This is a genomic window from Brevibacterium sp. R8603A2, assembly GCF_023072605.1.
In the GTDB taxonomy this organism is placed as follows: Bacteria; Actinomycetota; Actinomycetes; order Actinomycetales; family Brevibacteriaceae; genus Brevibacterium; species Brevibacterium pityocampae.
In genome coordinates this window covers 112,344-227,686 of sequence record NZ_JALLGN010000003.1, presented here as the reverse complement: position 1 = coordinate 227,686, position 115,343 = coordinate 112,344, and the positions used below count along the sequence as shown (strand labels likewise).

General features: G+C 70.4%; 98 protein-coding genes, 2 tRNA genes and 3 pseudogenes (2 of these 103 cut by a window edge). 54 read left to right on the top strand and 49 right to left on the bottom strand.

Annotated features, from left to right (window positions below; all coding sequences use genetic code 11):
- The 3 genes and pseudogenes from MTQ12_RS04560 to MTQ12_RS04550 form a co-directional block, all read left to right on the top strand.
- Nucleotides 1-211 carry the final stretch of a hypothetical protein gene (locus MTQ12_RS04560; protein ID WP_247424404.1) on the top strand. The gene continues 413 nt to the left of window position 1, outside the view, so the window shows 211 of its 624 coding nt (coding positions 414-624); the start codon falls outside the window, past its left edge; the stop codon is at nt 209-211.
- A 6-nt stretch (nt 212-217) separates the two neighbouring features.
- Nucleotides 218-418, top strand: a complete 201-nt coding sequence (locus MTQ12_RS04555) for a hypothetical protein (protein ID WP_108871799.1) — start codon at nt 218-220, stop codon at nt 416-418.
- A gap of 165 nt (nt 419-583) precedes the next feature.
- A pseudogene (locus MTQ12_RS04550) lies at nt 584-1,135 on the top strand (recombinase family protein); the annotation flags it as partial.
- A gap of 168 nt (nt 1,136-1,303) precedes the next feature.
- Here the strand turns inward: MTQ12_RS04550 and MTQ12_RS04545 are convergent.
- From MTQ12_RS04545 to dnaA, 12 genes are all read right to left on the bottom strand, one after another.
- Complete coding sequence (locus MTQ12_RS04545; RefSeq protein WP_247424401.1) at nt 1,304-1,933, bottom strand: hypothetical protein; 630 nt, start codon at nt 1,931-1,933, stop codon at nt 1,304-1,306.
- Nucleotides 1,934-2,074: 141 nt separating this feature from the next.
- Nucleotides 2,075-2,233, bottom strand: a complete 159-nt coding sequence (locus tag MTQ12_RS04540) for a hypothetical protein (protein ID WP_247424396.1) — start codon at nt 2,231-2,233, stop codon at nt 2,075-2,077.
- A gap of 22 nt (nt 2,234-2,255) precedes the next feature.
- Nucleotides 2,256-2,328 (bottom strand) — tRNA-Ala (locus tag MTQ12_RS04535).
- 153 nt (nt 2,329-2,481) lie between these two features.
- Nucleotides 2,482-2,555: transfer RNA gene (locus MTQ12_RS04530), tRNA-Ile, on the bottom strand.
- Between the two features lie 324 nt (nt 2,556-2,879).
- Nucleotides 2,880-3,737: a DUF3566 domain-containing protein gene (locus MTQ12_RS15135; RefSeq protein ID WP_247424393.1), complete on the bottom strand. Its 858-nt coding sequence runs from the start codon at nt 3,735-3,737 to the stop codon at nt 2,880-2,882.
- Nucleotides 3,734-6,349, bottom strand: a complete 2,616-nt coding sequence (gene gyrA / locus MTQ12_RS04520; RefSeq protein WP_247424391.1) for a DNA gyrase subunit A — start codon at nt 6,347-6,349, stop codon at nt 3,734-3,736. Before gyrA ends, MTQ12_RS15135 begins: the two co-directional genes overlap by 4 nt.
- Before the next feature lie 106 nt (nt 6,350-6,455).
- Entirely contained in the window at nt 6,456-8,453 is a 1,998-nt protein-coding gene (gene gyrB, locus MTQ12_RS04515) for a DNA topoisomerase (ATP-hydrolyzing) subunit B (RefSeq protein WP_247424388.1), read from the bottom strand.
- A 206-nt stretch (nt 8,454-8,659) separates the two neighbouring features.
- Nucleotides 8,660-9,373, bottom strand: a complete 714-nt coding sequence (locus MTQ12_RS04510) for a M50 family metallopeptidase (RefSeq protein WP_247424386.1) — start codon at nt 9,371-9,373, stop codon at nt 8,660-8,662.
- Between the two features lie 10 nt (nt 9,374-9,383).
- Nucleotides 9,384-9,902 carry a DciA family protein gene (locus MTQ12_RS04505; protein WP_247424382.1) on the bottom strand — a complete coding sequence of 173 codons (519 nt, stop codon included), beginning with the start codon at nt 9,900-9,902 and terminating at the stop codon, nt 9,384-9,386.
- Nucleotides 9,899-11,026 carry a DNA replication/repair protein RecF gene (gene recF / locus MTQ12_RS04500; protein WP_247424379.1) on the bottom strand — a complete coding sequence of 376 codons (1,128 nt, stop codon included), beginning with the start codon at nt 11,024-11,026 and terminating at the stop codon, nt 9,899-9,901. The genes MTQ12_RS04505 and recF overlap by 4 nt, the downstream gene beginning before the upstream one ends.
- Nucleotides 11,026-12,171, bottom strand: a complete 1,146-nt coding sequence (dnaN, locus tag MTQ12_RS04495) for a DNA polymerase III subunit beta (RefSeq protein WP_247424376.1) — start codon at nt 12,169-12,171, stop codon at nt 11,026-11,028. The genes recF and dnaN overlap by 1 nt, the downstream gene beginning before the upstream one ends.
- Before the next feature lie 545 nt (nt 12,172-12,716).
- A complete protein-coding gene (gene dnaA / locus MTQ12_RS04490) occupies nt 12,717-14,372 on the bottom strand; it encodes a chromosomal replication initiator protein DnaA (RefSeq protein ID WP_247424373.1) in 1,656 nt (551 codons plus the stop codon).
- Nucleotides 14,373-14,898: 526 nt separating this feature from the next.
- Here dnaA and rpmH point away from each other — a divergent pair.
- The 8 genes from rpmH to MTQ12_RS04450 all read left to right on the top strand — a co-directional run bounded on the left by rpmH (nt 14,899) and on the right by MTQ12_RS04450 (nt 20,487).
- Nucleotides 14,899-15,036: a 50S ribosomal protein L34 gene (gene rpmH, locus MTQ12_RS04485; RefSeq protein ID WP_137318513.1), complete on the top strand. Its 138-nt coding sequence runs from the start codon at nt 14,899-14,901 to the stop codon at nt 15,034-15,036.
- 2 nt (nt 15,037-15,038) lie between these two features.
- Nucleotides 15,039-15,377 carry a ribonuclease P protein component gene (gene rnpA, locus MTQ12_RS04480; protein ID WP_137318514.1) on the top strand — a complete coding sequence of 113 codons (339 nt, stop codon included), beginning with the start codon at nt 15,039-15,041 and terminating at the stop codon, nt 15,375-15,377.
- Nucleotides 15,374-15,781, top strand: coding sequence for a membrane protein insertion efficiency factor YidD (yidD, locus tag MTQ12_RS04475; RefSeq protein ID WP_247424370.1), 408 nt, complete (start codon nt 15,374-15,376; stop codon nt 15,779-15,781). Before rnpA ends, yidD begins: the two co-directional genes overlap by 4 nt.
- The gene (gene yidC / locus MTQ12_RS04470) at nt 15,782-16,741 is read left to right on the top strand and encodes a membrane protein insertase YidC (protein WP_137318516.1); all 960 of its coding nucleotides are present in this window, start codon (nt 15,782-15,784) and stop codon (nt 16,739-16,741) included.
- Nucleotides 16,742-16,756: 15 nt separating this feature from the next.
- Nucleotides 16,757-17,275 (top strand): R3H domain-containing nucleic acid-binding protein, encoded by a 519-nt coding sequence (locus tag MTQ12_RS04465; protein WP_137318517.1) that lies wholly within the window; start codon nt 16,757-16,759, stop codon nt 17,273-17,275.
- A gap of 146 nt (nt 17,276-17,421) precedes the next feature.
- Entirely contained in the window at nt 17,422-18,042 is a 621-nt protein-coding gene (rsmG, locus tag MTQ12_RS04460) for a 16S rRNA (guanine(527)-N(7))-methyltransferase RsmG (protein WP_137318518.1), read from the top strand.
- 158 nt (nt 18,043-18,200) lie between these two features.
- A complete protein-coding gene (locus tag MTQ12_RS04455; RefSeq protein ID WP_247424367.1) occupies nt 18,201-19,100 on the top strand; it encodes an AAA family ATPase in 900 nt (299 codons plus the stop codon).
- Nucleotides 19,093-20,487 carry a ParB/RepB/Spo0J family partition protein gene (locus MTQ12_RS04450; protein ID WP_247424361.1) on the top strand — a complete coding sequence of 465 codons (1,395 nt, stop codon included), beginning with the start codon at nt 19,093-19,095 and terminating at the stop codon, nt 20,485-20,487. The genes MTQ12_RS04455 and MTQ12_RS04450 overlap by 8 nt, the downstream gene beginning before the upstream one ends.
- A 485-nt stretch (nt 20,488-20,972) precedes the next feature.
- On the opposite strand, the gene MTQ12_RS04445 is transcribed toward MTQ12_RS04450, so the two are convergent.
- The 7 genes from MTQ12_RS04445 to MTQ12_RS04415 all read right to left on the bottom strand — a co-directional run bounded on the left by MTQ12_RS04445 (nt 20,973) and on the right by MTQ12_RS04415 (nt 30,974).
- Nucleotides 20,973-22,112, bottom strand: a complete 1,140-nt coding sequence (locus MTQ12_RS04445; protein ID WP_247424358.1) for a peptidoglycan-binding protein — start codon at nt 22,110-22,112, stop codon at nt 20,973-20,975.
- A gap of 87 nt (nt 22,113-22,199) precedes the next feature.
- Entirely contained in the window at nt 22,200-22,520 is a 321-nt protein-coding gene (trxA, locus tag MTQ12_RS04440; RefSeq protein ID WP_137318522.1) for a thioredoxin, read from the bottom strand.
- A 1-nt stretch (nt 22,521) separates the two neighbouring features.
- Nucleotides 22,522-23,463: a thioredoxin-disulfide reductase gene (gene trxB / locus MTQ12_RS04435; RefSeq protein WP_247424355.1), complete on the bottom strand. Its 942-nt coding sequence runs from the start codon at nt 23,461-23,463 to the stop codon at nt 22,522-22,524.
- Nucleotides 23,464-23,628: 165 nt separating this feature from the next.
- Nucleotides 23,629-26,406 carry a hypothetical protein gene (locus tag MTQ12_RS04430; protein ID WP_247424352.1) on the bottom strand — a complete coding sequence of 926 codons (2,778 nt, stop codon included), beginning with the start codon at nt 26,404-26,406 and terminating at the stop codon, nt 23,629-23,631.
- Between the two features lie 61 nt (nt 26,407-26,467).
- Entirely contained in the window at nt 26,468-28,108 is a 1,641-nt protein-coding gene (gene murJ, locus MTQ12_RS04425) for a murein biosynthesis integral membrane protein MurJ (protein WP_137318525.1), read from the bottom strand.
- Between the two features lie 8 nt (nt 28,109-28,116).
- A complete protein-coding gene (locus MTQ12_RS04420; RefSeq protein WP_247424350.1) occupies nt 28,117-30,489 on the bottom strand; it encodes a DUF6049 family protein in 2,373 nt (790 codons plus the stop codon).
- The gene (locus MTQ12_RS04415) at nt 30,486-30,974 is read right to left on the bottom strand and encodes an NUDIX hydrolase (protein WP_137318527.1); all 489 of its coding nucleotides are present in this window, start codon (nt 30,972-30,974) and stop codon (nt 30,486-30,488) included. The genes MTQ12_RS04420 and MTQ12_RS04415 overlap by 4 nt, the downstream gene beginning before the upstream one ends.
- Before the next feature lie 134 nt (nt 30,975-31,108).
- Here MTQ12_RS04415 and MTQ12_RS04410 point away from each other — a divergent pair, with 134 nt between their 5' ends.
- The 10 genes from MTQ12_RS04410 (at nt 31,109) to MTQ12_RS04365 (ending at nt 42,814) form a co-directional block, all read left to right on the top strand.
- The gene (locus tag MTQ12_RS04410; RefSeq protein WP_247424497.1) at nt 31,109-32,578 is read left to right on the top strand and encodes a CCA tRNA nucleotidyltransferase; all 1,470 of its coding nucleotides are present in this window, start codon (nt 31,109-31,111) and stop codon (nt 32,576-32,578) included.
- 96 nt (nt 32,579-32,674) lie between these two features.
- Nucleotides 32,675-34,387 (top strand): AMP-binding protein, encoded by a 1,713-nt coding sequence (locus MTQ12_RS04405; protein ID WP_247424347.1) that lies wholly within the window; start codon nt 32,675-32,677, stop codon nt 34,385-34,387.
- A 137-nt stretch (nt 34,388-34,524) separates the two neighbouring features.
- A complete protein-coding gene (locus tag MTQ12_RS04400; RefSeq protein ID WP_247424343.1) occupies nt 34,525-36,873 on the top strand; it encodes a transglycosylase domain-containing protein in 2,349 nt (782 codons plus the stop codon).
- 106 nt (nt 36,874-36,979) lie between these two features.
- Complete coding sequence (locus tag MTQ12_RS04395; RefSeq protein ID WP_247424340.1) at nt 36,980-38,353, top strand: hypothetical protein; 1,374 nt, start codon at nt 36,980-36,982, stop codon at nt 38,351-38,353.
- A 115-nt stretch (nt 38,354-38,468) separates the two neighbouring features.
- On the top strand, nt 38,469-38,759 hold the full coding sequence (gene rpsF, locus MTQ12_RS04390; protein ID WP_247424495.1) for a 30S ribosomal protein S6: 291 nt from the start codon (nt 38,469-38,471) through the stop codon (nt 38,757-38,759).
- Between the two features lie 34 nt (nt 38,760-38,793).
- Nucleotides 38,794-39,438: a single-stranded DNA-binding protein gene (locus MTQ12_RS04385; protein ID WP_247424337.1), complete on the top strand. Its 645-nt coding sequence runs from the start codon at nt 38,794-38,796 to the stop codon at nt 39,436-39,438.
- A gap of 28 nt (nt 39,439-39,466) precedes the next feature.
- On the top strand, nt 39,467-39,706 hold the full coding sequence (gene rpsR / locus MTQ12_RS04380) for a 30S ribosomal protein S18 (protein ID WP_137318531.1): 240 nt from the start codon (nt 39,467-39,469) through the stop codon (nt 39,704-39,706).
- A gap of 19 nt (nt 39,707-39,725) precedes the next feature.
- Complete coding sequence (gene rplI, locus MTQ12_RS04375) at nt 39,726-40,184, top strand: 50S ribosomal protein L9 (protein WP_137318532.1); 459 nt, start codon at nt 39,726-39,728, stop codon at nt 40,182-40,184.
- Nucleotides 40,185-40,515: 331 nt separating this feature from the next.
- On the top strand, nt 40,516-41,826 hold the full coding sequence (locus tag MTQ12_RS04370; protein WP_247424333.1) for a DUF445 domain-containing protein: 1,311 nt from the start codon (nt 40,516-40,518) through the stop codon (nt 41,824-41,826).
- Between the two features lie 133 nt (nt 41,827-41,959).
- The gene (locus tag MTQ12_RS04365; protein ID WP_247424329.1) at nt 41,960-42,814 is read left to right on the top strand and encodes a MerR family transcriptional regulator; all 855 of its coding nucleotides are present in this window, start codon (nt 41,960-41,962) and stop codon (nt 42,812-42,814) included.
- A gap of 145 nt (nt 42,815-42,959) precedes the next feature.
- Here the strand turns inward: MTQ12_RS04365 and MTQ12_RS04360 are convergent, their stop codons facing one another.
- Nucleotides 42,960-43,640, bottom strand: coding sequence for a hypothetical protein (locus tag MTQ12_RS04360; RefSeq protein WP_247424326.1), 681 nt, complete (start codon nt 43,638-43,640; stop codon nt 42,960-42,962).
- A gap of 183 nt (nt 43,641-43,823) precedes the next feature.
- On the opposite strand from MTQ12_RS04360, the gene dnaB reads away from it, so the two are divergent.
- The gene (gene dnaB, locus MTQ12_RS04355; RefSeq protein ID WP_247424322.1) at nt 43,824-45,173 is read left to right on the top strand and encodes a replicative DNA helicase; all 1,350 of its coding nucleotides are present in this window, start codon (nt 43,824-43,826) and stop codon (nt 45,171-45,173) included.
- Between the two features lie 9 nt (nt 45,174-45,182).
- The gene (locus MTQ12_RS04350) at nt 45,183-46,061 is read left to right on the top strand and encodes an endonuclease/exonuclease/phosphatase family protein (protein ID WP_247424319.1); all 879 of its coding nucleotides are present in this window, start codon (nt 45,183-45,185) and stop codon (nt 46,059-46,061) included.
- A 344-nt stretch (nt 46,062-46,405) separates the two neighbouring features.
- On the opposite strand, the gene MTQ12_RS04340 is transcribed toward MTQ12_RS04350, so the two are convergent.
- A complete protein-coding gene (locus MTQ12_RS04340; RefSeq protein WP_247424313.1) occupies nt 46,406-47,689 on the bottom strand; it encodes a hypothetical protein in 1,284 nt (427 codons plus the stop codon).
- A gap of 285 nt (nt 47,690-47,974) precedes the next feature.
- Here MTQ12_RS04340 and MTQ12_RS04335 point away from each other — a divergent pair, with 285 nt between their 5' ends.
- Nucleotides 47,975-48,931 carry a VOC family protein gene (locus MTQ12_RS04335; protein WP_348983845.1) on the top strand — a complete coding sequence of 319 codons (957 nt, stop codon included), beginning with the start codon at nt 47,975-47,977 and terminating at the stop codon, nt 48,929-48,931.
- Between the two features lie 177 nt (nt 48,932-49,108).
- Here the strand turns inward: MTQ12_RS04335 and MTQ12_RS04330 are convergent, their stop codons facing one another.
- A complete protein-coding gene (locus MTQ12_RS04330; protein ID WP_247424491.1) occupies nt 49,109-50,425 on the bottom strand; it encodes a DEAD/DEAH box helicase in 1,317 nt (438 codons plus the stop codon).
- 878 nt (nt 50,426-51,303) lie between these two features.
- On the opposite strand from MTQ12_RS04330, the gene MTQ12_RS04325 reads away from it, so the two are divergent.
- Nucleotides 51,304-52,608: a C4-dicarboxylate ABC transporter substrate-binding protein gene (locus tag MTQ12_RS04325; RefSeq protein WP_247424310.1), complete on the top strand. Its 1,305-nt coding sequence runs from the start codon at nt 51,304-51,306 to the stop codon at nt 52,606-52,608.
- Between the two features lie 130 nt (nt 52,609-52,738).
- Here the strand turns inward: MTQ12_RS04325 and MTQ12_RS04320 are convergent, their stop codons facing one another.
- Nucleotides 52,739-53,407, bottom strand: coding sequence for a M23 family metallopeptidase (locus MTQ12_RS04320; RefSeq protein WP_247424306.1), 669 nt, complete (start codon nt 53,405-53,407; stop codon nt 52,739-52,741).
- 426 nt (nt 53,408-53,833) lie between these two features.
- Nucleotides 53,834-55,135, bottom strand: coding sequence for a TRAP transporter substrate-binding protein DctP (gene dctP / locus MTQ12_RS04315; protein ID WP_247424303.1), 1,302 nt, complete (start codon nt 55,133-55,135; stop codon nt 53,834-53,836).
- Between the two features lie 234 nt (nt 55,136-55,369).
- Between dctP and MTQ12_RS04310 the strand changes: the two genes are divergently transcribed.
- The gene (locus MTQ12_RS04310) at nt 55,370-56,890 is read left to right on the top strand and encodes an AMP-binding protein (protein WP_247424301.1); all 1,521 of its coding nucleotides are present in this window, start codon (nt 55,370-55,372) and stop codon (nt 56,888-56,890) included.
- A 5-nt stretch (nt 56,891-56,895) separates the two neighbouring features.
- Here the strand turns inward: MTQ12_RS04310 and MTQ12_RS04305 are convergent, their stop codons facing one another.
- The 3 genes and pseudogenes from MTQ12_RS04305 to arsB form a co-directional block, all read right to left on the bottom strand.
- The gene (locus tag MTQ12_RS04305) at nt 56,896-57,300 is read right to left on the bottom strand and encodes an arsenate reductase ArsC (RefSeq protein WP_265809854.1); all 405 of its coding nucleotides are present in this window, start codon (nt 57,298-57,300) and stop codon (nt 56,896-56,898) included.
- Nucleotides 57,301-57,378: 78 nt separating this feature from the next.
- Nucleotides 57,379-57,810, bottom strand: a pseudogene (locus MTQ12_RS04300) (low molecular weight phosphatase family protein); the annotation flags it as partial.
- Between the two features lie 59 nt (nt 57,811-57,869).
- Nucleotides 57,870-59,018 carry an ACR3 family arsenite efflux transporter gene (gene arsB / locus MTQ12_RS04295; protein WP_282599162.1) on the bottom strand — a complete coding sequence of 383 codons (1,149 nt, stop codon included), beginning with the start codon at nt 59,016-59,018 and terminating at the stop codon, nt 57,870-57,872.
- 80 nt (nt 59,019-59,098) lie between these two features.
- On the opposite strand from arsB, the gene MTQ12_RS04290 reads away from it, so the two are divergent.
- Both MTQ12_RS04290 and MTQ12_RS04285 read left to right on the top strand, forming a co-directional pair.
- Complete coding sequence (locus MTQ12_RS04290; protein ID WP_247424298.1) at nt 59,099-59,506, top strand: metalloregulator ArsR/SmtB family transcription factor; 408 nt, start codon at nt 59,099-59,101, stop codon at nt 59,504-59,506.
- Between the two features lie 133 nt (nt 59,507-59,639).
- Nucleotides 59,640-60,641 (top strand): glycine betaine ABC transporter substrate-binding protein, encoded by a 1,002-nt coding sequence (locus MTQ12_RS04285; protein ID WP_247424296.1) that lies wholly within the window; start codon nt 59,640-59,642, stop codon nt 60,639-60,641.
- 89 nt (nt 60,642-60,730) lie between these two features.
- On the opposite strand, the gene MTQ12_RS04280 is transcribed toward MTQ12_RS04285, so the two are convergent.
- Nucleotides 60,731-62,374 (bottom strand): gamma-glutamyltransferase, encoded by a 1,644-nt coding sequence (locus MTQ12_RS04280; RefSeq protein ID WP_247424293.1) that lies wholly within the window; start codon nt 62,372-62,374, stop codon nt 60,731-60,733.
- 83 nt (nt 62,375-62,457) lie between these two features.
- The gene (locus tag MTQ12_RS04275) at nt 62,458-63,144 is read right to left on the bottom strand and encodes a hypothetical protein (protein WP_101652931.1); all 687 of its coding nucleotides are present in this window, start codon (nt 63,142-63,144) and stop codon (nt 62,458-62,460) included.
- Here MTQ12_RS04275 and MTQ12_RS04270 point away from each other — a divergent pair.
- Together MTQ12_RS04270 and MTQ12_RS04265 are read left to right on the top strand one after the other, a co-directional pair.
- Nucleotides 63,143-63,385, top strand: coding sequence for a hypothetical protein (locus tag MTQ12_RS04270; RefSeq protein ID WP_247424291.1), 243 nt, complete (start codon nt 63,143-63,145; stop codon nt 63,383-63,385). The genes MTQ12_RS04275 and MTQ12_RS04270 overlap by 2 nt on opposite strands.
- 181 nt (nt 63,386-63,566) lie before the next feature.
- Entirely contained in the window at nt 63,567-64,784 is a 1,218-nt protein-coding gene (locus MTQ12_RS04265) for an FAD-dependent monooxygenase (RefSeq protein WP_247424289.1), read from the top strand.
- Between the two features lie 42 nt (nt 64,785-64,826).
- Here the strand turns inward: MTQ12_RS04265 and MTQ12_RS04260 are convergent, their stop codons facing one another.
- Nucleotides 64,827-66,212, bottom strand: a complete 1,386-nt coding sequence (locus MTQ12_RS04260) for an aspartate aminotransferase family protein (protein WP_247424286.1) — start codon at nt 66,210-66,212, stop codon at nt 64,827-64,829.
- A 27-nt stretch (nt 66,213-66,239) separates the two neighbouring features.
- Nucleotides 66,240-67,733 carry a CoA-acylating methylmalonate-semialdehyde dehydrogenase gene (locus MTQ12_RS04255; RefSeq protein WP_247424284.1) on the bottom strand — a complete coding sequence of 498 codons (1,494 nt, stop codon included), beginning with the start codon at nt 67,731-67,733 and terminating at the stop codon, nt 66,240-66,242.
- Nucleotides 67,734-67,884: 151 nt separating this feature from the next.
- On the opposite strand from MTQ12_RS04255, the gene MTQ12_RS04250 reads away from it, so the two are divergent.
- The 4 genes and pseudogenes from MTQ12_RS04250 (at nt 67,885) to MTQ12_RS04235 (ending at nt 71,574) form a co-directional block, all read left to right on the top strand.
- Nucleotides 67,885-69,576, top strand: a complete 1,692-nt coding sequence (locus MTQ12_RS04250; protein WP_247424282.1) for a PucR family transcriptional regulator — start codon at nt 67,885-67,887, stop codon at nt 69,574-69,576.
- 116 nt (nt 69,577-69,692) lie between these two features.
- Nucleotides 69,693-70,070 (top strand): annotated as a pseudogene (locus MTQ12_RS04245) (MBL fold metallo-hydrolase); the annotation flags it as partial.
- A gap of 330 nt (nt 70,071-70,400) precedes the next feature.
- On the top strand, nt 70,401-70,598 hold the full coding sequence (locus MTQ12_RS04240; RefSeq protein ID WP_137318552.1) for a hypothetical protein: 198 nt from the start codon (nt 70,401-70,403) through the stop codon (nt 70,596-70,598).
- Between the two features lie 67 nt (nt 70,599-70,665).
- Entirely contained in the window at nt 70,666-71,574 is a 909-nt protein-coding gene (locus MTQ12_RS04235; protein WP_247424280.1) for a hypothetical protein, read from the top strand.
- A 72-nt stretch (nt 71,575-71,646) separates the two neighbouring features.
- Here the strand turns inward: MTQ12_RS04235 and MTQ12_RS04230 are convergent, their stop codons facing one another.
- Complete coding sequence (locus tag MTQ12_RS04230) at nt 71,647-72,132, bottom strand: hypothetical protein (protein WP_247424279.1); 486 nt, start codon at nt 72,130-72,132, stop codon at nt 71,647-71,649.
- A 378-nt stretch (nt 72,133-72,510) separates the two neighbouring features.
- Between MTQ12_RS04230 and MTQ12_RS04225 the strand changes: the two genes are divergently transcribed.
- On the top strand, nt 72,511-73,545 hold the full coding sequence (locus MTQ12_RS04225) for a bile acid:sodium symporter family protein (RefSeq protein WP_247424278.1): 1,035 nt from the start codon (nt 72,511-72,513) through the stop codon (nt 73,543-73,545).
- Between the two features lie 68 nt (nt 73,546-73,613).
- Nucleotides 73,614-74,345, top strand: coding sequence for a YetF domain-containing protein (locus MTQ12_RS04220; RefSeq protein WP_247424277.1), 732 nt, complete (start codon nt 73,614-73,616; stop codon nt 74,343-74,345).
- A gap of 22 nt (nt 74,346-74,367) precedes the next feature.
- Here the strand turns inward: MTQ12_RS04220 and MTQ12_RS04215 are convergent, their stop codons facing one another.
- Entirely contained in the window at nt 74,368-76,476 is a 2,109-nt protein-coding gene (locus MTQ12_RS04215; RefSeq protein ID WP_247424276.1) for an NAD(P)-binding protein, read from the bottom strand.
- 235 nt (nt 76,477-76,711) lie between these two features.
- Between MTQ12_RS04215 and MTQ12_RS04210 the strand changes: the two genes are divergently transcribed.
- Complete coding sequence (locus tag MTQ12_RS04210; RefSeq protein ID WP_247424275.1) at nt 76,712-77,368, top strand: GntR family transcriptional regulator; 657 nt, start codon at nt 76,712-76,714, stop codon at nt 77,366-77,368.
- Nucleotides 77,365-78,279 carry an AlkA N-terminal domain-containing protein gene (locus MTQ12_RS04205; protein ID WP_247424274.1) on the top strand — a complete coding sequence of 305 codons (915 nt, stop codon included), beginning with the start codon at nt 77,365-77,367 and terminating at the stop codon, nt 78,277-78,279. The genes MTQ12_RS04210 and MTQ12_RS04205 overlap by 4 nt, the downstream gene beginning before the upstream one ends.
- Nucleotides 78,280-78,283: 4 nt before the next feature.
- On the opposite strand, the gene MTQ12_RS04200 is transcribed toward MTQ12_RS04205, so the two are convergent.
- Together MTQ12_RS04200 and MTQ12_RS04195 are read right to left on the bottom strand one after the other, a co-directional pair.
- Nucleotides 78,284-79,300: a hypothetical protein gene (locus tag MTQ12_RS04200; RefSeq protein WP_247424273.1), complete on the bottom strand. Its 1,017-nt coding sequence runs from the start codon at nt 79,298-79,300 to the stop codon at nt 78,284-78,286.
- A 94-nt stretch (nt 79,301-79,394) separates the two neighbouring features.
- On the bottom strand, nt 79,395-80,627 hold the full coding sequence (locus tag MTQ12_RS04195; RefSeq protein ID WP_247424272.1) for a pyridoxal phosphate-dependent aminotransferase: 1,233 nt from the start codon (nt 80,625-80,627) through the stop codon (nt 79,395-79,397).
- A 428-nt stretch (nt 80,628-81,055) separates the two neighbouring features.
- Here MTQ12_RS04195 and MTQ12_RS04190 point away from each other — a divergent pair, with 428 nt between their 5' ends.
- The 3 genes from MTQ12_RS04190 to MTQ12_RS04180 all read left to right on the top strand — a co-directional run bounded on the left by MTQ12_RS04190 (nt 81,056) and on the right by MTQ12_RS04180 (nt 83,576).
- On the top strand, nt 81,056-81,922 hold the full coding sequence (locus MTQ12_RS04190) for a TRIC cation channel family protein (RefSeq protein ID WP_348983844.1): 867 nt from the start codon (nt 81,056-81,058) through the stop codon (nt 81,920-81,922).
- Between the two features lie 10 nt (nt 81,923-81,932).
- Nucleotides 81,933-83,078 carry a phosphotransferase gene (locus MTQ12_RS04185; protein ID WP_137318567.1) on the top strand — a complete coding sequence of 382 codons (1,146 nt, stop codon included), beginning with the start codon at nt 81,933-81,935 and terminating at the stop codon, nt 83,076-83,078.
- Between the two features lie 87 nt (nt 83,079-83,165).
- Nucleotides 83,166-83,576, top strand: a complete 411-nt coding sequence (locus MTQ12_RS04180) for a Rieske (2Fe-2S) protein (RefSeq protein ID WP_137318568.1) — start codon at nt 83,166-83,168, stop codon at nt 83,574-83,576.
- Between the two features lie 46 nt (nt 83,577-83,622).
- On the opposite strand, the gene MTQ12_RS04175 is transcribed toward MTQ12_RS04180, so the two are convergent.
- The 4 genes from MTQ12_RS04175 to MTQ12_RS04160 form a co-directional block, all read right to left on the bottom strand.
- Complete coding sequence (locus MTQ12_RS04175) at nt 83,623-85,470, bottom strand: metallophosphoesterase (RefSeq protein WP_247424269.1); 1,848 nt, start codon at nt 85,468-85,470, stop codon at nt 83,623-83,625.
- 195 nt (nt 85,471-85,665) lie between these two features.
- Nucleotides 85,666-86,166 (bottom strand): hypothetical protein, encoded by a 501-nt coding sequence (locus tag MTQ12_RS04170; RefSeq protein ID WP_137318569.1) that lies wholly within the window; start codon nt 86,164-86,166, stop codon nt 85,666-85,668.
- On the bottom strand, nt 86,163-87,299 hold the full coding sequence (locus MTQ12_RS04165) for a serine hydrolase domain-containing protein (protein ID WP_247424268.1): 1,137 nt from the start codon (nt 87,297-87,299) through the stop codon (nt 86,163-86,165). Before MTQ12_RS04165 ends, MTQ12_RS04170 begins: the two co-directional genes overlap by 4 nt.
- An 8-nt stretch (nt 87,300-87,307) precedes the next feature.
- Entirely contained in the window at nt 87,308-88,000 is a 693-nt protein-coding gene (locus tag MTQ12_RS04160; protein WP_247424265.1) for a winged helix-turn-helix domain-containing protein, read from the bottom strand.
- 330 nt (nt 88,001-88,330) lie between these two features.
- On the opposite strand from MTQ12_RS04160, the gene MTQ12_RS04155 reads away from it, so the two are divergent.
- Nucleotides 88,331-88,765, top strand: a complete 435-nt coding sequence (locus MTQ12_RS04155; RefSeq protein ID WP_137320363.1) for a hotdog domain-containing protein — start codon at nt 88,331-88,333, stop codon at nt 88,763-88,765.
- Between the two features lie 84 nt (nt 88,766-88,849).
- Here MTQ12_RS04155 and MTQ12_RS04150 read toward each other — a convergent pair whose 3' ends face one another.
- Entirely contained in the window at nt 88,850-89,533 is a 684-nt protein-coding gene (locus MTQ12_RS04150; RefSeq protein ID WP_137318572.1) for a hypothetical protein, read from the bottom strand.
- 114 nt (nt 89,534-89,647) lie between these two features.
- On the opposite strand from MTQ12_RS04150, the gene MTQ12_RS04145 reads away from it, so the two are divergent.
- From MTQ12_RS04145 to MTQ12_RS04130, 4 genes are all read left to right on the top strand, one after another.
- Nucleotides 89,648-90,382, top strand: coding sequence for a hypothetical protein (locus MTQ12_RS04145; RefSeq protein WP_247424262.1), 735 nt, complete (start codon nt 89,648-89,650; stop codon nt 90,380-90,382).
- Between the two features lie 166 nt (nt 90,383-90,548).
- Entirely contained in the window at nt 90,549-93,362 is a 2,814-nt protein-coding gene (gene otsB, locus MTQ12_RS04140; protein WP_247424259.1) for a trehalose-phosphatase, read from the top strand.
- 159 nt (nt 93,363-93,521) lie between these two features.
- Complete coding sequence (locus MTQ12_RS04135) at nt 93,522-94,904, top strand: histidine kinase (RefSeq protein WP_247424255.1); 1,383 nt, start codon at nt 93,522-93,524, stop codon at nt 94,902-94,904.
- Nucleotides 94,901-95,524 carry a response regulator transcription factor gene (locus tag MTQ12_RS04130; RefSeq protein ID WP_247424252.1) on the top strand — a complete coding sequence of 208 codons (624 nt, stop codon included), beginning with the start codon at nt 94,901-94,903 and terminating at the stop codon, nt 95,522-95,524. Before MTQ12_RS04135 ends, MTQ12_RS04130 begins: the two co-directional genes overlap by 4 nt.
- A 174-nt stretch (nt 95,525-95,698) precedes the next feature.
- Here the strand turns inward: MTQ12_RS04130 and MTQ12_RS04125 are convergent, their stop codons facing one another.
- From MTQ12_RS04125 to MTQ12_RS04115, 3 genes are read right to left on the bottom strand one after another with little or no spacing between them, the layout of a single operon-like run.
- On the bottom strand, nt 95,699-96,958 hold the full coding sequence (locus MTQ12_RS04125; RefSeq protein ID WP_247424249.1) for a HAMP domain-containing sensor histidine kinase: 1,260 nt from the start codon (nt 96,956-96,958) through the stop codon (nt 95,699-95,701).
- Nucleotides 96,959-96,970: 12 nt separating this feature from the next.
- Nucleotides 96,971-97,912 (bottom strand): response regulator transcription factor, encoded by a 942-nt coding sequence (locus MTQ12_RS04120; RefSeq protein ID WP_247424246.1) that lies wholly within the window; start codon nt 97,910-97,912, stop codon nt 96,971-96,973.
- 15 nt (nt 97,913-97,927) lie between these two features.
- A complete protein-coding gene (locus tag MTQ12_RS04115) occupies nt 97,928-98,650 on the bottom strand; it encodes a hypothetical protein (protein ID WP_247424243.1) in 723 nt (240 codons plus the stop codon).
- A 246-nt stretch (nt 98,651-98,896) separates the two neighbouring features.
- Between MTQ12_RS04115 and MTQ12_RS04110 the strand changes: the two genes are divergently transcribed.
- Nucleotides 98,897-99,172 carry a hypothetical protein gene (locus MTQ12_RS04110; RefSeq protein ID WP_247424240.1) on the top strand — a complete coding sequence of 92 codons (276 nt, stop codon included), beginning with the start codon at nt 98,897-98,899 and terminating at the stop codon, nt 99,170-99,172.
- Nucleotides 99,173-99,341: 169 nt separating this feature from the next.
- Here MTQ12_RS04110 and MTQ12_RS04105 read toward each other — a convergent pair whose 3' ends face one another.
- From MTQ12_RS04105 to MTQ12_RS04095, 3 genes are all read right to left on the bottom strand, one after another.
- A complete protein-coding gene (locus tag MTQ12_RS04105; RefSeq protein WP_348983843.1) occupies nt 99,342-101,609 on the bottom strand; it encodes a heavy metal translocating P-type ATPase in 2,268 nt (755 codons plus the stop codon).
- A gap of 1 nt (nt 101,610) precedes the next feature.
- A complete protein-coding gene (locus MTQ12_RS04100; protein ID WP_137318581.1) occupies nt 101,611-101,823 on the bottom strand; it encodes a cation transporter in 213 nt (70 codons plus the stop codon).
- A 66-nt stretch (nt 101,824-101,889) separates the two neighbouring features.
- A complete protein-coding gene (locus tag MTQ12_RS04095; RefSeq protein ID WP_247424237.1) occupies nt 101,890-102,207 on the bottom strand; it encodes a metal-sensitive transcriptional regulator in 318 nt (105 codons plus the stop codon).
- Nucleotides 102,208-102,515: 308 nt separating this feature from the next.
- Between MTQ12_RS04095 and MTQ12_RS04090 the strand changes: the two genes are divergently transcribed.
- Together MTQ12_RS04090 and MTQ12_RS04085 are read left to right on the top strand one after the other, a co-directional pair.
- Nucleotides 102,516-104,705, top strand: coding sequence for an ATP-binding protein (locus tag MTQ12_RS04090; RefSeq protein ID WP_247424236.1), 2,190 nt, complete (start codon nt 102,516-102,518; stop codon nt 104,703-104,705).
- Between the two features lie 13 nt (nt 104,706-104,718).
- On the top strand, nt 104,719-105,450 hold the full coding sequence (locus tag MTQ12_RS04085) for a response regulator (RefSeq protein WP_137318584.1): 732 nt from the start codon (nt 104,719-104,721) through the stop codon (nt 105,448-105,450).
- A 66-nt stretch (nt 105,451-105,516) separates the two neighbouring features.
- Here MTQ12_RS04085 and MTQ12_RS04080 read toward each other — a convergent pair whose 3' ends face one another.
- Both MTQ12_RS04080 and MTQ12_RS04075 read right to left on the bottom strand, forming a co-directional pair.
- Nucleotides 105,517-106,836 carry a D-arabinono-1,4-lactone oxidase gene (locus tag MTQ12_RS04080; protein ID WP_247424233.1) on the bottom strand — a complete coding sequence of 440 codons (1,320 nt, stop codon included), beginning with the start codon at nt 106,834-106,836 and terminating at the stop codon, nt 105,517-105,519.
- A 38-nt stretch (nt 106,837-106,874) separates the two neighbouring features.
- Nucleotides 106,875-108,083, bottom strand: a complete 1,209-nt coding sequence (locus MTQ12_RS04075; protein ID WP_247424229.1) for an alanine racemase — start codon at nt 108,081-108,083, stop codon at nt 106,875-106,877.
- Between the two features lie 86 nt (nt 108,084-108,169).
- Between MTQ12_RS04075 and MTQ12_RS04070 the strand changes: the two genes are divergently transcribed.
- A complete protein-coding gene (locus MTQ12_RS04070; RefSeq protein WP_247424226.1) occupies nt 108,170-109,807 on the top strand; it encodes a succinic semialdehyde dehydrogenase in 1,638 nt (545 codons plus the stop codon).
- 14 nt (nt 109,808-109,821) lie between these two features.
- On the opposite strand, the gene purB is transcribed toward MTQ12_RS04070, so the two are convergent.
- Nucleotides 109,822-111,252, bottom strand: a complete 1,431-nt coding sequence (purB, locus tag MTQ12_RS04065) for an adenylosuccinate lyase (RefSeq protein ID WP_247424222.1) — start codon at nt 111,250-111,252, stop codon at nt 109,822-109,824.
- A gap of 335 nt (nt 111,253-111,587) precedes the next feature.
- Between purB and MTQ12_RS04060 the strand changes: the two genes are divergently transcribed.
- From MTQ12_RS04060 to MTQ12_RS04045, 4 genes are all read left to right on the top strand, one after another.
- Nucleotides 111,588-111,851, top strand: a complete 264-nt coding sequence (locus MTQ12_RS04060; protein ID WP_247424218.1) for a hypothetical protein — start codon at nt 111,588-111,590, stop codon at nt 111,849-111,851.
- A gap of 29 nt (nt 111,852-111,880) precedes the next feature.
- Nucleotides 111,881-112,669, top strand: a complete 789-nt coding sequence (locus MTQ12_RS04055) for a hypothetical protein (protein WP_247424215.1) — start codon at nt 111,881-111,883, stop codon at nt 112,667-112,669.
- On the top strand, nt 112,666-114,189 hold the full coding sequence (locus tag MTQ12_RS04050; RefSeq protein ID WP_247424212.1) for a hypothetical protein: 1,524 nt from the start codon (nt 112,666-112,668) through the stop codon (nt 114,187-114,189). Before MTQ12_RS04055 ends, MTQ12_RS04050 begins: the two co-directional genes overlap by 4 nt.
- A gap of 228 nt (nt 114,190-114,417) precedes the next feature.
- On the top strand, nt 114,418-115,343 hold the 5' portion of the coding sequence (locus tag MTQ12_RS04045) for an IS481 family transposase (RefSeq protein WP_247424209.1). The gene runs 76 nt beyond the window's last position; 926 of the gene's 1,002 nt are visible here — the first part of the coding sequence; the start codon lies at nt 114,418-114,420; the stop codon falls past the right edge of the window.

The window sequence follows — 115,343 nt, the reverse complement described above, 5'->3', positions numbered from 1 at the left end:
GCAGGCCGCCTGGCCCGGCGAGCCCCCGGCCCCACCGGTCGAAGACACCCCCATCACGAACCGGCGCGAGGACTTCGTGGCCTTCGTGATCGAACGGGTCGCCCGCCGCAAAGCCGCCGAAGACGCCTTCTTCGCCCGCCTCGACAACGCCGACCTCGACACCGACCCCGACCCCGACCCCGACATGGGTGCCGATTCCGAAGGCGGGTGATCGGTGATGGTGCGGAACTATCAGCGCAAGACCCAACGCCCATCATCGGACCGGCGGCTGCGGGTCACGTTCACGAGGCGGGAGCAGATCGACACCGAGAAGATCGCCGAAGTCCTCATCCGCGTCGCCCTGCGCGAGGCCGGCACCGGCAGCCCGGTCGGTCAGGCCGGAGACCAGCTCCGGGCGCTGCTGAGCAGCGAACGGTAGAATCCCTGATGTACGTCCATCCAGGGCGCTACCGGCTAACCCATCTGTTGCCCGAGCCCGTCGCGGTTCGGCAGGCCTTCCCATCTGTGTCGTGACCGCCAGTCGGCGCCCGCACCCAACCCCATCGCTGGGGGCTGGGTGAGAGCCCGAAAGGCAGTCACGACCATGACGCTCATCGACCTCCCCGCCGGCCTCGACCTCGGCGCACTTCGCACCCTCGCCGCCGGCCCGAAGCAGACCAGCGAAGCAGCGGCCCTTCCAGATGGGAAGGTGCCCGCGATCTCCTACCTGCGGGTCTCCACGAAGGACCAGGCCACCCGCAACGGTCTCGAAGAAGGGCTCTCCATCCCCGCGCAGCGCGACGCCGCGCAGCGCAAGGCCGACCAGCTGAACGCCGTCATCGTCGCGGAGTTCATCGAGCCCGGCGAGTCCGGGAAGACCGCGCGCCGCAAAGCGCTCCAGGAGATGCTCGACTAACTCGCCGAGCACCCCGTCCGGTACTGCATCATCAACAAAGTCGACCGGATCGCGAGGAACCGGCTCGATGACGCGATCATCCACGCCACCCTCCGCCAGGCCGGGGTCACGCTCGTGTCCGTCATGGAGAACATCGACGAGACCCCGTCCGGCATGCTCATGCACGGCATCATGGCCTCCATCGCCGAGTTCTACTCCCTGAACCTCGCCCAGGAGGTCACCAAGGGGCTCGTGCAGAAAGCCACGATCGGCGGCACCCCGCACCGGGCCCCCATCGGCTACCTCAACATCCGCACAGTGGATGCGAACGGGCGCGAAGTCCGCGAGGTGCGGCTCGATCCCGACCGGTGTGAGCTGATCCGGTTCGCGTTCACCGCCTACGCCACCGGGGACTGGTCGCTGTCGAGGCTAGCCAGGGAGCTGGAGACCCGCGGCCTCACCACCCGGCCCACGCCGTCGTTCCCCGCGAAGCCGGTCACCACGACCGCGCTGCACAAGATCCTCGTCAACCCCTACTACCAGGGCATCGTCACCTTCCGCGACGTCACCTACCCCGGCACGCACGATCCGCTCGTGACGCCGGAGACGTTCGAGCAGGTGCAGACGATCCTGCGGCAGAATCACGTCGTCGGCGACAAGCCGCAGAAGTACGACCACTACCTCAAAGGCTCGATCTACTGCGGCTGCGGCAAGCGGCTCATGTTCGAGCGGCCCCGCAACCACCAGGGCGTCGCATACGACTACTTCACCTGCACCGGCCGCCGGTTCAAGCGCAACGACTGCCAGCGCACCGCCATCCTCACCCACCGCGTCGAACAGGCCATCGAGGCCAGCTACCAGGGCATCTCCATCAGCGCGGACGAGGCAGCACAGGTTCAGGGCGTGCTCGGGCAGGTGTTCGACACCCTCTCCGAATCCACCAGCGACGAGAAGAAGCTGCTGGCCGGGCAGAAGGCCAAGCTCGAAGCCGAGCAGGTCAAGCTCCTCCAAGCCCACTACGCCGACGCGATCCCCCTCGACCTGCTCAAGACCGAGCAAGACCGCATCCGCGCCAGCCTGCAAGCGATCACGGGTCGGCTCGACACGTTGGAGACGACATACGGCAAGGCGAAGGTCGGGCTTGACGCGATCCTCGGGCTCCTCACCGACATCGGCGAGGTCTACGCGAAGGCTGAACCCTCAGAGCGGCGGATGCTCAACCGGGCGCTGTTCGACCGCATCGTCATCGATGACGAGGACCAGGTCACCCTCGAACCAGCCGAGGCCATCCAGACGATCCTGGCGACCAGCCCCAGGCCACACAACGAAAGAACCTTGCCCCGCGATGATGCGGGGCAAGGTTCGAACGTTCAACTTTACGTGGAGGTAAGGGGACTCGAACCCCTAACCCCCTGCTTGCAAAGCAGGTGCGCTACCAATTGCGCCATACCCCCGCGGTCCTCACACCCGATCGGTGTACCGGGACCAGGTCTGATGGATGCGCTGTCGTCTGCTGCGGAATCCGAGGAGGACTCCGGCTGCTGCGGACAACACCCCCGTCAGGGTCAACCACTTCTTCACAACGTCTCCGTCCGATCGTGGTTCCGTGGGCCTAAGAGGACTTGAACCTCTGACCTCTTCGTTATCAGCGAAGCGCTCTAACCGCCTGAGCTATAGGCCCGAATCGGGGTGAACCGAAAATCAACTATAGCCACAAGACGACCGGGTGCCAAATTCCCGCTGCCGCCGCTAGTGCCGGCCCGGAACTGTGGGGCTTCCATAGGAGAGGGCGGCCGTTGCAGCCACCACTCTCGTCGAAAGGCCCCACACTCCTGGAGGGAAGCCAGGCCAGGGCGCACCGTCCGGCATCACCGGGCACGCGGCCCGCCCGCCGGAGTCGACCAGAGAACCCCACCACCCTCTGAAACAGCAATATCCTGCGGTTCCGTTCTCAGGAACCGCAGGATATTGCTGTTTGGATGTGGGGCGGGGTGGGGTGGGGTGATCAGTCGTCGGTGAGGGTGAGGTGGAAGCCGCCGACGATCGACGAGCCGATGTTGTAGAGGAACGCGAACAGCGTCGACAGCGCCGTCATGAGGACGATGTTGACGAGCGCGAGGATCACGGAGAACGACAGCACGCGGCCGAGGCTGAACAGGCCGAGCAGCTGGTCCGCCCCCTCGGTGCCGGCGACCTCGGAAAGGGTGGACTGCAGACCCTGGAGGGTGCCGGTCGCCTGGAGAACGAGCCACAGCACGAGGGCGGCGATGACAGTCGCGATGCCGATCGCCACCGACAGCAGGAACGCCATCTTCATGACCGACCAGGGGTCGAGCTTCGCGACGGTGAGCCGCACGGTGCGCGGACCCTTGCGCTTCGACTTGCCGCCCATCTTCACGCCCCCGGAGGAGGCGCGGACCGGGGAGTCGCCGTCGTCGTCGGCCCCGGCGGACAGGGGCGAGCGGGTGGTGCCGGAGGTGCGCGCCGACCCATCGGTCTTCACCGCAGTGGGAGCAGACCCAGTGGGAGCAGACCCGGTCGGAGCCGAGCCGGTCGGAGCCGAGCCGGTCGGAGCCGAGCCGGTCGGAGCGGAGCCCGTGGGCGCGGACCCCGTCGGAGCGGACACGGTCTGCCGGGCGGGTGCAGTGCCGGCAGGAGCGCCCGAGGGGCCACGGTCGCTCGGCACGGCCGGCGCATCGACGCGGGTCGCCGGGCCCGAGGCGCCCTGGGCACCCGCCGGACCGGAGCCGACGGGGGCTCCGCCGCTCGCGCCGGCGCCCTTCGCGGACCCCCCGGCGGACAGCCGGGTCGAGCCGGAGGAGGTGCGGATGACCTTGCCGGGCTTCTGATCGTTGTCGCTCACTGCTGGTCTTCACTTTCGCTCGCGGTCGATGCCGGATCGCTCGGATCGAGCGCATCCACAGCCGCTTCCACGGTGGCCTCGTCGACCGGCGTCTGGGCTTCGTCCTCCACGGCCTGCTCCGGGCCGCGGGTTACGGCAATGATACGGTCGTTCTTGCCAGGCTTGGCAAATACCACGCCCATGGTGTTGCGGCCCTTGGCGGGCACCTCGTCGATCGAGGACCGCACGACCTTCCCGCGCTCCATGACGACGAGCACCTCCTCGCCGTCGGCGACGATGAGCCCGCCGACGAGGTCGCCGCGCTGCTCGGTGATCTTCGCGACCTTGATGCCGTAGCCGCCGCGCCCCTGGATCCGGTATTCGTCGATCGGGGTGCGCTTGGCGAAGCCGGCCTCCGTGACGACGAAGACGTAGGTGTCCTGCGTCATGACGTCCATGGTGAGCAGGGTGTCGTCACCCTTGAACTTCATGCCGGTGACGCCCGAGGTGGCGCGCCCGGTGGCGCGGATCGTCGCGTCGTCGGCGGTGAAGCGGATCGACATGCCCTTGCGGGACACGAGCAGCAGGTGGTCCTCGGCGCTGACGAGCCGGGCGGACACGAGCTCGTCCGGGGTGCCGTCGGCCATCTCCCGGAGGTTGACGGCGATGACGCCGCCGGTCCGGTTCGAGTCGTACTCCGCGAGCCGGGTCTTCTTCACCAGGCCGCTGCGGGTGGCGAGGACGAGGTAGTCCTGCTCCTCGTAGTCGCGGATCGAGAGCACCTGGGCGATCGTCTCCCCGGGCTGCAGGGCGAGCAGGTTCGCCACGTGCTGGCCCTTGGCGTCGCGCGAGCCCTCCGGCAGCTCGTAGGCCTTGGCCCGGTAGACCCGGCCGGTGTTCGTGAAGAACAGCAGCCAGTTGTGGGTCGAGGTGACGAAGAAGTGGTCGACGACGTCGTCCCCGCGCAGCCGGGCGCCGGTGATCCCCTTGCCCCCGCGGTGCTGGGCGCGGTACAGCGCGGACTGGGTGCGTTTGGCGTACCCCCCGCGGGTGATCGTGACGACGACCTCCTCCTCGGGGATGAGGTCCTCCATCGACACGTCGCCGTCGAACCCGGCGAGGATCCTGGTGCGGCGGTCGTCGCCGTAGCGCTCGACGATCTCGTCGAGCTCGGTGGAGACGATCTCGCGCTGCTTCGCGGGTGTCTCGAGGATGTGGTTGTACTCCTTGATCTGCTGCTCGATCTTCGTCGCCTCCTCCTCGATCTTGAGGCGCTCGAGCGCGGCGAGCCGGCGGAGCTGGAGGTCGAGGATCGCGTTCGCCTGGATCTCGTCGACGTCGAGCAGCTCCATCAGCCCGGTGCGCGCCTCGTCCGAGGACGGCGAGCGGCGGATGAGTGCGATGACCTCGTCGAGGGCGTTGAGGGCCTTGAGGTAGCCGCGCAGGATGTGGGCGCGCTCCTCGGCCTTGCGCAGGCGGTAGCGGGTGCGGCGCACGATGACGTCGATCTGGTGCTTGACCCACAGGCGCAGGAACGCGTCGAGGCTGAGCGTGCGCGGCACGTTGTCGACGAGCGCGAGCATGTTCGCGGAGAAGTTGTCCTGCAGCTGCGTGTGCTTGTAGAGGTTGTTGAGGACGACCTTGGCCACCGCGTCGCGCTTGAGCACGATGACGAGGCGCTGGCCGGTGCGGCCGGAGGACTCGTCGCGCATGTCGGCGATCCCGGCGACCTTGCCGTCCTTGGCGTAGGAGGCGATCTTCGCAGCCAGCGTGTCCGGGTTGACCATGTAGGGCAGCTCGGTGACGACGAGGCAGGTGCGGCCCTGGATCTCCTCGACCTCGACGACGGCGCGCTGGGTGATCGAGCCGCGTCCGGTGCGGTAGGCGTCCTCGATGCCGCTGCGGCCGAGGATCGTCGCCGCGCCGGGGAAGTCCGGGCCCTTGATGATCCCGAGGAGCGCCTCGAGCGCCTCGGAGTTGGTCGCCTCGGGGTGGGCGAGCAGCCACTGGGCGCCGGCGGCGACCTCGCGGAGGTTGTGCGGCGGGATGTTCGTCGCCATGCCCACCGCGATGCCGGCCGAGCCGTTGACGAGCAGGTTGGGGAACCGGCTCGGCAGGTAGATCGGCTCCTGGTTCTTGCCGTCGTAGTTGTCCTGGAAGTCGACGGTGTCCTCTTCGATGTCCCGGACCATCTCCATGGCCAGCGGCGCCATCTTGCACTCGGTGTACCGCGGCGCGGCCGCGCCGTCGTTGCCCGAGGAGCCGAAGTTGCCCTGGCCGGAGATCAGCGGGTAGCGCATCGCCCACGGCTGCACGAGGCGCACCATCGCATCGTAGATCGCGGTGTCGCCGTGCGGGTGGTACTGGCCCATGACGTCGCCGACCACGCGCGAGCACTTGTTGAACGAGCGCTCGGGGCGGTAGCCGCCGTCGTACATCGCGTAGAGCACACGGCGGTGCACCGGCTTGAGGCCGTCGCGGACGTCGGGCAGCGCGCGCCCGACGATGACGCTCATCGCGTAGTCGAGGTACGAGCGCTGCATCTCGAGGTTGAGATCGACCTGCTCGACGCGGTTGCCCTCGAGCGGGGCGTCGGGATCGATGTGCTGGGTGTTCTCGGTGTCGTCGGCCACGTGCCTGCTTACCTCGTGTTCGTCGCAGATCGGTCTGTATCAGTGAGTATCGGAAATTGACTAGACTCTGGGATATTCCGCTGGGAAGCGGAGAGCGGACCCGGCCTCAGATGTCGAGGAATCGGACGTCCTTCGCGTTCTCCTGGATGAACCGGCGGCGCGATTCGACGTCCTCGCCCATGAGGATGGTGAAGATCTCCTCGGCCCGGGCGGCGTCGTCGAGCGTCACCTGCTTGAGCAGGCGGTGGTCCGGGTTCATCGTCGTGTCCCACAGCTCCGCGTAGTTCATCTCGCCCAGGCCCTTGTACCGCTGGATCGCCATGTCCTTGGGCAGGCGCTTGCCGGCGGCCCGCCCCTCGGTGAGCAGCGCATCGCGCTCCCGGTCGGAGTAGGCGTAGTCGTGCGGGGCGTTGCTCCACTTCAGGCGGTAGAGCGGCGGGGTCGCGAGGTACACGTAGCCGTGCTCCACCAGGGGCTTCATGTAGCGGAAGATCAGGGTGAGGAGCAGGGTCGCGATGTGCTGGCCGTCGACGTCGGCGTCGGCCATGAGCACGATCTTGTGGTACCGGAGCTTGGAGATGTCGAACTCCTCGCCGATCCCGGTGCCGAAGGCGGTGATGAGCGACTGGATCTCCTGGTTGCCGAGCGCCCGGTCGAGCCGGGCCTTCTCGACGTTGAGGATCTTGCCGCGCAGCGGGAGGATCGCCTGGTGGATCGCATCGCGCCCCTGCACGGCCGAACCGCCGGCGGAGTCGCCCTCGACGATGAAGATCTCCGACAGCGAGGGGTCCTTCGACTGGCAGTCGCGGAGCTTGCCCGGCATGCCCGAGGACTCGAGCAGGCCCTTGCGGCGGGTCGCCTCGCGCGCCTTGCGGGCGGCGAGCCGGGCCTGCGAGGCCTGGATCGCCTTGCGCACGACCTCCTTGGCCTGAATGGGGTTCGACTCCATCCAGTGGCCGAGCTCGTCGCGGACGACGCGCTGCACGAAGGTCTTCGCCTCCGAGTTGCCGAGCTTCGTCTTCGTCTGGCCTTCGAACTGCGGTTCCCCGAGCTTGATGCTCAGCACCGCGGTGAGGCCCTCGCGGACGTCCTCGCCGGTGAGGTTGGCGTCCTTCTCCCGCAGCAGCTTCTGGTCGCGGGCATAGTTGTTGAGGAGGCTGGTGAGCGCGGTGCGGAAGCCCTCCTCGTGGGTGCCGCCCTCATGCGTGTTGATGGTGTTGGCGTAGGTGTGGACGGACTCGTTGTAGGAGCTCGTCCACTGCATCGCGACCTCGAGGGCGATCTTCTGCTCGGTGTCCTCGGACTCGAAGGCGATGATCTCCTCGTTGACGAGGTCGGTCTTCTTCGCGGAGTTGAGGTAGGCGACGTAGTCCAGCAGCCCGTTCTCGTAGAGGAAGGTGACCTCGCGCGGCTTCCACTCCGCGGTGTCCTCCGCGTCGAGCTGGACGTCGGCGTCGTCGACCTGCTCGACGCGCTCGTCGCGCAGCGAGATCTTCAGTCCCTTGTTGAGGAACGCCATCTGCTGGAACCGGGCGCGGAGCACCTCGAAGGTGAACTCCGTGGTGTCGAAGATCTCCTCGTCCGGCCAGAAGGTGATCATCGTGCCGGTCCGGTCGGTGGTCTCACCCTTGACGATCTCGCCGGTCGGCACGCCGCGTCGGTAGTCCTGGCGCCACACGTTGCCGTCGCGGTGGATCTCCGCGTCGAGACGCGCGGACAGGGCGTTGACGACGGAGGAGCCCACGCCGTGCAGACCGCCGGACACCGCGTACCCGCCGCCGCCGAACTTGCCGCCGGCGTGGAGGATGGTGAGGACCACCTGGAGGGTCGGGACGCCCTCGGTGGGGTGGATCGCCACGGGGATCCCGCGGCCGTCGTCGACCACGCGCACGCCGCCGTCGGCGAGGATGGTGATCTCGATGTGGCTGCAGTAGCCGGCGAGCGCCTCGTCGACGGAGTTGTCGACGATCTCGTAGACGAGGTGGTGGAGGCCGCGCTCCGAGGTCGAGCCGATATACATACCGGGCCTCTTGCGCACCGCTTCCAGGCCTTCCAGAACGGTGATGTCACCCGCGTCGTACGGCTGGTTCTCCTCGAGAGCCATGGATCTCCTTGTCATCGGTCGTGAACTCCCTCGATTCTACCCCGGACGGCGCGCGAATCCTGCCCTGAGCGCGCCTGGGCGGGTGCGCATCCGGATTTTCGAGCCGTCCTCCGTACCCCAACTCGTCTCCCAGGGTTCTGAAGCCGTGTGCGCGGTTCTGAGCCGGTGCCGCATCGCACCTCCGCCGAGCTCGGTGCCGGTCCCGCTCAGACTCCGACCGCGACCCGGAGCATCCAGCCGGAGCCGGCCGCGCAGGCGAGCGCGAGGAGCCACATGAGGGTGAGCCACACCCCGCCCGGCACCCGGGTCGCGCGGGCGAGGATCGCGGCGTCGCTCCCATGCGTGCGGCCGCGCGCGTGCAGGCGGGTGAGGTTGGCCAGCGCCCGCACCGCCCCGCACACGAGGAACACCCCGAGCCCCACGGCAGCACTCGTCAGCCATGGATCCGGCGCGAAACCCAGGAGACCGAGCAGCACCGCCGCGGTGAGCGGGACGGCGAGCCAGGCGAGGATCCCGCGCATGAAGACGAGCGAGACGGCGAGCACGGCGGCGCACACGAGGAGCGCCGTCGCACCGCGGCCGGCGAGCCCGCTCATCACGAGTGCCGCACCGATCAGCGCCGGCGCCGGGTAGCCCCAGAAGGTCGTCCACGGGACCGAGGCGGCCCGGCCGTGGGAGGTGGTCAGGCCGGAGTGGTCCGGCGACAGGCGGATCGCCACCGCACGCCTGCCGGTGAGCAGCCCGGCGAACCCGTGCCCGAGCTCGTGGACGATCGTCACGACGATCCCGGTGAGCCGCCACACGGCACCGGGCACGACGAGGAGCAGAGCGAGGGCGAGCGCGGTGCCCACGAGGAGCTGCGGGGAGTCCGGCAGCCCGGTCGGGGTGAGTGCCCGGTCGAGGATGTCGAGGGGTTCCATGCGCAGCACCTCAGCCGTAGGTGTCCCGCGGACCGCGGCCGGCGACGCTGCGCCGGCCGCGCTTCCACGACCGCTGAGTGGGTCCGAGGACGGTGAGCTCCTCGACGACCCGGCTGCCGAGCTCGCGCTCGAACCGATCGAGGAGCAGGGTGGTCATGATCCGCAGCTGGGTGGCCCAGGTCGTCGACGATGCCCGCACAACGAGGACGGGGGGTTCGAACTTCTCGACAGTGCAGTGCGCGGCGACGTCGGGGCCGACGAGCTCGGGCCAGCGGCCGAGCACCGTGCCGACCTCGAGCGAGGTCGACCAGCCGTGCTCGCGCGCGATCTGCCCGAGCCCCGCACGGAGCGGCTGCGGATCCCGGGGGTCCGCCTTCGACCCGGTGTAGACCGGCTCGACCGGTCCGCCGCGGGTGCGGGTGGACCGGAACAGCGGCCGGAAGTCGGAGTCGGCCATCCGGCGGATCCGGTCGAGCGCCTCGAGCGCGGCGGCCGGCACCGCGGAGAGATCCCCGGACTCGGTGCTCACGGGGTCGTCACCTCGGTGAGGTCGACGACCCGCCCGGCGAGGTTGGCCGGGATGTCCTCGCCGACGGCGGCGGTGATGAGCACCTGCTCGGCCTCCCCGATCCGCGCCGCCAGGCGACGGCGGCGGCCGGCGTCGAGCTCGGCGAACACGTCGTCGAGCACGAGCACCGGCTGGTCCTCCCGCTCCGCGGAGCCGCCGGTGAGCAGCTCCCATCCGGCGAGGCGCAGTGCGAGGGCGAGCGACCAGCTCTCCCCGTGGGAGGCGTAGCCCTTCGCCGGCATCGTGCCGATCGTGAGCTCGACGTCGTCGCGCTGCGGGCCGATGAGGGTGAGGCCGCGCTCGATCTCCGGGCGCCGCCGATCGAGCAGCCCGGTGACGACGACGGCCTGCACCTCCTCCGGGGTGTGCGCCCCGGAGTAGTCGAGCCGGGAGGCGTAGTCGACCACGGCGGCACGGCGCTCGCTGCGCGCCTCGGCCGCGACGTAGGCGAAGCCGTCGGCGAGCGGTTCGCGGAGGTCGGCGATGAGCTCGCGGCGCCCGATGACGAGCTCGGCGGCGGACTCGGCGAAGGCCTGGTCCCAGATGTCGAGGGTCGCCTCGAGCGCGGGGTCCGGCTGGGCGCGGAGGCTCTTGAGGAGCGCGTTGCGCTGCCGCAGGGCCCGGTCGAGGTCCGCGATCACCCCGGCCATCCGCGGCTGGCGGGCGACGAGCAGGGTGTCGAGGAAGTCGCGCCGGTCGGCCGGCTCACCCTTGACGAGGCTGAGATCCTCCGGGGCGAACACCACGCTGGGGAGGAGGCCGAGCACCTCGCGGGTGCGGACCCCGCGGCGGTTGATGCGGGCCCGGTTGGCACCGCGGGCCTTGATCGTCACCTCGACGGTGACCTGCCGCTCGCCGCGATGGGCGAGGGCGGAGACGGTCGCCTCCGGCTGTTCGTGGCGGACGAGCGGAGGATCCTGGGACACCCGGTGGGAGCGCAGTCCGGAGAGGTAACCGACGGCCTCGACGAGGTTGGTCTTGCCCCAGCCGTTGGGAGCGGCGAAGGCCGTGACCCCCGGCTCGAGCTCGAGATCGAGCGAGGCGTAGGAGCGGAAGTCACGCAGCGAGAGCCGTGACACCCACATCAGAATCTGATGATCGGCATCAGCAGGTAGCGGTACGAGGAGTCGTATTCACCGTCGATCTCCTGCTGGCCGGAGATCACCACGGGCTTCTTCGGCTCGGTCATGGAGAACCGGACGAACGGGGAATCGATCGCGGCGAGGCCCTCGGAGATGAAGCCGGGGTTGAAGCCGGTGGTGATGTCCTCGCCGGTGATCTCCACCGGCAGCGACTCGCTGGCCTGGGCGTCGTCGCCGGCACCGGCCCTCAGGGTGAGCGCGCCGTCGGCGAACTCGAACTTGATCGGGGTGTTGCGCTCGGCGACGAGCGAAACGCGGCGCACCGCCTCGTGCAGGGCGGCGGTCTCGAGGACGGCGTGGATCGGCACGTCCTTGGGGAACAGCGAGCGGACCTTGGGGTAGTCGCCCTCGACGAGCAGCGAGGTGGTGATGCGGCCGCTCGAGGAGAAGGCGAGCATGTCCTTGCCGCCGGACTCCGCAAGTGCGATCTCGACATCGCCGCCCATCGCCTTCGCCGCATCGGCGAGAGTGCGGCCGCGGACCAGCGCGGTGGCGGAGATGTCGGGGGTGCGGGGGTTCCAGTGGAACTCGCGCACCGCCAGGCGGTAGCGGTCGGTGGCGAGCAGGGTGACGGTGTCACCCTCGATCTCGACGCGCACGCTCGTGAGGATCGGCAGGGTCTCGTCGCGCGAGGTCGCGATGCTCACCTGGGACACCGCGTGGCTGAACTCGCCGGCGGACACGACGCCGGAGGTCTCCGGCACGGTGGGCAGCGCGGGGTACTCGTCGACGGGCATCGTCATGAGCGAGAACCGGGAGGACCCGCAGGTGAGGTCGACCTTCGAGCCGTTGCGCTCGAGGGTGACGGGCTGGTTGGGCAGGGCCTTGGCGATGTCGGCGAGCAGCCGGCCGGAGACGAGCAGGGTGCCGGGGGCCTCGACCTCAGCGGCGATCTCGACGCGGGAGGAGACCTCGTAGTCGAACACTGAGAGCTGCACGGAGCCGGCGGGATCGGCGGTGATGAGGATGCCGGTGAGGACCGGGACGGCGGGGCGCTGCGGGAGGCTCTTGGTCGCCCAGGTGACGGCCTCGGCGAGGACATCGCGTTCGACTCTGAACTTCACGGCCCCGGCGGATTCGGCGTTCACGGCACTCCTGTGGTTGAGGTCTCGCATGCGCTGCAGCGCGGTCTGATGGCGAGTTGAAACTCTACACTCAGCCTACCGGCGTGGCGAATTGGAAACACCCCGTCGGATGTGCTTCTCACCCGGGTTCCGAAGTCCGCACCGGGACCGGCCGGAACCCGTCCGGAGACGCTCCACAGCCGGCCCGGCGTTCGATTCGAACCATCGGTCCTCGAGCTCGTCGATCCTCCGCGCTCGGATCACCCGAGGTTCCCGCCCCGCGATCAGCGGTGCTCGAAGGGATGTCCTCGAATGAATATGCAGTCGTAGTAACAGCACGTGTGGAAACTGTGGAACTACATCGATGTCATCGAGTATCCATCGGGCGCAGCGCCTCCGGGCACCGGTGGACATCGTGTGGACGCCGTGGTGACGCGAGGGGGATGAATGTGAATCACATCGATGTGAGTACACAGCTCTCCACCGACGCCGTGTGATCCGTGCACGTCCCCGTACCCAGGCCGAGGGCCTTCGCCCACAGGGTTATCCACAGCTGTGCACAATGCGGTTCATAGTCGATGCTGCTGTTTGATGCGGTTTGTGAGTTCGGTGACCTGGGTGTAGAGCGCCCTGCGCTCGGCCATCTGTGTTCGAATCTTCTTGTTCGCGTGCATCACCGTGGTGTGATCGCGGCCGCCGAACTCCTGGCCGATCTTCGGCAGCGAGAGGTCGGTGAGCTCGCGGCACAGATACATCGCGATCTGGCGTGCGGTGGTCAGGGTACGGGACCGGGACGAGCCGCACAGGTCGTCGAGCGTGAGCCCGAAGTATGCCGCGGTCTGGCCCATGATGTCCGTCGCGGTGATCTCCGGGGTGTCCTCGTGGGTGATGAAGTCCTTGAGCACGGTCTCGGCGAGGCCGACCTCGATCGCCTGGTCATTGAGGTTGGCGAAGGCGGACACGCGGATGAGCGCGCCCTCGAGCTCGCGGATGTTCGAGGAGATGCGCGAGGCGATGTACTCGAGGACGTCGTCGGGCACCGGGAGGCCCTCGCCGGCGGCTTTGTTCCGCAGGATCGCGAACCGGGTCTCGAGGTCGGGCGGCTGCACGTCGGTGAGCAGGCCCCACTCGAAGCGGGACCGGAGGCGCTCCTCGAAGCCCTTGAGCATCTTGGGCGGCTGGTCGGAGGTGATGACGACCTGCTTGTGCTCGTTGTGGAGCGCATTGAAGGTGTGGAAGAACTCCTCGACGGTCGCATCCTTGCCCTGGAGGAACTGGATGTCGTCGATCATGAGGATGTCGACCTCGCGGTAGCGGCGCTGGAACGCCGGCCGCAGCGAGTTCGAGGTCGTCGAGGAGCCGATCGTGTTGATGAAGTCGTTGACGAACTCCTCGCTCGAGACGTAGCGGACCCGGATGTTCGGGTAGAGCTGTGCGGCGTAGTGGCCGATCGCGTGGAGGAGGTGGGTCTTGCCGAGCCCGGAGTCGCCGTAGATGAAGAGCGGGTTGTAGGCCTTGGCCGGGGATTCGGCGACGGCGAACGCCGCGGCGTGGGCGAACCGGTTCGAGGCGCCGATGACGAAGGTGTCGAAGGTGTACTTCGAGTTGAGCTGGGACACCCCGCTCGGGTCGTCGGCGGTCGTCGGTGCGGCCCCGGCCGGAGCCGAGGCGGCTGCCGGACGACCCGGTGCGCTCGGGGTGGGAGAGCTCCCGGCGGTGTCGACGGCAGGCTGGTCGCCGCTGCCGGGGTGCGTGAGGTCGGCGGGGCCCGCGGGGGCGGCCGAGGTGCCGGCCGGATCGGGAGGACTCGCGGAGGCGGCGGGACCGGTCCCCGGGGAGGGCGCCTCGGCCGCGGAGGCGGTGCCCGGTGCGCCAGCGGCGGCACCGGGGGAGCCGGACCCGGGGTGTGCGGTGCCCCGGGTCTCCGGCGGCAGCGGCGCCGGGACGTCGAGCGCCGGGTCGACCGCGATGGCGAAGGTGACGTCGTGACCGAGCGCGGTGGAGAATTCGCGGGCGAGCGGCTCGCGCAGATGGGTCTCGAGGGTCGTGCGGGTGAGATCGTTGCGGACGGAGAGGACGACGAGCTGACCCTCGACGAGCGCCTTGGGCACCGCGAGGGAGAGGAATCCCTTCTGATGCGCGGTGATCGTCGGATCATTGAGCAGATTCGACAGGACGACCTGCCAGATCTCATGCAGATCGTCGGATGTGCTCGGGTTGCTCACTGCTGCTCCTGTCCTGCCTCCCCGGAACTGTGGATAAGGGGCGACTCGCTTCCACATAGTTTTCCACACATTGTGGAGGAGGACCGGGTGAGGCCCCGGATTCATCCACATCGGTGGAGAAAGGTGTGGAAAGTACACGGATGTCATTTGTGGACCGGCCTGTTCACGGCCGAGTGGTGAACTCCGAGAGGATCGGCGGTGAACGGGAACCGGCACCCGGTCGACGGAGCGGCCGGCCGGTGATGTGCGCCTGAACGATGGAGGGGCGCAGGAGCCCGTCTGCGGTCATGGGTCGGGTGCCGCGGCATTACACGATTCCGTCCGCGAGCGCCCGGTTTGACCGTCTTTCGGCGTGGCGTCTATGCTGGAGTGTCCTGTGTTGCGGGCCCATCGACGAGGTGTGAGTGACTTCCCCACGGCCAACAGCATCAGGAGTGCACGGCCGTGAGTGGTCCACCTCGTGTGAGATGCGAAAGCAGAACCGTGCTGCCCGGCACCAGCAACGACAGATAATCGGAGAACCGAAGTGAGCAAGCGTACTTTCCAGCCCAACAACCGCAAGCGCGCCAAGACCCACGGCTTCCGGCTGCGTATGCGCACCCGCGCCGGACGCGCCATCCTGGCTTCGCGTCGCCGTAAGGGACGCAACGCGCTGTCCGCCTGATCGTGCTCCCCGGTAGGAACCGGATTCATCAGGGCGACGATTTCCGCCGCGTCTTCCGCACCGGCCGCAGAGCCGGGACGAAGCATCTGGTGATCCATTTCCTGTCGACACTCGATGAATCCCACGCTCCGCGCGTGGGATTCGTCGTCTCCCGGGCCGTCGGCAACGCGGTCGTCCGCAATCGGGTCAAGCGCCGGCTCCGGGCGATCCTCCACACCCGGCTCCCGGAGCTCGGCATCGGGGACATGATCGTGGTGCGCGCACTGCCGGCAGCCGCTGACGCCGACTCCGCCGAGCTGTCACGCGCGGTCGACCGGGCATTCGAACGGCTTGCAGGATGAGGCACGGGGAGGACACCCCGTCCTCGCTGCCGTCGGCACCGGCCGGCGGCCGGGCGCGGTTCGTCCACCTCTTGCGCATCGCCCCGCGGATGCCGTTCGTGTGGTTCATGCGCCTGTACCGGAGGATCATCTCGCCCTTGTACGGTGACGTGTGCCGCTATTACCCCAGCTGCTCGAAGTACGCGCTCGACGCCTTCGAGTCGACGGGTGCCGTGCGCGGTGCGCTGCTGACGACGTGGCGGGTGCTGCGGTGCAACCCGTTCTCCGGCGGTGGGGTGGACTACGCACCCGGGTCCCTCATGGAGGCCCGGAGCCGGGAGATCAACGCCGACCGCAACAGTGGCACAATGTATCGAGACCTCATCACGTACGACCGCGCCGATCCGCGGCCAAGGAGAGACTGAATGTCATGGATTGACAATCTGCTTCTGCCCCTGCAGTGGGTGGTCGCGTGGATCCTCGCAATTTTCCACCAGGTGTTCACCAGCCTGGGCCTCGACGCCGGCAGCGGTTGGACCTGGGTGCTGTCGATCGCCGGCCTCACAGTGGTGATCCGGGCCATCCTCATCCCCTTGTTCGTGTACCAGATCAAGGCGCAGCGCAAGATGCAGCTGATCCAGCCGGACATCCAGCGGCTCCAGGCCAAGTACAAGGGCAAGAAGGACCAGTTCTCCCGACAGGCCATGGCCGAGGAGCAGATGGCGCTGTTCAAGAAGCACGGCACCAACCCGTGGGCCTCGTGCCTGCCGCTGCTCGTGCAGCTGCCGATCTTCTTCTCGCTGTTCCGCGTCATCAACAACATGCATCTCATCGCGGTCGGCGACCTCCCGCCGATCGGCGGTGTGACGCAGGCGCTGGCGCAGTCGGCGGACGTCGCGACGATCTTCGGGATCCCGCTCCAGGCGACCTTCCTCACCGACGGGATCGGCGCCAAGGCGCTGACCGCCGTCCTCATCGTCATCATGGGTGTCACGCAGTTCATCACCCAGAAGCAGATGATGACGAAGAACATGTCCGAAGCCGCGATGAACAACCCGTTCATGCAGCAGCAGAAGATGCTCCTCTACATCATGCCCGTGGTGTTCGCCGTCGGCGGTGTCTACTTCCCGCTCGGCGTGCTCGTCTACTGGCTCGTGTCGAACACGTGGACCATGGTCCAGCAGTTCGTCGTCATCCGGAACATGCCGGCGCCCGGCTCGAAGGCCGAGAAGGAGCTCATGGAGCGCCGCGCCAAGAAGGGCAAGTCCCCGCTCCCCGGCTCCAAGCCGATCGAGATGACCCCCGAGCCCGAGGCGCCCGCCGCCGGACAGCGTCAGCAACCGGTGGGCAAGGCCCGGCAGAAGAAAAAGAAGAAGAAGAGATAAGAGGTTGGGAGAGCGATGACTGAGAACACCGAGACCGCGCCGGTCGAGGACACCAAGCCCACTCGTGCGGAGATGCTCGAGGAGGAGGGCGATATCGCAGCCGATTACCTCGAGGAGCTGCTCGACATCGCCGATGTCGACGGCGACATCGACATCGATGTGGCCGACGGGCGGGCCGAGGTCGCGATCGTCTGCGAGGACGAGGACTCGAACCTCTCGACCCTCGTCGGACGCGATGGCGCCGTGCTCACCGCTCTCCAGGAGCTCACCCGGCTCGCCGTGCAGACGAGCACCGGTCAGCGCTCGTGGCTCATGCTCGACATCAACGGCTACCGCGACCGTCGCAAGGATGACCTGCGGGCGCTCGCCGATCGCGCGATCGGCAAGGTCACCGAGACCGGCGAGCCCTACACCTGCCGGCCGATGAACTCCTTCGAGCGCAAGGTCGTCCACGACCAGGTCGCCAAGGCAGGCCTGCGCTCCGAGTCCGAGGGCGAGGGCGACCGCCGGCACGTGGTCATCCACGCGCAGTGAACCCCGTGGAGGCCGGCACGGACGACGCACGCAGCGACAGCACCGCCCGGAGCACAGGCGGACAGGGCACCGAGGCCGCGGCGTCGGGGACCCGGGGCCAGCCGGAACGCTCTGCTGCGGGCGCGGGGTCACCGGATGACGCATCGGTGGAGTCCGAGCCCGCGCTCGCCGCTGAACTGTTCGGGGAGCGGATCGATGCCGCCCGCCGCTATGCGCACCACCTGGCGACGACCGGTGTCGAATGGGGGCTCATCGGCCCCCGAGAGCTGCCGCGACTGTGGACGCGCCACATCCTCAACTGCGCCGTGGTCGCGGAGCTCATCGCGCCCGACGACGTCGTCGGCGACGTGGGCTCCGGAGCGGGGCTGCCGGGCATTCCCCTGGCACTCGCCCGGCCGGACGCCCGGTACGTGCTCATCGAGCCGATGGAACGTCGGGTGGAGTGGCTGCGCATGGTCCTCGACGACCTCGAGCTTCCGCACGTCCGTGTGGTCCGGGGACGCGTCGAGGAGCTCGTCGACGACGAGGTGTTCACCGTCGTGACCGCGCGGGCAGTGAAATCTTTGGCCGTGCTCGTCGAATGGTGCGCTCCGGTGCTCGGCCCTGGCGGTCGACTCCTCGCGCTCAAGGGTGCGTCCGTCGATGCGGAGATCGAGAAGGCGCGGAAGCAGATCCGACGGGCGAAGCTCGAACCACCCGTGGTGCACGAGCTCGGTTCGCCTCCCCTGGAGATCCCTACCCGCGTGGCGGAGCTGCGGCGGCGCTGAGCGGGCGTGCGGAAGAGCTTGCAGCAGCAGTAATAGAACGTAATTCGAACGCAAAACGACGCTGATCCGCGGCACCGCGTGAATGTTTCACGTGAAACACTGCACCGACGTCGGTAGACTTCACGTGGCACACACTTCCCAGGGACGGAGCATGCACAATGCCGATCATGGACGAGTCGACTCCCCTCGGGGCGCAGATCGCACGCGACAACCGCCGAGCCCAGCGGCTTGCGACGACGACCTTCCCCAAGCCCGATGCAACGCGCATCTTCACGGTTGCCAATCAGAAGGGTGGGGTCGGGAAGACGACGACGACGGTGAATATCGCTGCCGCGCTCGCCTCGCAGGGACTCCGCGTTCTCGTGATCGACATCGACCCGCAGGGCAATGCGAGCACGGCACTGGGGATCGAGCACTCGACAGAGGTCAACAGCATCTACGACGTGCTCATCGACGATCTCCCGATGGAGGAGGCAGTCGCTCAGTGCCCCGATATCGAGAACCTCCACTGCGTGCCGGCGACCATCGACCTTGCGGGGGCTGAGATCGAGCTGGTCTCCCTGGTCGCTCGCGAGCAGCGTCTGGCGAGATCCCTGGCTCGGTACCTCGAACTGCGGGCCGAGGCCGAGGACCGGGTCGACTACGTCATCATCGACTGTCCGCCGAGCCTGGGCCTGCTCACGGTCAATGCATTCGTCGCGGCACGAGAGGTGCTCATCCCCATCCAGTGCGAGTACTACGCGCTTGAAGGTCTGAGTCAGCTGCTGAAGAACATCCAGCTCATCCAGAAGCACCTCAACCCCGAGCTGCAGGTGAGCACCATCCTGCTCACGATGTTCGATGGCCGCACCAACCTGAGCTCGCAGGTCGCCGAGGATGTGCGAGCTCATTTCCCCCGTCAGGTCCTCGACGTGGCGATCCCACGATCTGTGAGGATCTCCGAGGCGCCGAGCTATCGACAGACCGTGATCACCTATGAACCGAACTCTTCCGGCGCGCTCTCCTATCGCGAAGCCGCCGAAGAGATCTCACAGCGAGGAGTGAAGAGCCATGGCTGAACGCCGACGTGGACTGGGACGTGGACTGGGGGCGCTCATCCCGGACGTCGTGAGCGACGAGCGGCCCGTGGACGTGTTCTTCCCCGCGCAGGAGAAAGGCTCGGATGTTTCACGTGAAACATCCGAAGCCCGATCGAGCAAGGATCCGGCAGTCTCCATGCGTCGCGCACGAGCTGAGAAGAAGTCCCCCGCCAGCTCGCGCTCGAAGGCGACCACGCGCCGAACAGCGAAGACTGAGTCGGCGTCGGTGAGCGACACGGCGGTCGCTGACGAATCCGCGAACAGTTCGACCACGAACGGCTCCAGGGCGACGAGCATGACCGCGAAGAACGCCACTGCGGGCACGTCTGTGCCACCAGGGCCCACCGGGCGGAAGAAGTCGCAGGGATCGACAGAATCTGCTGGTGCCGACACCCAGCGGTCACCGGAGCAGAACCCCGCACACACTGGCCCCGGCGCGCAGACCCCGACCGCGGATCAGGATCAGCACGCTGATTCCGCGCAAGCCGGCACGCAGGCAGAGACGGCCGGTGTTTCACGTGAAACATCGCTCGAATCGGTTCCCGGCACTGCTTTCGGACTGTTGCCTGTCGATGCGATTGCAGCGAATCCGCGGCAGCCGCGGTCGGTCTTCGATGAGGATGCGCTCGATGAGCTCGTCCATTCGATACGCGAAGTCGGGGTGCTTCAGCCGATCGTCGTTCGTGTGATCGACCCTGAGGAGCCCAGATTCGAGCTCATCATGGGTGAGCGACGGCTCCGGGCCTCGCGGGAGGCCGGGCTCGAGAGCATTCCAGCAATCATCCGGCAGGTCGATGACGTCGATCTCCTCCGTGACGCACTGCTCGAGAACCTCCATCGCGCTGATCTCAATCCCCTCGAAGAGGCAGCCGCCTATCAGCAGCTGCTCGATGACTTCGCCTGCACACAGGAGGAGCTGTCCGAGCGCATAGGGCGGTCTCGTCCGCAGATCACCAACACCCTGAGGCTTCTCAAACTACCTCCACTGGTCCAGCGCAGAGTTGCCGCCGGCGTGATCTCTCAAGGTCACGCTCGCGCGATCCTCGGACTCATCGACCCTGCAGCGATGGAGGTGCTGGCTCAACGCGTGGTGGCCGAGGGGCTGTCGGTGCGTGCAACGGAGGAAGCTGTCGTCCTCCTCAATCGTGGTGATCGTGTGAATGTTTCACGTGAAACACGGGCCGCAAATCCCGAGCTCTCGAGCATCGCGCGAGACCTCGGAGACCGGCTGGATACCCGAGTCAACATCACCATGGGGAAGCGCAAAGGCAAGATCAGCGTCGAGTTTGCAAACGAGGATGATCTTAAGCGGATTCTCCAGACTCTCGGGATCACCCAGGCCGATTCCGGTGACACTGTGAGTTGACGCTGCCGCTCCGGAGGATTCGACGAGGGCGGGCTGCCACGATGGCAGCCCGCCCTCTGCTGTTCTGGGTCGAGAGCTATTCGGCGTGGAGATCAGCGATACATCGCGGGATTGGTAGTTGTCGGATGAGCAGGGGTTGACCGAATGAGTCCGGCTCGGGTCATGCACGAGCGGTTGCTCGACCGATGACAGCACCGCAGAGCTTGTAGTTGAGAACGCGCAGACATGCCACTTCGCTCGGCAGGGGATGTTTCACGTGAAACAATCCTCAGAAAGCTCAGATGGCTCAGATGGCTCAGACAGCTCAGACGGCTTCAGATGGCCCCGGACGGCTCGGACACATCGGCGGTCGAGGCACCGCAACACAATCCATGAGCTAAAGGCGGAGGTCGAGGGCGGCCCGTGAATGCTGCGCAACCGGAAGTGGGCCGCTCGGGGCAGTGCGGCCGACCGATGCCGCGGAAAGGCCGTGGCGCGGACGATCGTCAGAGCTGAGAGCTGACGGCGGCGAGGTCGAGCGTGCCGGTGGGCGGGTCGGTCTCTTCGCGCAGGTAGAGGCGCTGCAGGGAGACGGCCACGGATTCGGCGATGAGATCGCGGAGGCGCTGATCCTCGAGGGCGGCCCGGTCCTCGTCGTTGCTGATGTAGCCCGGCATGACGTGGACCTTGGGCGTGCGCACCCTGCGCAGCGACTCCCATGTGCGTGGGTGGCTGCGGCAGTCGAGAAGACCGGTGCGAGCACACAGCTCCTTCTGCATGAGCTCGGCCAGGCGTCGTCCCACCGGGGAGGCGACGGACGGATCGTCACCGCGTCCGAAGTAGTACGTCGCAGCTCCCTGTGCCTTCGGGGACGATGAGCTGTCGAGATTGATCGTGACGATTGCCGAGGCGCCGAGCTCGTCACCGAGGGTGGCGCGCTCAGCACTGTCCTCGACGTAGACGGTCGCGGCGCCGAGCGCTGACAGTCGTCCCTCGAGCCGGCGGGCGATGTCCGCAGCGTACTCCTCGGCACATGATTGAGTACCGGGCGGAAACGTGGTCGTGACGAAGTCGGTCCGTGTGGTCGCCGCCTCGATGACGACGACGCGCCCGGCGAGCGAGGGTCCTGAGGCGGTCACGCGGGCGCGCTCCTGGAGCGCGAAGACATCGCCCTCTCCCTGGTCCCTCTTGACTGCACGGAGGCCGCTGAGCGTGGTCGGCCCGGCGATGCCGTCCGATCGGAGCCCCAGTCCGGTCTGAGCTTCCCGGACAGCCGCATCGGTGGCCTCGGCGAAGATGTAATCGATGCGATCAGTGTAGATGCCGAGGCGGCTGAGGATCTTCTGGAGCTCGGCCACGTCGTCTCCGCGCAGCGGGCGGACGGGATCGAAGCGAAGCACCCGGTCGCCGAGCCGGAAGCGGGCGAGCTCGATCTGACCGAAGGTCTCCGGGCCGAGCAGCCCGTCGCACAGGAGGCCCCGCTCCTGCTGGAAGCGGCGGATCACGGAATCGAACTGGTGATCGAATTCCGGAGAATCGGAGTCTCCCACCGGGTACCCCAGGCGCGACAGCTGCGACTTGGTCGCCAGCAGGATGTCGCTGCGGTCTCCCCGCGACAGGGAGGGGAAAACAGAGGTGGGTGTCATCGTTCTCGCAATGGTCGACTAGGGGTGGGAACGGGCAAGGCGCCTGTTGAGTTTACAACAGGCGCCTTGCGGTCGGCTGAGTACGGATCAGCTGGTGAACTCTGCGAGCTCCTGGAGCAGCGCGGGCTTGGGCCGGGCGCCGATGATCGTCTTCGCGACCTCGCCGTCCTGGAACACGTAGAGCGCCGGGATCGAGGTGATCCCGTACTTCGCGGCGGTCTCCATGTTCTCGTCGGTGTTGACCTTGACGACGGTGAGCTTCTCCGCCTGCTCCTCGCCGATCTCGTCGACGATCGGGGACACCATGCGGCAGGGCCCGCACCAGGGTGCCCAGAAATCGACGAGCACAGGCTTGTCGGACTGGAGGACCTCTGCGTCGAAGGTGGCGTCGGTGACTTCCTTGGTCATTTCAGGACTCCTTGTCGTTGAGTGATGCGAGGTAGTGTTCGGCGTCGGTGGCGGCCACGCAGCCGGAGCCGGCGGCGGTGATCGCCTGACGATAGATGGGATCGATGACGTCGCCGGCGGCGAAGATCCCGGGAACCGTGGTCCGCGAGCTCCGGCCGTCCACGGCGAGATAGCCGTCGGGGCGGATCTCGAGGGCATCCTTGAACAGCTCCGTGCGCGGATCGGAGCCGATGGCGACGAACAGACCGGTGACGGGCAGCTCGCTCGTCTCTCCGGTGGCGGTGCTGCGTACGGTGAGCCCGGTGAGCGCGTCCTCACCGTGGATCTCGGCCACCTCGGAGTCGAGGAGGAACTCGAGCTTCGGGTCGGCCTTGGCACGGTCCTGCATGGCCTGCGAGGCGCGCAGCTCCTGGCGGCGGTGGATGAGGGTGACCTTGGAGGCGAATCGGGTGAGGAAGGTCGCCTCCTCGATCGCCGAGTCCCCGCCGCCGACGACAGCGATCTCCTGATCCTTGAAGAAGAACCCATCACAGGTGGCGCACCAGCTCACGCCGTGGCCGGAGAGCGCCTTCTCATTGGGGAGCCCGAGCTCCCGGTAGGCCGAGCCGGTGGCGAGGATGACCGCGCGCGCCGTGTACTCCGTCCCGAGGGCCGTGGTGATGCCGTGGGCGCCGGGATTCATCCGCAGCTCGGTCACGTCGTCGTACACGACCTCGGCACCGAAGCGTTCGGCCTGCGCCCGCATGCTCTCCATGAGGTCGGGCCCCTGCACGCCTTCGGGGAAGCCCGGGAAGTTCTCGACGTCCGTCGTGTTCATGAGCTCGCCGCCGGCAGTCACCGATCCCGCGATGACGACAGGCTGCAGATTCGCCCGTGCGGCGTAGATCGCGGCGGTGTACCCGGCAGGGCCGGAGCCGATGATGACGACGTGGCGTTCGGTCATGGATTCTCCTCGGTGACCGGGGCTCAGCGGGCCGGTCGTGACGGCGCCTGCTCGTGATGAGCAGGCGAGGGGTGGATCAGTTCGATGTACGCACAACAGGACGGTGCACGGGGTTATTCCGCGCGCGCTGCCGCGGGCCCGGACAGGTGGCCCGGGACCGCGGTGTCACGACAGCTCGATCTCGCTGATCCGCGCGCGGTAGCCCTCGGAGACCGAGGGCAGCTCGGTGATCCAGACGAACACGTGGGTGCCCGTGGCCGGTTCGTCGAGTTCGATGGTCCCGGTGTCGTCGGGCAGTTCGCCGGTGGCGACGGTCTCCGCGTCCTCCGGGTCGGCCGAGTCGCCCACGCGGATCTCCACGGCGCCACCGGGGGTGCCGGAGATGATCACGACGGAGGAGATGGTCGCTTCATCCTCGAGCTCGAGGCCGAGCCCGAGGCCCGATTTGAGGTTGCCGAACTCTGCGGAGTTGTACCGGTCGGTCTCCCAGACTCCGGACACCCCGGGGAGCACGTTCTCCGCGGCGGCATCGTTCTCGCTGCCGTCCCCCTCCGGGTCGAGGGCCTCGGCGGACGCGATGACCGGGGGCGGACCGGCCTCCGCGGTGGGCGAGGGCTCTGCGGACGACGGTTCTGCGGGCGGAGCGGTGGTCTCCCCGGCCGTCGGATCCTCGCCCGGCCGGACGAAGAGACCGATGACGAGACCGATCGCGACGAGCACTGCGAGGACGCCGATGATGAGCGGCAGCGGCCTGAGCGAGCTGCTGCGCGATCCGCGATCCGCGGGACCGGCACCGGACGACCCGCTCCCGCCGGCGGCACCGGCGGCAGTGTGCGCGGCAGCCGGAATGCCGGCGCCTGCGGATCCGGATGCTGCGGCCCGCGCCTGCGCGGGCCGCGAGTGCCGATCCTTCGGCGAAGTCTCCGCCGAGCCCGATGACCGTCCGGCATTACCTGCAGCAGCTGCAGCACCACCAGGAGCATCTGTCGTGCCCCCGGTCTTCACCATTGCAGGGTTCGAACCCTTTTGACGTGCGGAAACATCGGTGTGAATGACCGAGGGAGCATTGCGAGCCGCAGGGTTCGAACCCTGCTCTCCTGGCTCGCTGGCATCTTCCGGGTTCGCCCCGGAACCGCCATTCGGCGCAGCCTCAGCACCGCTGCGGGATGCTGCGACGGCCCCGGAACCGGCACCGGCCCCTGAACCGCCGCTCGCCGCAGCGTCTTCGACCGGGGTGACGTCGAGGTCGTGGGCGACTCCGCCGCGCGAGGTCCGCCGGTTCGGGTCCGAGAGGCGCAGCCGCTCCTCGGCCTCCTGCTGGAGACGGCGCTCGCGCTCGAACTCGGCGCGCTGGCGGGCGAGCTCCTCCTCGCGGGTGGTGAACATCCCGCCGAGGAACCACGAGCCGTCGTCCTCGTCCTCACCGGAGCCCTCGGGATCGGGGGCCCGGTCGAGCTCGATGACCTGGGTGTCCTCGCTGTCGTTCCATATCGCGTCACGATCGAGGATCGGGGCGGTGAGGTTGGGGTCCTGTTCGCGGGAGGCGTACTCGGAGTAGCTCGAGAAGGTGTCCTCGGGCTGCCATTCGCGGGTGTCGTCGGCGACCTCGTCCATGCTCGCCGCGGCCACGGGGAAGGTCGACGCCCGACGCATCTGCATCTGGTCGTCGAACGGGGAGGTCTCGCTGCCGGAGCGGCCTGCGGCCAGCCCGGTGGTGCCCGGTCGCACCATGCCGATGCGCTTGAGCGCGGCCTGGAGCTGCTGCGGCGTGGCGCGGCGGGTGGGTGCGGACTCCTCTGCGGCGGGTGCGGGTGTCGCAACGGGGGTGCGGCTCGGCCGCGATCCGCTGCGGCCACCGGCGGACGTCCCTGCGGGAGTGCCGCGCTCGGGGAGCGACGGGGTGCTTCCGGCGGTGGTGCCCGCCGCGGCGGCGGCGGCCGCGGCAGCGCCGGTTCCGGCCGGACCTGCCGTGTCGGGGAGGCGTCCCGCCGGGGACTCGGCGCCCGGGGCCTGTCCGGGCGCCCGCTTCGCAGCGTCGGCGGTGCTGCCGGGCGCAGAATCACGCGGGGTGCCGCTGAAGTCGGTGGTGCCGCCGGGGAACAGCGGCTCACCGGGCTCGGCCGTTCCGCCCCGGGCGAGCCGGTGGAGGGCGCGGGTGTCCCATTCGCCCAGGTAGCGCACGATCTCGCTCGGACTGCGCGGGCCGGCCTCGGTCTTGGAGACGACTCCGGAGACGAACTCCTCGAGGTCGCGCGGGATGCCGGGGGTGACCGACTCGGCGCGGACGATGAGGGCGTTCTTCTTGGGCGCGGGCTCGAGTCCGCTGCGCGCCTCGGGCCCGGGCCAGTGCGCGGTGAGCGCGGCATAGAGGATGTTGACGAGCGCGAGCGCGTCCTCTCGCAGCGCCTCCCGGCTCGACAGCGCGTCGAGGCCGAGCTCGTAGGGGCCGTCGGCCACGGCGGCGTCGATCGCCACCCCCTGGACCTCGACCTCTCCGGTGGGGGTCAGGGCGATGGACTCCGGGCCCAGGCACAGGTGGTGGAGGCCGCGCTTCGAGGCGTGGACGAGGGCGGTCGCGGCCTCGCCGACGAGTGCGCGGGCCGCCTCGGGGTCGAGCGGGCCGTGGCCGAGGAGGGCGGGCAGGCCGACGGCCTCGGTGCGGTCGACGACGACGAAGTCGATGCCGTCGGCGCGTCCGACGTCGTGGATGTCGGGGATCCGGGGATCGGTGAGGAGCGCGGCGCGGCGGGCGGCGTCGAGGAGGTCGCCGGAGCGGGCGGCGTCGGCGGCGAACAGCTGCGCGGGCTCATCGAGGATGGCGTCGATGACGAGGCACACGGTTCCCGCTTCGGGGAACTCGGCCAACCAGGGTCGGCGGACCTCGGAGACGACGTACCGGTCGGCGATGACCGTGCCGCGTTCGATGTTGATCAGGGGGACCACCTCCGCTGAGTCCTGCTTCGCCTCAGAGTCGAATACTACCGTTCGGCACCGCGCCCTCGTCTCAGCCCGCGCCGCGATTCACCTTGGCGCGCACCGTGGCGGCGACCGCGTGGAGCTCCGACACCCGCAGCAGCCAGCACACGCCGAGGTACACCCCGAGCATGACGATGCCGATCCAGCCGACGGTGACGAGCGCACCGGCGCGCCCGGCCCAGGCGCCCTCGCCCGCCCACGCGAGCAGACCCATCCCCGCCGCGCAGGCGAGCGCACCGGCGACGGCGAACTTGAGGTGGGCGACGAGGATCGCGGTCGACTCGAGATGCCCGAGGCGGCGGCGCAGCAGGGCGGCGCTCGTGATGCAGGCGAACAGGTAGCCGACGCTCATCGACAGTCCGATCCCGGCGACGACGAACTGCTGTGGCAGGAGCGCACCGGAGGCGATCACGCCGCCGGCGGTGAGCGCGACCTGCGGCACCTGCACCCAGAACGGGGTGCGGGCGTCCTCGTAGGCGTAGAACACCCGCTGGAGCAGATAGTTCGCGCTGAACGGGACGAGGCCGATGACCATGGTGACGAGGACGAGGCCGATCGAGCGGGCCTGGGCCTGGGATCCGCCGCCGATGAGCATCGCGGCGGGGCCGGCGAGCGCGATGAAGGCGACGGTGGCGAACATGTTGACGAGCCCGACCACCCGCAGGCCGAGGGTGAGCGAGCCGCGCACCGAGCGCGTGTCGTCCTCCGCGGCGTACGAGCTCATCGAGGTGAAGAGCGCGGTGGCGAGCGACACCGCGACGAGCGAGTGCGGGAGCATGAACATGAGGTACGAGACCGAGTACGCGGCGTTCGATGCCGAGGCCTCCCCGCCGGTCGAGGACGCCGAGGCGGCGACCCGGCTCGTGACGATGAAGCCGAGCTGCCCGATGAGCACCGCGGCGAAGGTCCAGCCGGCGACGGTGCCGGCGGTGCGCAGGCCGAAGCCGCGGAAGCCGAAGGTCGGCCGGTAGGAGAACCCGATGCGCTTGAGCGGCCACAGCAGGACGAGCGCCTGGAGGACGACGCCGAGCGTGGCGGAGCCGGCGAGGAGGACGAGCTTGGGGGTGTCCCAGGTGCCGACGGCGTGCTGACCGGCCTCGCCGGGGCCGAACACGACGATGAAGACGATGAGGCCGGCGATCGACACGAGGTTGTTGACCACCGGCGCCCACATGTACGGACCGAAGGACGAGTGCGCGTTGAGCACCTGCCCGAGCATCGTGTAGAGGCCGTAGAAGAAGATCTGCGGCAGGCACCAGTAGGCGAAGGCGACGGCGAGCGCGGTCTGCTCCGGGCTCCAGGCGGACGAGGAGTAGAGGCGGACGAGGAGCGGAGCGCACAGGGTGGCGATGACCGTGACGCCGAGGAGGAGCACGAGGGTGAGCGTGAGGAGCCGGTTGGTGAAGTCCCGGCCGCCGTCGGAGCGGCGGGTCGCGCGGACGATCTGCGGGACGAGGACGGCGTTGAGGACTCCGCCGGCGAGCAGCATGTAGAGGTTGTTCGGGACCTTGTTGGCGACGTCGAAGGCGTCGGCCGCGCCGCCGATCGTCACGCCGATCGCGGTCGCCAGGAGCATGGTCTTGACGAAGCCGAGGATGCGCGAGGCGAGCGTGCCGGCAGTCATCACCGCCGAGGACTTCGCCAGTGAGGAGATCCCGGTGCGTGCCACCCGTTCTCCTATCCTCGGTCGTTCTGCTGCGCCCGGGCCATGGCGGCCTCGAGCTGGCTCTTGGGAATCTTACGCCGACCGCGGGACACGGACTTCGCGAGGCCGACGACGAACACGATGAGGAGGCCCGCGGCGATGACGGCGGTGCCGATGTTCTCCCAGTCGGCGCGCACCCGCACCATGAGCTCCCCGGTGTGCGGGACGACATAGCCGTTGTCCGCGACGATCTCCACCCGGGTGATGAGGTCGGCGTTCGCGAGCCCCTCGACGGGCACGTCGACGCGCGTGCTCTCGTGCGGCGAGAGCTCCACCGTCTCGCTCACCGCGGTGCGCAGCTGGGGGGTGGGCGCGGTGACGCGCACGGTCACCGTCGCGGGTCGACCCGAGCTGTTCTCCACCCGGATCGGGATCGTCGTGCGCTCGCCGGTGACGAGGAGCACCGGGGACCCCTCCTCGGGTCGGATGCTGCTGGTGAGCGCGGCGACCTCGGTGTCGAGCGCCTCGGTGCACTCGGCGCGGTTGGGGGCGTCCGCCCAGGCGGCCTGTGCGCAGCCGAGCATCATCCGGTCGAGGTCGCGGCGCGCGGAGTCCGCATCGCTGAACACCGCTGCGTAATCGCCCACCGCGGAGTGGGCGGAGCGCAGCCCGGTGATGGCCTCGGCGGTCAGACCGGTGCGACGGGTCGAGGCCACGACCGGGGCGCGGGACACCGGCTGCCCCTCGAGGAGTGCGTCGACGGAGCGGAAGGCCAGCCACGGGGCGGAGCGGGTGGCCTCGGCGATGTCCCGCCAGGAGCTGTCCGCGGCCGTGCGCGGCAGGGTGACGAAGAGGTGGCGGGAGTCGTAGGGGCGCTCGGCAGTGATCGCGGAGCTCTCCGCGACGTACTCACTCACCGCTGCGGCGGGCGCCCCGGCTGCGCCAGCGGTGGCGACGGCGTCGTAGAGCCCGGTGTCGACGACGAGCGAGTCGAGGATCCGCGGGGAGCCCGCCGAGGTGTCACGCGCGCCGCCCTCCATGGCGCCGGAGCCGTCGCCCGGGTCGTCGGCCGCCGCGCGGGATCCCGAGTCGTCCGCGCCCGTTCCGTCCTCAGGGCCCGCGGCGACGGTCACCGTCGAGTGCGCGTCCGAGGTGTACCCGGTGAGGGCCGGCTGCTGGAGGTCGGAGACGACGACGGTGTTCGTGTCCGGGGTGACGAGGTCGGGCAGGTGTTCCTGTGTCACAGTGCCCGACACCGGCCACACGACGTCGGTGCGGGCCTGTGGGAACATCTCGGTGACGATCGCCGCGTCCTCCTGCGCCCGTTCGGCGAGTCCGTCGAGGTCACCCTCGGTGAGCGAGGCGAGGTCGGCGTCGGCCCAGGGCAGCGCGATGAGCGTGCGGCCTTCGGCGAGGTCGGCGAAGCGGGTGAACCAGTCCCGCAGGAGTGGGGTGGGGTCGGTGCCGTCGGCCGGCTCGGTGACGAGCTCGGACGGTTCGCTCGGCGCGGCCGTCCCGGTGGGCAGGGGTGCGGACGGTTCCGGTTCGGCGGGCTCGGACGCGCGCAGCGCGGAGTCGATCGAGGCGAGCAGGCGCGGGTCGATCGCGAGCGCGATCGCCGGGTCGACCTCGGCTGCGGCGAGGAGCGCGGTGAGCGGGCCCTCCGGCCCGGCAGCCTGCTCGAGCGTCTCCTGCGGGAGGAGACCGGTGGAGGAGAAGCCCGGCAGCGTCACCGGCATGACGAGGGTGATCGAGGTGGGGTCCGGGTCAGGGTCCGGATACCAGGTGGTGAACCCGGTCGCGGAGCCGGCGACGGCACCGGAATCGGTCCGGCCGGACAGGGCGACCTCGACCCCGCGCGCCCCCCAGGCGGAGATCGGGGAGGAGGTGGGCAGCTCGAGGCGGTCGGCCGGCACCTCGAAGGCGAACTCGGCGACCTGTCCCGGTGCCAGCGAGTCCGGCAGGTCGGGCACCTGGGGCGCGTCGTCGGGGTCGCCGGACGGGGTGTCGGTGCTCGCGGCGAGGATCCGGTGGCGGCCGCCGCGTTCGCTCCACCGGTTGATCTGGAGGCGGGAGTCGAGGCGATCGGTGGACATCCGCAGCTCGAGCGCCGGGGTGCGCAGATCGGTGTCGCTGCGGTTGATCACCGTGCCGGACACCCGCAGGGCGCCGTCCGGGTCGAGCCAGGGCGTGATCTCGTCGACCACGACGAGCTCGGTGCCCGGTTCGGGGGCGGATTCCGGGGTGCTGGGCGCCTCGGCTGCGGGATCGGGGGCCCCCACCGGGGGCTGGGGCACGGGGCCGGCCGCGGCGGGAGTGAGCTGGAACGGCAGCCCGCTGAGGAGCAGCACGAGGAGTGCGAGGAGAACGAGGGTGGCGCCGCGCCGGGGGGAGGCGAGCGTCACGGCGCGTACCGGGGCAGGACGGTGCGGGCCGCGGCGACGATACGGCGCTCATTGGCGAAGGTCAGGCGCGAGCCGAGCTCGTCGAACGGCACCCAGGCGGCGTCGATCGCCTCCTGGTCCGGGTCGTTCTCGACGGTGAGCTCCCCACCGGTGGCGCTGAGCAGGAAGTGGTGGACGACCTTGTGGACGCGGTAGCCGGCGACGGAGAACCAGTAGTCGACGCTGCCGAGCGGGGCGACGACGCTGCCCTCGACGCCGGTCTCCTCGGCGACCTCGCGGCGGGCCGCCTGCGCGGCGGTCTCCTCGCCCTCGAGGTGACCCTTGGGCAGGCACCATTCGAGGCGCCCGGCCCGGTTGATCCGTGCGATCACCGCGACCGGCCGGTCCGCACGGGAGAAATCGACCACGATGCCGCCCGCGGAGGTCTCCTCCACGGTGTTGGAGCGTACCGGAAACGGTCCGGGCTTCGGCAACGGCCTGGGCATGGCCTCACTCTATCGTCCGCACCTGGAGGTTTCGTGGCCGTCGCGCCCGCACCGGGACGTGCGCCGGTACCCTGGTGAGGGTCCCCGATTCGACGGTCCGGGACGACGCGATCCCAAGGAGGTCCCAGGTGTTCCTGGCCCAGGCCCATGCCCGGCTGGCCGATGCCCTCGACGGGCTCGACCCCGTCCTCGGCCCCCTGGGGCAGCGATTCGCCGACGCCGGGTTCGAGCTCGCACTCGTCGGCGGCTCGGTGCGCGATGCGCTGCTCGGTCGGGGGATGCCCGACCTCGACTTCACCACCGACGCCCGGCCCGACGACATCCTCCGGCTCATCACCGGCTGGGCGGATGCGCACTGGGACATCGGCCGGAGGTTCGGCACGATCGGGATGATCCGCTCCGGTTACCAGATCGAGATCACCACCTACCGCGCCGAGGCGTACGACCCGGAGTCCCGCAAGCCCACCGTGGCGTTCGGCGACTCCCTCGACGACGACCTGCTGCGCCGCGACTTCACGATCGGTGCGATGGCCGTGCGGCTGCCCGCCCGCGTGTTCGTCGACCCCTTCGGCGGACTCGCCGACCTCGAGGCCGGCCGGATCCGCACCCCGGGGAGCGCGGAGATGAGCTTCGGCGACGACCCGCTGCGGATGATGCGCGCCGCCCGCTTCACCTCCCAGCTCGACTTCGCCGCCGCCGGCGAGGTCGTCGAGGCGATGACCGGGATGGCCGAGCGGATCGACATCGTGTCCGCCGAGCGCGTGCGCGACGAGCTCGTCAAGCTCGTGTGCGGGGCCGCACCCCGTCGCGGCATCGAGCTGCTCGTCGACACCGGGCTCGCCGAGCGCATCCTGCCCGAGGTCGCCGGCCTGCGCCTCGAGCGCGACGAGCACCACCGCCACAAGGACGTCTACCAGCACAGCCTCACCGTGCTCGACCAGGCGATCGAGCTCGAATCCCGGTACGCCGCCCGGCAGGAGAAGACGGGGATCGCCGAAGGGGACCCGCAGCGCCTCCCGGTGCCGGACTTCGTCGTCCGCTTCGCCGCGCTCATGCACGACATCGGCAAGCCCTCGACGCGCCGTTTCGAGCCGGGCGGTGCGGTGACCTTCTACCACCACGACGTCGTCGGGGCGAAGATGACGGCGAAGCGGATGAAGGCCCTCCACTTCGACAAGGACACGACGAAGAAGGTCGCTCGGCTCGTCGAGCTCCACCTGCGGTTCTACGGCTACGGGGACGCCGGCTGGTCGGACTCCGCGGTGCGCCGCTACGTCACCGACGCCGGGGACCTGCTGCCCCGGCTCCACATCCTCACCCGGTCCGACGTCACCACCCGCAACCGCCGCAAGGCCGAGCGGCTGGCGCATGCCTACGACGACCTCGAGGAGCGGATCAACGCGCTCGCAGAGCAGGAGAAGCTCGACGCGATCCGCCCCGACCTCGACGGGAAGCAGATCATGGCGCTGCTCGACATCCCGCCCGGGCGCGAGGTCGGCGAGGCCTACCGCTTCCTCCTCGAGGAGCGGATGGAGCACGGCCCGCTCGGTGAGGAGCGCGCTGCGGCGGTGCTGCGCGAATGGTGGGACGCACGACAGGGATGACCGGAGTGCGGGAAGTGCCGTGAGACGCCCGGTTCCGCGCCTCCGGTGCCTGATACCTTGAAGCCAGAGGTGACGGAATACATCGAAGGAGACCGTATGAGCACCGCGACGGACACGTTCCGGCAGGCCCGCGACAGCCTGCTCGAGATGCGCACCGACCTCGAACAGGCGCGCGCCGCCTTCACCTGGCCCCGCTTCGAGCACTTCAACTTCGCCCTCGACTGGTTCGACGAGGTCGCCCGGGACAACGACTCCCCGGCGCTGTGGATCGTCGAGCAGGACGGCACCGAGGGGATCTGGAGCTACCGCACGCTGTCGGCGCGCTCGAACCAGGTGGCGAACATGCTCCGCGCCGCCGGCGTCACCCGCGGCTCGCACGTCATGGTCATGCTCGGCAATCAGGTGGAGCTGTGGGAGACCATGCTCGCCGGGCTCAAGCTCGGCGCTGTGCTCCTGCCGACCACCACCCAGCTCCAGGCCGCCGACCTCACCGACCGGGCCGAGCGCGGTGAGGCCGCGTTTGTCGTCGCCACCGCCGCCGACGCCGCGAAGTTCGACGACGTCGACCTGCCGCTGACCCGGATCGTCGTGGGCGGCGAACCGTCCCGCGAGGGTGACATCGCCTACGCCACGGCGGACGACTTCCCCGCCGGGTTCGAGCCCGACGGGCCGACTCCGGCGGACGACCTGCTGCTCCTCTACTTCACCTCGGGCACCACCTCGAAGGCGAAGATGGTCGCCCACACCCATGTGTCCTATCCCGTCGGACACCTGTCGACGATGTACTGGATGGGCATGGAGCCCGGCGACATCCATCTCAACGTCGCCTCCCCGGGCTGGGCCAAGCACGCGTGGTCGAACATCTTCACCCCGTGGATCGCCGAAGCCTGCGTGTTCCTCTACAACTACTCCCGCTTCGACGCCCCGGCGCTCATGAGCACGATGGAGCGGGTGGGCGTGACGAGCTTCTGCGCCCCGCCCACCGTGTGGCGCATGCTCATCCAGGCCGATCTCGGCCTGCTGTCCACCCCGCCGCAGAAGGCGCTCGGCGCCGGCGAGCCGCTCAACCCGGAGGTCATCGACCGGGTCAAGGACGCCTGGGGGGTGCTCATCCGCGATGGCTTCGGGCAGACGGAGACCACCCTGCAGATCGGCAACCCGCCCGGCCAGCCGATCAAGTACGGCTCGATGGGCCGGCCGCTGCCCGGCTACGACGTGGTGCTGCGCGACCCGGCGACCGGGGAGATCGGCGACGAGGGCGAGATCTGCCTGCGCCTCGACCCGCGCCCGGTGGGACTGACCGTCGGCTACTGGCACGACGAGGAGCGCACCGCCGAGGCGTTCGAGGACGGCGTCTACCACACCGGCGACGTCGCCTCCCGGGATGCGGACGGCTTCATCACCTACGTGGGCCGTGCCGACGACGTGTTCAAGGCCAGCGACTACCGGCTCTCCCCGTTCGAGCTCGAGAGCGTGCTCATCGAGCACGAGGCGGTCGCCGAGGCCGCCGTCGTGCCCTCGCCCGACCCGGTCCGGCTCGCGGTGCCCAAGGCGTACGTGGTGCTCGGCTACGGCTGGGATCCCAGCCCGGAGCTCGCCCGCGACATCCTCAGGTTCTGCCGCGAGAACCTCGCCCCGTACAAGCGGATCCGGCGGATCGAGTTCACCGAGCTGCCGAAGACGATCTCCGGCAAGATCCGCCGGGTCGAGCTGCGGAGCCGGGAGCGCGAGCTGCACCCCGCCGAGGGGACGACGACGGTCGAGCACGCGGAGTACTCCGACGCCGACTTCCCCGAGCTGCGCGGCTGAGCCCGGTCCGGTGACGACCGCCCGGGACGCCTCGGGAGGGGCCGGCCCGGTGACGCGGGATCGGGTCCGGATGCGCTCGGGTCCGGGGGTCGAGTGCGCCCGCTCACACCTCACGCTCATCGACTTCCAAAGTTCGCGTGTTTGAATTGCCCGGTTCGCGCGACGAGGGAGAATCTTTGGCCAAGCACCAGAAGACCGCCGCGGCCGGTTCGGCCGCCGCGAGTTCCACCGGGAGGTCCGGGGTGAACAAGGGTCTGCTCAACTACCCCCGCTCGGGGGTGACCGGGTGGACCCGCTGGTTGCCGTCCCTGCGCCTCATCGGCGTCGGGGTGCTGGCGATGTTCGTCCTCGTCATCGGCCTGTTCAGCATCGGCTACGTGGTGACCGACGTGCCCGAGCCCAACGTCGAGGCCGAGGGTCAGACGTCGACCGTCTACTGGGACGACGGCGAGACCGCGCTCGGCACCTTCAAGATCGAGGACCGCCGCAGCGTCCCGATCGACGCGATCTCCCCGGCGATGCAGCAGGCGGCGATCGCGGCTGAGGACCAGTCGTTCTACGAGAACCGCGGCATCTCCATCAAGGGCCTGTCCCGCGCGGTGTGGGGCGTCGTCACCGACAACTACGCCGGCGGCGGCTCGACGATCACCCAGCAGTACGTCAAGAACTTCTACCTCACGAACGAGCGCAGCATGGACCGCAAGGTCCGCGAGATGTTCATCGCGATCAAGATCGACCAGGAGCTGACGAAGGACGAGATCCTCGCGAACTACCTCAACACGATCTTCCTCGGCCGGCAGAGCTACGGCATCGAGGTCGCCGCGCAGAACTACTACGGCAAGCCCGCCGCCGAGCTCGACGTCGCGGAGAGCGCGCTGCTCGCCGCGATGATCCAGCGCCCCGGTGCCGCGGACCCCGCGGAGAACCCGGAGGAGTACGAGGACCGGTTCCGCTACGTGCTGGAGAACATGGCCGAGCTCGGCTACATCACCGAGGACGAGGCCGCGAGCACCGAGATGCCGGAGCTGTCCGAGGCGAAGAAGGACAACCAGTTCCGCGGTCAGAACGGCTACCTGCTCGACAACGTCCGCAAGGAGCTCGTCAACGCCGGGATCACCCCGGAGATGCTCGACCGCGGCGGCCTGCAGATCCACACGACCTACAACCAGGAGGACGTCGAGGCCGCGATCGACGCCGTCGAGGACCTGCCCGAGCTCAAGGAGGGCATGCACGTCGGACTCATGTCGATCGACCCGAAGACCGGCGGCATCAAGGCGATGTACGGCGGCGAGGACTACCTCGAGCGGCAGCAGAACCAGGCGACGGAGGACATCACCCAGGCGGGTTCGACCTTCAAGCCCTTCACGCTCGTGGCCGGACTGGAGAACGGGTTCCGTCTCACCGACCACTTCGCCGGCAACAGCGGCACGACGATGATGTACGACGGCACGCCGTGGCGGCCGAACAACTACGGCGGCGCGAACTACGGCTCGGTGAGCCTGCTCCGGGCCACCCAGAGCTCGATCAACACCGCGTACGCGCAGCTGAATATCGAGGTCGGACCGGAGAAGACCAAGGACGTCGCGATCCGCGCCGGGCTCGGTGAGGACACGAGCGGCCTCGAGGCCAACGCGGCGAATGTGCTCGGCACCGCGAGCCCGACGGTGGGCCGGATGACCACGGCGTACGCGACCTTCGCCGCCAACGGCATCCACCGGGCCCCGCACTCCGTGGCGAAGGTCGAGAACCCCGACGGCGAGGTCGTCCACGAGGCCGACACCGAGGGCGAGCGGGTGTTCGATGAGAACGTCATGGCTGAGACGAGCTATGCGCTGTCCCGTGTCGTGACCTCCGGGTCCGGCTCCTACGCCCAGAACCTCGGCCGCCCGGCCGCGGGAAAGACCGGCACCTCGCAGGACAACTACTCCGCGTGGTTCGCCGGATACACCCCGAACCTCGCGACCTCGGTGGCGATCTACCGGGAGGACGAGGCCGGCAACCCGATGGAGATCGGGGCCTACGGCGGCCGCGGCTCGATCACCGGCGGCTCGTTCCCCGTCCAGGCGTGGACCCAGTACATGGATGACGCGCTCGAGGGCGAGGACATCGAGAAGTTCCCCAAGCGCGGTGAGCTGCCCGACGTCGAGAAGCCGAAGAACGACTCCGGTGTGCCGAACCAGGCTCCGCCCGCCCGGCCGAACCCGAACCCGAATCCGAATCCGGACCGGCCGCGTGGTAACGACGACGACGACCAGCCGCGCCAGGAGCGTCCGCGCGAGGAGGAGGACGAGGCCCCGATCGAGGAGCAGCCGGAGGAGGAGCCGCCGCCGGAGCAGGAGCCCGCACCGGAGGAGCCCGCACCGGAGGAGCCGCCGGAGGATGATCCTGCTCCCGATCCCCCGGAGCAGCCGAAGCCGCCGGAGGAACCGAAGCCCCCGCCGGCGCCGGAGCCCCCGCCCGAGGACGAAGGCGAGCTCGGCGGCTGAGTCAGGGCAGGTCCGTACGGGATCGCAGGGCCCGGAGAGATCTCTCCGGGCCCTGCGGTGTCCCTGCGGTCCGGCGGCACGGTCACCGGTCCTCTAGGCTGATTCCATGACCCGCTTCACCCCGGAGACCCTGGCCCGCCCGCTGCTCGGCGGCCCCAGCGGTGCGCGTCTGGCCACAGGCGGCCCGCAGCACGGGATCGTCGGCGGGGTGCTCGCGATGTGCCTGCTCGGTGTGACCACGCTGCTCGGCGTGCTCCTCCAGGCCCCGTGCGTGGCGCGTGGCTGGGAGCAGCCCTTCGCCTCGTTCCGGATGTGCGCCTCGCCCCTGGCCAACGGGATCACAGCGACGACCTTCCCGGACGCCCCCGGCCGGGCCCCCGGAGCGAGCACGGAGTTCTCTCCCGCCAGTGCCTGGCTCGTGGGGCTCGCGGAGCGGCTGGGTGCGGGGGCGGAGACCGGCGACACCGCCTTCTTCATGGTCCTCGTCCTCCTCCTCAACGTGCTCGCGATCGCCGCGGCCGGCATCGCCCTGCTCCTCCTCGGGCGCAGCCGCGGGGACCGGGTGTGGATCCCGGTGGCGTTCGTCTCCCCGGTCATCGTGTTCACCCTCGGGCAGACGCTCGACCCCGTGGGCGTGGCGCTGGCGCTGTGGGCGGTCGTCCTCCTGCGGCCGGCGCCCTCCCGGGTGCCGCGCTCGCCGATGGTCGCCGGCGCGCTGCTCGGGCTCGCAGCGTTCATCAATCCGCTCGCCCTCGTCGTGGTCCTCGCGCTCGCTCTCGTCCTGGTCTCACGCCGCGAGACCACCGACCTCATCGCGGCGTGCGGTGCGTTCATCGTCGCCGTGGGCGTGCTCATCGTCCTCGACGGCCGCCTGTTCGGCCGTCTCGCGGCCTGGTGGGCCGAGGCGATCGACCGCGGCTCCGTGGTCTCCCTGCTGAGCTACGAGCGGTCCCTCGACCCCGGCCTGCTCACCGCGGTATCGGTGATCGTCTGGGTGCTCGCGCTCGGCATCGCGTGCGCCGTGATGCTCGCCGGCCGGTCGGCCGCACCGCTGTCGCTGCCGGCGGTGGCGACCGTGCTGCTCGGCCTCAGCCTGCTGTTCATGCCCGCCGCCCCCACGTGGAACGCGCTGTGGCTGGTCCCCTTCGCCGCGCTCGCCGTGCGGCACCTGTGGGTGCAGGTGGCCTGGGGGCTGTCCGAGGCGGCCCTCGCGGCGGCCGTCCACCTGTCCGACGTCACCGCGCTCGACGCGAGCGAAGGGCTGTCCCCGATGTGGCTGTCGGTCTTCACCCTGCTGCGCCTCTTCGCCCTCGCCTTCCTCGTGTACCTCGCCACCGAGCGGCTCCGCGCCGCACCCCCGGCCCGCATGTCGCGGGACTCGACAGCCGATGCGGTGTCGGCCGCCGCCGGATCCGACATCGCGAGCAGCGTGCCGGGCGAAGGCCCCGGCGAAGGTGACACGGCCCGGCCGAATCACTAGAATGGTGAGGTCTGTGCTGCCGGCGGACCGTTCCGCCGGTGGGCCCGACACAACGTATGTACCCTCCTGCCATGGACCGACCATGGCCGCTGAGACCAGAGGAGGTGGGTTACACGTGCGTCATTACGAGCTCATGCTCATCCTTGATCCGGAAGTCGACGAGCGCAATGTGAGCGCCACTGTCGAAAAGCTGCTGAAGGTGGTTCCCGCTGATGGCGGAACCGTCGACAATGTGGATGTCTGGGGACGTCGTCGCTTCGCGTACGAGATCCAGAAGAAGGCCGAAGGCTACTACGTGGTCGTGGACTTCCACGCCACTCCGGCCACCACCAAGGAACTGGACCGCCAGCTCGGGCTCAACGAGACCGTCATGCGGACCAAGATCCTGCGCCCGGACGCCAAGTAATCACTCACCGGAGCCGTTGATCTAAGGAGCCAGCATGGCAGGCGAGACCATCATCACCGTCGTTGGAAACATCACCGCCGATCCCGAACTCAGGTTCACCCCGAACGGCGCGGCCGTCGCCAACTTCACGGTCGCCTCGACCCCGCGGACGTTCGACCGCCAGGCCCAGGAGTTCAAGGACGGGGAGACGATGTTCCTCCGCTGCAACGCCTGGCGCGAGATGGCCGAGAACGTCGCCGAGTCGCTCCAGCGCGGTTCCCGAGTGATCGTCCAGGGACGTCTGAAGTCCCGCACCTTCGAGACCAAGGAGGGCGAACGCCGCACGGTCTTCGAGCTCGACGTCGACGAGGTCGGCCCGAGCCTGCGCTACGCCACGGCGAGCGTGACGAAGAACGAGCGCAGCGGCGGCTTCGGCGGCGGCGGCAACTATGGCGGCGGACGCGGCGGCAATGCCGCGGGCGGCGCCGGCGGCCAGGGAGGCGGCAACTCCGGCGGCGGATGGGGACAGAACCCCAATGCCGGCGGTGGCGGCTACTCCCAGGGCGGCCAAGGAGGCCAGGGCGGCTACAACCGCCCCCCGCAGCAGTCGCAGCAGGACGACCCCTGGGCATCGTCCACCCCGCAGAGCGGACAGGGCGGCGGTTGGGGCAACCCGACCGACGACGAGCCCCCGTTCTGATCAACACTTTTTCTGACAGGAGACACTCATGGCAAAGCCGGACCCCCGGAAGCCGATCAAGAAGAAGGCGAACCCGCTCAAGCCGGGTGAGGCTTCGCAGATCACCTACAAGGACACGTCCACACTGCGCAAGTTCATCTCCGACCGCGGCAAGATCCGTGCCCGCCGCGTCACCGGTGTGACCGTGCAGGAGCAGCGCGTCATCGCCAAGGCAGTGAAGAATGCCCGCGAAATGGCTCTGCTTCCCTACTCGAGCTCGTCTCGCTGATCCGTTAGGGGAATCAACCATGGCTACCAAGAAGCTCATTCTCAACCATGAAGTCGACGGCCTCGGTGCCGCCGGCGACGTCGTCGAGGTGCGTGCGGGCTACGCGCGCAACCTGCTCATCCCGCGAGGCTGGGCGACCCCGTGGAGCGAGGGCGCGCAGAAGCAGATCGACGCCCTGCGCAAGTCGCGTCAGGCGCGCCAGATCGCGGACCGCGACGAGGCCCTGGCTCTCAAGGAGAAGCTCGAGTCGACCTCGGCGAAGATCGAGATGAAGGCCGGTGCGCAGGGTCGCCTGTTCGGCGCCGTCACCCCGGCCCTCGTCGCCGAGGCGCTCGCCGCCTCCGCCGGTGTCGACATCGATCGTCGCGCCGTCGCGCTGCCCGGTCACGTCAAGAGCTCCGGTTCGTACACCGCCACCGTGCGCGTGCACGAGGAGATCACCGCGAACGCCAAGTTCGACGTCATCGGCAAGGCCTGATCGACTGCTCCAGACTGCAGAATCCGAAGGTTCCTGAGAACGGAATCGCCGGATAGTGCAGTCTCAGCGCACGGCCGCTCGATCGAGGCGCCGCGTCCCCACAGGGGCGCGGCGCCTCGGGCGTTGTCGGGCAGGTGCCGGGCCGCGGTGCGCGCGGCCGTCGGGCGGAGCCGTCGAGCGGGGCGTCGTGCTCGGCCGGCGCCCGCGGGCGGACTGTGCGACTTCCGGTGGAGAGTGGTGGCATCGACGGGCGTACACTCCACCGAAACTCCCACGATCGCGAGCCCACGCGTGTGCTCCGGTTCCAGCGGGGAGTGGAACAATGGCGCACATGACCCAGCTTCCGACCCGAGAGAACATCGCGCCACCGGCCCCGCGCCCCGCGCTCACCACCGAGCCGGAGGACGCCGAGCGGGCCGAAGGGCTGCGGCGGATGCGCCGGCTGGCCACCGGACTGCTCGTCCTCGCCGCCCTCGTCTTCCTCGTCACCCATCTGTTCACCGACCTCACCGGCGTGTGGGGCTTCGTCGCGCGCGCCTCGGAGGCGGCGATGATCGGTGCGATCGCGGACTGGTTCGCGGTCACCGCGCTGTTCCGGCACCCGCTGGGCCTCAAGATCCCCCATACCGCGATCATCCCGCGCAAGAAGGACGTGCTCGGGGAAAGCCTGTCGAACTTCGTCGCGGTGAACTTCCTCAAGTCGCACACCGTGGCTCCGAAGCTGCGGAAGGCGGAGATCACCCGCCGGGCCGGGAACTGGCTGGAGCAGGAGAAGAACCAGGCGATCGTCGTCGAGCGGGCCGGGCAGGGCCTCGAGTACGTGCTCAAGCGTGTCGACGACGATGCGATCGAGGGCATCACCCGAAACGTCCTCGTCCCCAAGCTCGTCTCCACCCACAAGTCCCCGGTGCTCGGCCGGCTGCTCCAGGAGATCGTGCAGGACGGGGCGCACCACCGGCTCGTCGACCTCGTCGTCGGCGAGGCCTATGTGTGGCTGGCGAACAACCCACGCGTCATCGATGAGATCGTCGCGCAGAAGGCACCGGACTGGGTGCCCGGGTTCCTCAACGACACCGTGTCCAACCGCCTGCGCAAGGAGGTGCTCGGCTGGGTCGCCGAGGTGCGGGATCAGCCGTACCACAAGGCCCGGCAGGCCCTCGACCGCTGGCTGCTCGAACTCGCCGAGGCGCTCAAGAGCGACACCACGATCGCGGAACGGGCCGAAGGTGTGCTCGACGATCTGCTGCGGCAGGAGGGCGTCGTCCACTCGGTGCTCGAGGTGTGGGCCTCGCTCAAGCGCCTGCTGCGCGGCGCGGTGCTCGACACCGAGGGCGAGGTGCACGCCCGGATCCGCGGCCTGCTCGCCCAGATCGCGGACCGGATGGTCAACGACGTCGAGTTCGCCCGGTCGATGGACGACTGCATCGCGAGAGCCGCCGGCGACCTCGCGGAGTCGTTCGGTCCTGAGCTCGCGAGCGTCATCTCCGACACGATCGCCGGCTGGGACGCGCGCGAGGCCTCGGACCGGATCGAGCTCTACGTGGGCCGCGACCTCCAGTACATCCGCATCAACGGCACGGTGATCGGCGCGCTCGTCGGCCTGGTCATCCACGCCATCACGCTGATCCTGCCGAGGATCTGAGGCGCGGGGCCGCAGGCGCCGGGCAGGACGGTCCGGCGCCTGCGGATTCCCGGATGCACGGACTTGACCCTCACGCGCCGTGAGGCACGACAGTGATTCTGTGGACGACGATCGAAGGAGAACGGCGGCAGTGATGCCGGACGCGCACGCACCTCGGGCACGGCGGGAGTCGGCGGAGGACGAAACCCACCTCGGGGACGCCGAGGCGGGACTCACCGTCGGCCGGACCGCCGAGCTCGTGGGCGTGAGCGTGCGGACTCTGCATCACTGGGATGCGCTGGGACTCGTGTGCCCGAGCGCGCGGACGTGGGCCGGCTACCGGCTGTACGGGCGGGCGGACATCGCCCGGCTGCAGCAGGTGCTGGTCTATCGCGAGCTCGGGATGAGCCTGGAGCGGATCGGGGACCTGCTCGACGCTCCGGAGGCCGATGTGGCCGAGCAGCTGCGCAGCCAGCATGATCTCCTCGCCGATCGGATCGCCCGCCTGCAGGCCATGAAGTCTGCGGTCGAACAGATGATGGAGGTCGAAGACATGGACAAGAATCTCACCCCCGAGCAGCAGGCCGAGGTCCTGGGCACGGACTGGAACCCGGAGTGGCACCGCGAGGCGGAGCAGCGCTGGGGCGACACCGAGGAATGGGCCCGGTCCGAGGCGCGCAAGGCGCAGATGGATCGGTCCGACTGGGATCGGGTCAAGCAGGACGCCGAGGCGCTCGAGGCCGACCTCGCGGCAGCGAAGCGCCGCGGTGTGGCCCCCGGCTCCGCGGAGGCGAACGCGCTCGCGCAGCGGCACCGGGAGTCGATCGGGCAGTGGTTCGAGGCGACGCACGCCAAGCACGTGCTCATCGCCCGCGGCTACACCGAGGACCCGCGCTTCCGCGAGCACTACGATTCGCGTGAGGCGGGCCTGGCCGCGTGGCTGCGCGAGGTCATCGAGGCCGATGCGCGGGCGAACGGGGTCGACCCGGAGACCGCCGAGTGGGAGTGACCACCGGTGGCCCGACCGGAGCCGAGGTGCGCGGCCGGTGACGTGAGAGCGTCGCCGGTGCGCGCCTCGGCGACGTCAGCGGGCAGGGCCGGTGGGCACTTTCCTAGTCGTAGTGCGTCCACCGGTTCGTGCTCGGGACAGTTGTTTAGTTGTCCGGGTCGTTGACCCGTTCACTTTCGGTGAGCCAGATCGCGTGGTCGAAGTTCGTCAATCCTTCGGATCGGCCGGAGGCTTCATGTGCCGCGACTGTCAGTTCCCGCGCTTCCGTTGGTGACACGCTGGGGAGTCCCTTCTTCGCCAACGCTTCGTTGATGAACCGGACGATCATCGTGTCTGCTTTGACTCCAGGCACGCCGAGATTCATGCACAGATACTCAAAAGTCACCCAGCCCAATCCGTGCACAGCGCAGTATTCGCGCTTGAGCTTTGCCTGATCAGCAACGAGAAAACTGGACGAAGTACGCACGGGCGGTTCCATCGCGAGAAAGTTCGTGGCCGCCTCAATGATGGCCACACTCTTATGCCGAATATCGGAACGCCCGACTTTTCCGTTTCCCATCACCTCTCTGATCGGAGCCTCTCCGAGGTCGACCAGGAACTGCAGATCGTTCAAGACCTGTGGATAGGTCTGGCGAAAGGTGCGCAGGCGCCCCTCTACACCTTTGGTCGAGTCTGCGGCGGTGTACTTCGCCATGATCGAGTAGACAGCATCGACGAGAGCCGTCGAGATCTCGTTCGGCCACCCACCCGGATATGCGGTGAACTTGTCGTCTGGAATTTCGGAAACGGACTTCATCACCGCTGCGAGCTGCTCTTCAATTGCCATGGTCATTCCTCGTCATCGAGTGGGTGCCAGAATAATCTCAAGTGCTTCGAAGTTAATAGTAGCTGGCCTTCTTCACCGATCAGAGATGTCTAGCTGTAACGGACCTAGCGCGTCCGCGGGCCGCGATAGAGTTGTGTGGCCGGTGCGATGCCGGTGGATCGAGCTGTGCGCGGGACGGGGAGAATGAGCGAATCGAACGACTGGCAGCGGGCCGAGGGCGGACTCCGGACGCCGCCCCAGGACCTCGAGGCCGAGCAGAGCGTGCTCGGTGCGATGCTCCTGTCGAAGGACGCGATCGCCGACGTCGTCGAGGGCATGCGCGGCGAGGACTTCTACAAGCCGGCGCACGAGACCGTCTACGACTGCATCCTCGACCTCTACGCCCGCGGCGAGCCCGCCGATGCGGTGACGGTGTCCAACGCGCTGTCGAAGTCCGGCGACCTCGCCCGGATCGGCGGCGCCGCCTACCTCCACACCCTCATGTCCTCGGTGCCGACCGCGGCGAACGCCGGGTTCTACGGCACGATCGTGCGCGAGCGGGCGCTGCTGCGCCGCCTCGTTGAGGCCGGCACCCGGATCGTGCAGATGGGCTACGACGCCGAGGGCGACACCGATGAGCTCGTCAACCGGGCGCAGTCGGAGATCTACCAGGTCACCGAGCGGCGCACGGCGGAGGACTACGTCCGGCTCTCGGAGATCATCGAGGCCACGGCTGCGGAGATCGAGCGATCGGGGGACCACGAGGGCGATACCGCCGGCGTGCCCACCGGCTTCACCGAGTTCGACCAGCTGACGAACGGCCTGCACCCCGGGCAGATGATCGTCATCGCCGCCCGACCCGGTGTGGGCAAGTCGACGCTCGCGCTCGACATGGTGCGCGCGGCCGCGATCCATGCGCAGCAGACGACCGTGATCTTCTCGCTCGAGATGGGGCGCATCGAGCTGTCGATGCGCCTGCTCAGCGCGGAGTCGAGCATCAAGCTGCAGAACCTGCGCCGCGGCGAGCTCACGCCGCAGGACTGGACGACGCTCGCGTCGACGATGGCGCGGATCAACGAGGCTCCGCTCTTCATCGACGATTCGCCGAACATGGCGCTCACCGAGATCCGGGCGAAGTGCCGCCGCCTCAAGCAGCAGCATGATCTCAAGATGGTCGTCATCGACTACCTCCAGCTCATGAGCTCGGGCAAGCGCGTCGAGTCGCGTCAGCAGGAGGTCTCGGAGTTCTCGCGCTCGCTCAAGCTGCTGGCCAAGGAGCTCGAGGTGCCCGTGGTCGCGCTGTCGCAGCTCAACCGCTCCTCCGAGCAGCGCACGGACAAGCGGCCGATGATCTCCGACCTTCGCGAGTCCGGTTCGATCGAGCAGGATGCGGACATGGTGCTCCTCATCCACCGCGACGACATGTACGACAAGGAGTCGCCGCACGCCGGCGAGGCCGACATCATCGTCGCCAAGCACCGCAACGGCCCGACCGGGGAGATCAAGGTCGCCTTCCAGGGCGCGCGGAGCCGCTTCGCGAACATGCCGCAGTAGGGTGCAGGTGTGGAGACACCTGCCGACGGTCGGAGTGCGAGCGGCACCCCCACGCCGGCAGGCATGTCCCACTCCGCGCTGATCGGGCCGATCCGACCCCCGGGCCTGCACGTCATGTCCTTCAACATCCGCCGGCGGGGAGGGTTCCTCGGCAGCAGGCGCCTCGACCGGTGGTCGGACCGGCGATGGCTGGTCCGCGAACTGCTGCGGGCAGAGCAGCCCACGGCGCTCGGGGTGCAGGAGGCACTGCCGGACCAGGCCGCGTGGGTGCGCGACAGCCTTGGACCCGACTATCGCAGCGTCGGCCGGGGCCGCAGCGCCGATGGCAGCGACGAGGGCATCCCGATCCTCTACGACAGCCGCCGGCTGGAACTCCTGGGGTGGAATCAGCTCGCGCTCTCCGACACCTCGCACCAGACCGGATCGCGCAGCTGGGGGAACATCATCCCGCGCGCCGTCGTCACTGCGGAATTCTCCGATCAGCGCACCGGGGCGCGGTTCACCGCCATCAACACCCACCTCGATCATCTGTCGCCGAGGTCGCGGCTGCAATCGGCCCACATGCTCGGGGCCCTGGCAGCGGCGCAGCCCGGGCCGGTGGTGCTCACGGCCGACGCCAACTGCCGGGCCGGATCACCGCCGTACGATGCGCTCACCCGCGAGGGCGGACTGCGGGATTCCTGGTCGACGGCGGAGCACCGCCTCACCGCGGAATGGGCCACCTACTCCGGCTACCGTCCGCCGCGCACCGGCGGGCGGCGCATCGACTGGATCCTGGTGAGCGCGGGCATCACTGTGCATGCCGTCGGGATCAATGCCGCGCGTTCCGGAGGCCGGGCCGCGTCCGATCACGAGCCGGTACACGCCGCGCTGACCATCGCGCAGTGAGGCATCACCGCTCATCGAGAGGGAGTGGCTGCTACCTCTTCCACGATATTCGGACCGAAACGAGCCCAGTTGCATCGAGCGAGACGCGGAAATGCTGGTTCCCTTCCACCGCGACCACATGTGCGGCAAGGAATCACCGCACGCCGGTGAGGCCGACGTCGCCGTTGCCGAGCATCGCAAAGGTCTGATAAGGGTCATCACTGTTGACTTCCAATGCGAGGAGCCACCTCGGAACATGCTGTATTGCGGTGGCTCAATTGTGTTTGCGATTCTTGATATAGCGGGAGGACTAGACTGTTCGGAACGTGCCCGGCCGTGGCACGAGAGCGCACAATTCGGCTCGTCTACTTCTTGCGTTTGTGAGCTCTGACCCGAATCTCTGTGCCATTGACCCTTCTAACATGTCCTCTTACCGCATGAGGCTTGCGCGGCGGGCTAGGTTTCTTGCCATGCTGGGGTATTCGAAGGCTCGTTACTCTACGAATCGACTCTATGCTCGGCTGAGAACTCAACTTGTAGCTGGCGGACAGTTCCAGTTCGTAAGGTTCGAACCATTTTCGACATGGAGCGAGATCCGTTTCTGCTGAAGTTGTCCTGATGCCCTGAGGTTCTGCAAAAACGAAGACCAGCATCCCAACGGCTAGCTGCTCGCTGAGGGATTTGGCTGGCATCTTCTTCGCACCCCGGAGGTTTAACTCGAGCCGAACGTTTTGCGGAGCCTTTGATGAAGGTGCTGGCAAGTATTCGATCTGGAGAAAGTTTCCGGTGACTTGCACGTCTATGCCCGACCAGCTGAAATCAACCTTTTGATTCGATAATGAAATCTTCGATTCGAAAATTATCCTCCACCGATTGTGAATGGTCAGTTCTTGTGAGAGAAATCGAGTATCGGCATCAAAACGGATCGCAGTGCAGCTATTAAGAACTTGACGAAGTTGTGCTAATTGCGTGTTGCGAATAAGGACCGAGGCGGCACGTTTTGTTCCAAGTGACGTAGGGGTTCGATTTTCGAGCGTTATGGTTTCGTGCCCAGATGCAGCAATTAATGACTCTTTCCCGTGGGGGGATCGACGGGGGCTGGAGTCGTTCCTTAGTTTGTTCATTGATTTCGCTGAACCAGCTCTTTGACTATTTTCAGCCCTTTTCGAGATCATCCTTTTGGAAACTTCAGTTTCTCCGATCATGGATAAGTGTCGTGCCCGTTGCCCGTACTGAGCACGGTTATCAAGGCCTGTGGTGCACACGGCTAAGGCGACTCTAATGTAGTGATGCTTCTTATGGATGTTTGAGTATTCAATCTGATTCAGAAGCGTAGCGCGATGTGCGCTCGTGACGGGAACGAATGCCTGAACCATGGTCTTGAGCCGATCGCTCGGGGAAGAATTCTGAAAGATTGTGCGCAGTATGGGAACAACGGTGTCGTGGAGAGGTATTGCATCGTCTGTATGGATCACTGCGATCCACATGGCGACACCGGTTCGGCGACACAGGTCACGAAAGTGTGTGGCAATCTTCTCGCGAGCACCTGGGCCTGCCACCGCTTCGACCTGTTTCGCCAGTGTGGTGGGCGAGGAGCCCGAGAGGTGCAGGCTCACGAACTTCGAGTACTCGAGAATTTCGGTCGTCATGTAATTGAACTACCAGTACAAGTCGAGTCTTTCAAACCTGACCTCGCTCACTTTGAAGAACGTGATCGCTGAGCCTTGTTTAGGGGCCTTGAGGCGCGACGTGGTGGTACTCGCTAGTTGAGCCACCTTGATCGAGCTTGCGTTGAAGGGTCGCTGGAAAATGGGGGTGTAGGCCTCTTCGGGAGGAGCGGGAGCGGGAATGCCCCGTGGTAGTTGAATGTTCTACTACTCAGCGCGGCGAGCCTGCTGATCATCCGACACGCGTCGCGCCCGAGAGGGAGCACGATGACCGACCAGACCGAAACCCGGCGTCGACCGACAATCGACGTGACGCGCGATGAGCACCGCCGCACCGCCGGCGACCTGTTGCCCGATGACCTCAGGATGGATGTCGTCACCCTGGCCGTCGGCGATCTCGAGGCGATGGTCGCCTACTACCGCGACGCCCTCGGACTCGTCGAGCTCGCCGACTCCCGCCACCACGCCGCGGACGCCGTGCACACCTCTGTGCTCGGCCGCGGCACGACCCCGCTCATCGTCCTCGAGCACCGGCCCGGTCTGCCCCGGGCGTCCCGGAACTCCGCCGGCCTCTTCCACACCGCAATCCTCTTCGAGACCCAGGCCGAGCTCGCTGCGACCGTGCTCTCCGCCGCCCGGCACCCGCACTCCGAGTTCGTCGGCAGCTCCGACCACCTCGTGAGCGAGGCCTTCTACTTCACCGACCCCGAAGGCAACGGGATCGAGCTCTACTGGGACCGGCCGCGCGAAGCCTGGTCCTGGTCAGACGGGCAGGTGGCGATGGACACGATCCACCTCGACCCCAATCGGTACCTGCAGGCGCACCTCGCCCCCGCCGACCCCGAGGCCCGTCCGGCCACCGAGCGTCCCGGCGCCGAGGTCGGCCACGTCCACCTGCAGGTGGGCGACATCGGCACGGCCAAGCAGTTCTACGTCGACACCCTGGGCTTCGAGCAGACGGCCATGATGCCGAGCGCCCTCTTCATCTCCGCCGGCGGCTACCACCACCACATGGCGATGAATGTGTGGAACAGCCGAGGCGCCGGCCCGCGGGCGGCCAGCCTGGGCCTCGGCGACGTGCGCATCACGCTCCCGGCGCGTACCGACGTCGAGGCGGTGGCCGAGCGCCTGCGCGACCGGCGCATCGACTTCCAGGACGACGGCGCGGCCGTACGGGTCCTCGACCCGTGGCGCACCCCGGTGACGCTGACCTCGGAGGGCTGAGCGCGCCGGGCCGACCTCGGCCGCCGAGCGATCACGGCACGGCCCCACCGGCACCCACCCATGACGAAGGGGCGACACGATACTCGTGTCGCCCCTTCGTCATGCACAGTGGGTCATGCACAGTGAGTCATGCGCGGTGCTCGCCGACAGTCGAAGTCGACCAGCTCATGCACCGCCTCAGCGGCCGGCGTACGAGCGCCCGCCGCCGCGACGCGACTGGCCGCCGCGACGACGGCGTCCGCCGGAACCGGCGCCCTGACCCTGCGCGCCGCGGCCGGATGAGCGTCCGCCGGAGCGGCCACGGCCCTGGCCCTGGCTCTGCTGCTGCGGTGCCCGGGGTGCGGGCTCGACGTGCGGCGCGATCGATCCGACCAGGCGGGTGACCTCGTCGGATTCCGCGGTGACGCTGATCGGCGAGACCTTGACGGCGGCCTTGCGGAGCAGGTCGCGGGTGTCCTTGCGCTGCTCCGGCAGGACCACAGTGACGACGTCTCCGGCGCTGCCGGCGCGCGCGGTGCGGCCCGAACGGTGGAGGTACGCCTTGTGCTCGGCCGGCGGGTCCACGTGGACGACGAGCTCGACGGAGTCGACGTGCACACCGCGGGCGGCGACGTCGGTGGCCACGAGGACGCGCACGTCCCCGTCGCCGAACGCACCGAGGTTGCGGTCGCGCTGGCCCTGGGACAGGTCGCCGTGGAGATCCCGCGCGGGGATGCCCTGGGTGGTGAGCTGCTTGGCCAGGCGCTTCGCCTGGTGCTTGGTGCGGGTGAAGAGGATCCGCTTGCCGGTGCCGGAGGCGAGCTTGGCGATGAGCGGCTTCTTGTCGTCGTTGCTCACCTCGAACACGTGGTGGGTCATCGCCGACACGTGCGAGGTCGCCTCGTCCACGGAATGGAGCACCTCGTTGTGGAGGAAGCGCTTGACGAGCTTGTCCACGCCGTTGTCGAGCGTGGCGGAGAAGAACATGCGCTGGCCGTCGGCCGGCGTCTTCTGCAGCAGGCGGGTGACGCCCGGGAGGAAGCCGAGGTCGGCCATGTGGTCGGCCTCGTCGAGCACGGTGATCTCGATCTCGTCGAGGGTCAGCGCCCGCTGCTGGAGCAGGTCCTCGAGGCGCCCGGGGCAGGCGACGATGATGTCGACGCCGCTGCGCAGCGCGCTGATCTGCTTGCCGGCGCTGACGCCGCCGAAGATCGTCGTCGTGCGCATCCCGTACTCCGCGGCCAGCGGCTTGAGCACGGCATCGATCTGGGTGGCCAGCTCACGGGTGGGGGCGAGCACCATGCCGCGCGGGCGCTGGGGCCGGCGGGATCCGCGGGCGTCGTCGCCGAGGCGCGCGACCATCGGGATGGAGAACGCCAGGGTCTTGCCCGAACCGGTCTTGCCCCGGCCCAGCACGTCGCGCCCGGCGAGGGTGTCGGGCAGGGTGTCCTGCTGGATCGGGAAGGCCTCGGTCTTGCCCTCGGCGGCGAGCGAATCGACGAGCCGCGCGGGCACGCCGAGTGCGGCGAAGGTGGTCGGCCGGGCCGGCGCCTTCGAATCCGGCGTCTTCGAACCCGGTGCCTTGGCCGTCGAGGGCTTCCGGTCCTGGGTCTTCGCGGCCGGGGCCGAGCTCCGGGTGGAGCGCTGCGGGGCGGCCGCACCGGTCGAGCGGTCCGCGCTCTGGGAGCGTGCGGGGCGCTCCTGGTTGCGGGGTGCCCGGGTGGCCGAGGAGTCCTCGGTCCGCACAGCGTGCTGGGCGCCGGGTGCGCCCTGGGCGCGCGTCGCCTTCTGCGAACGGGTGCGGTTGCGCGAACGCGCGGGGGACTGCGGGGTGGTGTGCGTGGAGGTGATGGTGGGGCCTTTCACTGTGCCAGGCCGAGGCGTGGTGCATGGTGCGGGGCCCTGGAGCTGGCTGGTGGCGGGAGCACCGGACGGTGCTCTCGATCGCCGCGAGGAAGTAGCTTCAGAAACACGAACCGGAAGTGGACACGGTTCCCATGACGAGGAGTCCTGACGACGCAGGGAACCCGAATGACGGGTTCGCAAGTACCTTCAGCCTATCGCGGATGTGCCGCTGACCCGAATCGGCCGGACTCGGGACCGTCCGGCTACCGGCGCAGCGGACTTGGGACCGGGCGATGCCGTGCCCGACGGCACACCCCCGCGCGCTCCTTCGCTCGGTCACGAACTGCTTACAGATCGAACGTTAGATATGGACTCTTGAACGATCCCGGTCTAGGTTCGGGACTGTATCGACGTGGATACGCATCCGAGGCGCACACGGGATGAGCTGGGCGAAGAGGCCCTGCTTCCTCAGCGCCAGGGTGTCGAGCAATGTGGATCCGGAGTCCCTGCGGGGATCGAGGACCGCCTCGAGAAAGGACGATGACGTCTTGAGGATCAGCACGGGAGCGAGCCGAGCGCTCGCATCACGCACCACCAAGCTCCTGGCCGGCAGTGTGCTGGCCACTGCGATGCTCGCCGTCACCGGATGTGCCGGCAGCGCCGGCGCCGGTGGAGGCGGGCAGACCGGCGGCGAGGGCTATGAGTACGGCGCCTCGCAGGATGAGATCAACGAGGCCATCGCCGACCTCGAGCCGGTGAAGCTCACCTATCAGGTGGGCTCCCCCTCGGAGAACTCCGTCGCCGGGCGCCGCTCGATGGACTACAAGAAGGCGGTGGAGGAGGCCTCGAACGGACAGATCGAGTTGGAGATCATCTGGGGCATGGCCGTCGCCGGCTATCCCGAGGCCGTCGATGCCGTGGTCGACGGCCGCGTCGACATCTCCTACCACCTCGTGTCCTACGAGCCCCAGCGCTTCCCCGAGGCGAGCGCGATCGGCACTGCGCTGGGCAGTGTGCCCTACTCCCCGCTCGTCGGGGAGATGGTGGCGAACGCGGTCGGCTCCGAGATCGGCTGGAACGACCAGGCGCTGCTCGATCGCTACGAGGCGGAGGGCGTCACCGTGCTCTCCCCGATCCTCGCCAACGGCGCCTACTCGCTCAACTGCAACTCGGAGATCAACACCGCCGAGGTGCTCAAGGGCAAGCAGGTGCGCGCCGGCAGTGCCCCGCAGAGCCAGGCGCTCGACCACTTCGGCGCGGTGCCGACGAGCCTCGAGTTCACCGAGGCGTTCGAGGCGCTGCAGCGCGGCACCGTCGACTGCGATCTCTCCCCGATGAGCGCGAAGGAGATCAGCGGCATCTACGAGGCGGCCCCCCACCTGGCCTACTCGACGAAGGCGAACTGGCCGCGGTTCTCCGCGACCTACCTCGCCGGACAGAAGTTCAACGACCTGCCGCTCGCCTACCAGCAGATCATCTTCGATCAGGGCGGAACGCTGGTGAGCGGCTCGACGCAGAGCTACGTCGACTCCAACGCCGTCCACGTCACCGACCTCGCGAGCGTCGACGGGACGATCGCGGAGTTCGACGACGCGTTCCAGGACGAGCTCGGGAACTTCCTCATCGAGCTGCAGGACGCCTCGGTCGAGGAAGGCCACCTGCCCGAGGACATCAAGGAGCAGGTGTCCGACCTCACCGACAAGTGGACCCAGCGGGTGGCCGACCTCGGCTACGAGGACGAGGGTTCGATGGAGGAGATGGACGACTGGTACAGCGCCGACGACGACTGGTCGGCGTACGCCAAGGACGTCTACGAGAACACCGGTGCCCTCGACCACCGGCCGACGGAGTGACACCGGGGTGATCACCTCCCAGCGGTGAGCGGAACGACGAACGGCCCGAGGCGAATTCGGCTCGGGCCGTTCTCGTGCGGGCGTCAGCCGGTCACGACTTCACGGGGGAGTCGGCTCCCGCATCGACTCCCTAGCGGTCGAGCCAATCGTGCGGGTCGATGAACCCGACTCCGGTCGACGACTTCCACATCGCACCGCTGGGCTCCGCGGAGTTGAGGAACACGCCGAAGTGCAGGTGGGGGCCTTCGCTGTTGCCGGTGTTGCCGGACTCACCGAGCTTGGTGCCGGCCTCGACGGTGTCGCCGGGCTTCACGTCGACGCTGCTGAGGTGCCCGTAGTAGGTGTACATCTCGTCGCCGTTGATGTCGCCGTGGGCCACGACGACGCCGTTGCCCGTGTGGTGCTTGAGCGCGGAGCTCGGCGAGGTGTCGCCGACGGTCTTGCCGTCCTCGACCCGGAGCACCTTTCCGTCCGTCACCGAGGTGATCGGGGTGCCGGTGGGGGTCCCGTAGTCGGTGCCGAGGTGTCCGGGGTAGCCCGGATTGTCGAAATCGGCCGTCACCTCGGTCCCGGAGGGAACCGGTGAGCTGTAGACGCGGTCGGCGGCGGCCTCGACGCTCTCCTGCGCGGTGTCCGCTCCGGCGCTCGCCTCGGCGGCGTTGGCTACCAGGCCGGGTCCGCCGAAGGCGAGGCCCAGGCCGACGGCAAATCCGACGGCCGGTGCCACGCGACGGTGGCCGCGGCGGGCCGGGCGGCGGGGGTGTTCAGTTGCGGCAGCCGTGTGGATGGTGCGTGTCACTGTGAATCATCCTTTGCGAGGAATCGGGGATCTGGACGTGCGCATCAGTCCGGCTGAACTGACACGACTCACCCGAACAGCGGAGTCTGAGTACCGCCTCATCGCCCCGGCGCCGAGGTGCGTGCCGGTTCGGACGGCGCGTGCGGCATGAGCATGGGGCAGGCCCGGGTGGGGGCCGCGCGGAGTCCGTTCGGGTCTCGGACGGGTTCTCCAAGGTGATGCCAAGGGTCCTGCCACGGGGCGGCTAGCGCGTGTTCCACCTGCAGTTCACCTCGACCGGGCCCGCCTGGCAGGCAGTTCAGCACCCGCTCAGAGGGCGATCAGATGCCTTGCCGGTGCGTGGTGGGGGTTCCTAGCGTCGAAGTCGAACACATCACCCAACCCCTCAAGGAGATGTTTCCTATCCGGACCTGCGCTGCTTGTCGATCAGCTGGGGCGGTGGTCCTTCATCGTCTTCTCCATGAAGGCCTCACCGAGCGGCCGGTAGTCGGTGTCCATGTCGTACCACTCGTCCATGTCGGCGAGCGATCCACCGTCGGAGTACCCGAGCTCCTCGACCTCGGTCGTCCATTCCTCGCGCACGGTCGCCATCCGGTCGAGGATGTCGTCGCCGATGATGCCGGACTCCTCGACCTCCTGACGCTTTCCGTCCGCGAAAGCTTTCACCTCGGCCTGGAGCTCCTCCGAAGCTTCATCGATCTGCACGCCCTGCTCGCGGGCAGAGGCGACGGCTTCACTCTTCGAACTGGAGACCATCGCACCGTGGAAGTAGTCGGCGAAGTTGTCGAAGAGGATCTGCTGGTATGCGAGCGGCAGCTCCTCGACTCCCGAACCGGTGAGGATGGCACCGGACACGCGCGGGAAGCTCGTCGTGGTCGTGTAGCCGAGGTTCGGGGCGACCTCGAAGAAGCCGCCCTGGAGCACGTCTGAGAGCACCGCGAGCGAGCAGTCGATGGTGCCGCGCTGGAGTGCCTCGTACGCCTCGACGCCGGCGATCGACACCGGCGATCCGCCGACGTGGCTCACCATGTCGGAGGCCGCCGGGGAGCCGACGCGCACCTGGAGACCCTGCCAGTCGTCGAGTTCTGGGCTGGGCTCGGTGCAGACGGAGTAGTACTCACCGGACGCCATGACAGGGAGGAACGGTGTCACGTCATTCTCCTCGTACTCGGCGAGGATCTCCGGGATGTTCCACGACAGCTCAGCGGCGGTGAGGTTGGTGACGAGCTCGCCGACGACCGGGGTCGACTCATCGCCGGCGAGGATCTGATTGAGCGCGTTGAACGCGGGGAATCGTGCCGGGTCGTAGGACGGGAGAGTGAACGCCATGTCGACGCGACCATCGGCCAATGCGTTATGGATTTCGTCGTAGGTGGCGATCGACTGGTTCCATGCGAGCTCGACCGTGATCTTGCCGTCCGACATCTCCTCGACGGCCTCTTTGAAGTGGTTGCCGATCGGAGCCTGCGGGGAGTTCTGCGAGGTCGCTGGGATCTGATAGCTGATCGTGACGGGCTCGAGGTCCTCGATCGCGGCAGAGATCTCCTCCTGTGAGGCTCCGAACTCGTAGCCGTCGCCGCGGTCCCCTGCACCGGAACCTCCGCCCGCACTGCCGGCGCAGGCGGAGAGGGTGAGGCCGAGGGCGGCCATGGAGGCGATGACGGCGACCCGGCCCCGATGGTTCGCGGACCGGGCAGGGAACAGTGCTGGTGGGAGCGGACGTGTCATGACTTCACCTTTGAATCGGGTAAGAACGCGCAGGGGCAGGCCACTCGTCTTTGAGGTTGACCTCATTTTTCAGCCTAACAAACGATCGGCCGAACGTGAACAGATCAAAGTGAGTGCGATCGCCTTGATCCAGGCGCTCAGCGGCAATAGCCTGTTGAATAGAGGCATCAACGTCGTTGCCATGGGAAGGTCATAATTTTAATGAACTCGAGTAATCCAGCACAATCGACGCCAGTGGATTCTGGTTCGTCCGCAGCCGCGCCCCCGGAGCTGCCTGTCGATCTGCACCCGACCTTCGCCGAGCAGTTCGCCCACTTGGCGGAGAGCCGCGGCGACGTCACCGCGCTCATCGACGCGACGGGAGAGCTGACCTTCGCAGAGCTCGAGGCCCGCACGAATCAGGTGGCGCGCCTGTTCGAAGAGCACGGGGTCGGTCAGGGTGACTTCGTTCTCATCTCCACAGCGGTCGGCTCGGTGACCATGGTGTCCGCGATCGCAGCGTGGAAGCTCGGTGCGGTTCCCATGCCGGTGTCCGATCGACTCGTGCAGGCGGAGCTCGACGCGATCACCGCACTCGGCCGGCCCGCGCTCGCGGTCGACACCACCGACCGCCGGATCGACGGGCCGCGGCTCACGTCACTCGACGACGCGAGCGAGCTGTCCGCGGATCCGCTGCCGCCTGCTGTCGCCCCGCAGCTCAAGGTCCCCACCTCCGGTGGCAGCACAGGACGTCCGAAGCTCATCGTGTCCGGCGCCGCCGCGGAACCGGAGACGATCGCACTCCTCGGGCACGTCATGGGTGTCCCGCAGAACGGGGTCTGCCTGGTCACCGCTGCGGTCTACCACAACGCTTCCTTCAGCGACGCGCTGGCCGCGCTGACCCTGGGGAACACGACAGTCCTCATGGAGCGCTTCGACCCCGAACTCACCCTGCAGATGATTGAGAAGCACCGGGCGGCGTGGGTGTACGCGGTGCCGACGATGATGCAACGGATCTGGAAGCTCCCGGACGCAGTGAAGTCCGCCTACGATCTCAGCTCGGTGGAGACGTTCTTCCACGTCGCGGCCCCGTGCCCGCAATGGCTCAAGCGCGCCTGGATCGACTGGCTGGGACCGGAGGTGATCTACGAGCTGTACGGCCCCACGGAGGGGCAGGCGGCCACGACCATCACCGGAACCGAATGGCTCGAACACCCCGGGTCAGTCGGGCGGGCCATCGTCGGCGAGGTCAGTGTGCGCGACGATGACGGTCGCGTACTGCCGCCAGGGGAGATCGGGGTGGTCTGGCTGCGCCGCGGCACCGGTGAACCCCCGGCCTACCGCTACCTCGGGGCCGAGTCCGAGGCGATCGACGAGGGATGGGAGACCGTCGGCGACGTCGGCAGACTCGACGAGGAAGGCTACCTCTACCTCACCGATCGCCGCTCCGACATGCTGCTCGTCGGCGGTGTCAACGTCTACCCCGCGGAGATCGAGGCGGCCGTCGACCGACACCCCGAGGTGCTCGCCTCGTGCTGTGTGGGTCTCTCAGAATCCGAGCTCGGGACCGTCCCGGCACTCGTCATCGAAACTGCAGACGGTCGGGTGCCGGAAGACTTCGACGCATTTCTCTCCGAGCAGCTCTCGCGCGTCAAGCGACCGCGGCGCGTGGTCGCGACGACCCGGCACCTGCGCGATTCCGTGGGCAAGATCCGCAAGCGTGAGATCAAGAGCGAGTTCCTCGAGGACGAGCGCAACCCTTCCTCGAGGCCCTAGAGAGATCAGGTTCGGCCGCCACCGCCGTCCCCGACCAGCTCCTCGACGAGCGTTTCGATGCGACCCCGGATCTCGTCGCGGATCCTGCGCACCGTGTCGATGCTCTGGCCGGCGGGATCCTCGAGTTCCCAGTCCTCGTAGCGCTTGCCGGGGAAGATCGGGCAGGCGTCCCCGCAGCCCATGGTGATGACGACGTCGGAGGCCCGCACCGCATCGGAGGTGAGCACGGTGGGGGAGGCGGCGGTGATGTCGATGCCTTCCTCGGCCATCGCTTCGACGGCTACCGGATTGAGGCTCTCAGCGGGCGCGGAGCCGGCCGAGCGCACCTCGACCCGGCCCGCGCCGAGCTCCGCGAGGTACCCGGCGGCCATCTGCGAGCGCCCCGCGTTGTGGACGCACACGAAGAGCACGCTCGGGCGGGAGGCCGAGGCCTCGGAGCCGGCGCCGGTGACCGCGGCCGAGGTGTCGACCGCGGCTGCGCCCGGCCCGGCGAGCTCCACCCGCAGCTCCTCCACTCGGCAGTCGATGTCATCGCGGACCAGGCGCATGCGCTCGATCCCCTCGATGCCGCGTTCGGAGGGCTCGTCGGTGTGCCAGGTCTCGATCTGGGCGCGCATGCCTTCGACGGGTTCGACGCGCGCCTCGGCGCCGAGCACGATCACCCGGTCCACCCGGCGCAGCAGCTCCGGGTCGATCGGCTTCGGTGAGCCCTCGCTCATATCCGCTCCGACCTCGGCGACGGCCTCCGCGGAGAGCCCGTTGATCGCCGAGCCCGGCCGGGAGCCGGCGGAGTGCACCTCGATCGCCTCTCCGGCGCGGCGGCGCAGGAGGGCAGCGGCCATCTGCGACTTCCCGCCGTTCTTCACGCAGACGAAGAGCACGCTCGGGCGGGAGGCCTCGGCGGGAGGGGTGGCGGTCATGGGGTCTCCTGGGGTCAGGGTTCGACGGTTTCCTGGGTTCATGGGCGGACTCCGTGGTCTCAGCGGTGACGCGCGGCGCCCGGCGGGGAGACTGCGGAGCCGGCACGCACCTCGGGACCGGCGCCGGGCACGGTCGGGTCCCCGGGGAACAGGCGCTTCCCGGCCCACAGCGACACGTAGACGAGGGCGACGAGCACGGGCACCTCGATGAGCGGGCCGACCACTCCGGCGAGCGCTTGGCCCGAGGTCACGCCGAAGGTGCCGATCGCCACGGCGATCGCGAGCTCGAAGTTGTTGCCCGAGGCGGTGAAGGCCGTCGTCGTCGACCGCGCGTAGTCGAGCCCGACCGCCTTCGCCGACAGCAGCCCGACGGCGAACATCACCACGAAGTAGGCGAGCAGCGGCAGCGCGATGCGCGCGACGTCCCACGGCTGGGAGGTGATCGCCTCGCCCTGGAGTGCGAACAGCAGCACGATGGTGAACAGCAGACCGTAGAGCGCCCACGGCCCGAGCTTGGGCAGGAAGCGCTCCTCGTACCACTCGCGCCCCTTGGCCCTCTCCCCGAGCACGCGGGTGAGGAACCCGGCGAGCAGCGGGATGCCGAGGAACACGAGGACGGAGACGACGATCGCCCAGAAGGAGAAGTCCGCCGAGGTCGTCGGCAGCCCCAGCCACGACGGCAGCGCCTGGAGGTAGAACCAGCCGAGCGCGCCGAACGCGACGACCTGGAACACCGAGTTGATCGCGACGAGCACGGCCGCGGCCTCCCGGTCGCCGCAGGCCAGATCGTTCCAGATGAGGACCATCGCGATGCACCGGGCGAGGCCGACGATGATGAGCCCCGTGCGGTACTCCGGCAGGTCGGCGAGGAAGATCCACGCGAGGACGAACATCAGCGCCGGGCCCACGACCCAGTTGAGCGCGAGGGACAGGAGCAGCAGGCGCTTGTCCCCGGTGACCCGGTGGGTCTCGTCATAGCGGACCTTCGCGAGCACCGGGTACATCATGACGAGCAGGCCGATGGCGATCGGGACGGACACCTGGCCGATCGCGACCGCATCGAGCGCCGCGCCGAGCCCGGGGACGAACCGGCCGAGCAGGAGGCCGGCGACCATCGCGAGCAGGATCCAGGCCGGCAGCCAGCGGTCGAGGAAGGACATCTCCCTCATCACCGGTACCGCCTCCGGCCGGGCATGGGTCGTGGTCATCGGCGTGCACTCCTCATATCGATATCTGTCGATGAAAGAATACGCCCACTGATCGACGGGCGTCAATGTATAATGGGACGATGACTGCAGCGACCGCTCCCGAGGTGATCCCCGGCTCGCCGCGCCCGTCCTCGCCCCGGCAGACCGTTCCGTCGAATGCCGGTGCCGCAGCCGAGGCGCCCTGCTGTTCGCTCACCGCCGCACCGCTCGATGTCGAGCATGCCGAGCACATGGCGCTCAAGCTCAAGGCCCTCTCCGACCCGACGCGGCTGCGGCTGCTCTCCCACGTCGCCGCCCAGGGGTGCGAGGCGGTGTGCGCCTGCGATCTCACCGATGAGCTCGGCATCAGCCAGCCCACCGTGAGCCACCACCTCAAGAAGCTCGTCGACGCCGGCCTCCTCACCCGCGAGCAGCGCGGCCGCTGGGCCCACTACACCGTGATCCACGAGGCCTTCGACGACCTCAGCGGCTTCCTCGCCCTGCGCTGACCCTGCTCCCGGGCACCCGCCGCACTGTCTGCAGCGGACGCCGGATGCGCGCTGCCCTGCCCTCCGTCTTCGGCGGGGACCCCGGTTGATAGCCTGGACGGGCCAGAGTTCGTCACCCGACCGAGGAGCCGCCTTGAGAACTGCCCGACTCACCACCGTCGGAAGCCTGACCGCCGTACTCGCCCTGGGGCTGTCTGCCTGCGGCGTCTCGAACGAGGCGGGCGACGCGGACGGCGGGGCCGGCGGTGGAGCCGAGGTCGACGAATCGTTCGCCGACTGCGTTCCGGGATCCGATTCCGCCGACGCCGCGGCGATGGAGGACGACCCGGACACCGAGATCAGCATCGCGGCCTTCAACGGCTGGATCGACACCGAAGTCGTCGCCTACCTCACCGAGTACGTGCTCGAGGAGCAGGGTTACACCGTCGAGGTGCGGTCCTTCGATGCCGCGCCCGGGTTCACCGGGGTGGCACAGGGTGACATCGACATGGTCGCCAGCTCCCAGCTGCCGACAACCCACGCGAGCTACCTCGAGGAATACGGCGACGACCTCGAATCCCAGGGCTGCTGGTACGACGAGGCCGTCAACACCGTCGCCGTCACCGAGGACTCCCCGGCCCAGTCGATCGCCGATCTCGCGGAGATGGCCGACGAGTACGACAACCGGATCGTCGGGATCGAGCCCGGGGCGGGCCTGATGAAGACGATGGAGGAGACCATCATCCCGACCTACGGCCTCGAGTCGCTGGAGCTCGTCTCCGCCTCCACCCCGGCGATGCTCGCCGAGGTCGACCGCGCCGCGCAGTCCGGCGACAACCTCGCAGTGACGATGTGGCACCCCCACTGGGCCTACGATGCCTACCCGCTGCGCGACCTCGAGGATCCTGAGGGCGCGTTCGGCGACCCCGAGAAGCTCTTCTCCTTCACCCGCACCGGCTTCACCGAGGAGTACCCCAAGGCCTCGCAGCTGATGAAGAACTTCGCGATGGACAGCGAGACCTTCACCGGGCTGGCGAACCTCATGGCGAACGAGGAGGAGTACGGCGGGGAGAACCCGGATGAGGCCGTGGCCGAATGGGCTGCGGAGAACCAGGACTTCATCGACGCCTGGGTCGCCGGCGAGCTCGGCGAGTGAGTCGACCCGGCGGGTGCCCGATCCACGGGCACCCGCCGGCGCATCTCCACGTCGGGTGGGCGTCGCCTCGGGCGGGGGTGCACTGGGGCTCACACGCCCGAGGCGTACCCGTCGCGCTGCGGGTCGGCGCCGCCGGCCAGCGTCCCCTCGAACCGGGTGAGTGCATGCACGCCGGCGAAGGCGTAGGACAGCGCTGAGCGCCGCACCTCGTAGCCCATGTCCTCCACCGCGGTCTGCACGCGCCGCGGGATCCGGTTGGAGATGTCGATCGCGTTCGAGGTGGCGACCACGCGCGGTGCCATGACCGCCTCCTGCGCGCTCATCCCGAAGTCGAGGATGTTCGAGATCCCCTGGGCCACCGCCGGGGTGATCCACGAAGCGCCCGGTGCGCCGATCGCCACCACCGGCTCATCGCCGGACATGACGACGACCGGGGCCATCGTCGTGTTGCGGCGCTTGCCCGGCTGGATCGAGTTCACGTGGCCCGGCCGCGGATCGAAGGTGCTCATGCCGCCGTTGAGCACGAAACCGGTGCCCGCCGGGATGTAGCCCGACGGGTTGCCGAGCGTGTGGGTGAGGGAGATCGTCAGCCCCGACTCGTCGGCCGCGCAGAGGTGCGTGGTGTGCCGGGATTCGTGGGAGGAGACCTGCGGCCGGGCGGCGTCGACGTCGGCCTTCTCCCCGGAGCGCACGGCCCGGGCCGCCGCGTCGAGGGAGTCGGCGGTGAGGAGGGCCGCGAAGTCCTCCGGTGAGGCATCGGCCTCGTTCCACAGCCGCTCCTTGTCCCGCAGCGAGGTCTTCATCGCCTCGGCGAGGATCCGGATGTGCTCGGGGCTGTTGTGCTCGAGTGCGGAGAGGTCGAACCGGTCCATGATGCCCAGCGTCTGGAGCAGCTGGACCCCGCCGGCCGGTGCCGGGGCGGCGGAGACGGTGAGGCCCCGGTAGCTCGCGGAGAGCGGTGCGGGCTCGTGGAGCTCGTAGTCGGCGAGGTCCGCGGCGGTGAGGAATCCGCCGTCGGTGGCCACCGACTCGGCGACCGCGACGGCGAGCTCACCGGTGTACAGCGCTTCCGCGCCATGATCGCGCAGGTGGATGAGGGTGTCGGCGAGCTCCGGGTTGACGATCGTGTCGCCGACGGTCGGGAAGCTGCCGTCCTCGCCCAGATAGATGCGGCGGCCATCAGGCGTGATCGCGAGCTTCTCGCCCATATTCATCCGCCCGTAGCGGCGCTCGTTCTGGGTGAGCACGGTGTACGTGTGGGGGCGGACGAGCCATCCCTCGCGGGCAAGCCGGATCGCCGCGGCGAATAGGTCGCCCCAGGGCAGCGAGCCGAACCGTGCGTGGAGGCGGCCGAAGGCGCGCAGGGTGCCCGGCGTCATCACCGATTGGGCGCCGGTCTCGTTGACGAAGCCCGCCACCCGGTAGCCGAAGCCGTCCGTGGTGGGACCCAGCAGGTCGGCCTCCCACATGTCCGGGCGCACCCCGGCCGGACTCGTGCCGAGGCCGTCGATGATGTGGCGGGTACCGTCCGGGGTGACGATCTGCATGTCGGCCATCCCGCCGATCCCGCACATGAGCGGGTCGACGACGCCCTGGACCATGGCCGCGGCGATCGCGGCGTCCACGGCGTTGCCGCCGGCGGCGAGCACCTCGACCCCGGCGTCGGTGGCCTCGGGCTGCGGGGTGGTGATCATCGAGCGGAAGCGGCGGGCGCGAGGTGTGGGGGTCAGCATGGGATCCACGCTAGCGGAGCGGCACCGCCGCAGTCGGCGAGGACTGCGGCGGTGCCGCTCCGAGGGGTCGTGGGCGAGGAAGCTCAGCCGACGACGGTCTGGTGCTGCTCGGCCGGGGACAGGCTGCCCTGGAAGGTCTCGAGCTGGCCGGCGGTGGCCCGCGCATCGACTCCGGTGTTCGGGTCGAGGATGCGGAATGTGCCGTCGGCGGAGTCGTAGTCGGTGATGACCACGGCGTGGACGATGTGCGGGTTGACGCCCTGGGCGGCCCGGTAGTCGTAGACGTAGGGGAGCGCGTCCATGTAGCCGGTGATGATCGCGGACTTGCCGTCGCGCACCTCGTCGAGGGCGCCGGTGAAGTCGGTGTCGGCATTCGCCGGAACGCCCTGCGCGTCGAGGATGCTGACCATGTGGGCTTCCACGGTCGGTCCCGAGGCGAGTCCGGTCTGTCCGCGGGCGGTCTCGATCGCAGCGCGCGGCCCCTGGTCGTAGCCCTGCGGCTGGTAGCCCTCGGCGAGCATCGCGATGACCGCGGAGGTGGGGCCGCAGTCGGCGTCCTGAGTGGGCTGGCCCTGGAACTGGTCGATCGCCACGTAGGACGGGCTCTGCGTGCCGGAGGCCTCTGCGGCTGCGACGGGTGCGGTGCCGAGACCGATCGCGTCGGCCCCGAACCCGAATCCGGTGACCGCGACAGCGCCGGCAGCACCGAGGACGCCGATCCGCTGGAGGAGGGGACGGGTGGAGGAGTGTGCAGTCTGTACCGTGCGCATGAGTCTCGAACCTTTCGTATGGATTCCGTTTCGCAGCGGGCCGCGAGCTGTGATCGCGACCACGTCCACAACGCTGTCACCGGCGGATTCGTCCGACAAGCGGGCCTGCGATGCCGCCGGTGAACGCCAGGTGGACGGCATTTCGGAAATCGGTGCGTTGACGCTTCAACGATCGGGGCCGAGGCGCTCGCGCCTGCGCGTCGCCGCCCACAGCCTTCAATCAGTGTGCGACTCGATTTGAATACCTCTGTACTTGCTGGGAATGCGCGTGGCCGGGTCCCGGGCGGGGAGGCCGCGGCCCATGATCCGGGGACCCACCGCGACCGGCTCGTCCCCTACCGCCGAGGTGCGAGTCGGGTCAGACTGGCAGGAGCATCACCGGTCGCAGTCGACGGCCGGCATCGAGGGGGCAGGAGGCGCACATGCGGATCGGGATCGTGGGAGCAGGGATCGGCGGGCTGTGCGCGGCGATCGGGCTGCAGCGCGCGGGAGCACAGGTGACGGTGTTCGAGCAGGCTCCGGTGCTCCGCGCCGGCGGGTCCGGTCTGTCCGTGTTCGCCAACGGACTCCGCGCCCTCGACGTCATCGGCGTGGGTGACGCCTTCCGGCAGGCCACCTCGGCCGAGGTGCGGGAGCTGCGCGGAGGGCAGCGCCGGCCCGACGGCGCCTGGCTCGCGCGCATCCCCACCGAGGCCGTCGCGGAGCTCCGGGTCATCGACCGGGCGGTGCTCCACGATCTCCTCCTCGACCACCTCGCCCCCGGCACGGTGCGCTCGGGATACCGCATTGTCCGGGCGGATCCCGACGGGTCCGTGGTTGTGGACCCGGGTAGGGAGCCCGAGGCAGACGGCGCCCCGGCCCCCGGACAGGACGCCGAGGCCGGGCCGTCCGGGACATCGGACGAATCCTTCGACCTCGTCGTCGCCGCCGACGGGCTGCGGAGCACGGTCCGGCGCTCCTGGCCGGGCGACCCCGGCATCCGGTACGCCGGCTACTCCGCGTGGCGGGGCATCACCGACCGGCCGGTGGACCTGTACGGCGAGGCCGGGGAGACCTGGGGCATCAGGCAGCGCTTCGGCCTGGCACCCCTGTCCGACGGGCGCGTGTACTGGTTCGCAGTGGCGACGATGGCACAGGACGTGCGGATCGAGGACGAGATGGCGGCAGTCCGCGCGACGTTCGGGCACTGGCACGCACCCATCCCCGCGCTGCTCGAGGCGACGCCCGCGGACCGCGTCCACCGGTTGCCGATCAACGAGCTCGCCGGTCCGCTCCCGTCCTACGTCCGCGGCCGGACGGTGCTGCTCGGCGACGCCGCGCACGCCATGACACCGAACCTGGGACAGGGCGGGGGCCAGGCGATGGAGGACGCCGCCGTCCTCACCGTGGCGCTCGGCGGGCTCGCGCGGGATGACGCCCCAGATCCGGTGCAAGTGGGCTCCGCGCTCGCCCGCTACGACGCCCTGCGCCGACCGCGCTCCCAGCGCATCGCCCGGATGTCGCGCCTGGTGGGACAGATGGGGCACGTGCGGGGTGCTGCGGTGAGCCGGGTCCGAGACCAGGTGCTCCGCCTCACCCCGGAGCGCGCGCTCGTCCGGCAGATCCGACAGGTGCAGGGTTGGGAGCCGCCGGCGGGGTGAGGGCGGGCCGAGGGCCGCTCGGCGCCCCTCGGCCCACGCCCCTCAGGCCACGTGCGCGTCTGCCACTGCGAGCGCCTCGTCGAGCACCTCGAGACCGCGGATCACGTCCTCGTCCGGGGTGTTGAGCGGCGGCACGACGTGGATGCGGTTGAAGTTCGCGAACGCCAGCACACCGCCGGCCAGCAGTGCCTTCATGAGCTCCGCCATCGCCTTCGAGCTGCCGCCGTAGGGCGCCAGCGGCTCCCGGGTCGTCCGATCCTTGACGAGCTCGACCGCCCAGAAGCACCCGAGACCGCGCACATCACCCACGGACTGGTGGCGCTCGGCGATCTCCCGCAGGCGCGGGCCGATGACATCGGTCCCCAGCCGTGCGGCGTTCTCGACCATCCCCTCCTCGCGCATCGCGGTGATCGTCGCGACCGCCGCCGCGCAGGCGAGCGGGTGACCCGAGTAGGTCAGGCCGCCCGGATAGGTGCGATCGACGAAGGTCTCGTAGATCGGCCGGGAGATCGCCACCCCGCCCAGCGGCACGTACCCGGAGTTGACCCCCTTGGCGAAGGTGATGAGGTCCGGGGCGACGTCCCAGTGGTCGACGGCGAACCAGGCGCCGGTCCGCCCGAACCCGGCCATGACCTCATCGGCGATGTAGACGATCCCGTGCTTCCGGGTGAGCTCCCGGACGCCTGCGAGGTACCCCGGCGGCGGCGCATAGATCCCGGCCGTGCCGGGCACGGTCTCGAGGACCAGGGCGGCGATCCGGTCCGGTCCCTCGAGGAGGATCATGTCCTCGAGGTGGCGCAGCGCCCGCTCGGTCTCCTGCTCCTCGGTCTCCGATCCGAAGTAGCTCCGATACGGGTAGGCGGGCATGAAATGGACGACGCCCTCGGCCGAGTAGTCGTTGGGGAACCGGCGCGGATCACCGGTGACGTTGACCGCGAGCTGCGTCCCGCCGTGATAGCTGCGGTACGCCGAGAGCACCTTGTGACGGCCCGTGTGCAGCCGCGCCATGCGGATCGCGTGCTCGTTCGCATCCGCCCCGCCGTTGGTGAAGAACACGTGGTCGAGCCCGTCCGGTGTGAGCTCGGTGATGAGGCGCGCAGCCTCGGAGCGGGCATCGTTGACGTGCTGCGGGGCGATGGTGCAGAGCTTCCCCGCCTGCTCCTGGATCGCGGCCACGACGGCCGGGTGCTGATGCCCGATGTTCGTGTTCACGAGCTGGGAGGAGAAGTCGAGGAGCTCGCGCCCCTCGCCGTCCCACACCCGGGAACCCTCGGCCCGGAGCACCGTCATCGGGGAGAACGGTCCCTGGGCCTGCCAGGAGTGGAAGACGTGCGTCCGGTCGAGTTCATGGGCGCGCCGGCCGGCATCGATCTCGGCCTCGGTGATCGCGGCCTCGGATCGAGTGGTGGATTCGACGGTGGTGGTCATGGTGTGTCCTTCAGGTTCGGGTGCCGCTCAGGCGTTGGTCGGGAATCCGAGGTTGATGCCGCCGTGGCTGGGATCGAGCCAGCGCTTGGTGACGACCTTGCCGCGGGTGAAGAAGTGGACGCCCTCGGTGCCGTGGGCGTGGGTGTCGCCGAACAGCGAGTTCTTCCAGCCGCCGAACGAGTAGTACGCCATCGGCACCGGGATCGGGACGTTGACGCCGATCATCCCGACCTGGACCTCGTTCTCGAACCGCCGGGCGGCACCGCCGTCGTTCGTGAAGATCGCCGTGCCGTTCCCGTAGGGGTTCGCATTGATGAGTTCGAGCCCCTCGTCGTATCCGGCGACCCGCACGACGGAGAGCACCGGCCCGAAGATCTCGTCGGTGTAGATCGACATCTCCGGGGTGACTGCGTCGAACAGGGTCGGTGCGACGAAGAAGCCTTCACCGTCGGCGTCGACCTCCGGCGAGCGGCCGTCGACGACGAGGGTCGCGCCGGCTTCCACCCCGGCGTCGATGTACCCGGTGACCTTGTCCCGGTGGGCGGCGGTGATGAGCGGACCCATGTCGGTATCACGGGTCCCGTCGCCGGTGCGCAGCGTGCGGGTGCGCTCCGCGATCTTCTCCACGAGCGCGTCAGCGATCGAGTCGACCGCGACGACCGCGGAGATCGCCATGCACCGTTCACCGGCCGCCCCGTAGCCGGCGTTGACCGCCGCGTCGGCTGCGAGGTCGAGGTCGGCATCGGGGAGGACGAGCATGTGGTTCTTCGCCCCGCCGAGCGCCTGCACCCGCTTTCCGGCTGCGGTCGCGGTCTCGTAGACGTACCGGGCGATCGGCGTGGAGCCGACGAACGACACCGAGGCGACCCGCTCGTCGGTGAGGAGCGTGTCGACGGCCTCCTTGTCGCCGTGGACGACGGTGAAGACGCCGTCCGGCAGGCCCGCCTCCTGCCACAGGGCGGCGATCCAGTTGGCGGCCGAGGGATCCTTCTCCGAGGGCTTGAGCACGACGGTGTTGCCGGCCGCGATCGCGATGGGGAAGAACCACATCGGCACCATCGCCGGGAAGTTGAACGGCGAGATGATCGCGGACACCCCGACCGGCTGGCGCAGCGAATGGACGTCGACCCCGGAGGACGCGTTCTCGGTGTGGCCGCCCTTGAGGAGGTGCGGCATGCCGCACGCGAACTCGACGACCTCCTGGCCGCGGCTGATCTCACCGAGCGCATCGGCGAGCACCTTGCCCTGCTCGGCGGTGATGATCGCGGCCAGCTCCTCCTTGCGGGAGTTGAGCAGCTCGCGGAAGGAGAAGAGCACGGAGACCCGCTTCGACAGCGAGGTGTCCCGCCATCCGGGGAAGGCGGCGGCCGCCGAGGCGATGGCCGCCTCGGTCTCCGCGCGTGAGGCGAGCAGGACCTCACCGGTGCGCTCCCCCGTCGCGGGGTTGTGGAGCTCGCCGCGGCGCGCGTCGTCGGAGATCGGCGCTGGTGCGCCGTCGATCCAGTGGGTGATCGTCGTCATCGTGAATGCCCTTTCGGCGGGTCGGGGAGGACGTGGTCGGCCGCCGCACAGTGACGGCCCTCACACACAGGCTGGACCCGGTCCTCCGCGACGTCAATGTGCACAGTGTCAGGTCTTAGGTGTGTCAGATGACAGTCTGTACAGTCGGCCCATGACTCACATCGCTCCCGACTCCCGCTCGGAGTCCCCGGTGACCGTGGCGCGCGTGCTCGAGCTCCCCGACCTCGCGGCCGGTGCGCCCGAGGTGCTCTGCGGGCAGGATCTCCTCGGAACCCCGGTCCGGTGGGTGCACATCGTCGACACCGAGAACACCGGTGCGCTGCTCGAGGGCGGAGAGCTCGTGCTCACTACCGGATCGGTCTTCCGGCACTCCCATGACCAGGCGCGCAGCTTCTTCGACGACATCGAGGCGGCTGGGGTCGCGGCGGTCGTCGTCGAGCTCGTGGGCCCCGACGGAGCGTTCGACGCCGAGGCCCGCCGCCGCATCGGATCCGCCGTGGACGGCCGGGTGCTGCCGGTGGTCGTGCTCCACCGGCGTGCGCGATTCGTGCGCGTGACACAGGCCGCGCACCGGCTCCTCATCGGCGAGCAGGTCGCCCGGCTCGAGAGCGCGCGCCGGGTCCACGAGGTGTTCACCGGCTTGAGCCTCGAGGGTGCGGACGAGCAGCGCATCGTCGACACCGCCGCCGAACTCCTGGGCGCCGCCGTCGTGCTCGAGGACGCCGCTCACCGGGTGCTCGCGTTCAATGCCGCGGGTGGGAGCGTCGCCGCCCTGCTCGCCGAATGGCCGGCCCGCGCGACCGGTGAGGGCGGCCGCGCGCGCGAGGCCGGCCCTGCCGGCTCCCGGGCGGTCCGGCTGCACACCCCTGTGGGGGTGAGCGGGCGGCGCTGGGGTCGCCTCGTGGTCCCGGACGCCGGGAGCGGGGCGGAGGCGGCCGCACACGTCCTCGAGCGCGCGGGGCAGGCGGTCACCCTTGCGCGGATGGCTGCGCAGGACCGGCGCGATCTGCTGCAGCAGGCGCGGACGGGCTTCCTCCAGGAGCTCATGGACGGTACGCTCACGGACCCCGGGCAGGCTCTCGCCCGGGCCGAGGCACTGGGCATGCGCAGCGCTCCGGTGTACCTGCCGTTCGTCCTGCAGCTCGAGCCGGTGCCCGGGGAGGATCCGACCGGGCTGCAGCTGCGCGAGCGGGCGGCCCTGGACGCGATGACGGCTGCCGCCCGTGCGCAGCGGTTGCCGGCGCTCGCCGGCGGTCTGCGCTCGGGGTCCTTCGCCGTCCTCCTCGGTCTCGGCTCCGCCGACGACGTCGACCGGCGGCTGGGGGACCTCCTCGACCGGGCCGACGCGCTCCTCGACGGCGGGCGCCCGGATGCCGCCGGCGCGAAACCGACATCGTGGATCGTCGGGGTCGGACCCGCGGCGGACTCGCTCAGCGGCGCGGCCGCAGGTCTCGAGGACGCCGGCCGGACCGTCGAGGTCGTCGCCACGATGGAGGTGCACCGCCGCCCGTTCTATCGCTTCGGCGATGTGCGGCTGCGCGGGGTGCTGTCAGCCCTGCGGGAGGAGCCGCGGATGCGCGCCTTCGTCGAATCGGAGCTCGGCGGGCTGCTCTCCTCCGAAGGCCCCGCGGCGCTCGGATTCCTCCGCGTGCTCCTCGAGTGCGGCGGGAACAAGGCGGAGGCGGCCCGCCGTGCGAACCTCAGCAGGCCCGCCCTCTATGCCCGGATCGCCCGGATCGAATCGGTGCTCGGCGTATCCCTCGAGGACGCCGACTCACGGCTCGCGGTGCACGTCGCACTGCTGTGGCTCGAGGTCGGCGGGAGCCTGGACGGGAGGCGCTGAACCGGCGCGGGGACGGCGGCCGGTCGGGGCTTCCTACAGTCTTCATCCCCGCTCGAATACCCCCGGGGGGTGCATGTCGGACTGGATCGATCAACCCGACAGACCCAGGAGACGCCATACTTCTCGAACGCAATCACGACGAGGGCCTCAGACAGGCGAGCTACTTCATCGGCTGCCAGGCGAAGGGCGAGGCCCGCGCGGTCGACGCCCGCTACAGCATGACCACCACCGCAGTCACCGAGACCCACATCCACGCCGACCACCTCTCCGGCTCCCGCGAGCTCGCCGCTGCCACCGGTGCTCAGCTCGACGCCTCCGGCGACGGCGATGCGGGCGGGCAGCGCGGATTCGAGGCCACGCGCCTGCACGACGGCGACACCATCACCCTCGGAAACCTCACCATCCGGGCGCGCCACGCTCCGGGCCGCACGCCGGAACACCTCGTGTTCCTCGTCACCGACGGCGCCTTCGCGGGCGAGCTCGGGTACATGCTCTGGTGCACCACCGACGAAAGGACCACGATCATGTGCCGAGCAGTGACCTGCAAGAAGTGCGGAAAGACCACCTGGGCCGGCTGCGGCCAGCACGTCGACCAGGTGATGAAGGGCGTCCCGCGCGCCGATCGGTGCAGCGGGCACCCGAAAGGTGAGAAGGGTGCCGGGAAGCCGGGATTCCTCGCCCGGCTCCTCGGCCGCTGAGGCGGACGGCCTCCACCGGGCGGCCGCCCGACGGGACCGCTGCACCCGCCGTCCCCCGCAGTCCGGTCGCCCGGTAGGGTCGAGGGTTCAGCCGCCCGCCTTCGGCACCCCAGGATTGGAGCCACCGTGGACAAACCCAGAGGACAGGACAGCTTCTCCCGGTCCTACCGATTCTTTGCCCGGATCGAGTACATCCTGCTCCATGTCTTCGGCCCTTCGACGGGCAACGGGCGCAACGATCCGCGGGTGCGCAACCGCCGCGAGTACGAGCGCCGCCGCGAGCTCCACGAGCAGTGGCTCGCCTCGCAGGGCTCCAGCACCTGAGAACACGGTGGAGGGCCGCCGTCCTTTTATCGAGGATCAGGCCGCGCCGCCGCGATACCCTCGCTCCATGCCGCCCCGCTTCGTCACCGACGCCGACATCCGCGCCCACCTCACGCCCCGGCTCGCCGTCGTCACCATGCTCGCCGCGCTCGCCGACCACGGCCGAGGCGCCCTCACGGCACCCGCCCGTGTCACCGCAGGACCGCTGGTCTTCACCGCCGGCGCCACGCCCACCCATCACGGCTACCGGTCCTATGCCGCCGCCGGCGGGCCGGCCGCGGAGCAGGTCGTCGTCGCCCACAGCGCGGAATCCGGCGCGGTCGAGGCGATCGCGGTGGGGAACCTCCTGGGCCCGCGCCGCACGGGCGCACTCGGAGGTGCGGCCGCCTCGCTGCTCGCCGGGCCGGGGCCGCACACCGTGGCGGTCATCGGCTCCGGCGTGCAGGCACGCAACCAGCTGTGGGCACTCGGCGGCGTCCTCGACATCGCCGAGGTGCGCATCCACTCGCCTCGCGAGGCCCGCCGCGAGCGCCTGGCCGAGCACACGCGCACGGTCCTCGGCCTGCCCGCCCGGGCGTACGCCTCGGCAGCGGAGGCGGTGGGCGCGGCAACGATCGTCGTCCTCGCCACGGACTCCGCGAGCCCGGTGATCGACGCCGCCGGGCTCGCCCCCGACGTCCTCGTCCACACGCTCGGGGCCGCGGCCGGCGGTCGCAGCGAGATCCCGCCCGGCCTGCTCGCCGGCGCGTTCGTCACCGCCGATTCCCCGGCCCAGCACCTCAGCGAGGCCGACCCGCTGCTGCCACCCGGCGGAGCCGAGGCGATCGTGCCGCTCGGGCGGGTGGCCGCAGGACTCGAACAGGCCCCGCACACCGGTCGGCGGGTCTACCTGTCCCGCGGGCTCGCCGGGACCGAGGTGGCTCTGCTCGCCGCGATCGGTGCTGCGATCGGTGCTGCGGCGGCTGCCGGCGGTTGATCGAGGGCGCGGCGATCGGTCAGCCCTCCGGCTCAGCCCCCCCGGCTCAATCCAAAGGCTCAACCCTCCGGCTCATTCCCCCGCGCCGTCGGCGGTGTACCCGGTGACGGTCTCGGTCCCGTCCGGTGCGCGATGGATCACCGGCCGCAGGCCGCGGCACGTGGCGAGCGGCTCCGGCGGGCCGTCGGTCGAGAAGCGGACGGAGCGCACCTGTCCGGGTGCGACGAAGATCGCCGAGGTGCCGATATTCACCTGCACCGGCGCACCGGCGCTCAGCTCATCGGCCAGGGACGCGTGGTGGACTCCCCACCACCGCTCGTCGCCCTCGAGCAGCCGGCCGCTCAGTCGGCCGTCCTCGGCCGCCTCGGTGATGACGGCGTCCTGCCAGCGCTCGGGGTGCTGGCCGAGGAGCCGGGCCTGGATGAAGTGGATCTCGTGCCCCGGGGAGGTGCGGCGGCACTCCTCGGCGCCGGGCACGCGCGCCAGGGTGGTCCGGGGGTCGAGGCCGTGCTCCCGGGGGTCGAAGTCCGGGGTGCGGTGCTCAGTGGATTCGGTCATCATTCCTCACTCGGATCGGTCCGTGCTCTCCGTGAGGGCGATCGGCACGCAGCGCGCTCGACCGCCCGGTGGGGAGCGGTGCAATGGGCGACGCGGCTGCGGACTCGCGAGGCACCACCAGTCTGCCGCGTCGGCCGGAACACGTACCCGGAGCACGTCATCCGGGGTCACCCGGTGACACCTGCTGTCATGGAGGGTCACCGGGTGCCACGGCGGAGTGTGGGCGCGTGCCGATCCGAGCGGGCGGATCCGCCGGCACCAGGCCCCTGGGCCGCCGCAGGCCGACACATTGTGAGACGGATGTCTCAATCATTGACATCCGCGTAGAATCGCGGAAATCAGCCGACATTCCAGACGCACGACCCGAAGGAGCGACCGATGCCGGACGCCGCACTGCGAGACGACACCGCCCGACCCGGCGACCCGCGAGCTGCCGCGAAGGAGGCGCGCAGCGGCTACATCGCCGTCACCGTGTTCCCGCTCCTCATCATCGCCGGCGGCGTCGTCGGCTATCTCGCCGCCGACACGGTCTCCCAGGCGGCACCGGCGGTCAACACCCTGCTCGGCGTCGTGATGTTCACGATGGGGCTCACTCTCCGGCCGGTCGACTTCGCCCTCGTCGCCAAGCGCCCGCTGCCGGTGCTGCTCGGCGTCATCGCGCAGTTCGTCATCATGCCGCTCGTCGCGCTCCTCGTCGTCGTCCTCCTCCAGCTGCCGCCGGAGATCGCCGCCGGCGTCATCCTCGTCGGCTGCGCACCCGGCGGCACCGCCTCGAACGTCGTGGCGTACCTGGCCCGCGGCGACGTCGCCCTGTCGGTGACGATGACCTCGGTGTCCACGCTGCTCGCGCCGCTCCTCACCCCGCTGCTCACCCTGTGGCTGGCCGGACAGTACATGCCCGTCGCCGCCGGCGACATGGCGCTCACCATCGTCAAGATCGTCCTCGTCCCCGTGGTGCTCGGCGTCGTCGTCCGGCTGCTCCTGCCCAAGGTCGTCGTCCGGCTGCTGCCGGTCCTGCCCTGGCTGTCCGTGCTCACCATCGCGGTGATCGTCGCGATCGTCGTGTCCGGCAGCGCCGACCGGATCATCGAGGCCGGTCTGCTCGTCCTCGCCGCCGTCATCCTCCACAACGTCTTCGGCATGGCGCTCGGCTACGGCGCGGCCGCCGTGTTCCGCCTCCCGCTGCCCTCGCGCCGCACCATGGCGGTCGAGGTCGGGATGCAGAACTCCGGTCTGGCCGCCGGCCTCGCCGCGCAGTACATGAACCCGCTCGCCGCCCTGCCCGGTGCGGTGTTCTCTGTGTGGCACAACGTGTCCGGCGCGCTCTTCGCTCTGATCTGCCAGAACATCGACCGCCGCCGGGCCCGCACCGCCGGGTCCCCGGCCCCGGCGCCCGCACCCGAGGCGCGGTGACCTGCGACGCTGCGAGCCGCCGGTGACCCCTCCGCCGGCCCGTTCCCGGTGGGGCGGCCGGTAGGCTCATGAGCATCATGCCGGACGCCGAGACCCTCATCGGCGCCCTCGGGATCGAGCTGTGGCGGATCCCGCTCGTCGTGCTGTCCGCGATCGCGATCTATCTGACCTTCCTCGTCTTCGTCAGGATCTTCGGCGCCCGCGTGCTCGCGGTGACCTCGAGCTTCGACGTCGTCGTGACGATCATGTTCGGCGCGGTCGCCGGCCGCGTCATCCTCGGCCATCCGCCGACGCTCGCAGCCGGAGTGATCGGCCTGTTCACGCTCATGGCCGCCGAGGCGGTGTTCGGGGCCGTGCGGAACTGGCGGGGGATGCGCCGCGTCCTCGAATCGACCGGGGTCGTCGTGATGGCGCACGGCAGGGTGGTCGACGAGCACCTGCGGCGGTCCCACGTCACGTACAGCGACATCATGGCCGCCCTGCGGGCGCGCGGCGTACCGAACCCCGACCTCGTCCAGTGCGTCATCCTCGAATCGACCGGCGGGCTCTCGGTCTTCGACTCCGGGGAGCCGGTCGACCCGCGCATCCTCGACGGCGTCGTCGGCGCCGAACTCGTCACCGCTGGGGCTCCGACGGGTGCCGAGGTGCGCGCTGCCGGGGCGCGCTCCACCCGGGCCTCCTCTCCCGAGGGGACCGGCGGGCGCTCGCCCGGTGTGCCGGAGTCCGGCGACGGGGCGGGGCAGAGCGCGGGCGAGGCGCACCGCCCGGGGCACGGACCCGCCGACGGCCCCCGATGCTGACCGGGATCAACCGTGACCGGGATCAAATGAGCAGACCCAGGCGGAGTGCGTCGAGGATCGCGGAATGGACGTTGCGGCTGTTCACCGCGTCGCCGATCCGGAACAGGTCGTAACCGACCGCACCGCTGCCGGAACCTTCCGAGCCGCCGCCGGAACCTTCTGCACCCCCCGCTCCTTCCGCGCCCACCGCGACCGGGAGCTTCCGGCTCCGGGCGGCGAGCGGGTCACGCAGCGCCTGCTGGTCCACCGCGCCGCCGTTGCGCGAGCCCGGCTTGAGCGCGGTGTAGAGCTCGGCGTTGGGGATCGTGCCGTGGTCGACGACCACCGCATCGACGTCGAGCACGGTGTCGGTGTCGGAGTACTCGTTGCGCAGGGTGGCGCGCAGCCGGCCCTCGGCGCGGCTGACGTCCGCAAGCCGCTCGGCCAGCCGCACCTCCACCCCGCAGCGGCCGAACACCTCGAGGTAGGCCGGGGAGTTCATCGAGCCGACGTCGATCCCGATCATCCGCTCCGGTGAGGCGTAGACGACCTCGGCGCCGGCCTCGGCGAGCCGCTCCACCGCGTCGAGCGCGGGATTGAGCCCGTGGTCGTCGTACACGAGCACCCGGCCGCGGCGCGGGAGCTGATCGGTCATGACGTCCCAGACGTCGTGGACGAGCTTCGCCCCGGGAGCCACCGCGGAATCCGGCAGCCCGCCGGTCGCGAGGACGACGGCGTCCGGGGCGAGCCCGGCGATCATCTCCTCGTCGGCGAACGCGGAGAACCGGAACTCGGCGCCGTGCTTGCGCGCCTGCTGGTAGCGCCAGTCGACGATCCCGATGAGGTCGCGCCGCCGCGGGGAGCGCGCGGCGATCCGCACCTGCCCGCCGTACTCGCCGGCGGCCTCGAGCACGGTCACCCGGTGGCCGCGGACCGAGCACACGCGGGCCGCCTCGAGCCCGGCCGGGCCCGCCCCCACGACGACGACGTGCCGGGGGCGGGACACCTCGGCGGCGGGCACCACCTGCGGCAGGGTGAGCTCGCGGCCGGTCGCGGGGTTGTGGATGCAGTGCGCGGCGCCGGACACGTAGATGCTGTCGAGGCACAGGTTCGCGCCCACGCACGGCCGGATGTCGTCCTCCTGACCGGCGGCGATCTTCTCCACGAGATGCGGGTCGGCGAGGTGCGCGCGCGTCATGCCCACGAGGTCCACGCAGCCGTCGGCCAGCGCATGCCGGGCGGTCGGGACGTCGGCGATCCGGGTGGCGTGCATGATCGGGATCGTGATCCGCTGCCGGATCCGGCGGCACACGTCGAGGAACGGGGCGGACGGCGTGCCCATGCCGGGGATCGTCGAGGCGAGCGCCCGGTCGGAGTCGAGCCGGCCCTTGATGAGGGAGAGGAAGTCGATCCCGTGCTCGGCGTACACCTGCAGGATCTCCACCGCGTCGTCCTCGACGAGCCCGTCCGCGCGGCACTCGTCGACGCTCATCCGGATCCCGACGAGGAAGTCGGGCGGGACCGCGGCGCGCACCGCGTCGATGACCATGAGGGGGAACCGCAGCCGGTTCTCCAGGCTCCCGTTGTACTCGTCCTCGCGGTCGTTGAGCCAGGGGGACACGAAGGCGTCCATGAGGTGCCCGTAGTGCTGGAGCTCGAGGCCGTCGAGGCCGGCCGCGGCCACCCGCCGGGCCGCCGCGGCATAGTCGGCGACGATCCGCTCGATGTCCCAGTCCTCGGCCGCCTTGGCGAACGCGCGGTGCTGCGGCTCGCGGTAGCGGCTGGGCGCGACGACCGGCAGCCAGTCCCCGGCGTAGTTCGAGGTCCGCGCCCCGAGGTGGGTGACCTGGATCATCACCGCCGCCCCCGCCCCGTGGCAGTCGGCGGCGAGTTTGTCGAGCCAGGGCACGACCGCGTCGGTGGACAGGTCGATGTTGCCGAACGCCGCCGGCGAGTCCGCGGACACGCACGCCGAGCCGCCGATCATCGTCAGCCCCACCCCGCCGCGCGCCTTCTCCAGGTGGTAGACGCGGTAGCGGTCGGTGGGCATCCCGTTCTCGGTGTACGCCGGTTCGTGGGAGGTCGAGACGATGCGGTTGCGCAGCCGCAGCGGACCGAGGTCGAAGGGTTCGAGCAGGATGTCCGATGACATGGGGTGCTCCCGTGGACGCGAGGCGGCGAGTGATCGGTAATCGATTACCGATAGGATGAGTATAGTGATGTGCATCACAGTGATGTCAAGGGTCCGGTACGCACCGATCGCGGAGGCGCACCGGGGTGCCGGCATCACGTCGACCCGGGGTCGGCGGTGCGCCGGCGGGAGGAGCGAGGATCATGGAGCGCAGAGCGGCGGAGCGTGCACGGGCCGGCGACCGAGGGGCGGTGGCATGAGCGCTGATACCGAGCGGAGGCGCGTGGTGCGCAGCCCCTCGTTCCGGGAGCAGGCGCTCGACGCGATCCGTGCGGCGATCACCACCGGCGAGCTCGCCGAGCACACCGTCTATTCGGCCGCCGCGCTCGCTAAGCAGCTCGGCATGTCGCTGAGTCCCGTGCGCGAGGCGATGATGTCGCTCGTCGCCGACGGCACCGTCGAGGCGGTGCCCAACCGCGGCTACCGGCTCGTGCCGGTGACCGAGGCCGACCTCGAGGAGCTCATCGAGCTCCGCTCCCTGCTCACCGTGCCCGCGGTGCGGCGCCTGTGCGAGGCGGGAGAGCCCGGGTCGATCGAACGGCTGCGCGAGCTCGCCGCATCGGTGCTCGAGGCGGCGCGCAGTGAGGACTCCGCCGCCTTCCTCACCGCCGACCGACGCTTCTACGGCGAGGTGCTCCGCGCCGGGCTGGGACATCGGGCGGCGAGCATCGGCCTGCGCCTGCGCGATCAGAGCCGGGTCGCCGACCTCGGCCCCAAGTCCCCCGCCGTCGACCTCCGCAGCGCACAGGAGACGATCGAGCTCGTCGAGGCGATCGCCGCCGGCCGTGCGGACGAGGCGGAGCGGCTCGTCGTCGACAATCTCCACTACTTCAGGAAGACCGAGGCCGGGTGACCCGGCCCGGCCCGACGGCGGTCCACCGCCTGCCCTTCACTCCGCCCTTCGATGCGGCGGCGTTCGCCGGGTTCCTCCGCGCGCACCTCGTGGTCGGGGTCGATGCGTTCACCGGCGGCACGTACTCCCGCTCGGTGGACGGCGCGCACGGGCCCGTCCCGCTCGAGATCGACCTGCCGGACCCGGGGGAGTTTGCGGTGACGGTGCGCCTCGGCGGGGCGGGCTCCGATCACCCGGCGGTGCTCGCCCAGCTGCGGCGGTTCCTCGACCTCGACCAGGATCCGGCCGAGGTGAGCACCGCGCTCGGCGGCGACCCGATCGTCGGCCCGCTCGTGCGGGCGCGGCCGGGTCTGCGCGTGCCGGGGGCCTTCGACCCCTTCCAGACCGCGGTGTTCGCGATCCTCGGCCAGCAGGTGTCGCTCGCCGCCGCCCGCACTCTCGACGCCCGGTTCCACGCCGCGCTGTCCCCGGACGGCGTGCAGTTCCCCGACCCGCGGACGGTCGCGGCTCTCGATGCGGGGGAGCTCGCCGGCCTGCTGCGGGTGCCGGGCATGCGGGCGCGGGCGATCGTCGGCACCGCCGCGGTGTTCGCGGACGCCGGGGACCACCCGGTGGGGGCGGCAGGGCTCGCCGTGGCGGACGCCGAGGCGGTGGCGCGGCTGCGTGAGCGGCTGCTCGCGGTGTCCGGCGTGGGGCCGTGGACCGTGGACTACCTGCTGTTCCGGTGCACTGTCGACTCCGACGCCTGCGTCCCCGGGGACCTCGTGCTGCGGCAGGCGCTCGCCCGTCTCACCGGGGCCGAGGCGACCCTGTCCCCGCGCGCCGCCCAGGACCTCGCCGAGCCGTGGCGCCCGCACCGGGCGCGGGCGCTCATGCATCTGTGGACGTACGCCGCCTACGACGCCGGGTGAGGGCTCAGCGCTCGTCCTTGACGAGCGTCACCTCGGCCGGCTTGGGCCACGCATCGGCGGATTCGTAGGGGGTCCAGTCCTCGGGCTCCTCGGTGAGGTCGAGCCAGTCGGGGCCGACCTCGACCGCGGAGAGGTACCCGTCCTCGATGTGGAGCGTGACGAGCGCCGGCAGCCCGTCGGCATCGGTGAAGCGGCCCCGGGTGGGGTGGACGTGGGAGTGCGGGAGGATCCGCTGTCCCTCCTGCGGCACCTCGACCCGGTAGAAGTTGTGGTCGCCGTAGACGAAGAACCGGGCCCGTGCGAGCTGGTCGCGCAGCGAGCGCGCGTTCGCGGACTCGCCGACGACGAGCAGGTCGAGCACGGTGCGCTGGGAGGGCGTGAGCTCGACCTCGATCTCCTCGTCCTCGGGGGCCTCGAAGCCGATGCCTTTGGTGCGGGCGTCGAGCCAGCGCTCGAGCATGATCGCACCGGCGGTCGCGGCGACGGTCAGGCCGGCGACCGCCACCCGCGGGTGCTTGATCCCGAGCTTCGCCAAGAGGTCGTCGGCCCACCAGTTCGCGGAGATCCGCGGGTCGAACAGGGCCGAGCACAGCACGCCGCCACCCAGGGCGATGCCCGTATTGAGGTTGCGGGCGGCGTAGGTGTCGAGGTCCGTGGTCTCCTCCGCCGTGTTCGTCAGCCACAGGGTGGCACCGGAGAGTGCGCCGTAAGCCAGCCGGTAGGCGAACCGACCGGGGCCGGGGGCCACGTCGTCGGGGCGCATGAGCGAGAGCAGCCCGGTGAGTCCGAGAGCCGCGGCATCGGCGGCCGTGAGCGGCACGTCGACGGCACGCGGGTCGAACGAATCGTCCTCGAGCTCGACGGAGCCGACCTCGCCCTCCGCGGATTCGGCGAGCACGTCGTCGAATGCGGCGTCGTCGAGGGTGTCGTCGGACGTGTTGTTGTCGACCGCGGTGTCGTCGCCGGCGAGGGCGTCGTCGAAGTCGGGGCCGTCGGTGGGGGTGTGCTCGATCTCACTCATGACCCCATTGTGCCCAATCGCGCCGGCAGGCGCGTCCAGGTCGCCCACAGGAGGCGGGCGCGCGACGAGCGGGCGCCGTGGCCGCCCGCTCCCCTCAGCGGGCGGCGGCCGCCTCGGTCTGCCGGTACCCGGCGAGGAACTCCTCGAGCCGGTCGAGCGCCTCGGCGAGCACCTCGACGCTCGGCAGGGTGACGAGCCGGAAGTGGTCCGGCCGCCCCCAGTTGAATGCGGTGCCGTGGCTGACGAGGATCTTCTGCTCGCGGAGCAGGTCGAGTGCGAACTGCTCGTCGTCGACGATCCCGAACTTCTCCGTGTCGAGCTTGGCGAACAGGTACAGCGCGCCGCGCGCCGGTGAGCAGCTGACTCCGTCGATCGCGTTGAGGCGCTCGGCCGCGAGTGCCATCTGCGCTCCCAGGCGGCCCTCGGGCAGGATGAGGTCCTCGATCGACTGGTGGCCGCCGAGCGCGGCCTGGATCGCGTGCTGGGCCGGCACGTTCGCGCACATCCGCATGTTCGCGAGCAGCTTGATGCCCTCGAGGTAGCTCTCGGCCTTCCAGTTCGGACCGGTGATCGCGAGCCAGCCCGATCGGTACCCGGCGATCCGGTACGCCTTCGACAGCCCGGAGAACGTCAGGCACAGCACGTCCTCGCCGGTGCGGGTGGCCATGTTCACCATCTCCGCGTCGCCGTAGGTGATCTTCTCGTAGATCTCGTCGGCGAACACGATGAGGTCGTGCTGCTGGGCGATCTCGACGATCCCGTCGAGCAGCTCGCGGGAGTAGACGGCGCCGGTGGGGTTGTTCGGATTGATGACGACGATCCCGCGGGTCTGCGGGGTGATCTTCGCGCGGATGTCCTGGAGGTCGGGGTTCCAGCCGTCGTGCTCGTCGCACCGGTAGTGGACGGGGGTGCCGCCCGACAGTGCCACCGAGGCGGTCCACAGCGGGTAGTCGGGGGTGGGGACGAGGATCTCGTCGCCGGGGTCGCACAGCGCCTGGAGCGAGAGCGTGATGAGCTCGCTCACCCCGTTGCCCAGGTAGACGTCGTCGGCATCGAGGTTCCGGATCCCCTTCGTCTCGTAGTACTGGACGACGGCGCGGCGGGCCGAGGGGATCCCCCGGGAGTCGCTGTAGCCCTGTGCCTCCGGGAGGTGCTTGATCATGTCGACGAGGATCGCGTCGGGGGCCTCGAAGCCGAACGGGGCGGGGTTGCCGATGTTGAGCTTGAGGATCCGGTGGCCCTCCGCCTCCATCCGGTCGGCCTCCTCGAGCACGGGCCCGCGGATGTCGTAGAGGACGTTGGAGAGCTTGGCCGACTGCGTGAACATGGAGACCTTTCGTGGAGGCGGGGCGGACGGGCGGAGGCCTGCCGGGGCGGAGGTGCGGTGGTGCAGAGCGTGCCGGCAGCGCACCTCCGAGGCGTGGTGACAGCATGGTCCACGATACGACCTCGGCCGCGCGGACACTGGGAAGCAAAAGGTTCCACCTGTCGGCCTTTGGCCCGCAGCCCCGGCCGCAGACCGAGGCGCGATCCCGGCTGCGGACCGGCTGCGGATGCCGATGCGAGTGTCTCTGCGAACAGCAGCTGTTTCGGGGGCGTTCCGGGCCGCTTCAGCTGATATTCGGTTGTCCGGGCGAGAAACACTCGCATCCGGGGCCGGTGGGTGCGGCCCGAGGTCCGGGCCGGTCTGCCGTCCCGACTACGGACGGGCGCCGTCTGTGCCGACGAGCGTGGGTGCGGACTACGCTGGGAGGCGTGAATTCCCCCTCCGTCCTGCTCCTCGTCTTCGACCTCCTCGGTGTCTTCTTCTTCGCGATCTCCGGCAACCTGCTGGCCGCGCGCCGGAACTTCGACATCACCGGCGGTCTCATCCTCGGTCTCCTCGCCGGGCTGGGCGGCGGTGTGATCCGCGACGTCATCCTCGGCACCACCCCCACCTCGCTCCGGGAACCGATCTACCTGCTCCCGCCGGTGCTCGCCGCTGTCGTCGTCTACCTGCTCGGACACCGCGCAGAACGCGCGCGGGTGCCGATCGTCGTGTTCGATGCCCTGGGGCTCGCGTTGTTCTCCGTCACCGGCTCGATCATCGCGATCGGCGGCGGGATGAACTTCCCGGCCGCCGTCATCCTCGGGGTGCTCACCGCGACCGGCGGGGGGCTCATGCGCGACGTCGTCGCCAACGAGGTGCCCGCCGTGTTCAACGGCTCCGACCTCTACGTGATCCCGGCCTTCGTCGGCGCGGTGCTCACCGCACTCGTCCGCTTCAACGACATCTGGAACGTGTGGACGGGCAGCGTGATCGTGGTGCTCGTGTTCGTCTTCCGGATGCTCGCCTGGCGCCTCCAGTGGCGCGTGCCCCAGCCGATGCGCGGCTGGTCCTTCCGCGAGATCCACGCCCAGGCACGGAAGCGCGGGTCCGCCTTCCGCCCGCTGTGGGTGCGCCGCAGCCCGGCGACCGCATCCGGCAGCCACGCCACGGGCCGGAGTGGGGGCCAGGGCGAGGCCCGGGACGCCGGGAGCAGCGACGCGGAGGAACAGGGGCGCGACGACCGCTCGCGCACCGGCGGCGCACCGCCTGCGGACCCGGGCGACGGCTCTGACGCGCCGCGGGCCGACGGGTAGGCTGGAAGGTATGACGCGCCCGCTGCATTCGCTCGCTCCCGAGGAGATCGTCGGGCTGTGCGCCGCGCAGTTCGGGGTGGACGTCGTGTTCGAGGAGTCCCTGCCCGGACTCGCCGCGATCAACGTGCTGCTGCGCGCGGAGCTCGGACAGCCCGATCGACCCGGAGGATCCGATCACCCCGAGCAGACCGATGCCGTCGAGCAGGCCGGTGATCCCGGGCAGCCGCCTGCACGGTTCGTGCTCAAGGCCGAGTACCCGTCACCGACGATGACGCCGGCCCATTTCGACTGGGTGTGCCGCACCCAGGAGCAGGCGCGTGCCGCCGGTCTCCCCATAGCGGCCCAGGTCCCGGCCCGCACCCCCTTCACCGACCCCTCGACCGGGGAGTCCTCCGGTGCGCTCGCCCTCGTCGACGTCGACGGCACTCCGGCGATGGTCCGGCTCCACGCTTTCCTGCCCGGGCAGGAGGCGGCCGCCGCCCGGTCCGAGTGGTATCCGGGACTCGCCGGGGCGCTCGCCGCCCGGATGACGAACGCGCTCGCCGACGCACCTGCCGAACCCGCACCCGTGGTCCACCCCTGGTCGTTCGTCGCGACCGGCGCGAACGTGCTCTCCCTCTGCGACCGCATCAACGCGCTCGAGGCCGCCGGGCAGGTCCCGCAGGAGTTCGGCACCCCGCTGTCGGCCGACCTCGCGCTCGTCCGCGCGCACGCCCAGGAGTTCGAGCAGTCGGTGCGGCCGGCGCTCACCGGGCTCCCGCACCAGGTCGTCCACCAGGACCTCAACGACTCCAACATCCTGCTGTCGGGCGGGCGGGTCTCCGGCGTCATCGACTTCAACGACTCCGCCACCGCGCCGCGGCTGGCCGAGCTCGCGATCGCCGCCGCCTCGGCGATGATCGGGCAGAGCGATCCGGCCGCGGCCCTCACCGCCGCCCACCGGGCGTACCAGGCCGAGGCGGCGGGCACCTCGGCGGCGCTCGACCCGGCGGAGTCCGCGCTCGTCGAGCACGCCGCTCTCACCCGGCTGGCGCTCATCGCATGTACCTGGACCGCCCGCGCCATCACCGCCCCGCCCGAGCACCCGCACGCGCGCACCGGACGCGCGCGCATGCGCAGCACCTGGCCGGTGCTGCGCGCGGTGCTCGGCTCGTGAGCCCCGTGCCCGCCGCCGGCCCCGGCAAGCGCCCGCCGCGCTGACACCGACCACCCGCACCCGGACCCCGCCCCCAGGAGGAATCCCATGATCCGCCAGCCGAACCGTCGCCGCGTCATCCAGGCCGCCGCCGTCACCGGTGGACTCGCCGGGGTGGGCCTCACCGCCGCCTGCTCCTCCGACGACTCCGGCGGGGAGAGCAGCCCAACCCTCACCGTCGCCGCCTCCGAGGTGCCCGTGGGCTCCGGACTCGTGCTCGACAACACCTACGCGGTGGTGCAGCCGACCGCCGGCGACTTCCGCGCCTACACCGCGATCTGCCCCCACCAGGGGTGCACGGTGCGCGAGATCACCGAGACGGAGATCATCTGTCCCTGCCACTCCTCGCGCTTCTCCACCGCCGACGGCACGGTGATGTCCGGGCCTACGGACGTGCCGCTCAAGGAGGCGCAGGTGACCGAGGCCGACGGCCAGCTCACCATCGGCCCGGCGAGCTGAGCCGGATCCGACAGCAGCGTCGGCGCCGCGGCCGAGCGGAGCGGGGTCAGCCGAGGCGCCGACGGAGGATGAGGGCCGTCGCGCCGAGCACGATGAGGGCCGCACCGACCCCGAGCGCTGTACCGGCCTCGGCCCCGGTCCGCGGCAGGGTGCCCCGGTCGCCGCCGGAGTCCTCACCACCTTCGGTGCCGTTCCCGCCCCTGGGCTCCGTGCGCGGGGGATCATCGGAGCGATCACCATCGGAACGGTCATCCCCGGGCTGGCCGGGATCGGTTCCCTCGTCGTCCTCATCGTCCTCGCGCCCGGGCTGCTCCTCGTCGGGCGCATCGGACGGGCCGGCGGTCGGTGATGCCGTCGGGTCCGTGGTCGGTGATGCGGTCGGGTCCGTGGTCGGATCAGGGGTCGGCGCGGCGGTCTCCGGGTCGTCCGGGGCCGGCGAAGCGTCGCCCGTCGGTGCGACGGTAGGGTCGTCGTCGCTCGGCGTCGGGTCCTCCGAGGGCACCTCCTCGCCCGGCCGGGGATCCTCGTCGGGGTTCCGGTCCTCGGGGGCGCGCCCGCCGTCGGCGATCGGCCCGTCGGTCACGAGCTTGTCTTCGCCGCAGCGGTCGATGGAGAACTGATCGAGGACTTCGCCCACTCCGAGGTCCGTCGTCGGGTTCGATCCCTTCGCGCCGATGACCGAGGTGTACTCGAGCTCGCACCCGCGGATGGAGATCGTCTGGTACGTCGACACCTGACCGTGCCGGACCACCTGGGTCGCTCCGTTCTGCGTCCACGTGTTGTCGTCGATCGGCTGCTGCTGGTAGTGCTTCGGCCCCGCATTGGAGATCACGTACACCGGCCCGGAGGTGACGCCCGGCGTCTCCGTGGCGTCCTCGTCGACGTAGCCGCGGGCATAGGTGTGGTCGTGGCCTTGGAGGATGAGGTCGACATCGTGCTCCTGGAGCACCGGGCCGATCGCCGCACGCGCCTCGGGCTCGTCGCGCCCCACCGCCGAGGAGAAGATCGGCTGGTGCATGGTGACGACGGTCCAATCGTGGGGGTTGTCCGTCAGCACCTCGTCGAGCCAGGCCGCCTGCGCCTCGAGGTCCCGGTTGCCGTCGAGTCCGACGAAGCGGACGCCCTGGTAGTCGTAGTAGTAGGAGGTCTCGTCGGTGGCGCCGTTGTCCGGGAGCGCGAAATTCATCCGGAAGTAGCGCATGCGGGAGTCGCCGTAGGTCTCGTGATTGCCCGGGACCGGCATGACGAGCCGGTCCGCGGCGTTGGCCCCGAGGCCGGCGAACCAGTCATCCCACTCCATCTGGATCGGCGCCCAGTTGACCATGTCGCCGGCGTGGATCGACAGGCGGGCCTCGGGAATGGCCTCGAACCCGGCGTCGACGACCGGCGGCCAGGCGTCGCGCAGACCCTCCTGAGCGTCGCCGAAGTAGAGGAAGTCGAAGTCGGTCGCGCCGGCGGCGGCGGTGGTGAAGGAGTGCCAGTCCCCGGCCCCGCTGTCCGGACCGGCCGCGGATTCCTCGTCGAGGTCGTCGCGGACCACCCGGTACCGGTAGGCGGTGTCGGGCCGCAGTCCGGTGAGCTCGGCGTGCCACGTGTGCTTGATGAGGTAGAAGCCGTCCTGCTCCGTGGGGATCGCATCCACGGTGCCGTCCGGGTGCTCGAGCTCGATGTCGTAGCCGGCTGCCGGCGGAGCGGAGAAGTTGACCGCGACCGAGGTGTCGGGGGCTGCGGTCGGGTTGATGACGAGTCGACGGACGTCGAGCTCGGCATCGGAGAAGACCTGCGCCTCGGGCGTCGTGCCGGTCGAACCGGTATCGGTGCTCCCGAGCGCTGCGGCGGGAAGAGGGGAGAGGACGAGGGCGGCGATCAGTATTGAGGCTCCGAGGCGCTGCATGGGACTCCCAGGTCGGATCGTGGCACGGGACGGCGATCCAGGACAGTCTTACCGGCCGGTATTGCTCGGGCGATGAGGCCATATGACGACGGGAGGAAGCGCCGGTGAACGCCCGGTGAGCCGCACGGCACCGGCGAGAGAGCAGAGCGCGACCGGTGGGGAGTGCGGTCACCCGCCGGAGCGGGCGCTCACCGTTCAGGCGAGCAGCATCGGGGCGAAGAGCACGCCGAGGACGAGCACGGCGACGATGCACTCGACGACAGTGGAGGCGATCTGCGCCCGCCGCCCGGCGGTCGGCAGCCACGGCAGCGCCGGGAAGGCGCGCGCGGCGAACCACACGGAGGCGATGAGGACGAGCGCGCCGAGAGTCCACAGGAGGAACGCCCAGAGCGGGAAGCCGAGCAGCAGCCGCACGATGGCGAAGGTCGTGACCACGGAGATGTAGCCCGTGATGATCCCGGTGCGCGAGGACCCGGCGAGGGTCTTCTCGGCCTTCTCGGAGAGACCCGCCCGGCCGGCCGGCGTCGATGACACGGTCACCGGGGCCGCGGAATCGACGGAGGTCATCGACTCCGCGGGAGCGGCTCCGGTGGTCACTGCGGCCGCGAGCCTGCGCATGGTGAGGAACCGGGATGCGGACAGCCAGAGGAGGATCCCGAGGCCGACGATGAGGATGGCGGTGAGGACAGTGGTCATCGATCTGCTCCTTCGTTCGCAGGTGCGTCGTCCGCAGTGTCGGTGCCCTGAGTTGCGGAGCTGCCGAGGAGGGCGGCGGTGCCGCCGACGGCGAGTGCGGTGTTCGCCAGGGCCACGACCGCGTCACCGGAGTCGGTGAAGCCGACGAACGAGGCGTACCCGCCGGTCATGCCGGAGTGCGCGGTAAGGGTGCCCTCCCCGGACTCCAGGGGATTGGTGATCCAGGCCCAGCCGATCTCCTCCCCGGGCTCCTCGAACGGATGCCGGGGCTCCGTGGCCGCGGCCCCGGGTGCCGAGCCGTCACGCACCGCGGTGAGCCAGATCGCCATGTCGTGCGGGGTCGAGCGGATCCCGCCGGCCGGTGCCTCGGGTCCGAGGGTCCAGGCGCCCGAGCGCAGGCCGGCCGCAGTGTAGCCCGTGGGCGCACCGGTCGCCAGGCCGTCCTCGGTGATGGGGGCGTAGGTGTCGTCCATGCCCAGCGGTGCGGTGATCCGCTCGCGCAGCAGGTCGGCGTAGGCGGTGCCGGTGACCTCCTCGAGCGCCATGCCGAGGAGGGCCGTGCCGTAGTTCGAGTACAGCGGCTCCGGCTCGGCGTCGATCTCCACCGCGGAGAGCCCGTCGAGCAGTCCCTCCCGGGTCTCGACGTAGGGGTCGAGCCGGAGGAAGGTGAGAAGGAACGTCCGGGCGAAGCCTGCTGCACCCGACGGTGCGAGCCGCGGCAGCCCGGAGCGGTGGGAGGCGAGCTCGTCGAGGGTGACCTCCTGCGCATTGCCGGCGCGTTCGCCGAACACCGCGCCGAGCGTGGTCTCGGGGGTGACCTCGCGGCGCTCCACGGCGTCGACGAAGAGCATGGAGGTGAAGGTCTTCGACACCGAGCCGATCTCGAACTCGGTGCGCTCATCGGCATCGAAGCCGGCGAACTCGGTGGAGCCGTCGGGATGGATCCGGGTGACGGCGAGGGCGTGGTGGCCGCGTCCGCCGTCGAGCGCGGTGCGGACCTCCTCGGCGAGCTCGGCATCACCGGTGGCGGCGTCTGCAGCGGGCAGAGAGCGGGGGAACGGGGTGAGGGCGGTGAGGACGAGGGCGAGTGCCGCCATCGCCGCGATGGCCGGGACGAGTGTGCGGGGGGACATGGGCGCTCCTAACCCTGGGTGGCGAGGATGATGGTGAGCAGCGGGATGATGCGCTCGACGGGGACCGTCCAGCGGCCGCGCCGCGGTGATTCGAGCCAGCCGGCCGCGGCGAGCTGGTTGACGTGGTGGTAGATCTGACCGGTCGTGCCGAAGTCGCCGGATTCGACGAGGTCTGCAACCGAGTGCGCGCCGTCGTACACGGCCTGGATGAGTGCGAGGCGGACCGGGCTGGCGAGCGCGGCGAGCGCGGCGGCCGAGTCCGCGAAGTCCGCCGCCTCGATGTGCGCGGCCGTGCGGCCGTACTGCCAGTCGGCCCGCTTGCCGTCCGGTTTGCGGAGGTAGCCGGCGAACACGACACCGCCGAGGTCGCCGAGCGTGTCCTTGAGCCCGTTGAGGGCCCAGAAGGGATCGACGCCGCCGGCGGTCGGCTGCGCACCGGTGGAGCCGCGAGCCGAGCCCGAGGTGGGCTGCGCGCCGGCGGAGGTGTCACCGGGGAGCGGGTCGGCGAGGTCCGGCGCGCGGGCGGCGGTGCCGGGCTCGGTGCCGAGAGCTGCGACGAGCGAGGAGACCTGCTCCTCGAGGGCGGTGAGGCGAGCTGCGAGATCGTCGGCCGGGGGGTGGTTCCCGGCCGGGCCGTGCGCGTCAGCCGGCTGCCCGTCGCCCGGGGAAGGCGTCTGAGCGGGGTCCTGGTGATCGGTCATGTGTCCATAGTACGTAATTCCTGTAATTACGTAAATGGAGGATTCCTCGACGGGAGGATCAGGGGGAGTGCGCGCTCGAGCGGGGCAGGGCTGCGTCGGGGCCGAGGCGCGGCCGGCCCGGCCGTGCCGGCGCCGGGCCGGCGTGGGGCCGACCGATCCGGCATCGGGCTGACCGGCCCCTCGGCCTACGATGGATCCATGAGCGAGACGCCCCGCACCCCGTCCTCCGACCCGACCGATTCCGCGACCCCGGTACCCCCGGCCCCCGGCACAGCAGGACCTGCCGCGCCCCGGTCCGCCGGCACCTACGACGACTCCCCGGCCGCGGAGATGGAGCGCGCCCGGTTCGCGCAGATGAACTTCCACACCCGCAAGTGGGTGCGGCCGGAGGACCTCAACGCGAACGGCACGCTGTTCGGCGGCAGCCTGCTGCGCTGGATCGACGACGAGGCCGTCGTCTACGCGATGATCCAGCTCGGCAACCAGCGGATCGTCACTAAGTACCTGTCCGAGATCAACTTCCGCGCCTCCGCCGTGCAGGGCGACATCATCGAGATCGGCCTGCAGGCCACGAGCTTCGGTCGCACCTCGCTCACCATGCGCTGCGAGGTCCGCAACATCATCACCGAGGAGCTCATCCTGTCGATCGAGAAGATCGTGTTCGTCGGCCTCGACGAGTCCGGAGAGCCGAAGGAGCACGGCTACACCGACATCACCTTCGAGCGCGACCGCTTCCCCGAGGAGCTGCGACACCGCCGGTCCTGAGCGGGCCGGCCCGCGCCTCGGCCGGAGCGCGGACATCCGGCTCTCGAGCGGTGAATGCGGGACCGACCAGTGATGGCCCGCCTGTCAGCCGGCGAGCACGGTGGCCGCACCGACGGCGAGCCCGAGCGCGAGGGCCGCGCAGGAGGACGCGCGCACAGACCGCAGCCGGGCGCGGAGGATGCCGCGCGGCGAGAACTCCTCCTCGACATCGATCCCGGCGGCGTGCTCGCGCGAGTCCGCACGCACGTCGAACACCATGCGCTGGGGTGCGGCGGCGTCGAACCGCACCGGGATCACCGACCCGCGGGCGAGCATCTCCGCGTCGAGCGGCTCGAGCAGCCAGGTCAGCCGGCTGCGCAGCGCGCACCCCGAGCGGCGTCGGGCGTCGAGCGCGATCCGGACCAGGCGCTGCGATCCCAGCCGTTCGACGTGGACGCGGCGGATCCGGGCGAGGCCGGCCGCGCCCGTGCGCAGCAGAGTCTCCGCTTCTGCTCGCGGCACGGCGATGTCGCACGCGGCCATGGTGCCGGCGTGGAGGAGCGATGCGGCGGCCGCGATGAGGACCACGGGCCAGGCGAGCGCGAGCACCCGGACGCCCGGCGACGCCTCGGCCAGGAAGCGGATCGGTCCGGAGAGTGCGACGAGGACGGCGCAGACGAGGATCCCGGCACCGAGCCCGAGGCAGAACCACAGCGCCGCGCGGCCGAGGGGCGCTTCGCGACGTCGAGGAGCGGGTGTCCCCGCAACAGGTCGGACGAGCTCGGGCACGGCCGCCACGCTAGACGCAGCAGACGAACCGGAGCCGGGCCGCGGACGAACGGCGCCCGGCCGCCGGATGAACGGCAGGAGCCGGGATCGCCCGTCATCTACACTGGATCGGTGATGTCAGGCAGCAGCGATCCAGCGACCCCGGGCGATCCGGAGACCCCGACCGACCCCGTCGACGGCGAACCCGCCCTCGTCGACCGCGAACCCGTCGACGGCGACCCTGTCGACGGCGACCCCGCACCGGGCCGGTTCGAGTCCGGTCCCGAGGGCACCGACTCCGTCGACCCCGTCCTCACCGGAGACCAGCTGCGGAGCATGGGACGCTGGATGTTCGCCCGCGGCCTCCTCGGGTTCGCGTTCGGCATGGCCACGGTGTTCTGGCCGCGCGACATCCTCGCGAACGCCACCCAGCTCACCCTCGGCGTGCAGACCGTCGACTGGGTGATCATCGCCTACCTCGCGCTCTCCGCGGTCCTCCTCGTCCTCGCGGCGCGCCGCGCCCCGCAGCCGGTGCGCACTGCGCTGCTCGGCCAGGCGGTCGTCGTCGTCCCCGCCGTCGTCTTCCTCCTCATCGCCGACACCCCGCCGCAGCTGCGCGCCGCCGTCTGCATCTGGGCGATCCTCCACGGCGCCCTCGAGCTGTGGATCCACCGGACCCTGCGCGCCGCGCCGATGGCCTCCGACCACCTCATCGCCGCCGCCTGCCACCTGCTGCTCGGAGTGATCCTCGCTTTCGGCTCGGACATGGGGGCATTGACGATCTTCGGCTTCGCCGGTGCGGCGGTCGTCATCGCCTCGGTACTGTATATGGTGGGCGGTTACTCCCGGGTCGCCCGCGCCCGCGCCTGACCGTCCGCCCCACGATCCGCGTCGCGACGATCCCGATTCCCGGCTTCCGCTCCGGCCCACCGACCGGCGCGGTGCCGGCCCGCACCTCGGCTGCGGCCGGGCGCCGCCCCGCCGACCAACACCACGTCGACCCCCACGCCACCAGCCACCACGTGAGAAGAGCCCCATGACCGTCATCACCTCCGGACTCGACACCTGGGATCCCGCGGCCCCGACCGCCGGGCCCCTCGGCGACCTCGCCGAGGCGATGCGCACCCTCGACGCGGACCTGTTCACCGCGATCGGACTCATCGCGCGCGCCCCGCGGCTGCTCGTCGCCACCGACTACGACGGCACCATCGCCCCGATCGTCGACCGGCCCACGCACGCCTACCCGCTGCCGATCTCCCTGGTGAGCATGCGCGCACTCGCCGCGCTGCCCGAGACCGAGGTGGCGGTGATCTCCGGTCGCTCGCTCCGCGACCTCGCCGCGATGTCCCGGCTCCCCCGCGAGGTCACTCTCGTCGGCTCCCACGGCTCGGAGACGGACATCGACGCCGTCGACGCGCTCTCCGCCGAGGAGCGCCGGGCCCTGGCCGGCCTGCAGCGCGCCGTCGCCGAGCTCAGCGCCGAACTCCCCGACCTCCACGTCGAGACCAAGCCCACCGGCTCCGCCGTGCACCTGCGGGGTCTGAGCGACGACTCCCGTGCTGTCGCCCAGGCCGCGCTCGGCCGCATCGCACGCGACACCGGGTTGAACCTCGTGCGCGGCAAGGAGGTCGCCGACCTCAGCGTCGTGACGACCTCGAAGGGCGACGCCCTGCGCGAGCTGCGCGCCCGCCTCGACTCCGGGGCCGTGCTCTACATCGGCGACGACATCTCCGACGAGCTCGCGCTCGCCACGCTCGGCGTCGGCGACCTCGGCATCAAGGTCGCGCCCGCCGGCGCACCCGGCGGGGAAGCACCCGGCGGGGACCTCGGATCCGGTGCGCCGGACGCGGGCATCGGCACCGACGCAGCCGGCGGGCACCTCGGCGCCGGCACAGGCCTCGGCGCTGGCGGCGGGGCGGACACCCACGCGCGGTTCACGATCCCGGACCCGGAGACCGTCGCGCTCATCCTCACGAGCATCTTCGAGCTCCGCCGTGCCTGGCTGTTCGGCAAGAACGCCGTCCCGATCGAGCGGCACACGATGCTCGCCAACGGCCAGTCGACCGCGCTCGTCGACCCGGCCGGCCGGATCTGCTGGATGCCGCACCCGCTGCCGCACTCGGCCTCGATGTTCTCCGAGATCCTCGGCTCCGACGCCGCCGGCTACTACTCGGTGGGACTCGCCTCCGGCGCCAAGCCGCTGACCCAGCGCTACCAGGACCACACGACGCTCGTCGAGACGCGGTGGGCCGGACTCACCGCGCGCGACTACCTCGCCCCGGTGCCCGAGGACAGCCAGGACACCGTGCTCGTCCGCGTCCTCACCGGGGACGCCGAGGCGGAGATCCGGTTCGCCCCGCGCCCGGACTTCGGCGCCTACCCCACCCGCCTCGAGCGCGTGGGCGACGGCGTCCGAGTCCTCGGCACCGCGGAGCCGATCATGCTCCACGCGCGCGGCGTCGAGTTCGAGATCGTGACCGAGAACGGCTCCGACACCGCGGTCGCCCGGGTGCGCCCGAGCGAGTTCGAGAAGCAGAAGGTCGTGCTCGTGCTCGTGTGCGGCGGGTACTTCGGCGACACCGACTACCTGCTCGACGGCGGCGAGGAGTTCGTGCGCCGCCGGGCGGCCGGCTACTGGCGCAACTGGGTGAACAGCCTCGATCTGCCGCAGCTCAAGCGCGAGGAGGTGACGCGCTCGGCGATCACGCTGCGCGCGCTGTGCCACGAGCCCACCGGCGGCGTGCTCGCCGCTGCCACCTCCTCCCTGCCGGAGGGGATCGGCGGCATCCGCAACTGGGACTACCGCTACTGCTGGCTGCGCGACGGCTCGATGACCGTGCGCACCCTCATCGACCTCGGCTCGACCGCGGAGGCCGAGGGCTTCCTCGGCTGGCTGTCCGGGATCCTCGCCGACGCCGCCGGCCCCGAGCAGCTCCACCCCCTCTACGCCGTCGACGGGTCCGCACTCACCACCGAGGCCGTCCTCGAGCACCTGCCCGGCTATGCGGGCTCCCGCCCGGTGCGCGTGGGCAACGCCGCCGAGCACCAGGTGCAGCTCGACGTGTTCGGCCCCGTCACCGAGCTTCTCCGCGACCTCACCTTCACCCTCGAGGACCTGTCGGAGGACAACTGGCGACTCACCTGCGAGATGGTCACCGCCGTCGAGCGGCGCTGGCACGAGGCCGACCACGGCATCTGGGAGGCCCGCCGGGAGCCCAAGCACAACGTCTACACCAAGGTCATGTGCTGGGTCACCGTCGACCGTGCGATCGCGATCGCCGAGCACTTCGGGCGGACCATGCCCGGGGCGTGGCGGCAGCTGCGTGAGACGATCGCCGACGACGTCATCACCCACGGCTGGAACGAACGCGTGGGCGCCTACACCGTGGCCTACGGCGAGGACGACCTCGACGCCGCCTGCCTCTTCATGGGCCTGTCCGGACTGCTCGCGCCGGACGACCCGCGGTTCGCCGCGACGGTCGATGCGATCGAGCGCGACCTGCGGGTGGGCCCGACGGTGTTCCGCTACCACTACGACGACGGGCTGCCCGGCCTCGAGGGCGGGTTCCACATCTGCACGACCTGGCTCATCGAGGCGTTCATCCTCGTCGGCCGGCTCGACGACGCGCGCGACCTGTTCCGGCGGCTCGACGACCTCATGGGCCCCACCGGGCTGTTCCCCGAGGAGTACGACCCGGCCTCCGAGACCCACCTGGGCAACCACCCGCAGGCGTACTCGCACCTCGGCTACATCCGGGTCGCGCGAATGCTCGACGACCTCACCGGCGTGCCCGACCCCGCGAGCGGCCACACCGACCTCGACGACGTGGAGGACACGGACCGGGCCTGAGCGGGCCCCGGGCGCCGAACCGCGGAGTATCCCGGACCGAGCGCGCAATTGCGCGCCCGCTTTCGGATACCCCGCAGTACGATCGGTGCCGAGGCATGAGCGCCCGGACCGGCATGGCGTGAGCGCTCGGACGGGCACACGGGCACGGAGGGAGGCGCGGTGGAACCGACATCGACCCCGGCGCTGCTGCGCACGCTGCGCGTCGCACTCCACCTGAGCTTCGCCGCGCTGCTGGCGATCGGCGCGCTGCGCGTCCTCCTCACCCATCGGCCCGACCGGGCGGTCGTCGTCCTCGTCCTGAGCCTCACCCTCGTGCTCGCCGCCGTCTACCTCGCGGGCACGGTGTGGGAGCGGAACTTCGCGCAGGGCCGCAGCCGCCGTGATCCCGGGCCGCTCGCGGTGCCGTGGCTGCTCCTCATCATCGCGCTGTGGACGGTCCTCACCCTGCACAGCGCCGACTTCTCCTGGGCGGCGTTCCCGCTCTTCTTCGTCGTCCTCGTCGTCCTCGGGCGGGCGACCGCGCTCGTGTGCATCGCCGGGCTCACCGCCGTCGTCGTGCTCGCCCAGATCCTCCACGCCCCGCCGTCCGGATTCAGTCCGGCGATGGCGATCGGGCCGGTCATCGGTGCGATCGTCGCCGTCGTCATCGGCTTCGCCTACCGCGCGCTGTACCGGGATGCGCAGCGGCACCGGCGCACGGTGCGGGCGCTCGAGGCGGCGCGCGCGGAGCTCGCACTGCAGGAGCGGGCGGCCGGCCGGGCCGGGGAGCGGGAGCGGCTCTCCCGCGAGATCCACGACACGCTGGCCCAGGGCCTGTCCTCGATCGTCCTCATGTCGCGGGCCGCCCACGAGGCGCTCGCCGGGGAGCAGACGGACCTCGCCGCCGGCCGCCTGCAGGTCATCGAGGACACCGCGGCGCGGAACCTAGCAGAAGCCCGGCGCTTCGTGCGCGATCTCAGCGCTCCGGCGCTCGATGCGGACCTGCCCACGGCGCTGCAGGCGCTATGCGCCCAGACCGCCGAGCTCGCGCGCGCCGCCGGACGGGAGCTCGACTGCCGCTTCCGGGCCGAGGGCGCGCTCGACGGCGCGGCCCTGCCCGGGGCGCACCGCGCCGTGCTCCTGCGGGCGGCGCAATCGCTGCTCGCGAACGTCACCGCCCACGCCGGCGCCCGCACCGCGGTCGTCACCCTCGCGGCCTGGGACGACGCGGTGACCCTCGACGTCTACGACGACGGTGCGGGCTTCCGGGTGGATGCCGCGCAGGCGGGCAGTGCGGGAGACGCCGGTGGCGAGGGGGATCCCGCGATGGCTGCCGGCGACCACGGCTACGGGCTGGTGAAGCTCCCTGCCCGCATCGCGGAGCTCGACGGCACGCTCGTCGTCGAGTCCGCACCCGGGGAGGGCACGGCGGTGAGCGTCCGCCTGCCGCTGCCGGTCGCATCGCGGAGCGAGGGGCCCGCGCCGGTCGCCCTGCGAACCGAACGCACCCAGCCGCAGGACCCGCGGACCAGCTTGCCGAGCACGGACGGGGAGGCGCGATGACCGACACCCGTGTGCTGCTCGTCGACGATCACCCGGTGGTGCGCGCGGGACTGCGCGCGCTCCTCGACTCCGGCGGCGTGCAGGTGACCGCGGAGGCGGGGACCGGGGAGGAGGCGCTCGCGCTCCTCGCCGCGCCGGACCGGGCGTTCGACGTCGTCGTCATGGACCTGCAGATGGGCGCGGGGCTGACCGGGATCGAGGCGACCCGCCGGATCCGTGCCGAGGACGGCCCCCCGGTCCTCATCCTCACGACCTTCGACACCGAGGCCGACATCGTCGCCGCGCTCGACGCCGGGGCCACGGGGTACCTCCTCAAGGATGCGCCGCCGGATGCGGTGCGCCGAGCCGTGCGCGATGCCGCGGCCGGCCGGCCGGTGCTGTCCCCGAGCGTGTCCGCCCAGGTGAGGAAGCGGGCGGCGGCGCCGGCGACGGCACTGAGCCCACGCGAGATCGAGATCCTCCGGCTGCTCGCCACCGGCGCGACCAACCGCCGGCTCGCGCAGGCGCTGTTCATCTCCGAGGCCACGGTGAAGACCCACCTCGTGCACATCTACGCCAAGCTCGGGGTGGACAACCGCACCCAGGCGATCGACCGGGCCCGCAGCGCACGCATCATCTGAGCCACGCACCCTCCGGGTCACCCGCCTTCCGGGTTACGCGTCATCTGGGGCCGGGGCGCCTCGGCGGCGGGTCCAGGGGCGCCACCCCTCGCCGAACCGCGCGGTATCCGAACTCAGCCGCGCAATTGCGCGGCGGTCCCGGGATACTCCGCAGTCCGGCGGCGGGCGCGCCCCTCAGCCCGGTGCGTCGGTGCGGGGATCGTGCTCGGGGAGGAACACCTCGGTTCGGGCGCCGCCGGACGGGCCGTTGCTGAAGGCGATCCGCATCCCGAGCAGCCGGGCCTGGCCCTGCGCGATGACGAGGCCGAGCCCCATGCCGCCGCCCCCGGCGGACACGAAGCGGGTGGGCCCGGTGGCGATGATGTCCGGCGGATAGCCGGGCCCGTGGTCCTCGACGACGACGGCGTGCGGCGTCGTGGTGACGATGATCGGATCCGCCCCGTGCTTCGTCGCGTTGACGATGAGGTTGGACACGATCCGCTCGAAGCGGCGCTGATCGGTGACCACGGTGCGCCCCTCGGAGGCGTAGGCGACCTCGATCTCGTGCCCGGTGGTCACCCCCGAGGCGCCGAGCGTGGTGATGAGCGAGCGGACCGAGGAGTCGAGCGACATCGGAGCGAACTCCGGGTGCGCCCGGCCCGCGTCGAGCCGGGACACCTCGAGGAGATCCTCGACGAGCACCTGCAGGCGGGCCACCCGGTCGCGCACGAGCTCCGCCGGCCGCGACTGCTCCTCGAGGAGGTTCGCGGCGTTGACGAGCCCGGTGAGCGGGGTGCGCATCTCGTGCGCGAGGTCGGCGGTGAAGCGCTGCTCGGAGTCGAGCTTCTCCGCCAGTCGCTGGACGGCGGAGTCCGCCGCCGCGGCGAAGGCGGCCACCTCGTCGTCGCCGGTGTCGATGACGTCGGAGATCCGCGTCGAGGTGTCGCCGGCGGCGATCTTCCGGGCGGCCTGCGCGCCGAGCGTGAGGCGGCGGGAGATCTGCCCGGCGACGATCGACCCGATGCCGCCGATGACGATCGCCGAACCGAGCATCCCGAACAGGATCGCGCGGTCGATCGCGTTGAGGAGCTGCTGGGACTCCGCGGTCGAGGCGCGCACCGCGATGACCGCGGTGTGGGAGCCGACCTCGATCGGGGCGGCGGCCCAGATCACCTCGGTCCCGTCGGCGATGCCCCGGATCGTCACGCTCCGGCCGGCGAGCGCGGCCTCCCGGGCCTCGTCGGGCAGCTCGGGGTCGTCGACGCTCGTGTTGAGGGTGAGGACGCCGGTGTCGGAGTAGATCGAGATCGCGTCGGCGAGCTGGCTGCTGATGTTCTGACGCATCCGGTCGTCCTCCGCCGCCGCGGCGCTCTGCCGGACGATGACACCGCAGGCGAGCACGGCGATGATCACCGAGGACACGATGAGGATGACGATCTTCCACCGGAGTGACACGGGCGACTCCGGTCAGCCGGCGAACCGGTAGCCGAAACCGCGCACGGTCTCGATCATCCGGGCGCCGATCTTCTTGCGCAGCCGCTGGATGTGGACGTCGACGACGCGGGAGTCGCCCGCCCACTCGTAGCCCCACACCGTGTAGGCGATCTTCTCGCGCGAGTACACATGGCCCGGCTCCTCGGTGAGGAGCAGGAGCACGCGCAGCTCGGTGGGCGTGAGGTGGACCTCCTCGCCGTCGACCATGACGGTGAGCCGCCCGGTGTCGAGCACGAGCGAACCGAGCTGGGTGCGGTAGGGGCCGAGCTCCTCGCGCTCGGTGGGCCCGGACCGGCCCGACGGCTGCTGCTGGGCGGGGGCCTGGGCGGCGCCGGCGGTGGGCCGCTGGTGCGGGCGCGCCGGGTACCCGGCCGAGTGGCCCTCGGCGCTCCGGTGGGGCGACTGGGAGGGCGGCTCGGCCAGACCGGGGGACGGGCCGAGCACCTCGGGGATCCCGTCGGTGCCGACCGTGCCCGAGGCGCCGAGCCCGGCGGCGGGCGCGTCCGCCGCGGATCCGACCTCGTCGGGGGAGAAGCCCATGCGGCCGGTGCCGGTGGTGATGAACCGGCGCACCACCGCGCGGATGCGGGCGTTGAGCACCTGCATGTCGAAGGGCTTGGTGAGGTAGTCGTCGGCGCCGGCCTCGAGCGCCTGCACGATGTCGATCGGCTCCGAGCGGGCGGAGATGATGATGATCGGGGTGGTGGAGCGCTCGCGGATGGCACGGCAGATCGAGGCGCCGTTCATCGTCGGGAGCATGAGGTCGAGCAGCACGACGTCGGCACCGTGGGCGGCGACGAACTCGTAGCCGTCGCGGCCGTCCTCGAACGCGGACACGGTGTACCCGAACCGCTCGAGTGAGATCTGGGTGGTCTCGCGGATGACCTCGTCATCCTCGACCAGCACGATATGCATTCTTCTCCTCGCTCCTCATGCCCCGTCGTTCTGCGTGATCCGCTGCCCGGCTTCGAACCCGCCGTCGCGATGACGGTAGACCCGCACGGACCACCCGGACGGACAGCATTCGGGATCCCCCTCCCGGTACATCGACTCCTGGGCGACCAGGGTGCCGCCGCGACCCGGGGTGAGTGTCAGATCATGGCCTGAAACTATCAGGTTCACGCGGGGCCGGTCCTCGACCTGGGAGACGACGACGCCGGCGAACACCCGGTCGTCGCTCGGGGTGGATACGAGCGCGATCTGGAACTTCTGCCCGTCGGCGACGAACGGCTCGGCGAGCTCGATGCACTCGGTGCAGACGAGGAGCACCTCGTCGACCTGCGAGGCGTCGGGCTGATTGCTGATCGTCGTGTCGGCGAGGATCGCCTCCCGGATCGAGGGGAGGTCGAAGGGCTGGTCCGCCGGGCCGGCCGGCGGCGGGCTCACGGTGCTCGAGGACCGGTCCTGCGGGTTCTCGATCCGCAACCCGGGGTCCGGGCCGCAGCCGGCGAGTAGCGCCGCGAGCGCGAGGCCGAGCGCCGGCAGCGCGAGCAGGCGGCGGGGTGCCGAAGTATGGCGAGGTGCGGAGGTTTGCCGGGGTGCGCAGGTGCGGGCGGTCGTCGAGGTGGGACGGTTTCCCGAGGTTCGGCGGGATCCCGAGGTGCGGGCAGGGCGACGTGCTGCCTGTCGGGGGGATCCGGGCTGCCTCGTCACCACCTCAGTGTGCCCCGCCTCGGGCGTCCTCTCAAGGCGGGGCAGGTGCGTGTCCGGAGCACGAGGTGCCTCTCCGCCGGACCGTGGACTGCGCGGCGGACGTCCATGCGGACGGACACGCCTGCTGCCGCGCGTACTGCGGAGTATCCGAATCCGGTCGCGCAATTGCGCGACCGGATTCGGATACTCCGCAGTGGGCCTGCCGCCGGGAGGCCGGGTGCGGGGCCGAGGCGTAGAATGGGGGCCATGACCTCACCTCGGAAGCCCACCACGCCCGCCGGGCAGCCGGCCAAGGCCGTCACCTACCAGCACACGATGATCTTCGGCTTCATCGCGGCGATGGTCGTGTTCGTCTCCACGGTGATCTTCACGCAGGCCTGGAAGTCGCTCACCGCGCTCGGCCTCTCGGTGCTCTACACCGCCATCACGTTCGTCGTCGTGACCGCTGTGGCCGCGCTGCTCAACTGGGTCACCCGCAACGACACCCAGCACGAGAACACCGAGTTCCCCGTCCTCAAGTGAGCTCCCCGTCCCCGTGCGGACGGCCGCATGCGGGCGACCTTGAGCGGGCGGCCTCGTGGGGGCGAACTCGTGCCGGCGAGCCCATGTGTGGCGTCCTCAGGTGAAGCGCTGAGACTGCGATATCTCGCGGATTCCTTCTCAGGAACCGCGAGATATCGCATTCCGGGGGTCAGCGGAAGCGGAGCAGGCGCAGGCTGTTGAGCACGACGAACACCGAGCTGAACGCCATCGCGGCCCCGGCGATCATCGGGTCGAGCAGCCCGGCCGCGGCGATCGGGATCGCGGCGGTGTTGTAGGCGAAGGCCCAGAACAGGTTGCCCTTGATGATCCCGAGCGTGCGCCGGGACAGGCGGACGGCCTGCGGGATCTGCTGCGGATCGCTGGCCACGAGCGTGATGTCCGAGGCCGCGATCGCGGCATCCGTGCCGCTGCCCATCGCCAGCCCGAGGTCCGCGCGGGCGAGCGCGGCGGCGTCGTTGACCCCGTCGCCGACCATCGCCACGACCCGGCCCTCGTCCTGCAGCCGCTCGACGACCGCGACCTTGTCCGCCGGGCGGACGTCGGCGTGGACCCGGGTGATGCCGACCTCGCGGGCCACGGCGTGCGCGGCCCCGGCGTGGTCGCCGGTGAGGAGCACGGGCTCGAGCCCGAGCTCGCGGAGCTCGCCGATCGCGGCGGCGGCGCTCGGCTTGACGGTGTCGGCGACCTCGATGCGGCCGACGTACTCCCCGTCGATCGCCGCGGCGACGAGCGTCGCGGCGGCCCCCTCGGACTCGTCGGCGACACCGGGGATCCCGGCCTCGCGGAGCAGCCCGGGGCGCCCGATGAGCAGCGTCCGGCCGTCGACCACGGCGCGGATGCCGCCGCCGGGGATGTTCTCGAAGTCGGTGACGTCGAGACGCGCGGGCTCGGCGTCCCCGGCACTCGCCGACTCCGCCGCGCGGGCGATCGCCTGGGCGATCGGGTGCTCGCTGCGGGACTCGGCGGCGCCGACCCGGGCGAGCTGCTCGGGTGCGAGATCGTGTCCGACGACCTCCATGCGGCCCTCGGTCACGGTGCCGGTCTTGTCGAGCACGATGGTGTCGACCTTGCGGGTGCTCTCCATCACCTCGGGCCCGGAGACGAGGATGCCGAGCTGCGAGCCGCGGCCCGAGGACACCGCGAGGGCGGTCGGGGTGGCGAGTCCGAGCGCGCACGGGCAGGCGATGATGAGCACGGTGAGCGCGGCATGGAGCCCGGTGGTCCAGGTGCCGCCGAGCAGCCCCCAGCCGAGCAGCGTGAGCACGGCGATGACGATGACGGCCGGCACGAACACCGCCGACACCCGGTCGGCCAGGCGCTGCACCGGCGGTTTTCCGGTCTGCGCGCGGGTGACGAGATCGGCCATCGCGGCGAGCGTGGTCTCCGCACCGACGCGGGTGGCGCGGACCTCGAGCGAGCCGGAGGTGTTGACGGTCGCCCCGGTGACGGGATCGCCCTCGGCGACCTCGACCGGCACGCTCTCGCCGCTGAGCATCGACTCGTCGATCGCGGAGTGGCCGGCGACGACGACCCCGTCGGTGGCGATCTTCTCCCCGGGCCTGACCCGGAACACGTCGCCGATCACGAGGTCCTCGACGGGCACCTCGACCGCGGTGCGGGCAGCGCCCTCGCCCCGGAGCACGGTCGCCGAGCGGGCGCCCAGGCTCAGCAGCTCGCGCAGCGCGCGCGTCGCGGTGCCCTTCGCGCGCTCCTCGGTGAGCCGGCCGATGAGGAGGAACACCGTGATCGCGACGGCCGCCTCGAACCAGATGTGGTAGTCGTGCGGCAGGTGGAGGACGTGGCCGCGGGACACGGCGAGGCCGAGGGTGAAGAGCGAGTACAGGCCGGCGACGGTGATGCCGACGCTGACCAGGGTGTCCATCGTCGTCGAACCGCCGCGGGCGGCCTTGAACGCCGCCTGGTGGAACGGCCAGGCGCCCCAGGTGATGACCGGCAGGCTGAGGACCAGAACCACCCACTGCCAGCCGGGGAAGTGCCAGCCCATCACCATCGAGATCGCGATCACGGGCACGCCGAGGATCGCCGAGCCGATGAGGCGGGGACGCAGCCGCTCCGTGCCGTAGTCGACGACCTCCGGGCCGGCGCCGCCGGTGAAAGGGGCGCGGACGGTCGCGGAGTAGCCGGCGCGGGACACCGTGTCGGTGATCTGCTCGTCGCTGACGTCGCCGGTGACCTCGACATGGGCGGAGTTGAGCGGCAGGTTGACGCTCGCGCTCACGCCGTCGAGCCGGTTGAGCTTCTTCTCGATCCGGGCCGAGCACGAGGCGCACGTCATCCCGGTGATATCGAGGTCGAGCTCGCGCACCCCCACCGGGGCCGAGGTGCCGGCGGGGGTGCCCGCCGGTCCTGCGGCTCCGCCCGGTCCCGAGGTGCGCGAGGCGCTGGGGGAGGTCATGTCACTTCACCTCGTAGCCGGCCTCGTCGACCGCGGCGGCGACGGCCGCATCATCGAGCGGCTGCTCGGAGGTGATGGTGACGGGGGAGCCACCGCCGGCCACGAGGTCGACCTCGACGGCGGAGACGCCGGGCAGCGCCCCGACCTCCTCCTTCACGGCGGCGACGCAGTGTCCGCAGGTCATGCCGGTGACGGTGATCGTGGTGGTGGTCATGTGGTTCTCCTTCAGTGGTGGATGGCGGTGATGGGCGGGTGGATCCGGTGAAGCCGGCGCAGCCCCTCAGCTCTTGATGAGGCGGGCGATCGCGGCGGTGGCCTCGGCGATCTTCGCCTCGGCCGCTTCCGGCGATTCCTGCGCCGCGGTCACCACGCAGTGCTGCATGTGCTCGTCGAGCAGGCGGATCGACAGGGAGTGGAGAGCGGCGGTGGCGGCGGAGACCTGGGTGAGGATGTCGATGCAGTACTTGTCGTCCTCGATCATCCGGCCGATCCCGCGCACCTGCCCCTCGATGCGTCTGACCCGTGCGAGGTGGGCGGCCTTGTCCGCGGTGTAGCCGTGCGGCGGCTGCGGCTCCGGGCGGGTCTGCGGTGTGTCCATGTCTGGATGATATACCCCTAGGGGGTATAAATCAAGAGGGTGACGGGAGGGCCGGGCGGCAGGATGTGCGGATCGGCCGGGCGGGCGGTCGGCGGCCGGAGCCCGGGTGGCGTCCGGGTGGACCCCGGTCCGGCGAGGTGAGGCGCCCGGCCCGGGGAGGTGAGGGGAACCGGGTCGCCGCCGGCCCGGCGAGGTGAGAAGAACCGGGTAGCCGCCGGCCCGGGGACGTGGCGGATCCACCACGCGCATGTGCCGATCCGGCGACCCGATGGGCCCGGCCCGGGCGCGGACTGCGGCACAATGTCCCCATGAGTGCCCGTGACCTGCCCGATCCGCCTGTGCCGCAGCCGCAGCCGGAGGACGGGTCGCGTGCGCAGGTCCCCGGCGCCGCGCCTGCGGAATCGGGAGGCGAGCCGCAGCGGGATGCCGAGCGGCCGCGCCGCCGGTCCGCCCGGGCCGTGCACTGGCGTCGGCCCGACCGCCGTCGCCGCCGCGGCAGGGGGCCGCTGCGCTGGTTCCGGATCGGGGTCGCCGGGCAGATCCTCCGCGCGATCACCGTGATGTTCCTCGGCATCGTGCTCCTCACCACGACGATCCTCTACATCCAGCTCTCGCAGAAGAACAACGAGCACTTCCAGGGCCTCCTGGCCTCCTCCGCGGACTCGCTCGCCGCCTCCCCGGCCGTCCACGAGGCGCTGTTCGCCGACTCCGCCTTCTACTCCTCCGATGAGCAGGCCCCCGGGGCCGGCCCCGGGTGGATCGAGGGCACTCAGGGGCGCGAGGACTTCACCGACTACCTCACCGCGGTCAAGGCCGACTACGAGCTCGACCGGCTCGCGGTGTTCTCCGCCGATGCGCTGCGCGGGGCGGAGATCGGCTCCAGAGCGAGCGACCCGGGCGAGACGATCCCCGCCACCGGCGGGCCGGCGACGGAGGAGGCCGCCGCGGAGGTGCTCGCCGCGATCGATCCCGACCCCGTGCTCTCCGGGCGCACCGTCCTCCAGTTCGTCGACGGCGAGGCCGGTGGCACCCTCTACGCCGTCGCTCCCGTCTACAGCACGCCCCCGGGGGAGGAGCCGGCCGCGGACGCCGAGGTCGCCGCCGTGGTCGCCACCGGGCTCCACGCCGACTCCATCCGCGCCGATTTCGCCCCGCAGGGCCGCTGGATCATCGGCAGCGGTGCACTGACGATCCTCATGGGCACGATCGCGGTGTGGCTCGCCTCCCGCGGACTCAAACGGGTGACCGGCGACTACGGGACCCAGGAGCTCGGCGAGATGCTCGACTTCTACTCCTCCGTCCTCCAGGCGGTGAGCGAGGGGCTGCTCCTCGTCGACCGCAACCACGGCATCGTCCTCCACAACACCGAGGCCGCCGAGCTCGTCGGCCTGCCCGCGGACGCGACAGGGGACCCGGTGCGGATCGCCGACCTCGAGCTGCCCGGATCGCTGCGCGAGCTGCTCGTCAGCGGCCGCTGGGCGCGCGACGAGATCCACTACACCGATGACCACGTGCTCGTCGTGAACCAGCAGCCCACCGAGCAGTCACCGGACACCTGGGTCACCACCATGCGCGACCACACCGAGCTCCAGGAGCTGTCCGGCGAGCTCGTGTCGGTGCGGTCCTTCTCCGAGTCCCTGCGCTCGCAGACCCACGAGTACGCGAACCGGCTCCACACCATGGTGTCGCTCATCGAGATCGGTCACAGCGACCAGGCGCTCGAGTTCGCCACCCGTGAGATCGACCAGATGGACCGGCCGGCGGACAACCTGCTCGGCGGCTTCGACCACCCTGTGCTCTCGGCCCTGCTGCTCACGAAACTCTCCCAGGCCAAGGAGGCCGGCATCGACCTCGAGGTCGACACGAGCGGCCTGACCGGCGGGCTGGCGGCCGAGGACCGCGACCTCGTCACCGTGATCGGCAACCTCCTCGACAACGCCTTCGACGCGGTGTCCCGGGCCGGCACAGCACCGGAGCGCCGCCGGGTGTACCTCACGATCTCCGGAGCCGAGGAGCGCGGCTACACCGTCGAGGTCGCCGACGACGGCCCCGGCATCCCCGAGGACTCCGTGGACCAGGTGTTCGAGCGCGGCTTCTCCACCAAGCACGACGGCGTCGAGCAGGATTCGGGCGCCGGCCGCACCGAAGACGGTGCCCGCGGGGTCGGGCTGTCGCTCGTCGTGCAGGCGGTGCGCCGCCTCGGCGGGGCGATCGACGTGCGCGGCGGGCCCGACTGCGAGGGCGACCCGCTGGGCGCGGCGTTCGAGGTGTGGCTGCCCGGCACACCGCCGATCCGCCAGTCCGGCGTCCCCACGGGCAGCCTGCCGATCGTCGCGATGCCGGAGGAACCGCGGGATGCCGCAGGAGGCGCCGCGGGGTCCGGGGTGTCGCGCGATGCCGCGCCGGCCTCCGCGCCCGGGCCCGCGACGGGGTCTTCCATCGGGCCCGCGACGACGCCCGAAGCCGGCTCGCGGCCCGGATCCGAGGGAATCCATTAGGCTGGAGACGAGTATGGGAGCGCAGCACAGGCAGACCGATGATCACGGTGTCGGAGTCCTCGTCGTCGAGGACGAGAGCGTCGCCGCGAAGGCGCACGCCCAGTACGTCGATCGGCTCGAGGGATTCCACGTCGCCGGGATCGCCCGCAACGCGACGCAGGCGCTCGCCGCGCTCAGCGGCCAGATCATCGGCATGGACCCGGCGCGGATCACCCTCGTCCTCCTCGACATGAACCTGCCCGACGGCCACGGGCTGCAGCTGCTCCGCGCGATCCGCGGCAAGCACATCCCCGTCGACGTCGTCGCGGTGACCGCCGCCCGCGACATGCAGGTCGTCCAGGAGGCGCTGTCGCTGGGTGTCGTGCAGTACATCATCAAGCCCTTCACCTTCCCGGTATTCAAGTCCAAGCTCGAGGCGTACCTGGGCTACCGGGCCACGCTCGCCGCCGACTGCGACGGGGCGGAGATGACGCAGACCGAGGTCGACGCCGCGCTCGCGGCCCTCGGCGCCGCGCCGGCGAAGACGGCCCCCAAAGGGGTGCCGGAAGCGGTGCAGGAGCAGATCACCGGGGTGCTCGCCGACGGGAGCGCGATGTCCGCAGCCGAGGTCGGGGACCGGATCGGGGTCTCGCGCGTCACCGCCCGCCGGTACCTCGAGGCGCTCACCGACGCCGGAGCGCTCGACCGCCGGCCGCGCTACGGCTCCGCCGGCAGGCCGGTGCTCGAGTACCGGATCCTCGATTGAGCAGCCGCCGCACCGGCCGGTGAGCGCCCGCCGCGCCAGGCGGCCGACCACCCCGGGCGACGGCTGTCAGCGCTCGGGGGCGAACAGCGAATCCGTGTAGGCGCTGCCGACCACCGCGTGCGGGTCGAGGCGCGCCCGCAGGGTCCGGAAGTCCTCGAAGCGCGGGTAGACCGCACCGAGCTCGGCGGCGGTGAGCGTGTGGACCTTGCCCCAGTGCGGGCGGCCGTCGAACTCGCGGCAGATCTGCTCGATGCGGCGGAAGTACTCCGCGGAGTCGTCGCGGAAGAACCGGTGGCAGGCGATGTACATCGACTCCCGGCCCGTCGCGGTCGACAGGGGCACGTCGTCGGCGGCCGTCGTGCGCACCTCGAGGGGGAACGAGATCCGCCACCGGCGCTCCTCGATGAGGTCGCGGATCCGGGCGAGCACCTCGGGCCCGGCGGCGAGCGGCACCGCGTACTCCATCTCGGTGAACCTGACGCGGCGCGGGGACACGAAGGCCTCGTGCGCGGGCGCCCGGTAGAGGCGGTTCGAGGCCGCCTCCGCGGCGGCCCGGTTGAAGAACGGCACGAGCGCCGGCGCGCGGTGGCCGATCTCGCAGATCGCCCGCAGCGCCCCGTTGTCGAGCACCTCCTCGTTCAGCAGCTGCGCGAGGCGATGGCGGGGCCGGGCGGCGGACATCCCGGCTGGCGGCGCCTGGCCGGGGGCCACCCGCACGTTCGTCTTGACGAGCGCTCGGTCGGTGTGCGGGAACCAGTAGAACTCGAGGTGATCGCACTGCGCGGAGCGGGCGACGAAGGTCGCGAGGAGATCGTCGAAGGGCTCGGACTGCTCGCGGGCGACGACGTCGAAGCGCGGGACGCACGCGAGCTCGATCTCGGTGATGACACCGAGCACGCCGAGACTGAGGCGGGCGAGGTCGAAGACGTCGGGGTCCGCGGCTCGGGAGAGTTCGCGGCGCGCGCCGTCGGCGGTGAGGAGCGTGAGGCCGGTGACCATCCCGGCGAACCCGGTGAAGCCGAGCCCGGTGCCGTGGGTCCCGGTGGAGATCGCGCCGGCGAGCGACTGCGGGTCGACGTCGCCCTGGTTGGCCAGCGCGAGGCCGTGCGGGGCGAGCAGCGCGGGGATGTCGCGCAGCCGGGTGCCCGCCCGGAAGCGCACCCGCCGGGTGGCGGCATCGACGGCGACGATCCCGCTCAGCGCGTCGAGGGAGATCATGGTCCCGGTCCCGAGTGCGACGGGGGTGAGGGAGTGCCCGGCGCCGATGACGCGGATCCGCTCCCCGCTCCCGATCGCCGCGGCGACGACCGCGACGAGCTCGGATTCGTCGGCGGGAGCATGGAACGCCGCGGGGTGGGCATGCGCGGTGCCCGACCAGGTGCTCACGCGGCGGCTTCGTCCGGTCCCGCTCGTCGGCGCACCTGTCAGTGCGCCCATCCGGAACCTCGATACGTCGACCATGAGTCGATGATCTCACCGGCGGCGACAACGTGGAATCCGGTGAGGTGCTCCGCGAGCTCCCCGGCCTTGGCGTGCCGGAGGAAGACGTGGGCGCCGAGCGGCAGTGTGTCCGCGCCCGGACCGTGGAGCGGGGTCTGCACCTCACCGGGGCCCTCGGTGGAGCTGTAGGCGAGGCCCGCCGGCCAGGCGATCGTCGGCTGCCGGTCGTCCCCGGGCGGGCCCGAGGCGATCCAGCCCCCGCCGGCGACCGTCACCCAGCCGGGGGCCGGCCTGCGGACCACGGGGAGGGCGAAGAACGCCGCCGGCTCGTGGCGGAAACCGCGGTAGGTGTCGTAGAGGCCGGGGGATAACAGCCCGGAGCCCGCGGTGAGCTCGGTGAGCGTGCCCTCGGCCGCACTCGTCTCGAGCGAACCGGTGCCGTCGCCGTTGACGAACTCGAGCTCGGCGACCTCGTGGAGCGCGGCGACGACCCGGGTGCGGCGCTCGCGCAGCTCCGCGACGGACATCCGGCGCACGGTGCGCACGGCGAGCGCGTGCGGGCCGCGCCCGGCATCGCCGAGACCGGCGATCTGCCCCTCGTACGACATCACACCGACGAGTCGGAGTCGCCGGTCGGCCGCGACCCGCCCGGCGAGGGCACGCGCCTCGGCGGTCTCCCGCACCGGGCTCCGGCGGGCGCCCAGGTGCACGCGACCGCGGGTGAATCGAGCGGCCGGGCGGAGCGAGGCATCGAGATCGAGGCACAGGCGCAGCGGCTGCGCGGCGGCGGAACCGGCGGAACCGGTGGGGGCGAGCGCTGCGAGAAGGACGTCGATGCCCTCGTCCGAGTCGACCATGAGTGTGATGTGGGCGAGCGCCTCGGCGTCGGCCGCCAGCGCGCGGAGACCCTCTCGGTGGACGGTCGGATACGCGACGACGATGTCGCGGAAGCCGAGCCGGTGGAGATCGAGCGCCTCGGGCAGCGAGAAGGCGAGGATCCCGCCGTAGCCGGGGGCGGAGAGGACCCGTTCGAGGGCGCGGGGTACGCGGAGGGATTTCGAGGCGACCCGGATCGGGAGCTCAGCGGCACGGGCGCGGAGCGCGGCGATGTTGCGATCGAAGGCATCGCGATCGATGACGCCGAACGGCCCGTCGAGATCGCCGACGGCCCTGCGCAGCTCCTCACGCACCATGGAGCCAGCCTAATCGACGTCGACCCGAGAAGTTACTCATTCGTAGGGTCGGGTGTTCCCGGGGGCGCGTCTGGGATCATGGGGGCATGACTGCGAAGCGCACCGCCGACATCGGCACCTCTCCCGCCGCCTCCTCCGCGGCCTCTCCTGCAACCGCCTCGGCCGAGCACCCGGTCGCCCTGCCCGAGCGGCTGCGGGAGTTCCTCGCCGGGGATCCGCTCGCCGATGTCTCCGGCTCCGGCGCCCCGGTCGAGGTCAGAGCTCCCTTCACCGGGGAGCTGCTCGGCACCTTCGCCGGGTGCACGGCGGACGATGTCGCCGTACGCTCCCGCGCCGCCCGGATCGCCGGCAGGGCCTGGGCGGACCGCCCGGTGCGGGAGCGCGCCGCCGTCGTGCTGCGCCTCCATACCCTCATCCGCTCCCACGAGGAGCTCATCCTCGATGTCATCCAGGCGGAGAACGGCAAGGCGCGGCTGCACGCCTACGACGAGGTGCTCGACGCCTACAACGTATGCCGCTACACCGGGGTGACCGCCTCGCGGGTGCTCCGGGCGCGCTCCCGGCGCGGCGCGATCCCGGGGCTGACGACCACGCGCATCGACCGGTCCGCGCTCGGTGTCGTCGGCTTCATCAGCCCCTGGAACTATCCGCTGTCGCTCGGTGCCACGGATCTTCTCGCCGCCCTCGTCGCCGGCAACGCCGTGGTCCACAAGCCCGACTCCGCGACCCCGCTGTCGAGCGTGCTCGTGCGGCGGCTCGCGATCCGGGCAGGACTCCCGGCCGATGTCTGGCAGCTCGTGCCCGGCGAGGTCGCCGAGGTCGGGGAGAGTCTGCTCGACCACGTCGACGGGCTGTCCTTCACCGGGTCCACCTGCGCGGGGCGCGGCATCGCGGCCGAGGCGGCGGCCCGGCTGCTGCCCACCGTCCTCGAGCTCGGCGGCAAGAACCCGATGATCGTGTGTGCGGACGCGGATATCGACGCCGCGGTCGCCGGCGCGGTGCGCGGGAGCTTCAGCTCGAGCGGCCAGCTGTGCCTGTCGATGGAGCGGATCTACGTTCTGCGGCCGCTCTACGAGGAGTTCTGCACGCGCTTCGCGGCCGCGACCCGGGCTCTCACCCTGGGGGCGGCCTTCGATCACTCGGCCGAGGTCGGCACCCTGAGTTCGGCCGCGCAGCTCGATCGGGTGCAGGAGCACATCGACGATGCCGTGGCCGCCGGCGCCCGAGTGCTCGCGGGCGGCCGGGCGCGGCCCGACCTCGGCCCGTTCTTCTTCGAGCCCACGGTGCTCGTCGATGTGCCGGAGTCCGCACAGCTGTGCCGGGAGGAGACCTTCGGCCCGGTCGTGGCGGTGTCCGCGGTCGACAGCGAGGACGAGGCGGTGCTCGCGGCCAACGACACCCCCTACGGTCTCAACGCGAGCGTGTTCTCCGGCTCCCGGCGGCACGGGATGGCCGTCGCGCGGCGCCTCGAGGCCGGGATGGTCAACGTCGACGAGGCGTTCGCCGCGGCCTGGGGGTCGATCGACGCGCCCTCGGGCGGGTGGAAGGACTCCGGGCTCGGGCACCGCCACGGGCCGGAGGGCCTGCTCCAGTTCACCCGCACCCGGACGATCGCCCACCATGCTCTCGTGCCGCTCGCACCCGGCGGACGCCTCTCCCCGGCTCGCTTCCAGCAGGTGATGACCGGCGCCCTCGACGTCATGCGCGCCCTGCGGATGGGCTGATTCCGGGGGGGTGGTCAGCCCGCGCTGCGCTCCTGCCAGGCGCGCGCCTCGGCGCGGGCGAGGTCTGCGGCCAGACCGGTGTACGTCGCCGGGGTGAGCGCTGCGAGCCGCTCCGTCTCCGCCTCCGGCAGTCCGAGCCCGCGCACGAACTCCACGAGCTCCTCGCGTCCCACCCGATGACCGCGCGTGAGCTCCTTGAGCTTCTCGTAGGGGTTGTCCATGCCGGGCACGCCCTGCAGGTAGGCCGCGCGCATGACCGACTGGATCGCCTCGGCGAGGACCTCCCAGTTCGCGTCGAGGTCGGCGTCGAGCGCCGCGGTGTTGATCGCGAGCTTGTCGAGGCCCTTGACGAGGTTGTTGAGCGCGAGCAGCGAGTGGCCGAGCGCCACGCCGATGTTGCGCTGGGAGGTCGAGTCGGTGAGGTCGCGCTGCAGGCGGCTCGTCACCAGCGTCGAGGCCAGGGAGTCGAGGAGCGCGCACGACAGCTCGAGGTTCGCCTCGGCGTTCTCGAATCGGATCGGGTTGACCTTGTGCGGCATCGTCGACGAGCCGGTCGCGCCCTCGACCGGGATCTGCGTGAAGTAGTTCATCGAGATGTAGGTCCACATGTCGGTGGCGAGGTTGTGGGCGATCCGGTTGAACCGCGCGACGTCGGCGTAGAGCTCCGCCTGCCAGTCGTGGGACTCGATCTGCGTGGTGAGCGGGTTGAAGGTGAGGCCGAGCCCCTCGACGAACGTCTGCGCGATCCGCGGCCAATCGGCGTCGGGGACGGTGACGGCGTGGGCGGCATATGTGCCGGTCGCCCCGTTGATCTTGCCGAGGTACTCCGTCGCCGCGATCCGGTCGTACTGGCGGTGGAGCCGGTGGACGACCACTGCGACCTCCTTGCCCATGGTCGTCGGCGTCGCGGGCTGTCCGTGGGTGTGGGAGAGCATGGGGACGTCGGCGAGCTCGAGCGCCATCGCGGCGAGCGCGTCGATGAGGGCGGCTGCGCGGGGCAGCCACACGGTCTCCACCGCATCCTTGATGCCCACGGCGTAGGACAGGTTGTTGATGTCCTCCGAGGTGCAGCAGAAGTGGACGAGCTCGGACAGGTCCTCGGCGCCGACGTGGCTCAGCGCCTCCTTGATCGCGTACTCGACGGCCTTGACGTCGTGGACGGTGACGGCCTCGAACATCGCGAGCTGGGAGATCGTCTCCTGGTCGAAGCCGGTGACGATCGACCGCAGGTGGGCGCGCTCCTCGTCGAGGAGCGCGCGGGTGCCCGGCACCACGCCGGCATCGGCGAGATGGATGAACCATTCGACCTCGACATGGATCCGATTGCGGTTGAGGGCGGCCTCGGACAGGTGGTCGACGAGCGGAGCGGCATCCGCCCGATAGCGGCCGTCGAGGGGTCCGAGGGCGATGGTCGGATCGAGCTGGGCGAGAGTCACGCGAGTCATGCCCACATCTTCGCACGAGCGTCCCGACGGTGGGAGGGGAGTCCGGCGGGCGCACCGGAGGGTGATCGAGGGGGCGAGCCGGAGCGCGCTGTGGGGTGCGACGGAGCGCGCTGAGGGGTGAGCGGATGCGCCTGCGGGCCGGGTGCACGGGTGATCGGCGCACGGCCGTGCGACCGGTGCGAGCGCGGCCTGTGGACAGGGCTGCCTCCCCTGCGACCCCGGGGCGGGGATCGCGGTCTCTCCCGTGCGGTTCCCGACGGTGGACGGATCGCCGTGCGTCCACAGGGAGCACCGGGGGCTCGATGGGCGGCTGCGGCCCGGTGCACGGTGGGCGCATGCTCATCGACGAACTCGAGAAGAACCGGCGCGGCTGGGAGGAGGTCGCGGACTCCCTCGCGCAGATCGCCGAACGCTGCCTGCGCGGCGGTGGAACGGAGTGGGCGTCGACGTCCGCGGACAGGTTCCGGGACGAGCTCGCCGACCGCGTCACCGAGCTCCACCGGCTCCGGGAGCTCGCACTCGCTGTCGTCGACGCCTATGCGCGTCATATTCCTGCGGTGCAGGATGCCGAGCTGCCCGCCGATGCGCTCCTGCTGTGAGGAGGGGGCCTGCTGTGAGGAGGGGGGTCGTGGAATCGCCTCGGGGGCATGGGCCGGACAGGCGCTGGATCCCGTTCTCCGCTGCGGAGGTGCTCGCTCTGCCGCCGGACCTGCAGGCCGGCTGGCCGGACGCCCAGCGTCCCACGGCTGTGAGCTGTGCCCTGTCCGCCCGGCCCGGGGCGGGGCAGGGCCCGTCGTCGACCGGGCCGCTGTCGACCGGACCGTCGGACCCCGAGCCGGCGCCGAGCGAGCTGTCGGCCGGGCCGACCGCGGCGTGGGTCGCGCGGGCCTCGCTCATCCTCGGCGGGGCTCCGGTGGTGGGCGGGTTCGAGCTGCTCGGTCCGGGCCTTCGGATCGTCGTGAGCGCCGGTGTGCTCCACCGTGCGTGCTGCGTGGTCTGGCGCTGGACGGACGCCCGCGGTCAGTCGACCCACCCCGGTGGCGGCTGCCTGCTCGGCCGGGTCGATCGGGCTGCTCGCCTGCCGGAGCTCATCGCCGAGCTCGTCCCCCGTGAGACCCCGGCGGCGGTGCTCGGCGTCCTCGGGCCCCGCGGGGCCGAACCGGAGCCGTGGACGATCGGCCGGTCGGCGTCCCCGCCCGGCAGGGGAGGGGCGGGGCCGGAGGCGGGCACGGCGGCGCCCGTGCTCGGCGCGCATCTCCTCGCCGCGCAGGTGCGAGCTCGGGTCCGCGCCGATCTGCATCGCGCCGTCCTCGCCGCAGCCGGGGAGACGCGCGGGAGCACGACCGGAGGGCCCGTCGGGGAGCCCGGCGTCGGTGACTCCCGTCGAGGCGGCCGGTGCGGGGCGGGTCGTCGATGAGCCACGGAGTCTCCACCCACGGCGGGCCCGGCGGAACCCGCGCGCGGACCGAGGACCTCGCCGACTTCGCCGCGGAGCTGCGCGGGATCGCCGAGGAGGTCGCCGAGCTCTTCCTGCGCAGCGCCGGGAGCGAGCTCGACCCCGTGCTCGAGCTCTCCGCGGTGACGGCGCCGACGACCGCCTTCGAGGTGTCCCGGCGGAGCACGGAGTTCCTCGGCGCAGCGGCCGGGGTGTCGGGGCGGCTCGCCGGCACCGGGATAGCGCTCGGGGCGGCGATGCTCGCCTACCGGGCTGCCGAGGACTTCGCCGCGAGTCTCTTCGACCGGGTGCTCACGGCCACGGGCAACGTCCTCGGGCACGCCTTCCGGACTGCGATCCCCCTCCTCGCCCCGATCCTGTTCCGCGGCCTCGTCACCGTCGGCGTCGTCCTCGCGATCGCCGACCGGATCGGTCTCGACGAGCTCCTCGAGAACGCGTTCGGCATCGACCTGCCGGAGGTCACCGCGGCGGGTCTGGCCGTCCTCGGGCGAGAGCTGTTCGCCGGCTCCGACGGTGCCGCCCGGATCATCGAGCACGTGCTGCCCGGGTTCGTCGCCGGTTTCCTCGGCGTGCCGCCGGGACTCCAGGCGCAGTTCGGCGATCGGGGGCCGTGGCCGCACGATTCGCAGTCGGTCACCGAGTGGGTGATCGCCGGCGGTCGGGCGGGCGGGCTCATGCGTCGCACCGGGGTCGACGTCGCGCACACGGAGCGCCCCCCGGGCCGCCGGCCGGCCCGGGCGCCCGCCGGCCTCCCCGAGCTGTTCGCCCGCACGCTGGCCGGTCACCGCGGCAGGGACAACGGGCGGGTGCAGATCGAGCGGATCCGCGGGGCCGACGGCGCGGTGCGGTGGATCGTGTACGTGCCCGCGACGACCGACTGGTCCGCCCGCACCGGGAAGAACTCGACCGATCTCACGACCAATGTCGAGGGCGTGGCCGGGCACGACACAGCGATGCGGGAGACCGTGCGGCAGGCGGTCGCCGAGGCCGAGATCGGCGCGGACGAGGAGGTCATGCTCGTCGGATACTCCCAGGGCGGCATCACCGCGGCCTCCCTCGCGGCGGACCCCGCGTTCCGGAACTCGGTCTCCGTCACGGCCCTGCTCACCGTCGCGAGCCCGGTCTCGGATTTCGACATCCCCGACGGGATCTCGACGCTGTCGATCGAGCACGAGCAGGACCTCGTCCCCGACCTCGACGGCGGCGAGAACCCGGACCGGCCGAATTGGACGACGATCACCGTCGACCTCGACACCGACGCGCTGCGCGACGATGAGCTGTCCGCCGGGCGGACGGAGGACCAGATCGACGAGGTGCTCGCGAATCCCGGGTTCGCCCACGGCGGCGATGTCTACGCCGCGACGATCGACCGCCTCCACCGGGAGGGGGAGCCGGGCCTGCTCGCCTGGCAGGACTCCCGCGCCGGGTTCTTCTCCGGGGAGGTGGAATCGGTGCAGGACTCCGTCGGCACCCGCCGCTGAGCACGCTCGCGGCTGCGGATCCAGGCCGCTGACGAGGGGATTCACTCCGACGTCCGAGCAATTGTGGAGGAGATGACAAAACCCGATCGGACCTCGGCAGTCCTCGACAAGCGACGCCGGACGGTGCCTAGCTGTACTTCCTCGGGAGGTTGTGATCGGGATTTGAGGTGAAAGAAGACCTCCGATATCGAAGTGGGTAACCACACTCACTCGAACCGGAGGTCTTCCATGACTCACCGTAATGCACCGATGACCGTCGAGGGTAGGCGCCGGATGGTAGCCCTGGTTGTTGAGGCCGGCTGGTCCCAGCGCCGCGTGGCCGAACGGTTCCAGGTCTCCCCGGCCACCGTGTCCCGCTGGGTGCGCCGCCACCGATCCGGGGCCGGGCTGCAGGATCGCTCCAGCCGTCCGCACCGCAGCCCGCACCGGCTGGCGCAGCGCACCGAACGGCGGATCATCGCCATGCGGTTCACCAAGCGGTGGGGTCCGCACCGCATCGGCTACCACCTGGGCATCCCGCGGTCGACGGTGGGACGGGTGCTGGCCCGCTACCGGATGCCGAAGCTGGAGTGCATCGATCAGGCCACCGGGCTGCCGGTGCGGCGACCACAACCGCACCGCTACGAGGTCGATGCTCCCGGGCAGCTGGTCCACGTCGACGTCAAGAAGCTGGGCCGGATCCCCGACGGCGGCGGCTGGCGGGCTCACGGCCGCGGTTCAGTCCAGGACCTGCGGGCGCAGTCGGCCCGCACCAAGGCGGCCCGCGCGAAGGCGTCCCCAGCACGCGGGTATCGGTATCTGCATCACGCCGTCGATGACCATTCCCGGCTGGTGTACTCCGAGATCCTCGACGACGAGAAGAAACACACCGCCGCCGGCTTCTGGAACCGGGCGAACGCCTTTTTCGACAGCATCGGTGTCACCGTGGAGGCGGTGATGACCGACAACGGGTCCTGCTACCGGTCCGGCGACTTCAGACAAGCGCTTGGCCCGGAGGTCAAGCACAAGCGCACCAGACCTCGTCGGCCGCAGACGAACGGGAAAGCCGAACGGTTCAACCGAACCCTGATGGTCGAATGGGCCTACGCCAGGCCCTACTCCAGCGAATCCGAACGGGAAGCCGCCTACGAGACGTTCCTCCACGACTACAATCA

Bases quoted from the DNA above. Each gene is read 5' to 3' on its own strand.
- MTQ12_RS04175 (WP_247424269.1), bottom strand. From the start codon at position 85,470: ATGCAGCGCCTCGGAGCCTCAATACTGATCGCCGCCCTCGTCCTCTCC.
- MTQ12_RS04130 (WP_247424252.1), top strand. From the start codon at position 94,901: ATGACCGACACCCGTGTGCTGCTCGTCGACGATCACCCGGTGGTGCGC.
- MTQ12_RS04450 (WP_247424361.1), top strand. From the start codon at position 19,093: ATGGCTGAACGCCGACGTGGACTGGGACGTGGACTGGGGGCGCTCATC.
- otsB (WP_247424259.1), top strand. From the start codon at position 90,549: ATGACCGTCATCACCTCCGGACTCGACACCTGGGATCCCGCGGCCCCG.
- MTQ12_RS04465 (WP_137318517.1), top strand. From the start codon at position 16,757: ATGACTGAGAACACCGAGACCGCGCCGGTCGAGGACACCAAGCCCACT.
- MTQ12_RS04445 (WP_247424358.1), bottom strand. From the start codon at position 22,112: ATGACACCCACCTCTGTTTTCCCCTCCCTGTCGCGGGGAGACCGCAGC.
- MTQ12_RS04510 (WP_247424386.1), bottom strand. From the start codon at position 9,373: ATGGAACCCCTCGACATCCTCGACCGGGCACTCACCCCGACCGGGCTG.
- MTQ12_RS04165 (WP_247424268.1), bottom strand. From the start codon at position 87,299: ATGTCCCCCCGCACACTCGTCCCGGCCATCGCGGCGATGGCGGCACTC.
- arsB (WP_282599162.1), bottom strand. From the start codon at position 59,018: ATGACCACGACCCATGCCCGGCCGGAGGCGGTACCGGTGATGAGGGAG.
- dnaB (WP_247424322.1), top strand. From the start codon at position 43,824: ATGAGCGAATCGAACGACTGGCAGCGGGCCGAGGGCGGACTCCGGACG.
- MTQ12_RS04090 (WP_247424236.1), top strand. From the start codon at position 102,516: ATGAGTGCCCGTGACCTGCCCGATCCGCCTGTGCCGCAGCCGCAGCCG.
- MTQ12_RS04200 (WP_247424273.1), bottom strand. From the start codon at position 79,300: ATGAGTGAGATCGAGCACACCCCCACCGACGGCCCCGACTTCGACGAC.
- MTQ12_RS04100 (WP_137318581.1), bottom strand. From the start codon at position 101,823: ATGACCACCACCACGATCACCGTCACCGGCATGACCTGCGGACACTGC.
- MTQ12_RS04170 (WP_137318569.1), bottom strand. From the start codon at position 86,166: ATGACCACTGTCCTCACCGCCATCCTCATCGTCGGCCTCGGGATCCTC.
- rplI (WP_137318532.1), top strand. From the start codon at position 39,726: ATGGCTACCAAGAAGCTCATTCTCAACCATGAAGTCGACGGCCTCGGT.
- recF (WP_247424379.1), bottom strand. From the start codon at position 11,026: ATGTGGGTGTCACGGCTCTCGCTGCGTGACTTCCGCTCCTACGCCTCG.
- MTQ12_RS04160 (WP_247424265.1), bottom strand. From the start codon at position 88,000: ATGACCGATCACCAGGACCCCGCTCAGACGCCTTCCCCGGGCGACGGG.
- MTQ12_RS04105 (WP_348983843.1), bottom strand. From the start codon at position 101,609: ATGACCTCCCCCAGCGCCTCGCGCACCTCGGGACCGGGCGGAGCCGCA.
- MTQ12_RS04120 (WP_247424246.1), bottom strand. From the start codon at position 97,912: ATGCATATCGTGCTGGTCGAGGATGACGAGGTCATCCGCGAGACCACC.
- trxA (WP_137318522.1), bottom strand. From the start codon at position 22,520: ATGACCAAGGAAGTCACCGACGCCACCTTCGACGCAGAGGTCCTCCAG.
- purB (WP_247424222.1), bottom strand. From the start codon at position 111,252: ATGACTCGCGTGACTCTCGCCCAGCTCGATCCGACCATCGCCCTCGGA.
- MTQ12_RS04185 (WP_137318567.1), top strand. From the start codon at position 81,933: ATGACGCGCCCGCTGCATTCGCTCGCTCCCGAGGAGATCGTCGGGCTG.
- MTQ12_RS04265 (WP_247424289.1), top strand. From the start codon at position 63,567: ATGCGGATCGGGATCGTGGGAGCAGGGATCGGCGGGCTGTGCGCGGCG.
- MTQ12_RS04050 (WP_247424212.1), top strand. From the start codon at position 112,666: ATGAGCCACGGAGTCTCCACCCACGGCGGGCCCGGCGGAACCCGCGCG.
- MTQ12_RS04085 (WP_137318584.1), top strand. From the start codon at position 104,719: ATGGGAGCGCAGCACAGGCAGACCGATGATCACGGTGTCGGAGTCCTC.
- MTQ12_RS04230 (WP_247424279.1), bottom strand. From the start codon at position 72,132: ATGACCGAATCCACTGAGCACCGCACCCCGGACTTCGACCCCCGGGAG.
- MTQ12_RS04255 (WP_247424284.1), bottom strand. From the start codon at position 67,733: ATGACGACGATCACCCACTGGATCGACGGCGCACCAGCGCCGATCTCC.
- rpsR (WP_137318531.1), top strand. From the start codon at position 39,467: ATGGCAAAGCCGGACCCCCGGAAGCCGATCAAGAAGAAGGCGAACCCG.
- MTQ12_RS04280 (WP_247424293.1), bottom strand. From the start codon at position 62,374: ATGCTGACCCCCACACCTCGCGCCCGCCGCTTCCGCTCGATGATCACC.
- MTQ12_RS04290 (WP_247424298.1), top strand. From the start codon at position 59,099: ATGACTGCAGCGACCGCTCCCGAGGTGATCCCCGGCTCGCCGCGCCCG.
- MTQ12_RS04210 (WP_247424275.1), top strand. From the start codon at position 76,712: ATGAGCGCTGATACCGAGCGGAGGCGCGTGGTGCGCAGCCCCTCGTTC.
- MTQ12_RS04370 (WP_247424333.1), top strand. From the start codon at position 40,516: ATGACCCAGCTTCCGACCCGAGAGAACATCGCGCCACCGGCCCCGCGC.
- MTQ12_RS04095 (WP_247424237.1), bottom strand. From the start codon at position 102,207: ATGGACACACCGCAGACCCGCCCGGAGCCGCAGCCGCCGCACGGCTAC.
- MTQ12_RS04360 (WP_247424326.1), bottom strand. From the start codon at position 43,640: ATGGCAATTGAAGAGCAGCTCGCAGCGGTGATGAAGTCCGTTTCCGAA.
- yidD (WP_247424370.1), top strand. From the start codon at position 15,374: ATGAGGCACGGGGAGGACACCCCGTCCTCGCTGCCGTCGGCACCGGCC.
- MTQ12_RS04405 (WP_247424347.1), top strand. From the start codon at position 32,675: ATGAGCACCGCGACGGACACGTTCCGGCAGGCCCGCGACAGCCTGCTC.
- MTQ12_RS04250 (WP_247424282.1), top strand. From the start codon at position 67,885: ATGACTCACATCGCTCCCGACTCCCGCTCGGAGTCCCCGGTGACCGTG.
- MTQ12_RS04275 (WP_101652931.1), bottom strand. From the start codon at position 63,144: ATGCGCACGGTACAGACTGCACACTCCTCCACCCGTCCCCTCCTCCAG.
- MTQ12_RS04385 (WP_247424337.1), top strand. From the start codon at position 38,794: ATGGCAGGCGAGACCATCATCACCGTCGTTGGAAACATCACCGCCGAT.
- MTQ12_RS04340 (WP_247424313.1), bottom strand. From the start codon at position 47,689: ATGACGACCGAAATTCTCGAGTACTCGAAGTTCGTGAGCCTGCACCTC.
- MTQ12_RS04555 (WP_108871799.1), top strand. From the start codon at position 218: ATGGTGCGGAACTATCAGCGCAAGACCCAACGCCCATCATCGGACCGG.
- MTQ12_RS04395 (WP_247424340.1), top strand. From the start codon at position 36,980: ATGACCCGCTTCACCCCGGAGACCCTGGCCCGCCCGCTGCTCGGCGGC.
- dctP (WP_247424303.1), bottom strand. From the start codon at position 55,135: ATGACACGTCCGCTCCCACCAGCACTGTTCCCTGCCCGGTCCGCGAAC.
- MTQ12_RS04145 (WP_247424262.1), top strand. From the start codon at position 89,648: ATGTCAGGCAGCAGCGATCCAGCGACCCCGGGCGATCCGGAGACCCCG.
- MTQ12_RS04335 (WP_348983845.1), top strand. From the start codon at position 47,975: ATGACCGACCAGACCGAAACCCGGCGTCGACCGACAATCGACGTGACG.
- MTQ12_RS04260 (WP_247424286.1), bottom strand. From the start codon at position 66,212: ATGACCACCACCGTCGAATCCACCACTCGATCCGAGGCCGCGATCACC.
- MTQ12_RS04235 (WP_247424280.1), top strand. From the start codon at position 70,666: ATGCCGCCCCGCTTCGTCACCGACGCCGACATCCGCGCCCACCTCACG.
- MTQ12_RS04225 (WP_247424278.1), top strand. From the start codon at position 72,511: ATGCCGGACGCCGCACTGCGAGACGACACCGCCCGACCCGGCGACCCG.
- MTQ12_RS04365 (WP_247424329.1), top strand. From the start codon at position 41,960: ATGCCGGACGCGCACGCACCTCGGGCACGGCGGGAGTCGGCGGAGGAC.
- MTQ12_RS04455 (WP_247424367.1), top strand. From the start codon at position 18,201: ATGCCGATCATGGACGAGTCGACTCCCCTCGGGGCGCAGATCGCACGC.
- MTQ12_RS04110 (WP_247424240.1), top strand. From the start codon at position 98,897: ATGACCTCACCTCGGAAGCCCACCACGCCCGCCGGGCAGCCGGCCAAG.
- MTQ12_RS04195 (WP_247424272.1), bottom strand. From the start codon at position 80,627: ATGTTCACGCAGTCGGCCAAGCTCTCCAACGTCCTCTACGACATCCGC.
- MTQ12_RS04070 (WP_247424226.1), top strand. From the start codon at position 108,170: ATGACTGCGAAGCGCACCGCCGACATCGGCACCTCTCCCGCCGCCTCC.
- gyrB (WP_247424388.1), bottom strand. From the start codon at position 8,453: ATGGCTCTCGAGGAGAACCAGCCGTACGACGCGGGTGACATCACCGTT.
- MTQ12_RS04060 (WP_247424218.1), top strand. From the start codon at position 111,588: ATGCTCATCGACGAACTCGAGAAGAACCGGCGCGGCTGGGAGGAGGTC.
- trxB (WP_247424355.1), bottom strand. From the start codon at position 23,463: ATGACCGAACGCCACGTCGTCATCATCGGCTCCGGCCCTGCCGGGTAC.
- MTQ12_RS04155 (WP_137320363.1), top strand. From the start codon at position 88,331: ATGGAGCGCGCCCGGTTCGCGCAGATGAACTTCCACACCCGCAAGTGG.
- MTQ12_RS04215 (WP_247424276.1), bottom strand. From the start codon at position 76,476: ATGTCATCGGACATCCTGCTCGAACCCTTCGACCTCGGTCCGCTGCGG.
- yidC (WP_137318516.1), top strand. From the start codon at position 15,782: ATGTCATGGATTGACAATCTGCTTCTGCCCCTGCAGTGGGTGGTCGCG.
- MTQ12_RS04270 (WP_247424291.1), top strand. From the start codon at position 63,143: ATGAGTCTCGAACCTTTCGTATGGATTCCGTTTCGCAGCGGGCCGCGA.
- MTQ12_RS04220 (WP_247424277.1), top strand. From the start codon at position 73,614: ATGAGCATCATGCCGGACGCCGAGACCCTCATCGGCGCCCTCGGGATC.
- MTQ12_RS04180 (WP_137318568.1), top strand. From the start codon at position 83,166: ATGATCCGCCAGCCGAACCGTCGCCGCGTCATCCAGGCCGCCGCCGTC.
- MTQ12_RS04415 (WP_137318527.1), bottom strand. From the start codon at position 30,974: ATGCCCAGGCCGTTGCCGAAGCCCGGACCGTTTCCGGTACGCTCCAAC.
- MTQ12_RS04075 (WP_247424229.1), bottom strand. From the start codon at position 108,083: ATGGTGCGTGAGGAGCTGCGCAGGGCCGTCGGCGATCTCGACGGGCCG.